The 115,343-nt window shown below is 31.4% G+C and carries 109 protein-coding genes and 2 tRNA genes (1 of these 111 only partly in view); 18 read left to right on the forward strand and 93 right to left on the reverse strand.

The annotated features are described in order from the left end of the window. Positions 1-319: 319 nt before the first annotated feature. Entirely contained in the window at positions 320-2,098 is a 1,779-nt protein-coding gene (argS, locus tag OLM54_RS12710) for an arginine--tRNA ligase (protein WP_264534991.1), read from the reverse strand. Between the two features lie 311 nt (positions 2,099-2,409). Between argS and OLM54_RS12715 the strand changes: the two genes are divergently transcribed. Then, positions 2,410-4,818, forward strand: a complete 2,409-nt coding sequence (locus OLM54_RS12715) for a TonB-dependent receptor domain-containing protein (protein ID WP_264534992.1) — start codon at positions 2,410-2,412, stop codon at positions 4,816-4,818. A gap of 92 nt (positions 4,819-4,910) precedes the next feature. Here OLM54_RS12715 and OLM54_RS12720 read toward each other — a convergent pair whose 3' ends face one another. The 5 genes from OLM54_RS12720 to OLM54_RS12740 form a co-directional block, all read right to left on the reverse strand. Beyond that, a complete protein-coding gene (locus tag OLM54_RS12720; RefSeq protein WP_264534993.1) occupies positions 4,911-5,582 on the reverse strand; it encodes a copper homeostasis protein CutC in 672 nt (223 codons plus the stop codon). A gap of 189 nt (positions 5,583-5,771) precedes the next feature. Beyond that, positions 5,772-6,779 carry a 3-oxoacyl-ACP synthase III family protein gene (locus OLM54_RS12725; protein WP_264534994.1) on the reverse strand — a complete coding sequence of 336 codons (1,008 nt, stop codon included), beginning with the start codon at positions 6,777-6,779 and terminating at the stop codon, positions 5,772-5,774. A gap of 220 nt (positions 6,780-6,999) precedes the next feature. After that, positions 7,000-7,950 carry an ABC transporter ATP-binding protein gene (locus tag OLM54_RS12730; RefSeq protein WP_264534995.1) on the reverse strand — a complete coding sequence of 317 codons (951 nt, stop codon included), beginning with the start codon at positions 7,948-7,950 and terminating at the stop codon, positions 7,000-7,002. A 104-nt stretch (positions 7,951-8,054) separates the two neighbouring features. Continuing rightward, positions 8,055-8,750, reverse strand: coding sequence for an OmpA family protein (locus tag OLM54_RS12735; protein WP_264534996.1), 696 nt, complete (start codon positions 8,748-8,750; stop codon positions 8,055-8,057). A gap of 17 nt (positions 8,751-8,767) precedes the next feature. After that, positions 8,768-9,268, reverse strand: coding sequence for a lipocalin family protein (locus OLM54_RS12740; protein ID WP_264534997.1), 501 nt, complete (start codon positions 9,266-9,268; stop codon positions 8,768-8,770). A gap of 200 nt (positions 9,269-9,468) precedes the next feature. Here OLM54_RS12740 and htpG point away from each other — a divergent pair, with 200 nt between their 5' ends. The 5 genes from htpG (at position 9,469) to OLM54_RS12765 (ending at position 16,146) form a co-directional block, all read left to right on the forward strand. Next, positions 9,469-11,352 carry a molecular chaperone HtpG gene (htpG, locus tag OLM54_RS12745; protein ID WP_264534998.1) on the forward strand — a complete coding sequence of 628 codons (1,884 nt, stop codon included), beginning with the start codon at positions 9,469-9,471 and terminating at the stop codon, positions 11,350-11,352. Between the two features lie 210 nt (positions 11,353-11,562). Then, positions 11,563-12,828, forward strand: coding sequence for a patatin-like phospholipase family protein (locus tag OLM54_RS12750; protein ID WP_264534999.1), 1,266 nt, complete (start codon positions 11,563-11,565; stop codon positions 12,826-12,828). A 174-nt stretch (positions 12,829-13,002) separates the two neighbouring features. After that, positions 13,003-13,824: a hypothetical protein gene (locus OLM54_RS12755; RefSeq protein ID WP_264535000.1), complete on the forward strand. Its 822-nt coding sequence runs from the start codon at positions 13,003-13,005 to the stop codon at positions 13,822-13,824. A gap of 132 nt (positions 13,825-13,956) precedes the next feature. After that, positions 13,957-14,673: a DUF4369 domain-containing protein gene (locus tag OLM54_RS12760; RefSeq protein ID WP_264535001.1), complete on the forward strand. Its 717-nt coding sequence runs from the start codon at positions 13,957-13,959 to the stop codon at positions 14,671-14,673. A 213-nt stretch (positions 14,674-14,886) separates the two neighbouring features. Beyond that, complete coding sequence (locus OLM54_RS12765) at positions 14,887-16,146, forward strand: hydroxymethylglutaryl-CoA reductase (protein WP_264535002.1); 1,260 nt, start codon at positions 14,887-14,889, stop codon at positions 16,144-16,146. Between the two features lie 134 nt (positions 16,147-16,280). Here the strand turns inward: OLM54_RS12765 and OLM54_RS12770 are convergent. From OLM54_RS12770 to idi, 7 genes are all read right to left on the reverse strand, one after another. Beyond that, positions 16,281-16,354: transfer RNA gene (locus OLM54_RS12770), tRNA-Thr, on the reverse strand. 105 nt (positions 16,355-16,459) lie between these two features. Further along, positions 16,460-16,533 (reverse strand) — tRNA-Thr (locus OLM54_RS12775). 78 nt (positions 16,534-16,611) lie between these two features. Then, positions 16,612-16,878 (reverse strand): hypothetical protein, encoded by a 267-nt coding sequence (locus OLM54_RS12780; protein ID WP_026982865.1) that lies wholly within the window; start codon positions 16,876-16,878, stop codon positions 16,612-16,614. A gap of 57 nt (positions 16,879-16,935) precedes the next feature. Continuing rightward, complete coding sequence (locus tag OLM54_RS12785) at positions 16,936-17,904, reverse strand: type I phosphomannose isomerase catalytic subunit (protein WP_264535003.1); 969 nt, start codon at positions 17,902-17,904, stop codon at positions 16,936-16,938. Positions 17,905-17,966: 62 nt separating this feature from the next. Next, positions 17,967-18,425 carry a peroxiredoxin gene (locus OLM54_RS12790; RefSeq protein ID WP_264535004.1) on the reverse strand — a complete coding sequence of 153 codons (459 nt, stop codon included), beginning with the start codon at positions 18,423-18,425 and terminating at the stop codon, positions 17,967-17,969. Between the two features lie 3 nt (positions 18,426-18,428). After that, entirely contained in the window at positions 18,429-18,839 is a 411-nt protein-coding gene (locus OLM54_RS12795) for a 6-carboxytetrahydropterin synthase (RefSeq protein ID WP_065450939.1), read from the reverse strand. Between the two features lie 19 nt (positions 18,840-18,858). Further along, positions 18,859-19,386, reverse strand: coding sequence for an isopentenyl-diphosphate Delta-isomerase (idi, locus tag OLM54_RS12800; RefSeq protein WP_264535005.1), 528 nt, complete (start codon positions 19,384-19,386; stop codon positions 18,859-18,861). Between the two features lie 296 nt (positions 19,387-19,682). Between idi and msrB the strand changes: the two genes are divergently transcribed. The 4 genes from msrB (at position 19,683) to OLM54_RS12820 (ending at position 23,578) form a co-directional block, all read left to right on the forward strand. Further along, positions 19,683-20,240, forward strand: coding sequence for a peptide-methionine (R)-S-oxide reductase MsrB (gene msrB, locus OLM54_RS12805; RefSeq protein ID WP_264535006.1), 558 nt, complete (start codon positions 19,683-19,685; stop codon positions 20,238-20,240). A 14-nt stretch (positions 20,241-20,254) separates the two neighbouring features. Then, positions 20,255-20,863 (forward strand): peptide-methionine (S)-S-oxide reductase MsrA, encoded by a 609-nt coding sequence (msrA, locus tag OLM54_RS12810; protein WP_264535007.1) that lies wholly within the window; start codon positions 20,255-20,257, stop codon positions 20,861-20,863. 20 nt (positions 20,864-20,883) lie between these two features. Then, a complete protein-coding gene (locus OLM54_RS12815) occupies positions 20,884-22,356 on the forward strand; it encodes an aminopeptidase P N-terminal domain-containing protein (protein WP_413614452.1) in 1,473 nt (490 codons plus the stop codon). Between the two features lie 262 nt (positions 22,357-22,618). Further along, the gene (locus OLM54_RS12820) at positions 22,619-23,578 is read left to right on the forward strand and encodes a quinone oxidoreductase family protein (protein ID WP_264535008.1); all 960 of its coding nucleotides are present in this window, start codon (positions 22,619-22,621) and stop codon (positions 23,576-23,578) included. Between the two features lie 174 nt (positions 23,579-23,752). Here the strand turns inward: OLM54_RS12820 and OLM54_RS12825 are convergent, their stop codons facing one another. The 3 genes from OLM54_RS12825 to OLM54_RS12835 form a co-directional block, all read right to left on the reverse strand. Then, positions 23,753-24,841: a hypothetical protein gene (locus OLM54_RS12825; RefSeq protein WP_264535009.1), complete on the reverse strand. Its 1,089-nt coding sequence runs from the start codon at positions 24,839-24,841 to the stop codon at positions 23,753-23,755. A gap of 73 nt (positions 24,842-24,914) precedes the next feature. Then, the gene (locus OLM54_RS12830) at positions 24,915-26,474 is read right to left on the reverse strand and encodes an NAD(P)/FAD-dependent oxidoreductase (RefSeq protein WP_264535010.1); all 1,560 of its coding nucleotides are present in this window, start codon (positions 26,472-26,474) and stop codon (positions 24,915-24,917) included. A gap of 125 nt (positions 26,475-26,599) precedes the next feature. Beyond that, positions 26,600-26,851: a hypothetical protein gene (locus OLM54_RS12835; protein ID WP_264535011.1), complete on the reverse strand. Its 252-nt coding sequence runs from the start codon at positions 26,849-26,851 to the stop codon at positions 26,600-26,602. A 148-nt stretch (positions 26,852-26,999) separates the two neighbouring features. On the opposite strand from OLM54_RS12835, the gene OLM54_RS12840 reads away from it, so the two are divergent. Then, positions 27,000-27,242, forward strand: a complete 243-nt coding sequence (locus OLM54_RS12840) for a hypothetical protein (protein WP_264535012.1) — start codon at positions 27,000-27,002, stop codon at positions 27,240-27,242. Between the two features lie 101 nt (positions 27,243-27,343). Here the strand turns inward: OLM54_RS12840 and recQ are convergent, their stop codons facing one another. Beyond that, positions 27,344-29,539 (reverse strand): DNA helicase RecQ, encoded by a 2,196-nt coding sequence (gene recQ / locus OLM54_RS12845; RefSeq protein ID WP_264535013.1) that lies wholly within the window; start codon positions 29,537-29,539, stop codon positions 27,344-27,346. A gap of 87 nt (positions 29,540-29,626) precedes the next feature. Here recQ and OLM54_RS12850 point away from each other — a divergent pair, with 87 nt between their 5' ends. The 5 genes from OLM54_RS12850 (at position 29,627) to OLM54_RS12870 (ending at position 32,883) form a co-directional block, all read left to right on the forward strand. Then, positions 29,627-30,592, forward strand: a complete 966-nt coding sequence (locus tag OLM54_RS12850) for a KpsF/GutQ family sugar-phosphate isomerase (protein WP_264535014.1) — start codon at positions 29,627-29,629, stop codon at positions 30,590-30,592. Next, positions 30,592-31,407 carry a twin-arginine translocase subunit TatC gene (gene tatC, locus OLM54_RS12855; protein ID WP_264535015.1) on the forward strand — a complete coding sequence of 272 codons (816 nt, stop codon included), beginning with the start codon at positions 30,592-30,594 and terminating at the stop codon, positions 31,405-31,407. The genes OLM54_RS12850 and tatC overlap by 1 nt, the downstream gene beginning before the upstream one ends. Then, positions 31,400-31,753 carry a carboxymuconolactone decarboxylase family protein gene (locus tag OLM54_RS12860; RefSeq protein ID WP_089055264.1) on the forward strand — a complete coding sequence of 118 codons (354 nt, stop codon included), beginning with the start codon at positions 31,400-31,402 and terminating at the stop codon, positions 31,751-31,753. The genes tatC and OLM54_RS12860 overlap by 8 nt, the downstream gene beginning before the upstream one ends. Before the next feature lie 85 nt (positions 31,754-31,838). Then, positions 31,839-32,579 (forward strand): LPS export ABC transporter ATP-binding protein, encoded by a 741-nt coding sequence (gene lptB, locus OLM54_RS12865; RefSeq protein ID WP_026982881.1) that lies wholly within the window; start codon positions 31,839-31,841, stop codon positions 32,577-32,579. Between the two features lie 82 nt (positions 32,580-32,661). After that, positions 32,662-32,883, forward strand: a complete 222-nt coding sequence (locus OLM54_RS12870) for a DUF5808 domain-containing protein (protein ID WP_264535016.1) — start codon at positions 32,662-32,664, stop codon at positions 32,881-32,883. 124 nt (positions 32,884-33,007) lie between these two features. On the opposite strand, the gene OLM54_RS12875 is transcribed toward OLM54_RS12870, so the two are convergent. Together OLM54_RS12875 and OLM54_RS12880 are read right to left on the reverse strand one after the other, a co-directional pair. Beyond that, entirely contained in the window at positions 33,008-33,865 is an 858-nt protein-coding gene (locus tag OLM54_RS12875) for a glycoside hydrolase family 25 protein (RefSeq protein ID WP_264535017.1), read from the reverse strand. Positions 33,866-33,875: 10 nt separating this feature from the next. Then, positions 33,876-34,586: a CDP-alcohol phosphatidyltransferase family protein gene (locus OLM54_RS12880; protein WP_264535018.1), complete on the reverse strand. Its 711-nt coding sequence runs from the start codon at positions 34,584-34,586 to the stop codon at positions 33,876-33,878. 272 nt (positions 34,587-34,858) lie between these two features. Here OLM54_RS12880 and OLM54_RS12885 point away from each other — a divergent pair, with 272 nt between their 5' ends. Both OLM54_RS12885 and OLM54_RS12890 read left to right on the forward strand, forming a co-directional pair. Beyond that, positions 34,859-35,842 carry a PorV/PorQ family protein gene (locus OLM54_RS12885; RefSeq protein WP_264538565.1) on the forward strand — a complete coding sequence of 328 codons (984 nt, stop codon included), beginning with the start codon at positions 34,859-34,861 and terminating at the stop codon, positions 35,840-35,842. A gap of 38 nt (positions 35,843-35,880) precedes the next feature. After that, the gene (locus OLM54_RS12890) at positions 35,881-37,017 is read left to right on the forward strand and encodes a DUF4105 domain-containing protein (RefSeq protein ID WP_264535019.1); all 1,137 of its coding nucleotides are present in this window, start codon (positions 35,881-35,883) and stop codon (positions 37,015-37,017) included. A 1-nt stretch (position 37,018) separates the two neighbouring features. On the opposite strand, the gene OLM54_RS12895 is transcribed toward OLM54_RS12890, so the two are convergent. The 74 genes from OLM54_RS12895 to OLM54_RS13260 all read right to left on the reverse strand — a co-directional run. Then, positions 37,019-38,413 (reverse strand): exopolysaccharide biosynthesis polyprenyl glycosylphosphotransferase, encoded by a 1,395-nt coding sequence (locus OLM54_RS12895; protein ID WP_264535020.1) that lies wholly within the window; start codon positions 38,411-38,413, stop codon positions 37,019-37,021. Positions 38,414-38,484: 71 nt separating this feature from the next. Continuing rightward, positions 38,485-39,828, reverse strand: coding sequence for an O-antigen ligase family protein (locus OLM54_RS12900; RefSeq protein WP_264535021.1), 1,344 nt, complete (start codon positions 39,826-39,828; stop codon positions 38,485-38,487). A gap of 6 nt (positions 39,829-39,834) precedes the next feature. After that, the gene (locus OLM54_RS12905) at positions 39,835-40,905 is read right to left on the reverse strand and encodes a glycosyltransferase (RefSeq protein WP_264535022.1); all 1,071 of its coding nucleotides are present in this window, start codon (positions 40,903-40,905) and stop codon (positions 39,835-39,837) included. Then, positions 40,902-42,020 carry a glycosyltransferase gene (locus tag OLM54_RS12910; RefSeq protein ID WP_264535023.1) on the reverse strand — a complete coding sequence of 373 codons (1,119 nt, stop codon included), beginning with the start codon at positions 42,018-42,020 and terminating at the stop codon, positions 40,902-40,904. Before OLM54_RS12910 ends, OLM54_RS12905 begins: the two co-directional genes overlap by 4 nt. Next, positions 42,017-43,114, reverse strand: coding sequence for a glycosyltransferase family 4 protein (locus OLM54_RS12915; RefSeq protein ID WP_264535024.1), 1,098 nt, complete (start codon positions 43,112-43,114; stop codon positions 42,017-42,019). The genes OLM54_RS12910 and OLM54_RS12915 overlap by 4 nt, the downstream gene beginning before the upstream one ends. Positions 43,115-43,122: 8 nt before the next feature. Continuing rightward, the gene (locus OLM54_RS12920) at positions 43,123-44,121 is read right to left on the reverse strand and encodes a glycosyltransferase family 2 protein (RefSeq protein WP_264535025.1); all 999 of its coding nucleotides are present in this window, start codon (positions 44,119-44,121) and stop codon (positions 43,123-43,125) included. Between the two features lie 3 nt (positions 44,122-44,124). Continuing rightward, positions 44,125-45,663, reverse strand: a complete 1,539-nt coding sequence (locus tag OLM54_RS12925; protein ID WP_264535026.1) for a glycosyltransferase family 2 protein — start codon at positions 45,661-45,663, stop codon at positions 44,125-44,127. A 2-nt stretch (positions 45,664-45,665) separates the two neighbouring features. After that, the gene (locus tag OLM54_RS12930) at positions 45,666-46,814 is read right to left on the reverse strand and encodes a glycosyltransferase family 4 protein (protein ID WP_264535027.1); all 1,149 of its coding nucleotides are present in this window, start codon (positions 46,812-46,814) and stop codon (positions 45,666-45,668) included. A gap of 3 nt (positions 46,815-46,817) precedes the next feature. Then, on the reverse strand, positions 46,818-47,699 hold the full coding sequence (locus tag OLM54_RS12935; RefSeq protein WP_264535028.1) for a hypothetical protein: 882 nt from the start codon (positions 47,697-47,699) through the stop codon (positions 46,818-46,820). Then, the gene (locus OLM54_RS12940; RefSeq protein ID WP_264535029.1) at positions 47,699-49,132 is read right to left on the reverse strand and encodes an MBOAT family O-acyltransferase; all 1,434 of its coding nucleotides are present in this window, start codon (positions 49,130-49,132) and stop codon (positions 47,699-47,701) included. The genes OLM54_RS12935 and OLM54_RS12940 overlap by 1 nt, the downstream gene beginning before the upstream one ends. A gap of 59 nt (positions 49,133-49,191) precedes the next feature. Further along, a complete protein-coding gene (locus tag OLM54_RS12945) occupies positions 49,192-50,106 on the reverse strand; it encodes a hypothetical protein (protein ID WP_264535030.1) in 915 nt (304 codons plus the stop codon). Positions 50,107-50,115: 9 nt separating this feature from the next. Next, positions 50,116-51,567: an MBOAT family O-acyltransferase gene (locus OLM54_RS12950; RefSeq protein ID WP_264535031.1), complete on the reverse strand. Its 1,452-nt coding sequence runs from the start codon at positions 51,565-51,567 to the stop codon at positions 50,116-50,118. Positions 51,568-51,590: 23 nt separating this feature from the next. Continuing rightward, a complete protein-coding gene (locus OLM54_RS12955) occupies positions 51,591-52,673 on the reverse strand; it encodes a glycosyltransferase family 4 protein (protein WP_264535032.1) in 1,083 nt (360 codons plus the stop codon). Then, positions 52,666-53,742, reverse strand: coding sequence for an acyltransferase family protein (locus tag OLM54_RS12960; RefSeq protein WP_264535033.1), 1,077 nt, complete (start codon positions 53,740-53,742; stop codon positions 52,666-52,668). Before OLM54_RS12960 ends, OLM54_RS12955 begins: the two co-directional genes overlap by 8 nt. After that, the gene (locus OLM54_RS12965; RefSeq protein ID WP_264535034.1) at positions 53,735-55,129 is read right to left on the reverse strand and encodes a CDP-glycerol glycerophosphotransferase family protein; all 1,395 of its coding nucleotides are present in this window, start codon (positions 55,127-55,129) and stop codon (positions 53,735-53,737) included. The genes OLM54_RS12960 and OLM54_RS12965 overlap by 8 nt, the downstream gene beginning before the upstream one ends. Before the next feature lie 154 nt (positions 55,130-55,283). Continuing rightward, positions 55,284-56,408: a UDP-N-acetylglucosamine 2-epimerase gene (neuC, locus tag OLM54_RS12970; RefSeq protein ID WP_264535035.1), complete on the reverse strand. Its 1,125-nt coding sequence runs from the start codon at positions 56,406-56,408 to the stop codon at positions 55,284-55,286. 10 nt (positions 56,409-56,418) lie between these two features. Further along, positions 56,419-57,459 carry an N-acetylneuraminate synthase gene (gene neuB / locus OLM54_RS12975; RefSeq protein WP_264535036.1) on the reverse strand — a complete coding sequence of 347 codons (1,041 nt, stop codon included), beginning with the start codon at positions 57,457-57,459 and terminating at the stop codon, positions 56,419-56,421. A gap of 15 nt (positions 57,460-57,474) precedes the next feature. Then, positions 57,475-58,143: a cytidylyltransferase domain-containing protein gene (locus tag OLM54_RS12980; RefSeq protein WP_264535037.1), complete on the reverse strand. Its 669-nt coding sequence runs from the start codon at positions 58,141-58,143 to the stop codon at positions 57,475-57,477. A gap of 9 nt (positions 58,144-58,152) precedes the next feature. Then, the gene (locus OLM54_RS12985; RefSeq protein ID WP_264535038.1) at positions 58,153-59,070 is read right to left on the reverse strand and encodes a glycosyltransferase family 2 protein; all 918 of its coding nucleotides are present in this window, start codon (positions 59,068-59,070) and stop codon (positions 58,153-58,155) included. A gap of 3 nt (positions 59,071-59,073) precedes the next feature. Continuing rightward, positions 59,074-60,084, reverse strand: coding sequence for a glycosyltransferase (locus OLM54_RS12990; RefSeq protein ID WP_264535039.1), 1,011 nt, complete (start codon positions 60,082-60,084; stop codon positions 59,074-59,076). Continuing rightward, a complete protein-coding gene (locus OLM54_RS12995; RefSeq protein WP_264535040.1) occupies positions 60,068-61,024 on the reverse strand; it encodes a glycosyltransferase family 2 protein in 957 nt (318 codons plus the stop codon). Before OLM54_RS12995 ends, OLM54_RS12990 begins: the two co-directional genes overlap by 17 nt. A gap of 2 nt (positions 61,025-61,026) precedes the next feature. Then, positions 61,027-61,929, reverse strand: a complete 903-nt coding sequence (locus OLM54_RS13000; RefSeq protein ID WP_264535041.1) for a glycosyltransferase family 2 protein — start codon at positions 61,927-61,929, stop codon at positions 61,027-61,029. A 17-nt stretch (positions 61,930-61,946) separates the two neighbouring features. Next, positions 61,947-62,849: a glycosyltransferase family 2 protein gene (locus OLM54_RS13005; RefSeq protein ID WP_264535042.1), complete on the reverse strand. Its 903-nt coding sequence runs from the start codon at positions 62,847-62,849 to the stop codon at positions 61,947-61,949. Continuing rightward, a complete protein-coding gene (locus OLM54_RS13010) occupies positions 62,846-63,694 on the reverse strand; it encodes a glycosyltransferase family protein (protein ID WP_264535043.1) in 849 nt (282 codons plus the stop codon). The genes OLM54_RS13005 and OLM54_RS13010 overlap by 4 nt, the downstream gene beginning before the upstream one ends. After that, on the reverse strand, positions 63,691-64,275 hold the full coding sequence (locus OLM54_RS13015) for an acyltransferase (protein ID WP_319802284.1): 585 nt from the start codon (positions 64,273-64,275) through the stop codon (positions 63,691-63,693). The genes OLM54_RS13010 and OLM54_RS13015 overlap by 4 nt, the downstream gene beginning before the upstream one ends. Further along, positions 64,272-65,114, reverse strand: a complete 843-nt coding sequence (locus tag OLM54_RS13020) for a hypothetical protein (RefSeq protein ID WP_264535044.1) — start codon at positions 65,112-65,114, stop codon at positions 64,272-64,274. Before OLM54_RS13020 ends, OLM54_RS13015 begins: the two co-directional genes overlap by 4 nt. Continuing rightward, entirely contained in the window at positions 65,107-66,078 is a 972-nt protein-coding gene (locus OLM54_RS13025) for a glycosyltransferase family 2 protein (protein ID WP_264535045.1), read from the reverse strand. Before OLM54_RS13025 ends, OLM54_RS13020 begins: the two co-directional genes overlap by 8 nt. Positions 66,079-66,170: 92 nt before the next feature. Then, complete coding sequence (locus tag OLM54_RS13030) at positions 66,171-67,409, reverse strand: TDP-N-acetylfucosamine:lipid II N-acetylfucosaminyltransferase (RefSeq protein ID WP_264535046.1); 1,239 nt, start codon at positions 67,407-67,409, stop codon at positions 66,171-66,173. Beyond that, positions 67,410-68,057, reverse strand: a complete 648-nt coding sequence (locus tag OLM54_RS13035; protein ID WP_264535047.1) for an acetyltransferase — start codon at positions 68,055-68,057, stop codon at positions 67,410-67,412. Next, positions 68,051-69,127, reverse strand: coding sequence for a DegT/DnrJ/EryC1/StrS family aminotransferase (locus OLM54_RS13040; RefSeq protein ID WP_264535048.1), 1,077 nt, complete (start codon positions 69,125-69,127; stop codon positions 68,051-68,053). The genes OLM54_RS13035 and OLM54_RS13040 overlap by 7 nt, the downstream gene beginning before the upstream one ends. A 5-nt stretch (positions 69,128-69,132) precedes the next feature. After that, positions 69,133-70,404 (reverse strand): polysaccharide ABC transporter ATP-binding protein, encoded by a 1,272-nt coding sequence (locus OLM54_RS13045; RefSeq protein ID WP_264535049.1) that lies wholly within the window; start codon positions 70,402-70,404, stop codon positions 69,133-69,135. A gap of 66 nt (positions 70,405-70,470) precedes the next feature. After that, on the reverse strand, positions 70,471-71,337 hold the full coding sequence (locus OLM54_RS13050; protein WP_264535050.1) for an ABC transporter permease: 867 nt from the start codon (positions 71,335-71,337) through the stop codon (positions 70,471-70,473). Between the two features lie 221 nt (positions 71,338-71,558). Next, the gene (locus tag OLM54_RS13055; RefSeq protein ID WP_413614453.1) at positions 71,559-73,526 is read right to left on the reverse strand and encodes a polysaccharide biosynthesis protein; all 1,968 of its coding nucleotides are present in this window, start codon (positions 73,524-73,526) and stop codon (positions 71,559-71,561) included. An 86-nt stretch (positions 73,527-73,612) separates the two neighbouring features. Further along, positions 73,613-74,497, reverse strand: a complete 885-nt coding sequence (rfbA, locus tag OLM54_RS13060; protein WP_264535051.1) for a glucose-1-phosphate thymidylyltransferase RfbA — start codon at positions 74,495-74,497, stop codon at positions 73,613-73,615. Between the two features lie 82 nt (positions 74,498-74,579). Then, the gene (gene rfbD / locus OLM54_RS13065) at positions 74,580-75,428 is read right to left on the reverse strand and encodes a dTDP-4-dehydrorhamnose reductase (protein WP_264535052.1); all 849 of its coding nucleotides are present in this window, start codon (positions 75,426-75,428) and stop codon (positions 74,580-74,582) included. After that, complete coding sequence (gene rfbC / locus OLM54_RS13070; RefSeq protein WP_264535053.1) at positions 75,428-75,976, reverse strand: dTDP-4-dehydrorhamnose 3,5-epimerase; 549 nt, start codon at positions 75,974-75,976, stop codon at positions 75,428-75,430. Before rfbC ends, rfbD begins: the two co-directional genes overlap by 1 nt. A 22-nt stretch (positions 75,977-75,998) precedes the next feature. Continuing rightward, on the reverse strand, positions 75,999-77,144 hold the full coding sequence (locus OLM54_RS13075) for a DegT/DnrJ/EryC1/StrS family aminotransferase (RefSeq protein ID WP_264535054.1): 1,146 nt from the start codon (positions 77,142-77,144) through the stop codon (positions 75,999-76,001). Continuing rightward, a complete protein-coding gene (locus OLM54_RS13080) occupies positions 77,137-77,562 on the reverse strand; it encodes a WxcM-like domain-containing protein (protein WP_264535055.1) in 426 nt (141 codons plus the stop codon). The genes OLM54_RS13075 and OLM54_RS13080 overlap by 8 nt, the downstream gene beginning before the upstream one ends. Then, positions 77,559-78,524: an MraY family glycosyltransferase gene (locus tag OLM54_RS13085; protein ID WP_264535056.1), complete on the reverse strand. Its 966-nt coding sequence runs from the start codon at positions 78,522-78,524 to the stop codon at positions 77,559-77,561. Before OLM54_RS13085 ends, OLM54_RS13080 begins: the two co-directional genes overlap by 4 nt. Then, positions 78,524-79,423 carry an NAD-dependent epimerase/dehydratase family protein gene (locus OLM54_RS13090; RefSeq protein WP_264535057.1) on the reverse strand — a complete coding sequence of 300 codons (900 nt, stop codon included), beginning with the start codon at positions 79,421-79,423 and terminating at the stop codon, positions 78,524-78,526. The genes OLM54_RS13085 and OLM54_RS13090 overlap by 1 nt, the downstream gene beginning before the upstream one ends. Further along, positions 79,423-80,247: a glycosyltransferase gene (locus OLM54_RS13095; RefSeq protein ID WP_264535058.1), complete on the reverse strand. Its 825-nt coding sequence runs from the start codon at positions 80,245-80,247 to the stop codon at positions 79,423-79,425. The genes OLM54_RS13090 and OLM54_RS13095 overlap by 1 nt, the downstream gene beginning before the upstream one ends. Positions 80,248-80,254: 7 nt before the next feature. Continuing rightward, positions 80,255-81,481: a glycosyltransferase gene (locus OLM54_RS13100; RefSeq protein WP_264535059.1), complete on the reverse strand. Its 1,227-nt coding sequence runs from the start codon at positions 81,479-81,481 to the stop codon at positions 80,255-80,257. Between the two features lie 148 nt (positions 81,482-81,629). After that, positions 81,630-82,544: a glycosyltransferase gene (locus OLM54_RS13105; protein WP_264535060.1), complete on the reverse strand. Its 915-nt coding sequence runs from the start codon at positions 82,542-82,544 to the stop codon at positions 81,630-81,632. Positions 82,545-82,562: 18 nt separating this feature from the next. Next, the gene (locus OLM54_RS13110) at positions 82,563-83,519 is read right to left on the reverse strand and encodes an NAD-dependent epimerase/dehydratase family protein (protein ID WP_264535061.1); all 957 of its coding nucleotides are present in this window, start codon (positions 83,517-83,519) and stop codon (positions 82,563-82,565) included. Continuing rightward, complete coding sequence (locus OLM54_RS13115) at positions 83,513-83,956, reverse strand: dTDP-4-dehydrorhamnose 3,5-epimerase (RefSeq protein ID WP_264535062.1); 444 nt, start codon at positions 83,954-83,956, stop codon at positions 83,513-83,515. Before OLM54_RS13115 ends, OLM54_RS13110 begins: the two co-directional genes overlap by 7 nt. Continuing rightward, a complete protein-coding gene (gene rfbG, locus OLM54_RS13120) occupies positions 83,944-85,059 on the reverse strand; it encodes a CDP-glucose 4,6-dehydratase (protein WP_264535063.1) in 1,116 nt (371 codons plus the stop codon). The genes OLM54_RS13115 and rfbG overlap by 13 nt, the downstream gene beginning before the upstream one ends. Then, a complete protein-coding gene (gene rfbF / locus OLM54_RS13125; RefSeq protein WP_264535064.1) occupies positions 85,044-85,841 on the reverse strand; it encodes a glucose-1-phosphate cytidylyltransferase in 798 nt (265 codons plus the stop codon). Before rfbF ends, rfbG begins: the two co-directional genes overlap by 16 nt. A 286-nt stretch (positions 85,842-86,127) precedes the next feature. Continuing rightward, a complete protein-coding gene (locus OLM54_RS13130; RefSeq protein WP_264535065.1) occupies positions 86,128-87,264 on the reverse strand; it encodes an acyltransferase family protein in 1,137 nt (378 codons plus the stop codon). A gap of 170 nt (positions 87,265-87,434) precedes the next feature. Beyond that, on the reverse strand, positions 87,435-88,622 hold the full coding sequence (locus OLM54_RS13135) for a hypothetical protein (protein WP_264535066.1): 1,188 nt from the start codon (positions 88,620-88,622) through the stop codon (positions 87,435-87,437). A gap of 31 nt (positions 88,623-88,653) precedes the next feature. After that, the gene (locus OLM54_RS13140) at positions 88,654-89,589 is read right to left on the reverse strand and encodes an NAD-dependent epimerase/dehydratase family protein (RefSeq protein ID WP_264535067.1); all 936 of its coding nucleotides are present in this window, start codon (positions 89,587-89,589) and stop codon (positions 88,654-88,656) included. Continuing rightward, the gene (locus tag OLM54_RS13145) at positions 89,582-90,838 is read right to left on the reverse strand and encodes a glycosyltransferase (protein ID WP_264535068.1); all 1,257 of its coding nucleotides are present in this window, start codon (positions 90,836-90,838) and stop codon (positions 89,582-89,584) included. Before OLM54_RS13145 ends, OLM54_RS13140 begins: the two co-directional genes overlap by 8 nt. A gap of 5 nt (positions 90,839-90,843) precedes the next feature. Next, positions 90,844-92,382: a lipopolysaccharide biosynthesis protein gene (locus tag OLM54_RS13150; RefSeq protein WP_264535069.1), complete on the reverse strand. Its 1,539-nt coding sequence runs from the start codon at positions 92,380-92,382 to the stop codon at positions 90,844-90,846. 2 nt (positions 92,383-92,384) lie between these two features. Next, positions 92,385-93,698 (reverse strand): hypothetical protein, encoded by a 1,314-nt coding sequence (locus OLM54_RS13155; protein WP_264535070.1) that lies wholly within the window; start codon positions 93,696-93,698, stop codon positions 92,385-92,387. A 4-nt stretch (positions 93,699-93,702) separates the two neighbouring features. After that, a complete protein-coding gene (locus OLM54_RS13160) occupies positions 93,703-94,956 on the reverse strand; it encodes an N-acetyl sugar amidotransferase (RefSeq protein WP_264535071.1) in 1,254 nt (417 codons plus the stop codon). Continuing rightward, entirely contained in the window at positions 94,953-95,819 is an 867-nt protein-coding gene (hisF, locus tag OLM54_RS13165; protein WP_264535072.1) for an imidazole glycerol phosphate synthase subunit HisF, read from the reverse strand. The genes OLM54_RS13160 and hisF overlap by 4 nt, the downstream gene beginning before the upstream one ends. Before the next feature lie 6 nt (positions 95,820-95,825). Then, positions 95,826-96,452: an imidazole glycerol phosphate synthase subunit HisH gene (gene hisH, locus OLM54_RS13170; RefSeq protein WP_264535073.1), complete on the reverse strand. Its 627-nt coding sequence runs from the start codon at positions 96,450-96,452 to the stop codon at positions 95,826-95,828. Next, a complete protein-coding gene (locus tag OLM54_RS13175) occupies positions 96,449-97,579 on the reverse strand; it encodes an N-acetyl sugar amidotransferase (RefSeq protein WP_264535074.1) in 1,131 nt (376 codons plus the stop codon). Before OLM54_RS13175 ends, hisH begins: the two co-directional genes overlap by 4 nt. Next, a complete protein-coding gene (locus OLM54_RS13180; RefSeq protein WP_264535075.1) occupies positions 97,576-98,115 on the reverse strand; it encodes a GNAT family N-acetyltransferase in 540 nt (179 codons plus the stop codon). Before OLM54_RS13180 ends, OLM54_RS13175 begins: the two co-directional genes overlap by 4 nt. Then, the gene (locus OLM54_RS13185) at positions 98,105-99,076 is read right to left on the reverse strand and encodes a CDP-glycerol glycerophosphotransferase family protein (protein ID WP_264535076.1); all 972 of its coding nucleotides are present in this window, start codon (positions 99,074-99,076) and stop codon (positions 98,105-98,107) included. The genes OLM54_RS13180 and OLM54_RS13185 overlap by 11 nt, the downstream gene beginning before the upstream one ends. Then, positions 99,076-100,365 carry a DegT/DnrJ/EryC1/StrS family aminotransferase gene (locus tag OLM54_RS13190; RefSeq protein ID WP_264535077.1) on the reverse strand — a complete coding sequence of 430 codons (1,290 nt, stop codon included), beginning with the start codon at positions 100,363-100,365 and terminating at the stop codon, positions 99,076-99,078. Before OLM54_RS13190 ends, OLM54_RS13185 begins: the two co-directional genes overlap by 1 nt. Position 100,366: 1 nt before the next feature. Next, entirely contained in the window at positions 100,367-101,314 is a 948-nt protein-coding gene (locus OLM54_RS13195) for a Gfo/Idh/MocA family protein (RefSeq protein WP_264535078.1), read from the reverse strand. Beyond that, positions 101,307-102,020, reverse strand: a complete 714-nt coding sequence (pseF, locus tag OLM54_RS13200; RefSeq protein ID WP_264535079.1) for a pseudaminic acid cytidylyltransferase — start codon at positions 102,018-102,020, stop codon at positions 101,307-101,309. The genes OLM54_RS13195 and pseF overlap by 8 nt, the downstream gene beginning before the upstream one ends. A 6-nt stretch (positions 102,021-102,026) precedes the next feature. Next, complete coding sequence (pseI, locus tag OLM54_RS13205; protein WP_264535080.1) at positions 102,027-103,079, reverse strand: pseudaminic acid synthase; 1,053 nt, start codon at positions 103,077-103,079, stop codon at positions 102,027-102,029. Continuing rightward, on the reverse strand, positions 103,076-103,543 hold the full coding sequence (locus OLM54_RS13210) for a GNAT family N-acetyltransferase (RefSeq protein WP_264535081.1): 468 nt from the start codon (positions 103,541-103,543) through the stop codon (positions 103,076-103,078). Before OLM54_RS13210 ends, pseI begins: the two co-directional genes overlap by 4 nt. After that, a complete protein-coding gene (gene pseG / locus OLM54_RS13215; protein WP_264535082.1) occupies positions 103,537-104,565 on the reverse strand; it encodes a UDP-2,4-diacetamido-2,4,6-trideoxy-beta-L-altropyranose hydrolase in 1,029 nt (342 codons plus the stop codon). Before pseG ends, OLM54_RS13210 begins: the two co-directional genes overlap by 7 nt. After that, on the reverse strand, positions 104,546-105,745 hold the full coding sequence (gene pseC, locus OLM54_RS13220) for a UDP-4-amino-4,6-dideoxy-N-acetyl-beta-L-altrosamine transaminase (protein WP_264535083.1): 1,200 nt from the start codon (positions 105,743-105,745) through the stop codon (positions 104,546-104,548). The genes pseG and pseC overlap by 20 nt, the downstream gene beginning before the upstream one ends. Beyond that, a complete protein-coding gene (gene pseB, locus OLM54_RS13225; RefSeq protein ID WP_264535084.1) occupies positions 105,746-106,756 on the reverse strand; it encodes a UDP-N-acetylglucosamine 4,6-dehydratase (inverting) in 1,011 nt (336 codons plus the stop codon). 59 nt (positions 106,757-106,815) lie between these two features. Next, positions 106,816-107,880, reverse strand: a complete 1,065-nt coding sequence (locus OLM54_RS13230; RefSeq protein ID WP_264535085.1) for a Wzz/FepE/Etk N-terminal domain-containing protein — start codon at positions 107,878-107,880, stop codon at positions 106,816-106,818. 8 nt (positions 107,881-107,888) lie between these two features. Then, positions 107,889-110,324, reverse strand: a complete 2,436-nt coding sequence (locus tag OLM54_RS13235) for an SLBB domain-containing protein (protein WP_264535086.1) — start codon at positions 110,322-110,324, stop codon at positions 107,889-107,891. Positions 110,325-110,379: 55 nt separating this feature from the next. After that, positions 110,380-111,426: a dTDP-glucose 4,6-dehydratase gene (rfbB, locus tag OLM54_RS13240; protein WP_264535087.1), complete on the reverse strand. Its 1,047-nt coding sequence runs from the start codon at positions 111,424-111,426 to the stop codon at positions 110,380-110,382. A gap of 10 nt (positions 111,427-111,436) precedes the next feature. After that, entirely contained in the window at positions 111,437-112,444 is a 1,008-nt protein-coding gene (locus OLM54_RS13245; protein ID WP_264535088.1) for a mannose-1-phosphate guanylyltransferase, read from the reverse strand. 31 nt (positions 112,445-112,475) lie between these two features. Continuing rightward, the gene (locus tag OLM54_RS13250; RefSeq protein ID WP_264535089.1) at positions 112,476-113,759 is read right to left on the reverse strand and encodes a nucleotide sugar dehydrogenase; all 1,284 of its coding nucleotides are present in this window, start codon (positions 113,757-113,759) and stop codon (positions 112,476-112,478) included. 289 nt (positions 113,760-114,048) lie between these two features. Further along, complete coding sequence (locus tag OLM54_RS13255) at positions 114,049-114,513, reverse strand: UpxY family transcription antiterminator (RefSeq protein WP_264535090.1); 465 nt, start codon at positions 114,511-114,513, stop codon at positions 114,049-114,051. An 84-nt stretch (positions 114,514-114,597) separates the two neighbouring features. Next, positions 114,598-115,343, reverse strand: partial view of a UDP-glucose 6-dehydrogenase gene (locus OLM54_RS13260; protein WP_264535091.1) — the 3' portion only. The gene runs 646 nt beyond the window's last position; only the last 746 of its 1,392 coding nucleotides appear in the window; the start codon falls outside the window, past its right edge; it ends in the stop codon at positions 114,598-114,600.

Raw genomic sequence — 115,343 nt, forward strand, 5'->3', positions numbered from 1 at the left:
ATTCACGAAGATTTGAAGATATTCGCTATTTCTAAAACACAAAAAAACCGTCTAAAATCCCAGTTTCAGACGGTTTCATCTTTTATTCTCACTAAAAGCTTACTAATTCAAAATAGATAAAAATAAAAAATAAGTTCCCTTAAATAGAACCATTTAGTCATATAGTAAATTTACTACTAAAAATACAAGTATCCAAAATTAAACAACTAATTAACAGTATTTTACAATTTTATATTAATTTAAAAAACGGGAATTTAAATCATAAAAAAAGCCGAAAGTCTGAAAACTATCGGCTTTTAATTGTAAACATTATTTTTTGTTACATTCTCTCCGGAACTTCAATTCCTAATAACGTAAATGCAGCTTTAATTACTTCGGCTACTTTTTGAGAAAGCTGTACTCTGAATATCTTTTTTGTTAAATCAGTTTCTCCTAAAATATGAACAGACTGATAGAATGAATTGTATTCTTTTACCAAATCATAGGTATAATTCGCAATTAAAGCCGGGCTATGATTTTGTGCTGCATTTTGAATTACTTCGGGAAAAAGTTCGATTTGTTTTACCAGTTCTTTTTCTTTTTCGTGAAGCACTTCGATATTGGTTTTGGCAGAAAAATCAAAATCGGCTTTACGAATAATCGATTGAATTCTCGCGTATGTATATTGTATAAACGGACCTGTATTTCCGGCAAAATCAACAGATTCTTCAGGATTAAACAAAATTCGTTTTTTTGGATCTACTTTTAGAATGTAATATTTTAAAGCGCCAAGACCAATTGTTTTGTACAATTTCGCTTTTTCTTCGGCAGAATAACTATCCAATTTCCCTAAATCTTCAGAAATTTGTTTGGCTGTATCTGTCATATCCTGCATCAAATCATCGGCATCAACAACAGTTCCTTCACGGCTTTTCATTTTTCCCGACGGTAAATCAACCATTCCGTATGACAAATGATAAAGACTGGAAGCCCAGTCAAAACCAAGTTTTTTCAGGATCAAGAATAATACTTTAAAATGATAATCCTGCTCATTTCCAACTGTATAAACCATTCCGCCAACATCCGGCATATCTTTTACACGCTGAATTGCAGTTCCAATATCCTGAGTCATATAAACCGCAGTTCCATCAGAACGCAAAACGATTTTACGATCTAAACCTTCATCTGTTAAGTCTATCCAAACTGAACCATCAGGATCTTTTTCGAAAACTCCTTTATCAAGACCAACCTGAACAACATCTTTCCCTAATAAATACGTATTGCTTTCGTAATAATATTTATCAAAATTAACTCCAAGATTGGTATAAGTTGTGGCAAAACCATCATAAACCCATTCGTTCATTTTTTTCCAAAGAGCAATTACCTTTTCATCGCCAGCTTCCCATTTTTTAAGCATTTCCTGCGCTTCAACAATAATTGGCGCTTGCTTTTTAGCCTCTTCTTCTGTTTTTCCGGTTTCAATTAATTGGTTGATTTCGCCTTTGTAAGCTTTATCAAACTCAACATAATATTTACCAACTAATTTATCACCTTTTAAATTTGAACTTTCCGGAGTTTCTCCTTTTCCAAATTTCTCCCAGGCTAACATTGATTTACAAATATGAATTCCGCGATCATTAATGATTTGCGTTTTGTATACTTTTTTACCTGAAGCTTTAATAATTTCAGCAACAGAATATCCTAACAAGTTATTACGAACGTGACCTAAATGCAAAGGTTTATTGGTGTTTGGCGACGAATATTCGACCATAATAGCTTTATCATCACTATTTGGAGCAACATATCCAAACTTATTATTGTCTTTTATTTCATTAAAGAAATTCAAATAATAACTATCTCCAATTACAATATTCAAAAAGCCCGAAACTACATTAAAGCGTGCTACTTCGTCAACATTATCAACCAGATAATTTCCAATTTTATTTCCTAATTCGGCAGGATTGCTTTTAATCACTTTTAGTAAAGGAAAAATTACCATCGTAATATCGCCTTCAAACTCTTTTCGGGTAGTTTGAAATTCGATTTTATCAACAGTAACATCAAATAATGCTTGTATTGCTTTTTGTATAGAAGGTGTAAGAATTTGTGATAATGACATGTAAACTTATTTTTAAAGTGAGCAAAGATACTGCTTATTCATCAATTACAGAAAACGAAAAACATATAAAATAATATAAAACAGTTCGAATTTCTCAAAGAACAAACTGTTTTAATTGTTAAAATTATCAAAAAATTAAAATGCTAATCTCTTATAAAACAGTACGACTACAAAAAATTATTTTTTTTACTAAATATTTCTTGTAACAAATCTATGTTAAAATAGTCTTATAGGAAATTTAAATTCATCCATTGAAAAAATATTACACAAAAAAGATCACCATCAATCAATCAAATAATCATTACCAAACTATGAAATTAAAATTCTTTCTGTTTGTATTACTGGGTGTAATATCAACAGCACAAGCCCAAAATTCTGGAATCATTTCCGGAAAAATTGTAGAAAAAGCAAACAGCGCACCAATATCGTATGCAACAGTTTCGATTAAAGACAACGGAAAAGTAGTATCTGGTGTAAACACAGATGATAATGGAGATTTCACAATTAAAAATTTAGCTTTAAAAAGTTATACGATCGAAATTCAATACATTGGATTTAGAAAATATATTGGTTCTGTTATTTTAAGTGATAACAAAAAAACAGCAACAATTAACGTTTCTCTTGAAGAAGAAGCAACGCAGCTAAAAGGTGTAAATATTGTTAGTGAACGATCAACAATAGAACAAAAAATTGACCGAAAAGTAATTACCGTTGGAAAAGATTTGACTACTGCCGGAGCTTCTGCATCTGATATTATGAACAATATTCCATCAGTAAACGTAGATCAGGACGGAAAACTTTCTCTTCGTGGAAACGATAATGTTCGTGTATTAATTGACGGAAGACCATCTAATATTGATCCGGCTCAATTGTTAAAACAAATTCCATCGACTTCAATCAAAAAAATTGAGTTAATCACCAATCCAAGTGCAAAATACAATCCGGAAGGAATGTCAGGAATCATCAATATTATTCTTCATAAAAATGCTAATACAGGATTTAACGGAAGTTATAGCGGAGGAATCACTTTTGGTCAAACGGCTAAATACAATCAGTCTTTAGATTTAAACTACAAAACCGGAAAAGTGAATTTCTTTGGAAATGTGGGGCAAAACTTTGGTACTTATTACAATGATGGATTTATCAGAAGAATGGATCAGGATATTGTTCAAAAAATTGATGTTATAAACGATAATGATTCCTACTTGTATAAAATTGGAATGGATTATTTAATCGACGATCATAATACATTGTCGTTTTATACGAATCAAAATAAATCAGACGGTAAAGGATATGTAGATACTGATATTGATTACAATAACGTATCAAATTCTAATATCTCAAATATCTTTCAAAAATCAAAATATACAGGTCCGGATCAGGTTGGAACTTATAATTTAGCGTACAAACATATCTTTAAAAAAGAAGGACATACCTTAGATTTTGAAGGGAATTACAGCGATAATAAAGAAACTCAATATGCTTCTTTTGATACTAAAACAACAAATCTTGACAATACTGTAAACAGCATTATTTATGATGATTACATAAAAGGTACTCGAAAATTGAGCACTTTGAATATTGATTATGTAAATCCGTTAAACGAGAAAACGACTCTTGAAGCGGGTGCAGAAGCCAGAATTACCAGAACAGGTAATGATTATATTACAGGAAATCCGCTTGCAGCACTACCGGTTTCTAATTATACTTATGATACGGATATCTATTCTGCTTATGTAACTTTTGGTCAGAAATTTAAAAAATTAAGCTACCAATTAGGTGCTCGTTTTGAAAGTTATAAAGTAGCTGCAAATTTAAATCACGGTCTTGAAAAATTTGATGATGATTATATTACGTTATATCCATCGGCTTATTTAACATATAATCTGAATGAGAAAAACACTTTCCAACTAAGTTACAGCCGTCGTGTTGACCGTCCAAGTTTAGAACAGACAAAACCTATTCGTGAGTTTTCGACTCCGTTAGTAACGTCATTAGGAAATCCTGAATTAAGACCTCAGTTTACAAACTCTGTTGAAGTAAATTATACTAAAACGCTTGAAAAAGGAAGTTTTACTGCTGGTGTTTTTGTTAGAAGTATCAATGATCAAATTAGCCGAATTTTATATCCGGACGATTCAGAGCCTAACAGCAACAAGCAAATTATGACTTTTACGAACTACGATCACAATACAGCTTACGGTTTTGAAGTTTCTTTGAATTACAAAATCACAAAATGGTGGGATATCCAACCGTCTATTGATTTCTCAAGCATCAACCAACGAGGAGTTGTGTTTTTATATGAAAATGGTGTAAGCGTACCAAAGGAACGACCAGTTACTGTGGCAGCATTTAATGGTCGTATGAATTCGAACTTTAAAGTAAACAAACGTTTAAGCTTTTTATTATTCGGTTTTTACAGAGGCGCAGTTGATGGAGTGCAAAATAATAGCCATGAAATGTACAAAATGGACATAGGTTCGCGTTATACATTATTAGACAACAAAATGAACATTAGTTTACGTTTTAATGATGTCTTTAATACTATGAAATATGCTTTTGACACAATGTATCCTTATCCTCAGGCAGGACAGTTTAAATGGGAAAGTCAAACTGTTTATTTAGGATTAACATACAACTTTGGAGGTGCAACAATTAAAAACCTGCAACGTAAACAAAGAGAAGATAACACTAATAAAGGTGGTGGTGGAATGTTTTAATCCCGCTTTTAGTAGTAGATTTTAATAGTTCTTGTAGAAAAGAAAAGCCTGGAGTATGCCAACTCCAGGCTTTTCTTATTTTAAGAATCAGTTTATAAAAAATTCTTCAATTCTTTTATTTCTTCCGGATTTGCTGTTTCCGTTTTATCTGTAATTGCTGATGAATGAAAAAATGTAGGTTCTAATTTTTCCTGAAGCAATTCAATATTTGAAGATCGTAATCCGCCGCCGGGCATAATTTCGATTCTGTCTTTGGCTAATTTTTGAATGTTTTCTAAAGTAAAAATTCCTTCTTCCACATTTATTCCCTGTCCAGAAGTTAAAATGGTTTTAAAACCACAATCAATTATATCCTCAAGAGATTCTTCTACATTTGCCACAACATCAAAAGCGCGATGAAATGTACAGGAAAGAGGATGCGCCAAATGCACTAATTCTTTATTTTGTCTTTTGTTGACATGACCGTTCTTTTTTAAAATTCCAAAAACAAAACCATCAACTCCCAGTTTTTTATACTGTTTAATATCCTGTTTCATTTCTGTAAGTTCTTCATCCGAATAAACAAAATTTCCACCGCGAGGTCTTATGATCACATGCATTTTAATAGTAAGCATTTCGCGAACTTTCACCACTAAAATCGAATTTGGTGTTGTTCCTCCAAGCTGCATATTCTCGCACAATTCAATTCGGTCAGCCCCATTTTCCTGAGCTATCAATGCCGATTCGTAATTAAAACACGCTATTTCAAGTTGATTTTTTTTCATTTTATTTTAAAAATATTCCTTAAAGTTGGTCATTGCGAGGAACGAAGCAACCATACTACTATTTACAAACTCTGCAAATGCGATTGCTTCGTTCCTCGCAATGACAAAATTACATAACAAAACCATAAACTATAAAAAAACCTGCTCTAAAAAGAGCAGGTTTTAAATATTAATTCATGACAAATTAGATTACCATTTAATAATAGCACTTGCCCATGTAAATCCACTACCAAAAGCAGCCAGAACAACTGTGTCTCCAGATTTAATTTTTCCTTGTTCCCAGGCTTCTGTTAAAGCAATTGGAATAGAGGCTGCAGTTGTGTTTCCGTATTTCTGGATATTATTATGCACCTGATCATCAGTCAGCTTAAATTTATTTTGAATGAATTGTGAAATTCTCAAATTTGCCTGATGCGGAATCAACATATCAATATCTGAAACCTGTAAACCATTTGCTTCTAAACCTTCGTTAATTACCTCAGCAAAACGAACTACTGCATTTTTAAATACGAATTGTCCGTTCATGTATGGATAATAACTCTCATCATTTGGATCATTATCTGCAATAATATCCGTTACCCAGCGTGCTCCCATTCCCGGTGCCTGCAAAGCAAGCTCTTCTGCATGCTGTCCTTCTGAATGTAAATGAGTTGATAAAATTCCTTTGGTTAAATCTTCTTCACGGCTTAAAACAGCCGCTCCTGCTCCATCTCCAAAAATTACCGAAACACCACGTCCGCGGGTTGTCATATCCAATCCAGTTGAATGCACTTCAGAACCAATCACCAAAATATTTTTATACATTCCGGTTTTAATATATTGATCTGCCACAGAAATCGCGTAAACAAATCCTGAACATTGATTTCTAACATCTAATGCTCCTACCGTTCTTAAACCTAAATCACGCTGCACTAAAACTCCCGGTCCCGGAAAATAGTAATCCGGACTTAATGTCGCAAAAACCACAAAATCAATATCTTCTTTGGCTACGCCAGAACGTTCTATTGCAATTTTAGCAGCTTTAACTCCCATTGTAGTTGTAGAATCTTCTCCACGAATGATATGTCTGCGCTCCTGAATTCCGGTTCTCTCCTGAATCCATTCATCATTTGTCTCCATTATTTTAGACAAATCTTCGTTCGTTACAACATTAGAAGGAACATAATATCCTAAGCCCGCTATTTTTGAATGATACATATTCTTTTATTATTTGTTAAAAATTTGGATTGCAAATTTAAGTATACTTTAAAACATAAGCGTACAAATTACTATTTTTTTCGTTATTAGCAATTTAATATCGTTTAATTATAAAGTCGATAATATAATTTTATTGAAGGAAAAGCAGATTTTAAGACAAAAACACAACAATAAACTAAAAAGCCACAAACATATTCTATTGTTTATGGCTTTTGTTTTCTTATAAATAATTTAAAGCTAAAAAAACATTTTCTTCAAGCGGTAAATCAATTTCACTTTCAAAAAATATTAATTGTCGTTTGTAAACGGATTCTATTAAATAATGGTTTCCTCTAAAATAAGTTCTTCTAATTTTTACCGGCAAATTAGATTCGGCAACCATTTTAAACTGATGTGGATATACTAATGTTTTATGTGTTTCATCCTCATAAGAAACCAATAAATGTGTAGCAACTTCGTTTACTTCGCCAAAAAGCGAAGCCACATATTTAGTTTCAGGATTCTCGTAAATTTTTGTTGGATTATCTTTTATGATAACTTCTCCGTTTCGCATTACAATCGCTTCATCTGCAAATGACAAAGCATCTGTACTGTCATGCGTAGCAATAATAACAGTAATTCCTTTTTGTTTCAGGTATCGGAATAAATTTCTTCGTAAAGCATTTTTACGAAAAGCGTCGATCTGGCTAAATGGTTCATCAAGCAAAATAACTTCTGGTTCTAAAGCCAAAACGCGCACCAAAGCTACTCTTTGTTGTTGTCCTCCACTTAAAAACTTTGCCTTTACGTTAGAAAACTGATCCATTTCGACCATTTCTAATAATTCCTGAACTCGAAGTTTTTTCATGTTTGCAAAACCATTCGAAAGAAACTTTCCAACATTCTCTGCCACGGTTTCAAATGGAGATAAATCAAAATCCTGCGCCAGATATTTCATATAAGGCATTCCGGGAATCAAATTGTGTTTTGGTCCTAAAACCGGAGTTCCGTTATAAAAAATTTCACCTTCATCAAGATCGTATAAACCATACATGAGTTTAAGCAGTGTACTTTTTCCGCAGCCACTTTCGCCAATAATAGCAATATTCTGACCTTTTTCTATGGTAAAAGAAACGTTATTAATAACCGATTTATCAGTATACGAAAAAGAAATATTTTTTATGTCGAGCATGAGTTATAATTGAGAGAGCAAATTTACAATGTTTAATTTCTAAAGTCAAAAAAAAAGCTGCTTCAATTGAAACAGCTTTTTTAAAATTATATTGTGAGCAAAAACTATTTTCCGGCTTCTGCTTTAGCATCATTTACCATTTTGTCGTTTGCAGTAATTGAAAATTCTACACGACGGTTTTGAGTTCTTCCTTCGGGAGTATCATTTGTTGCAATTGGATCAGCAATTCCTAAACCTGAAGTTTTAAAACGGCTTGATTTTAAACCTTTTGCTACTAAATAAGCCTGAACAGAAGCTGCTCTTTGTCCAGAAAGAGTCAAGTTATATTCTGGTTTACCTGTATTATCCGTATAACCAAAAATTTGAATATCAGTATCTCCGTAATCATTAAATACAGGAACTAATTTATCAAGATTTGCTTTTGCCTGAGCTGTCAATGTTGATTTGTTAGTATCAAAACGAACTGCATTTTCATTTAAAGTTAAGTGAATTCCTTCTCCTACTCTTTCAACATCTGCACCGGGTAAAGCCTGATCGATTTCACGAGCCTGTTTATCCATTTTGTTTCCAATAAGTGCACCGGTTCCACCACCAACGGCAGCACCAATTGCAGCACCTAAAGCAGCGTTACCGCCTTTTCCTAAATTATTTCCTAAAATACCACCAATAAGTCCTCCGGCAACAACACCAATTCCGGCACCTTTTTGTGTATTATTTGCATTTTTAACTGAATCGCAACTTGCAAATAAACTAACTAATACAAGCAAACTGCTCAACCCTAAAACTGTTATCTTTTTCATCTTTATTCTTTTTTATATTAATTAGCTCTTTGAAATTGGTACGTAACATCCTTAACTTGTCCACCAACATTAATGTTATCGATTAACTGAAATGAATTATCACTTAATCCCGCTACTTTAAGCAAGTATCCTGATTTAACATTTTTTGATTTTAATCCCGGATCTACAATTTTAAGAACAAAAAGCCCCTGATTGTTAATACTCCAAACGATTGGAGATGTAAATGCAGTACAGCTTGGTGCATTTAAAGTCATTGTTCCTTTATTATTATTTGAAATAAAATTCCAGGTACTTCCAATGAAGCATTTAGAATCTGCAAGATCAAAAGAATTAACTTTGATATAATCAGAACCTGGGTAAGATACATTAGTAAGAACCCAATTTCCTTTTAGTGCTACCTGAGTAGGTCTGTCAAGTTTAGTTGAAAGTGTAGTTGCCTCTGTTGAAGCTGTCGACGAAGATGATTTACACGCAAAAAACATGGTGGAAATCATACAAATGAAAATAATTTTCTTCATTTTATACATTTTATTTAAGTTAATACTTACACGATTAACAATCGTAGTATTACAAAGATACAATTCTAAAGAAATATCTTTGTTTTAAAATCTAATTATTTTCTTTCAAAATTAACACTTACGCCATTTTGTCACTCTAAAACAATTGGTATTCTATTTGAAGACATGAAAGTCATCACGTTAAACTAAATTTATAAAATATGACAACAGGTAAAATTAATGTTTCAGTAGAAAACATCTTTCCCTTAATCAAAAAGTTCTTATACAGCGATCACGAAATTTTCTTACGTGAATTGGTATCAAACGGAACCGATGCTACTTTAAAATTAAAACACCTAATTAGCATTGGCGAAGCTAAAGTAGAATATGGCAATCCGGTTATTGAAATCAAAGTTGACAAAGAAGGTAAAAAAATCCACATCATTGACCAGGGTTTGGGTATGACTGCTGATGAAGTAGAAAAATACATCAATCAGGTTGCTTTTTCAGGAGCCGAAGAATTCCTTGACAAATACAAAGATTCTGCTAAAGATTCTGGAATTATTGGTCATTTCGGACTTGGTTTCTATTCTGCTTTTATGGTTGCTGAGAAAGTAGAAATTATCACAAAATCATACAAAGACGAACGTGCTGCGCACTGGACATGTGACGGAAGTCCGGAATTCACTCTTGAACCAGCTGACAAAACTTCACGTGGTACAGAAATCATCCTGCATGTTGCCGAAGATTCATTAGAATTTTTAGAAGATTCTAAAATCAGCGGATTATTAAACAAGTACAATAAATTTATGCCTATTCCGATTAAATTCGGAACAAGAACAGAAACACTTCCAAAACCGGAAGATGCTCCTGAAGATTATATAAACGAAACAGTTGAAACTGACAATATCATCAATAATCCAAATCCGGCCTGGACAAAACAGCCAACGGAATTATCTGATGATGATTATAAAAATTTCTACAGAGAATTGTATCCAATGCAATTTGAAGATCCGTTATTCAATATTCATTTAAATGTAGATTATCCTTTTAACTTAACCGGAATTTTATATTTCCCTAAGTTAGGCGGAGATATGCAAATTCAGAAAGATAAAATTCAATTGTACCAAAATCAGGTTTACGTTACTGATAATGTAGAAGGAATTGTACCGGAATTTTTGACGATGTTAAAAGGTGTTATCGATTCTCCGGATATTCCGTTAAACGTTTCCCGTTCTGGTTTACAAGCTGATGGTGCAGTTAAGAAAATTTCAAACTACATCACCCGTAAAGTTGCTGATAAATTAAAAGCATTATTCAACGAAAACCGTGCTGATTTTGAATCAAAATGGAACGATATTAAAATCGTTTTAGAATACGGTATGCTTTCTGATGATAAATTCTACGAAAAAGCAGGTGCATTTGTTTTGTACCCAACTGTAGATGACACTTATTTTACGCTTGAAGAATTAAAAGAGAAATTAAAAGAAAACCAAACCGATAAAGACGGAAAACTGGTTGTTCTTTATGCCGGAAATAAAGATGCACAACACTCTTATATTGAAACAGCAAAAGAAAAAGGATACGAAGTATTGCTTTTAGATTCTCCGATTATTTCGCATTTAATTCAAAAAATTGAAGGCGATAATAAAGATGTAACTTTTGTACGTGTTGACTCTGATCATATTGATAACTTAATCAAAAAAGACGAAAACACGATTTCTAAGTTATCTGATGAAGAAAAAGAAACTTTAAAGGCGTCTTTAGAAGCTTATATTCCTAAAGCATATTCAGTTCAATTAGAAGCTATGGATAGCCAAGCTGCTCCGTTTATTATTACGCAACCGGAATTTATGCGTAGAATGAAAGAAATGAGTCAGTCTGGCGGTGGCGGAATGTTTGGAATGGGCAATATGCCTGAAATGTACAATTTGGTCGTAAATACCAATTCTGATTTAGCTACAAGTATCTTGAATACAGAAGACAAAACACATCAGGAACACTTGGTAAAACAAGCTTTGGATTTAGCTAAATTATCACAAAACTTATTAAAAGGTGAAGCTTTAACAGCTTTCGTAAAAAGAAGTTTTGAAATGATTAAATAAACATTTTTTAAATCTTACTATAATACTAAACCTGCAAGTAATACTTGCAGGTTTTTTTTTGTTTTTTAAAATCATAACTATTTAAATACTAACAACATAACAACATTAAAAAGGGTATATACACCCTTTTCTCACAATAAATGTTTCGATACTTTTATCTTTCCAAAAACAACACAACTAACTGATTATCAATACCAAAAATCAAAAATCATGGATAAGAGAAAATTTACTGAAAATGGCGAAATTTTAACGATTTTAAGAGATCTTAGAGAACAAATTAGAGATAAAAAATATTCGGACATTATTGACATCAACAATAACCAATATGTTGATTTAGTACAAGAAGGCGGAGGCGTATTAGGAATTGCTCTTGTTGGTTACGTTTATGTTTTAGAACAAATGGGAATTAGGTTTTTAAGCCTCGCCGGTACATCTGCCGGAAGTATAAATACGATGCTAATGGCAGCTGCAGGAACATGCGATATCGAAAAATCTGAATGGATATTAGATTGTTTGTGCAACAAAAATTTATATGATTTTGTTGATGGAGATCGCGATGCACGAGAGTTTATTGACACCTTATTAAGCGATGCAGGAAATCTAAAACTAGTTCTGAAAGGCTGTCAGGTTGTCGATAATTTTAAGGATGATCTAGGATTAAATCCCGGTAATAATTTCTATCAGTGGATTTCAAATCTTCTTTCTCAAAAAGGAATTAAAAATTATGCTGATTTAAAAGCATTACGATTAAAAGGTGTTTCTGATCAAAATAAATTATTCCAAATAAACAAGGTTCAGCTGGGAGACAGGGAAGAATACAACCGACCGGATCATTGGAGTAATATGGCGATAATTGCCGCTGATATTACTACTGAAAGTAAAATTGTTTTTCCAAAAATGATTGATTTGTTTTACTCTAATCCAGATGTTCAAAACCCGGCTGATTTTGTTCGCGCATCCATGTCAATACCGCTCTTTTTCACTCCTTTTAAAATTAAAAATATTCCCACAGGCGTTGATGCCTGGAACAAATGGAATGACGCAACCTGTTTACGAACTTCTGTTCCGTCTGAAATTATGTTTATGGATGGTGGAATAATTTCAAATTTTCCTATTGATATTTTTCATGAAAATCTAACTGTTCCGGTTTCACCCACTTTTGGCGTAAAATTAGGCTACGATAAAAATGAGATTAATAAAAATGAAAAACTATCAAATGTAATCAGTTCTATGTTTGACACAGCGAGATATGGTTACGATTTTGAGTTTTTAAGAAAAAATCCTGATTTTAAAAACTTAATTGGATACATCGATACAGGAAGTCATAACTGGCTTAATTTTAACCTTACAGACGACGCGAAAATTGATCTTTTCATTCGCGGAGCCCAAAAAGCGGCAGAGTTTTTAGTTCGATTTGATTGGGAAGAGTATAAAAAAATCAGAAAAGCCAAAAGCGAATATTATAAAACAGTTTAGTTTTTAAAAGATTTTAAGTCCGTTTATTAGAAAGAAATCAATGACGCTATGAAACATTATTACATAAAATTCGTTTATAAATCCTGTAAATATGCCTACAGGATTTTTTTATGCCGATTCATTTTTTTTATTATTTTTGATTGCCTTTAAATTCTAACTTAAACCAAAATTGTTATGAAGAAAATCTTTCTTTTATCCTTAACCATTTGTGCAACAGCACTAATTTATGTTTCATGCTCAAGCAATGATGAAATTGCTAATCAAACTGATACATCTGCCGTTGGCGCTTCCGTTGCAATTGATGCTGCAAACGAAATGGATATTAAAACTGCATTATCAGTTACAACTCCTGCCCAAGCTGCAAAAGCAACTGAAACCGGACCTGCAACTTGCGCTGTTATTACAGTAGAAACACCAAACGGAACCGCGTATCCAAAAGTGTTCACCGTAGATTACGGCACAGGCTGTACGATTAATCAGCTTACAAGAAAAGGAAAATTAAAAATCACGCTTACGGGTGCCGTTATTACTACAGGAAGTAAAATGACGATTGAAAGAATTGATTATTCTATTGCAGGACTAAAACTTGAAGGAACAATTGAATATACAAATACCACAACTGTTGCTACAGTACCTCAATGGACAAGAAAAGTTACCAACGGAAAGTTTACAGATTTGCAGGGAAGAGTGTATCTTAATACAGGAATCTTCACTACAAAGCAAACTGCCGGTGTAGATACTCCTTATGTACTTGACGATAATGTTTATGAAATACCAGAAGGAACTCATACCATAACGACAGATAAAGGAGGAACTTTGACCTTGACAGTTAAAGAAACTTTAGTTAAAAAATATTCATGCGAATTTATTTCTAAAGGAAAATTACAAGTTGTTGGAGGTTATTTAAACGGAGTTGTCGATTACGGAAACAACGATTGTGACAGCAAATATACCTATACACACGAAAACGGAACTGCCTACACTTTATCGATGTAACAGATTCATTTTTAAAAAAATAAACAAATCCCAATTTAGAAATAGATTGGGATTTATTTTTTGTAAAAATTAAACAACGACAACTTCACATTCAAACTATTTTCTTTATTTTGCAGCAAAATCTAAAAACCAATGAAAAAATCAATTATTGCCTTTGTTGCAATTGCTCTTTTAGCATCTTGCAGCAAAAAAGAATCTACTGACGGTTTACACTTAACTGGAAATATTAAAGGATTAAAAAACGGAACTTTATATATTCAAAGAGTTGTTGACACTTCACTTGTTGCTATAGACTCTATTAAAATAGACGGAAATTCAGCTTTTGAAACCAATATTAAACTAGAATCGCCGGAAGTACTTTATTTATTCCTGGACCGCGGAGTAACAAATTCTTTAGATAATAATATCTTGTTTTTTGCTGAACCGGGCAATATGACTATTGAAACAAACCTTGATAATTTTATTTACGGTGCTAAAATAACCGGATCTAAAAATCAGGAATTATACGAAGAATACAAAAAAGTAAATTCTCGCTTTAATGATGAAAACCTTTCTATGGTTGAATCAAAATTTAAAGCAATTAAAAGACAAGATCAAAAAGCAGTTGATAGCATAGATGTAAAACAACAATCTAACATTAAAAGAAGATACTTATATGCTACAAACTTTGCCATTAATCACAAAGACCAGGAAATAGCTCCCTATATTGCTTTAGCAGAAATTTACGATATCAACGTTAAGTTTCTTGATACCATTCAAAAATCAATGACTCCAAAAGTAGCACAATCACTTTACGGTAAAAAACTAACTAAGTTCGTTGCTGAAATAAAAAAAGAAGAGCAAAAATAATTTCAAAATACTAAAATTCAATAGTTTACAATAAATAATTGTTTTATAAAAATACCTAAATCCTGTTTTATTCGTAGAACAGGATTTTTTTATGGATAATTTTTACATAAATATCTTACAAATTCATAAATAACTGATAATTAAGTAATTATACGATGTAAAGCAGATTTAACTTACATTTTTAAATAACTTAGCTTTATAAAAACAAACTTTATGAAGAATCCACCTAATAACATCAATCGGGCAAAACGTGATTTTATCGATTTATCAGTTCTAAAAAAATTAGAAGCTTTTGACCCAGCTTTATATTCTCAATTAAAAAAAATTCCTACCGAGGATCCATATACACATTATGGTCAGGAAGCGCGTTTAAAATTTATCCGCGACGAATTAAAATCGAATGTTGATTATCTTTCCGGAGAAAAGTTTTTTTACGATAATGAAAGCCTTAAAGGTAATATCGAAAATTATATTGGAATGACTCAAATTCCAACCGGAATAGTTGGTCCGATAGTTATAAACGGGACTTCGGCTCAGGGCGGATTTTATGTTCCAGTCGCTACTACCGAAGGAACCTTGCTTGCCTCTTTCAACCGTGGCGCAAAAGCATGCAGAGAGTCAGGCGCTATTACAGCACTTTCTTTACAGGAAGGTGTACAAAGAGCTCCTGTTTTTAAATTCAAAAATTTGATTGATTTAGGAAAATTTACCAATTGGGTTTTAGAACAAAAAGAAGCCTTTATAAAAATAGTAAGCGAAAGCAGCAAGTACGCCGTATTAAATGATATTGGGCTAAATATTGAAGGCAATATTGTAATTATTAGATTCGAATATACCTCTGGAGATGCTGCCGGACAAAATATGGTGACAATATGCAGCAATCACCTCTGTCAGTATATACTCGAAAATAGCCCAATAAAGCCAGAATTTTGGACTATAGAAGGTAATTCATCCGGAGATAAAAAAGGAACTGCATTACCAACCAAAGTCCGAGGCAGAAAAATAACCACCGAAATAACACTTAAAAGAGAAATAATCGAATCTGTTTTAAAAACCACTCCTGAATTGATGTATCAGCAATGGAAGATTAGTTTATTTGGCTGTATAAAATCCGGTACTTTAGGCGTTGGAATGCACCCCGTTAATGCAATTACAGCTTTATTTATTGCAACGGGACAAGACGTAGCCTGCGCTGCTGAATCAGCAACAATTATTAGCAGATTGGAGATAGACGAAAATGGAGATTTATATTGTTCCATTACAATGCCCGGCTTAATTGTTGGAACTGTTGGCGGCGGAACTTCTTTCCCTACACAAAGAGAATGTCTGGAATTAATAGATTGTTATGGTGCCGGAAAAAGTACTAAACTGGCAGAAATTTGTGCCGCTTTATGCCTTACAGGAGAAATTTCGATTATTGCAGCCATGTCAGCAGGACAATTTACGGCTGCACATCAAAAATTTGGAAGATAATAAAAATCTTTTTTTATTAATTATATCGCACAATTTTGTCCTTTTGACCAAAGGGACAGACTAGCGGTTGCAATTTCAACATTTCAATTTATTCCAAAAAAAAACCATCACTAAAAAGTGATGGTTTTACGTTGAGCCGGCGGAGGGACTCGAACCCACGACCTGCTGATTACAAATCAGCTGCTCTAGCCAACTGAGCTACGCTGGCGACTCATTACGGGTGCAAATATAAAGTGGTTTTTTGTATTTTCCAAAATAAATTTACAACAAATTAAATAAAAAAACCACCACTAAAAGTGATGGTTTTATGTTGAGCCGGCGGAGGGACTCGAACCCACGACCTGCTGATTACAAATCAGCTGCTCTAGCCAACTGAGCTACGCTGGCGACTCATTACGGGTGCAAATATAAAGCGGTTTTTCGTTTTACCAAAATAAATTTGCACTTTTTTATACTTTTTTTCGCTTACAATTCGTTGATTTTAGCAATCAATTGATTTGCAGTTTCTTCCAATTCAACATTGATTTGTTTGAAGTGAGCTTTTTTGTTTTCAACGTTCTTTGCATTTACTTTTGTAATCAAAGTATCAAAAGCAGCGATAGCCTGATCGATCAAAGCATTCGTTTCTGGAGTAGGATTTCCTGTAGTAGACATTTCAAATAAGTAAATTGCCTCAATAATATCTCCTAATACGAAATTGATGTCTTTCTTTAAATTTTTAACGTTTGCCATTTTTATTTTTATTTTAATTTGCGACTGCAAAAGTACATATAATCTTTTTATTACGGGCTATGAAATGTAAATTTCTAAAATAGAAGCATTTCCATTCAAAACAAATGCATTAATCTCAGCCGGAACCAAAACAGTATCCCCTTTTTTATACGATTGTTTAAAACCATCATATTCTATCTCGAAACTTCCTTCAATACACATATAAACCGTAAAACTTGCTCCTGATTTAGAAACTTCAATTTTGTTTTCTAACGGAAGAAAATTGGTTGTAAAATACGGACAATCAACAACAACATTTGATGTGTTGGTTTTTGTTTCATATTTTTTCTGTGTATCAACTTTATTATAGTTTATAGCATCAAGTGCTAAATCTACGTGTAATTCTCTTGTGTTTCCCTGAGCATCTTTACGATCAAAATCATACAAACGATACGTAATATCAGATGTTTGCTGAATTTCGGCAACAACCAATCCGGCACCAATTGCGTGAACGGTTCCTGTTTCTAAAAAGAAAACATCTCCCGGTTTTGCTTTTACAGTATCTAAAATCGAAACTAAAGTTTTATCATTTAAATGTTTTAAATATTCTTCTTTACTTGAATTTTCTTTAAAACCAACAATAATTCTCGCATCGGCATCAGCCTGTGTTACATACCACATTTCAGTTTTACCAAAAGAATTATGACGTTCTTTTGCCAATTTATCATTTGGGTGAACTTGTATCGAAAGATCTTCTCTGGCATCTAAATATTTAAAAAGCAACGGAAATTGTTTTCCAAAACGTTTATAAACTTCAGTTCCCAAAATTTCGTTTGGCGTTTCATCAATAAGATCCATTAACGATTTTCCCTTCAATTCACCATTAGCCACAATACTTACGTCGCCTTCAACAGTTGATAATTCCCAGCTTTCGCCAGTTATTTTAGAAGTAATTGGTTTGTTAAGAATAGTTTTTAGTTTTTCTCCTCCCCAGATTCTTTCTTTCAAAATTGGTTCAAATTGTAAAGGGTACGTTTTCGGTTTCATAAGTTTTCTTTTTGGGCTAATATGTTAATTAATTATTCTTGTTCTGATATTAATTTGTAAATCTATAATACTAATTCCTTAATTGTCTCTAATGCTTTCGAAATATGTTTTACTGCATTCATGCTGTCAAAAATATAAATCACAACACCATTTCTATCAATGATATAGGTTACTCTTCCGGGCAAAAGTCCAAATAAATTATTGCGGACTCCAAAAAGCTGCCTTAGTCTTTTATCCGGATCAGACAACAATATAAAAGGCAATTCATGTTTCTTGGCAAACTTGTGATGCGATTTTACGCTATCACTGCTTATACCAATTACTTCGGCACCTAAATCCTTAAAATCCTCGTATTGATCTCTAAAACTACAAGCTTCAGTAGTACAACCGGGCGTATTATCTTTTGGGTAAAAATAAATCACAAGAGGCTTTCGACCCAAAACACTTTGGCTTTGAAAAACTTCTCCATGACTATCTTTTGCAGTAAAATTCGGAACTATATCTCCTATTTTTAATGACATTTATTATTCTCCTTTATAAGTTACAAAATTGCGGTCCGTTTCATTCAGGACGATTTCTAAATCAAAATCAGGCTGAATTCTTTTTCTAATTTTATTCCATATCACAACGGCAATATTCTCAGCTGTTGGATTCAAATCCTGAAATTCCGGGACATCCAGATTCAGGTTTTTGTGATCAAACGGAATTTCTACTTCCTCCAGTATAATATCCGCTAATACTTTCACATCTAAAACAAAACCGGTTTCCGGGTCAATTTTTCCTGTAACACTTACTGTTAAACCATAATTATGACCATGAAAATTGGGATTATTACATTTTCCAAAAACAGCATTGTTTTTTTCAAATGTCCAATCTTTCCTGTGCAATCGATGTGCAGCATTAAAATGTGCTTTTCTTGATATGGTTACTTTCATTTAGGTTTGGTTGGTATAATTAAATTTTATGGTCTTCTAAATAATGATAAAATTCATCAAAAATTATTTTAAACCATACGGTATAAATTTCGGGCTGTTTTTCAATATCTTCTTTAATATCTTCAATTTTCATCCATTTCCAATCCTCCACTTCATCTAAATTAATAGCGGGATTGTCATTATAATACCCAATCATAACATGATCGAGTTCGTGTTCCGTCAAACCATTATCAAAAGGCGCTTTATAAATAAAATGAAACAGCTCTTTCAATTCGGTTTTAAAACCCATTTCTTCAAATAATCTTCGGCTTCCTGCCGCTATATTCGTTTCACCTTCCCGCTGATGACTACAACAAGTGTTTGTCCAGAGTAAAGGCGAATGATATTTTTGATGTGCACGTTGCTGCAGCATTATTTCGTTTTTACTATTTAAAATAAAAACCGAAAAAGCACGATGCAAAACAGCTTTTTCGTGTGCTTCTAATTTTGGCATTAAGCCAATTTGCTCATCATTTTGATTAACCAGTATTACGTTTTCTTCTATCATATGGCGATTTGTACAAACAAAAATACGAAAAAAGAAATGGCTTGAAAATCCTGAAAAAGATTGTGAAAAGTTTAACGAGCCTCTGTTTTCACAAGTCTTTAGTATTCAAAGCTTTGAAATTCTGTTTTAATTTAAAATCCTTTAAAAATAAGCCTAAAAAACTAAACCGATTGCTTTTACGTAAATAAAAAAAAGTTAAAACATACTTAAAAAAAACTCAATTGTAAATTAGACGACATTTCAAAGCCAACTCTCGTCGTACCTTTGATTTACAAATTTAAAGCCTCACTAAAATTATGAAAACAAGAATCCAATTTTTCAGTCTTTGCTTTATACTGCCGCTATTTATTTTTCAAGCCTGCGGACAATCATCAAAAAAACAAAATACAAAAACTGTTGTTATGGAAAACAAAATCAGTAAACCCGGAAATCCCTATTATTCTAATACAGATACCACAAAACTAAATGTAAGTGATGCCGAATGGAAAAAAGTACTTCCGGAAGATGTTTACGCCGTTATGCGTCAAGCGGATACCGAAAGACCTTTTACAGGAAAATATTGGAATACCGATGAAAAAGGAACGTATTACTGCGCCTCATGCGGAAATAAACTCTTTAGATCCGGAGCAAAATTTGCAAGCAGCTGCGGATGGCCAAGCTTTTTTGAACAAGACAATAAAAAAAGCGTCATTTATAAAAATGATAATTCTCTGGGAATGGAACGAATCGAAGCGCTTTGTGGAAGATGCGGCGGACATTTAGGCCATTTATTTGATGATGGACCTGCACCAACCGGAAAACGTTATTGCATGAATTCGATTGCCCTTGATTTTATCCCTGATTCTCAAAAATAAAATACTTACTAAAAATGAAAAATACAATTATAATTCTCTTATGTGCATTGTCTTTTAACGCATTTGCACAAACAAAAAGTAAACCAAATCTGGAAACCATTACGCTTGGCGGAGGCTGTTATTGGTGTGTTGAAGCTGTTTATGAAGACCTAAACGGAGTTAAATCTGTAGTTTCGGGATTTTCAGGAGGAAAAGTCGCCGATCCTACTTATGAAGAAGTTTGCACAGGAAAAACCGGTCATGCCGAAGTAGTACAGATTACTTACGATAAAAACGTAACTGATATTAATGAAATTTTTAAAGTTTTCTTTACCGTTCACGATCCTACAACTCTAAACAGACAAGGCGCTGATGTAGGAACACAATATCGCTCTGTGATTTTTTATAAAAATGAAGAACAAAAAAAAATAGCCCAAAGTATTATCGCCGAGCTTAACAAAGCAAAAGTTTACGAGAATCCGATTGTAACAAAAGTAGAACCTTTTACAAAGTTTTATGAAGCCGAAGATTATCATCAGGATTATTATGCAAACAACAAAAATCAGCCGTATTGTAAAATGGTGATACAGCCCAAAATAGAAAAATTTGAGAAAGTCTTTAAAGGCAAACTCAAAAAGAAATAATTATTTAAACCGTTCATTTTATGAACGGTTTTTTTGTAATTTGCAGCGATCAAAAAACAAAATTCATCATCAAAAAACCACAAAAAATGAAGCAGCTGCTCTTACTTTTTATCTTCCTGATTACCATCAATCAAGTTCAGTCTCAGGAAAATTTACCAACAGATTATTTAACAAAAGAGTTTCATAAAGGGCGTAGAGATGCCTTTAGAAACCTTATGCCGGTAAACTCTGTTACCGTAATTTTCTCTTATCCCGAAAGAGTTTTTTCAAAAGATATCAATTATAATTACCATCAAAACCCGGATTTGTTTTACTTAACCGGCTACAAAGAACCTGATGCCGTTTTATTGATTTTTAAAGAAGCACAAGGAACCGGCGAAACGTATAATGAAGTATTTTTTGTTAGAGAAAAAAATGCTGCCAGAGAAATGTGGACAGGAAGACGTTTAGGCGTTGACGGAGCAAAGTCAAAATTAGGATTTTCGACAGTTTATAACGGTAAAGACTTTAAAGATTTCAATATTGATTTTAAAAAATTCGATAAAATCATCTACGATAAAATTCCAACAGATTTAGGAAAAGACAAAAGCGGTTTTGATCTTTTTGCTTTGTTGGATAGTTTTAAAACGAAAGCAGGAATTACAACTGAAAACGAAACTTCATTAGATCTTTTCAGAACAATTACAAACGCACTTAGAGAAATAAAAACACCGGAAGAAATGGTTTTAATGCGTAAAACCGTAAAACTTTCCTGCGTTGCCCACAATGAAGTAATGAAAGCTGTTGGTCCTAATATGAGCGAAAACGAAGCTGACGGAATTCATGCTTATATTCACAGAAGATATGGTGCCGAAGACGAAGGTTATCCACCAATTGTTGGCGCCGGCGCAAACGGATGTATCCTGCACTACGGAGAAAACAGCAGTACTAAAATCGACAATCAATTATTATTAATGGATGTTGGCTCAGAATATCACGGTTATTCTGCCGATGTTACCAGAACAATTCCTGCAAACGGAAAATTTACCGAAGAACAAAAAGCCATTTATCAATTGGTTTATGACGCTCAGGAAGAAGTTTTTAAAATCTGTAAAGAAGGAACGCCTATTCAGGATTTAAACAAAAAATCGAAAGAAGTTATTGCTGCCGGATTAATTAAATTAGGAATTATCACTGATCCTAATGATGTTAAAATCTATTACCCGCACGGTTGTTCGCATTTTCTTGGTTTAGATGTTCACGATAAAGGAAATTATATGGGCACTTTAAAAGAAAATATGATACTTACTGTTGAACCTGGAATTTACATTCCGGCAAACAGTAAATGCGATAAAAAATGGTGGAATATTGGTGTTCGTATCGAAGATGATATCGCCATCAAAAAAGATTCATACGAAAATCTGTCGGCAGAATCTCCAAGAAAATGGGATGAAATCGAAAAATTAGCGGCTCAAAAAAGCACTTTCAACGAAATGAAATTTCCTAAAATATAATTTATTTTTTACCACAGATTACAAGATTAAAATGATTTTAAAATTTGGGACAGTTTGCCACGAATTTCACAAATCTACACTAATTAATTCGTGCTAATTCGTGAAATTTGTGGCGAAAAAATCTTTTAAATCTTATAATCTGTGGCAATAAAAACAAAACCTCGTTTCAATTTGAATCGAGGTTTTGTTATGCAGTTTTATGACGAACATCTAAAACTTAACCTGAATTTTACCGAACTTTGTATTCTTAAAAAATAAAAAAATGAAAGCACTTACCTTCTCTGTTTTTGGAGATTCAGATGTTTTAGAATATATAGAAATTCCTAATCCGGAATTGAAAAGCGATGAAATTTTAGTCGAAATGAAAGCCATCGGTTTAAATTTTGCCGATGTTTACAGACGAAAAGGAAACTATCATTTAAAAGGAAATCCGCCTTTTATTGCCGGTTATGAAGGCGCAGGAATTGTTATTGACGCCAATAATCATCCTGAATATAAAGTGGGCGATCGTGTGGCTTTTGCCGATGTTCCTTTTGCAAATGCAGAATTGGTTGCCGTAAACACGAATCATGTTCTTCCGTTACCCGAAGCCATTTCTTTTGAAACCGCAGCATCTATTTTATTACAGGGTTTAACAGCACATTATTTAGCAACTGACAGTCATAAAACTATAAAGGGCGAAACCGTTTTAATTCATGCCGTTGCAGGCGGAGTTGGACAGTTTTTAACCCAAATCAGCAAACTTTTGGGAGCCAATGTTATTGGTTTAACCTCATCTTCAGACAAAGCAAAAGTCGCCATTGAACAAGGTGCCGATCATGTTTTTCTATATAATGAAGATTGGAAATCAGACATTTTTAAAATAATCCCAAATGGTGTTGATGTAGTTTACGACAGTATTGGAAGTACATTAATGGATAGTTTTGAAGTTACAAAAGAATGTGGGCAAGTTGTTTTCTTCGGAATGGCGGGCGGCGATCCTGCACCTGTAGATCCAAGAATGTTAATGGATGGTTCAAAAACCTTAACCGGCGGCGATTTATGGAGTTATTTAAACTCTAAAGAAGAAAGAATTAAAAGAGCCAACCAATTATTTCAGTGGATTATAGAAGGAAAAGTTATGCTTTCAACACCAACATCTTTCAAATTATCAGAAGGAAAACTGGCACACGATTATCTGGAAAGTAGAAAAAGTACAGGGAAAATTATTCTGATTCCGTAAATAATAATCTGGGCGTGGGTAAACAGTTTTCAGTCTCAGTTTTCACCGTAATCTTATCATCCCGAGGAACTAGGGATCACATAAATGAGCATATAAAATCCGTTCTTATCCGCGTTTTCGCATAGCGAATCCGTTTTATCCGCGTACTTTCTTTTCGATAAAACTCAACCCAATTTACAACTGATTAACCTCAATTTTCGTCAATTCAGATAATTCTAAAATTCGGTCTACGTCATTTTTATTGGCAACAAAAAACAAATAATTATCGCCCTGCGTATCATACGTCATTAATTCAAGATCATGTTTTTCTAATGCCGATTGAATGTATGGAAACAAATCATGACTATATGTTTCTTCCGGATATTCGAAATTAAGATCTTCGCCAATCATTTCAGATATAAAATATTCAGCATCTTCCGGATCAAATTTCCAATCACTGTTCCAGCAATTTATAACTTCAAAAAAGTTCCAATGACCTTCCACTTTTGCATGGTATTCTTTTGTTTCTTTTTTAAAATCTTTAAAAAGCTTTTTAGATTGTTTTTGAACCAGTATTTCGTCGACATTTCCTCTTGAAACTAACTTAATAAATTCTTCAAAAGATTCAACCGTAACCTCTTCATCAAGCAATAAATTTTCTTGTGATGGAAGTTCAATTCCCTGCGGAATTTCAATATTTACATATTGGCAAATTCCCTGCAAAACAGTTTTAAATTCTCTAAAACCAATTTCCTGAATATCATTTTTAGGCTCATTTATATCAATATATTCAGTTTCGAGAATTCCTTTTATATAATCAAAAAGATAACTGTTGTTGTATAGAATTCTAAAATCATTCGTTTCTAAACTATTTGTACAGCAAAAAAAGATAATGAAATTATGAAAAACATGTTTCAGGTCTTTTTTTATTCGCGCTGGAGGTTCTGTATAAAACTGAATATGCAGATAATCAAATTCTAATTCCTGTTCTATTTTATCTTGGGTAATGGGATCAATATTCAACTTTTTATAAAGCTCATTTAAAACTTCATAAGAGTTTTTAAAACCATTTTTCTCAATCTCTTTTTGGGTTTCTTCATAATCAAATGAAGATGGAAAAGTAAACAAATTCACAGAAACAGCATTATGCATGCCTTTCATTTTAAACTCAAATTGACTTTCTGTATGATACAAATGAGCATATATAGAATCGACGACATCAAAAGAAACAATGGATTTTGGGTCATTATTTCTTCCGAATAGATTAGAAAAGAAGTTTTTCATTGGCGTATATTAAAGGATAATTTTTTATACTAAATATAAGATATTCCAATAAATAAAAAACCAATTTTATATGTTATTTCAAAGTTTCGGCAATCATTAAGGCACATTTTTCTCCATCAATGGCAGCAGAGATAATTCCTCCTGCGTAACCTGCACCTTCTCCGCAAGGATATAAACCTTTTATCTGCAAATGTTCATACGTTATTGGATCTCTGGGAATACGAACCGGAGACGATGTTCTGCTTTCCGGAGCATGCAAAATTGCTTCATTGGTTAAATAACCGTGCATTGATTTTCCAAATTCTTTAAAACCTTCGCGTAAAATCTGCGATAAAAATCCAGGAAAAACCTGCCCCATTTCAACCGAAGTTGTTCCGGGAACATAAGACGTTTTCGGAATATCTGCTGAAACTTTATTCTGAGTAAAATCAACCATTCGCTGCGCCGGAACTTTTTGAGTTTCTCCAGCCAAATGCCACGCTTTTTGTTCGATACTTTTTTGAAATTCCATTCCTGCTAAAGCACCAAATTTTGCAAAGGGTTTAAAATCTTCCAATTTTAATTCAATTACAATTCCTGAATTTGCCGTAACCTGATCTCTTTTTGATGGCGACCAGCCATTTGTTACCACTTCGCCCGGACTTGTAGCGCAAGGCGCAATTACCCCTCCCGGGCACATACAAAACGAATACATTCCTCGCCCATTAACTTGCTTCACGATTGAATATGGCGCCGGTGGCAAATGTTCACCACGATAATCACAACTATACTGAATACTATCGATTAATTGTTGAGAATGTTCTGCACGAACTCCTAAAGCAAAAGGTTTTGCTTCTATAAATATTTTCTTTTTATCTAATAATTCAAAGATATCTCGCGCCGAATGCCCAGTTGCTAAGATTAGTTTATTGGCAAGAATCTTGTCTCCGGTTTGTGTTACAATTCCTTCGACTTCATTATTTTTTACTAAAATATCCGTTACTCGAGTGTCAAATAAAACCTGACCTCCAAATTCGATGATTTTATTTCGAATATCTTCAATGATTTTTGGTAATTTATTTGTTCCGATATGTGGATGTGCTTCTACCAAAATATCTTCAGAAGCTCCAAAAGCTACCAAAAGTTCCAAAATTCTGGTTACATCACCACGCTTTTTAGAACGCGTATATAATTTTCCATCAGAATAAGTTCCTGCTCCGCCTTCGCCAAAACAATAGTTAGAATCTTCGTTAACCAAATGATCAACATTGATTGCTTTTAAATCACGTCTACGTCCGCGAACATCTTTTCCACGTTCGATAACAATTGGTTTTAAGCCTAATTCTATTAATTGCAAAGCCGCAAAAAGTCCGGCCGGACCAGCGCCGACAACAATAACTTCCTGCGCCGATGAAACATCCTTATATATAGGTAGCCCAATTTTAGTTTCCTGAAAAGGTTCACCTTGCAAATAAATAATAACTTTCAAATTGATTTTTATCGCTTTTTGACGCGCATCAATAGAACGTTTCAAAATAGAAACATGTTGAATTTCGTTTGGCGAAACTTTTATTTGTTTAGACAAATAATCTTTTAGCAACAATTCGTTTGCAGCTATATCGGGAGAAACTTGTAATAAAAGTTCTTTTGGCATGTTTTATTGGATTCTGAAATTTTATGGAAATAACTTATAAATGTCTTCGCGTTTTGCAAATCTAGTAAGTTCTATGACTTCTCCGTCAAAAAAAAATCCTAATCTATATTTCCCAAATGTAACTTTCAAGATTCTAAGATTTTCATAATTTCTTCTCTTGAAACCAGTTCTGACCTCTCTGCTTCCTGCATTAACATCATCAAACCTAAATCTTCTTTCTCTTCATCGGATAAGTTGTTAAACTGGGTTGATTGTTTCTCTTTTACATACATTTGCACTGCATTCTCTATCAATCCTTTCACACTCGTTTTTTCAAATATTGAAATCACTTTCAACTTTGTCAAAGTTTTTTCGTCTATGTCTATTAACTTTCTCATCTGAAATAAATTTTCAACAAAAATATACCATATATACGATATATACAATTGATTGATTCGTTATTGGGTTTTATAAAATCCATTTTCAAAATAGACTTTGTACCTTTGCAACTCTTTCCCGAAATTTCGGGATTAACCTTTAAAAAAAATGTCCAGAAAAATAAAACTAATTTGGGATTTTCGTGGTCCGGCTTCTGCAAAAACAGCAGAGCATCACGAGATTCATCTGAAAGAATATATTACCATAGAAAAACTTCCGTTGAATATTACGGGTTTTAAAATCATAAACGAAATGCAGGCAATTGCTTTTATGGTGGTTACCGATGAAAATATGATTCCCGTACGTGATGCTTTGAAACCGCATCGTGGGGAAGTTTATAGTGATCAGTAATCAGTCGCAGTATTCAGTTCTCACTGAGAGATGTATTAGTAGCAGTCTCAGTTTTCAGTCTCAGTAAAAACTGCAAACTGTAAACTGAGACTGTAAACTTTTTAGTTCGCTACTTCACTAATAAATTTAATTCGCATTAAGCGTAATTCATCGATATCATAATCGCCGTCGAATTCTTTAAGTGCATCTTCGATTTTGTCTGATTCTGATTCCATGAAATAGTCGTGAATTTCTTCTTGCTGATCGTCGTCAAGTAAATCGTCTACCCAATATTTGATATTTAATTTGGTGCCGGCATAAACGATCTGCTCCATTTCTTTAATCAAAGCATCCATTGTAAGTCCTTTTGCAGATGCAATATCACTTAATGGCAGTTTTCGATCTATGTTTTGAATGATATATAGCTTATTGGCAGAATTTACTCCGGTAGATTTTACTACTAAATCATCCGGACGAATAATATCATTATCTTCGACATAACGATTAATAAGAGTTACGAAATCTCCGCCGTATTTCTTGGCTTTTCCTTCACCAACTCCGTGAATATTATATAATTCTGTTAAAGTAATCGGATATTTTAAAGCCATATCTTCAAGAGAAGGATCCTGAAAAACTACAAACGGAGGAACTCCCAATTTTTTGGCTACTTTTTTGCGTAGTTCGCGTAACATTCCCATTAAAACTTCATCGGCGGTACCGGATGATTTTGCGGCTGTTACGATTGCTTCATCTTCAGATTCATTATATTCATGATCTTCAGACATCATAAATGAAACTGGGTTTTTAATAAAATTCAAGCCTTCTTTAGTGATTTTTACAACACCGTAAGTTTCTATATCTTTAGATAAATAACCAGAGACCAGAACTTGTCGAAGCAAAGCCATCCAGTATTTTTCATCATGGTCCGAACCTGAGCCAAAAAAGGTTTGCGTATCTGTTTTGTGTGCTTTAATTACGGCATTTATACGACCTATTAAAGTAAATACAATTTCTTTTGATTTGTAAATGTGTTTTGTATCCCGAACAATTTCCAATAATTTAACGGCTTGTTCTTTGGCTTCCACTTTATTTTTAGGATTACGAACGTTGTCATCCATATCTGCACCTTCTCCGGTTTCGCTGTCGAATTCTTCACCAAAATAATGCAGTAAAAATTTTCGGCGTGACATTGAGGTTTCGGCGTAAGCCACAACTTCCTGCAAAAGAGCAAAACCAATTTCTTGTTCTGCCACCGGTTTTCCTGACATAAATTTCTCCAGCTTTTCTACATCTTTATACGAGTAATAAGCCAGACAATGTCCTTCTCCTCCATCACGTCCGGCGCGTCCGGTTTCCTGATAATAACTTTCGAGTGATTTTGGAATATCATGATGAATCACAAAACGAACATCGGGTTTATCGATTCCCATTCCAAATGCGATTGTTGCCACAACAACATCTACATCTTCCATCAAAAACATATCCTGATGTTTGGCGCGGGTTTTTGCGTCTAAACCTGCGTGATATGGCACAGCGCTAATTCCGTTAACTTGTAAAACTTCGGCAATCGACTCTACTTTTTTACGGCTTAAACAGTAAATAATTCCTGATTTGCCTTTGTGCTGTTTGATAAATCGAATAATATCCGATTCTATATTTTTTGTTTTAGTACGAACTTCGTAGTATAAATTGGGTCTGTTAAATGATGCTTTAAAGGTATTTGCATCAGACATGTCCAGGTTTTTTAGAATATCTTCCTGAACTTTTGGGGTTGCAGTAGCTGTAAGTCCAATAATAGGTACCTGACCTAATTGTTTGATAATGTTTTTAAGATTTCGGTATTCAGGCCTAAAATCATGTCCCCATTCTGATATACAATGTGCTTCATCAATAGCAACAAATGAAATAGGCACGCTTTGCAAAAAGGCTACATATTCTTCTTTTGTTAAGGACTCAGGGGCGACATATAAAAGTTTTGTTAAACCAGATGTAATATCTTTTTTAACCTGTGCAATTTCTGTTTTGGTAAGGGAGGAATTTAACACATGCGCAATTCCGTTTTCTGAAGAAAGGCTTCTGATGGCATCAACCTGATTTTTCATCAAAGCAATTAGAGGAGAAACAACAATTGCTGTTCCATCCTGAATTAAAGCGGGTAATTGATAACAAAGAGACTTTCCACCGCCTGTTGGCATAATTACAAAAGTATTCTTTTTACCTAAGATACTCGTAATGACTTGCTCCTGCAAGCCTTTAAATTGGCTAAAGCCGAAATACTTCTTTAATTCCTTGTGTATTTCAATTTCGTTTGAATTCATTCTTTATATTAATGGATATTTTGTATAAATTTGCAACACATAAAGATACAACTTTCTTTTATACATACAAATTTTAAATATTCTGTTTTGATCACAAAAGAAAATATATTGGCAATCGCCAAAAAAACAATACTCTCTGAAAGTGAAGCAATTACAAAGCTAATTGATTTTCTTGATGAAAATTTCTTCGAAGCAACCCAACGTATTTACGAAACCAAAGGTCGATTGATCGTTACAGGCATCGGAAAAAGCGCCATTATTGCACAAAAAATGGTGGCTACTTTTAACTCAACCGGAACACCTTCTATGTTTCTGCATGCCTCAGAAGCCATTCATGGCGACTTGGGAATGATACAAAAAGAAGACATCATTATTTGCATTTCAAAAAGCGGAAACAGTCCTGAAATAAAAGTTCTTGTTCCGTTATTGAAACGTTTTGGAAATATCTTAATTGCCATTACCGGAAATATAACTTCGGCATTAGCCAAAGGTTCAGACTATGTTTTGAACACCACGGTTGATATGGAAGCCTGCCCAATAAATCTTGCACCAACAAACAGTACAACAGCCCAACTTGTTATGGGTGATGCTCTTGCGGTTTGTTTAATGGAAATGCGCGATTTTAAACCTGAAGATTTTGCGGTTTATCATCCGGGTGGTGCTTTAGGAAAAAAATTACTGCTTCGCGTAAAAGATATGATTGAACATTCGTTAAAACCTCAAGTGACTCCGGATACATCTATCAAAAAAGCTATTTTTGAAATATCTGAAAAACGATTAGGCGTAACAGCCGTTATTGAAAATGGTAAAATTATCGGAATTATTACTGACGGAGACATCCGAAGAATGCTAAATGACGTAGATACAATTGCAGATTTAACCGCAAAAGATATTATGTCTAAAAATCCTAAAGTAGTATCTTCTGAAACTATGGCTGTTGATGCCTTAAATATTTTAGAAGATTTTTCGATAACGCAGCTTATTGTTGCTGATAATGGTGAATATAAAGGCGTACTGCATTTACATGACATTTTAAAAGAAGGAATCGTATAATGGCAAAGAAAAACCTTGGCGAGATGTCATTTTTAGACCATCTTGAAGAATTAAGATGGCTTTTGGTAAGAAGTACAATTGCGATATGTATTATGGCTTTTGTTACTTATTTTATAAGTGATTATTTGTTTGATCAGATTATTTTAGGCCCAATAAGACCTACATTTTTTACTTATGTCTGGTTTTGCGACTTATCTCATCAATTAGGTTTTGCCGATAGCATTTGTATTACGGAACTGAATTTCATTATTCAGAATACAGAGATGGAAGGTCAGGTCAATATTTTTGTATGGATGTGTCTTTTAGCCGGATTTATTCTAAGCTTTCCTTATATTTTATGGGAACTTTGGAAGTTTATCAGCCCTGCACTTTATGAGAAAGAAAGAAAAAATGCAAAAGTATTTATTTTTACGTCTTCCCTTTTATTCTTCCTGGGAGTTTTATTCGGTTATTATATTGTGATTCCGATGTCTGTAAATTTCGTTGCCACTTTCTCTGTGAGTGATGTTGTAAAAAATCAATTTACATTAGAATCTTATATGGGAATGGTAAAAACCAGTATTCTTGCCAGTGGATTATTTTTTGAATTACCTATTATTATTTATTTCTTAACCAAATTAGGACTTGTAACTCCTGTTTTTTTAAGAAAGTACTGGAAATATGCCGTTGTAATTATTTTAATTATCGCAGCAATTGTAACTCCTCCAGATGTAGTAAGCCAAACTATTGTAGCAATACCAATGTTAATTATCTACGAAGTGAGTATCTTAATCTCAAGGATTGTTTATAGAAATAAATTGAAACAAAATGTCTGATATTATACAAGAATTTAACGACTATCGTTCTAAAATGAACGAAAAATTATTGGCTGACAATAACAAAATTGTGAAGCGAATTTTTAATCTTGATACTAACGCATATGCACCCGGAGCTCTTGATGTAAAAACAAAAGAACTTTTAGGATTAGTGGCTTCGGCAGTTTTACGTTGTGATGATTGTGTAAAATATCACTTGGAAACAAGCCATAAAGAAGGCGTTACGAAAGAAGAAATGATGGAAGCTATGGGAATCGCAACTTTGGTTGGAGGAACAATCGTAATTCCACATTTAAGAAGAGCGTACGAATTTTGGGAAGCTCTTGAAGAAGCTGAAACTAAATAATTGTTAATACGTTTATTTGTTGAATCGTTTATTCGTTAATTTGTGGCGACTAAACGATTAAACGTTTAACGATTAAACCAAAAAAATGAAATTAAGAGCCGATAATTTAATCAAAACCTATAAAGGACGCAGTGTTGTAAAAGGAATTTCTGTTGAAGTAAATCAAGGGGAAATTGTAGGTCTTTTGGGACCAAATGGCGCCGGAAAAACAACTTCTTTTTATATGATCGTAGGATTGGTAAAACCAAATCAGGGAAATATTTATCTTGACGATTTGAATATTACTGATTATCCGATGTACAAACGAGCTCAGCAAGGAATTGGTTATTTAGCGCAGGAAGCTTCGGTTTTTAGAAAATTAAGTATTGAAGACAATATCCTAAGCGTTTTGCAATTGACTAAACTTTCGAAAGAAGAACAAATTGCAAAAATGGAAAGCCTGATCGAAGAATTTAGTTTAGAACATATTCGTACCAACCGAGGTGATTTACTTTCGGGAGGTGAACGCCGTCGTACAGAAATTGCACGTGCTTTGGCAACAGATCCAAAATTTATACTTTTGGATGAACCGTTTGCGGGAGTTGACCCTGTTGCGGTTGAAGATATTCAGAGAATTGTAGCGCAGCTAAAAAATAAAAACATCGGAATTCTAATTACCGATCACAACGTTCAGGAAACTTTAGCCATTACAGATAAAACATACTTAATGTTTGAAGGTGGAATTTTGAAAGCCGGAATTCCGGAAGAATTGGTTGAAGATGAAATGGTTCGCCGCGTTTATCTTGGACAAAACTTCGAATTACGTAAAAAGAAACTTGAATTCTAGTAAAAAAGTATACAGTCGCAGTTTTCAGTCGCAGTAAAAACTGAATACTGAGACTGTAAACTGCAACTGTAAACTAAAAAAAATGACACCACAAAAACCAACGCAGGAAGATTATAACAATTGGCACAATGATCCAAATAATTGGCATTTGGGTATGTTTTATTATAATAAGGCAGACAAAAGAATGTTTGTTCCTAAGAAATTAAAGTGGGCTGGTTTCACCATTAATTTTGGAAATCCATTAGCGATTCTTATTACTGTTGCTTTTCTATTTTTCATGTACACGCTTACACAGCTTAAATAAAAAGTTTACACTCGCAGTCGCAGTATTCAGTTTTCACTGAGACTGTAAACTGAGACTGAATACTGAAAACCGCGACTGAACACTGTAAACTGAGACTGAAAAACTGAGACTGAAAAACTGAAACCTATTCAACAGTTATAAACTGCAATTGCTCCAGATCTCCATTGTAGATATTTACATCAACACGATGATTTATTCCCGGTAAAGATGCTTTTTCTGTAAATTGCCAAAAAAGCCAATCGTCTTCAATCTTTTCTCTGTAAAAATTATAATTGGCGATCCAAAACAAATATTCACTGAATTCTTCTTTTAGAAAATCACTGTAATAACGTTCTCCGGTATAAATTATCGGACGAACCTGATAATGTTTTTCTACTTTATTCAGCCAGCGTTTCAATCCCACTTTTAAACTGTCTAAAGATTGATTTTTGGGTAATCTTTCAATATCTAAAACGGGCGGCAAATCGCCTTTTTGTAATTTTACGGTTTTGATGAACAGATTTGCCTGTTCTATAGAATTTTCATTTGGTCGATAATAATGGTAAGCACCACGCATTATTTTATTTTCTTTGGCTCCGTCCCAATTCTTCTGAAATTGTTTATCAACTCTGTCGTTTCCGGCAGTTGCACGAATAAAAACAAATTGTACAGGATATTTTTCTTCTAAAATTTCAACTTCATCCCACTCCACTTCTCCCTGAAATTCAGATACGTCAATACCAATCACTTTTCCTTTGTGATTTTCTAAAACCTGAATATTTCGAACGTCAGAAAGGTGTTTGTCTACTTCATCTTCTTCTAAAACTTTACCGGATTTAAAACCAAGATAGAAAGCTAATCCTGCACGATAATGATAAATCGTGCCTAAAAAAATCAGCACTAAACATGAATATAAAATAAAGCGGATGGCTCTGCTAAAAACAGATCTTTTGGGTTTTGCTTTAGAATAAGAATTTTTTCGGTAAGTCGTTTTTCTTGCCATTCAAATAAAACTACTTTTTCAAAAATAAATTATTAACTACCGATAATAACACATAAAAAATGATAATTAAAGGAATCGAGATGTAATGAAGCGTTACTACTAATAGCAAAGAGATCACTAAAAATACTATTTGAAGGACATTATCCTTTACCGTAAACTTTTTAATTTTTAAAGCAAACAACGGGATTTCAGCATTTAGAATATAAGCACTGCATAAAGTAATTGCTAATAAAACCCACTGATTGGTTAAAATTTCCAGTATTATTAATGAATCTGAAAACTTTAAAACTAAAGGTAAACTCAGGATAAAAAGTGCATTTGCAGGAGTTGGCAAACCAATAAAAGAATCGGTTTGGCGTGTATCGATATTAAAATTTGCCAATCTATAACAAGAACCTAAAGTTACGATAAATCCTAAAAACGGAATTGCAGGATTTGTTCCTAATTCATGTGCGCTGTTGGTAAACATGGTAAACATTACATAACCCGGAACAACTCCGCTGGTTACCATATCTGCCAATGAATCCAGCTGTAAGCCAAGCGGACTTGAAACTTTAAATATTCTGGCGAAAAAACCATCAAAAAAATCAAAAAAGATTCCTAAACAAACGAAGTAAAAAGCCATTTCATAATTGGCTTCAGAAACAAAAACAACGGCAATACAACCACAAAAAAGATTAATTAACGTAATTAAGTTTGGAATGTGTTTTTTGATATTCATCTTTTTATAAAATTTGATAATGGTAAGCGCAAATTTAGCATAATAAGTGTATGAAACGGGAGTTTTCGCAAGAGTTTTTTATTTCAAATTCTCTGTTTTGCAATATTTATCAAAAGGACGAAATTAGATGCGTAAAATATTATATTTTTGAGGAAAATTAAAACAGACTTCGGTTTGCAAAAAAATATCCGTTGAAGAAACTTTTTGGGCTTTTATTATTTTGGAGTTGTATGCAATATGCACAAACTGTTCGAAAATATTCGAATGAGTTTATGAATATTGGTGTAGATGCGGCGGCATTAGGAATGTCGAGTGCTGTAGTTGCTTCTACAGAAGATGTAAATTCTGTTTATTGGAATCCGGCGGGTTTAACGCATCTTGAAGATCATCAGATTTCATTGATGCATGCCAATTATTTTGCGAATATTGCGCAATACGATTATATTGGTTACGCAAGCCCAATTGATGACAGAAGTGCCTGGGGAATTTCGATGATCCGTTTTGGTGTTGATGACATCCTAAATACAACTGAGTTAATTGACAGTCAGGGAAATATTGATTACAACAGAATTAGTTTATTCTCGACAGCTGATTATGGCTTTACATTTTCATACGCCAGAAAATTGCCTGTTGAAGGTTTTCAATATGGTGTAAATGCAAAAATCATTCGTCGTGTTATTGGAAAATTTGCTAATTCATGGGGTTTTGGTTTTGATTTTGGATTGCAGTTTGAAAAAAATGACTGGAAATTTGGTTTGATGCTTCGTGATATTACAACGACTTATAATGTTTGGAATATTGATGAGGAGGAGTATGCGAAAATCGCCAATGCAATTCCGGGAGAAAACAGTGAATTGCCTGAAAGTACTGAAATCACTTTACCAAAAGCACAATTGGGAGTTTCAAAAAAGATAGAATTTCATAATGATTACAGTCTTTTGGTTGCTACAAATTTAAATATGCGTTTTGAGCAGACAAACGATATTATTTCATCAAAAGTAGTGAGTATTGATCCTGCGGTGGGTTTTGAATTTGGATATACTGATTTGGTTTTTTTAAGGGCCGGTGCAGGAAATTTTCAAAATGTAACGCAACTGGACAATACTGAAAAAATAAATTTTCAACCCAATATTGGTTTGGGTTTCAAGTACAAAGGCATTCAGGTAGATTATGCCTTAACCGATTTAGGAAACCAAAGTACTGCTTTGTATTCGAATATTTTTTCTTTGAAAGTAGATTTAGGTATCTTTAGATAATAATTAGAAAACCATCAAACTTCTTAAAATTTTTAATCATGAAAAAAGTAAATTTTAAAACACTTTTTAATTTATTAGTATTACTAAGTTTCTCTATTGGTTTCTGCCAAAGTTTACCTTTGTCAAAAGACGCAAAAATCAGTGTTCTTACTTGTGGTTTGGGCAACGAAACCTATTCGTATTTTGGACATACGGCGATTCGGGTTTCTGATCCGGCAAACAATATAGATGTTGTTTATAATTATGGTGCTTTTGATTTTAGAACTCCAAATTTCGTTGCAAAATTTACCAAAGGAGATTTACAGTATTTTGTAATTACGCATTCATTTCCGGAATTTATAGAAGAATATAATACTGAAAAAAGAAGCGTTTTTGAACAGGAATTGCTTATTCCGCAAGATTTAAAACAAAAGCTTTTTGATAAATTAAATGCTACTTTACTTTCTGAAGATCGCTATTATACATATAAATTTATCGATAAAAATTGTACTTCGATGGTTGTTGACATTATCAATAACACTTTAAATGAAAATGTAATTGTAAAAAAAGGCGATACAGATATTACATACCGATCTATTTTATATCCGTATTTTGATGGCCATTTTTACGAAAAACTAGGAACCAGCATTATTTTCGGTACAAAAGTAGATCAATTAGGAACCAGAATATTTTTGCCTTTTGAATTGAAAAATAGCTTAGAAAAAATAAATTTTCAAAATAAACCTTTAGCCGCCAAAACAAAAACACTTGTTCTTTTTGAAAAAGAAACACCGGCTTCATGGTGGAATAATATTTATTCTTACCTCATCATTCTTGCCTTTGTTGTTCTGGCACACCATAAAACCGTTGACAAAATTTACCTTTTGATTTTATCTTTAATGGGAATCTTTTTTGTTTCTGTTGGATTTTATTCTTCTCATCAGGAATTATCAATGAACTACAATGTGCTTTTATTTAGTCCGCTTTTGCTGATTTTGATCTTTTTCTCTATTGTAAAAAACAAAAGATGGACTTATCGATTTGCTGTTTTACATTTAATTTTTCTGATCATCTACAGCATTTTCATGATCAATAAAGCCCATTTTATAATTGTTTTACCAATGATAATTACAAGCGGTTTTGTTTTGGTAAGAGTTGCAATACGCAATAAAAAACGTATTCCTATTATTATTTAAACTATTGTCCGCGATAAAAAACAATTGTTGTTATTGTTTTAAAAGTAATACTCAAATCCAGAAATATGCTTCGGTGTTTGATGTAATATAAATCGTATTGCAATTTTATCAAACTTTCTTCTATAGATTCTCCATAAGAGTAATTTACTTGTGCCCAACCGGTTAATCCTGGTTTTATAACGTGCCTTGTTTCATAAAACGGCATTATTTGGGCAATTTCAGTAACAAAAAACGGTCGTTCGGGTCTTGGGCCAATTACAGCCATATCTCCTATTAAAACATTGAAAAATTGCGGAAGTTCGTCGATTCTTGATTTACGCATAAACTTTCCAAAAGGTGTGATACGTTTATCAGAAGAAGTTGCAAAAACGGCTCCGTTTACTTCGGAGTTTTCAACCATTGTCCTGAATTTATAGATTTTAAAAACATTTCCGTTTTTACCTACTCGTTCTTGTGTGTAAAATAATTTTCCTTTGTTTCCGAAAAAATTGGCAATAGATATAAACGGGATCAGGAACATACACATTAATAAACCTAAAGAGGAGAAAAAGAATTCCAGCATTCGACCTAAAAGCAAATACAATTTATTATTATTACTACGGCTAAAAGGGAAAAAACGATAAAAATCCCTGGCAATATATTGCACCGGAATACGCTGCGTTTTGCTCTCGTATACTTGTGTATATTCACGAATAATGTTTCCCGACTGAAGTAAATGCAGTAATTGCTGGTATAAATCTGCTGTAATTCCTTCTGCTGTTTGAGAAGCAATTACAATTTCGGCAACATCATTTTTAATTACAAAATCTTCGAGATTTTCCTTTTTGACTTCTTTTACATAATGAAAATCCAAATCTCTTTCGCAAACAGAATCTGAATTTACAAAACCGATTATTTTATAATGCGGATCTACATTTTCAAGTCCTAAAACAAGTTCTTCAACCTGATTTTGACCGCATATTAAAACGACATTTTGCACAAAACGGTGAGAAGCCAAAAAATAAACATAAATGTATCTCCAGGATAACAAGGCAAACAAAACAGCAAAATAAAATATGATTATTGCAAGTCTGTTTTTTGGTAATTCAGGCGATAAAACGGGTGTTAAAAGATAAACCGATACGGTCGTTGTTGCGGTAAAAACAGTGCTTTTAAGAATTTGAAATTGATTACTCGCTACTTGCAGATTATACATTTCAAAAATGGATCCGAACATGTAGACATAGGCGATCAGTACAATTTCCCAGTAATAATTTGCAATTGAAAATTGAAAATACTGAAAATTGAAGAGCAGGTTTAGGAGATATAATGCGAAGAGAACGAAAAATGCATCAAAAATATGCAGCAATACCTTCCTTTCCGATATCTCGAAATGAATTTTCTTTTTTGTAAACATTGGTCTATTTGGTTTTGGTTTGGGGCTAAAACTTGACGCAAATGTATTATAAAAAAAAGAATATAAACTATCTAATTTTCAGCTTTTTCAGGAATTTTCACTTTAACCGAAAGAAGTGATAAGGCATAAACAAACGCAGGAGCTGCGGTACGCATGGCCGCGTGGTTTATAGTAAGAAGCCAAAATAAATAAAAAGAAAAGAAATATAAGTGCTGCCAATTATTGAGATAAAGAACAAATGGCGTTATTAATAATATCAAAAGTCCTAAAATACCAAACAAACCGTGCTCACTTAACATTCGGGTTATTTCATTATGAGAAGCGGCGTCTAAACTAAACAGCTCTTTTCTTAGCTCTTTACCCATACCGGCTCCGATTCCTAAAATAGGATTATCCATAAATAATTTTAATTCGGTATCCATGATTTCTTCACGACCCCCCAATCGATCTTTTTTTAGTCTTCCTGCCGCATCTTTATTAGCATAACGCTTATTAATTAAGCCGCCCGTTTCTAAAGAAGTATATGTCCAAATTCCTATTCCCATAAGTGTCGTCACGATAAAAACTAAAGAGAACTTACCTCTGCCCCTTGCATTTGAAAAATAAAACATTAAACTTAATAAACAGGCAATCATCACTACAGCCGTAATTACTCCTCCTCTTGAAAAAGTAACAATGCCCCTGTAGCTCACCATAATTAATATAATTCCGTTCAAAATCATTAATTTTTTTGATTTTGAAAATAAAATTAATTGAGTGAAAAAGATAAAAATCCCTAATCCCAAAACAGTAGAAACCTGATTGGGTCCAAAACCTCCCGAAGTTTCAAAGTTCGATTGTGTACCTGTTAATACTTGTTTTACGCTGGGATTATATAAAAATAAATAGACTGTAGTAGTAAAAATAGGCAATCCCATTGCGACAACTACTTTTTGTAAATCTGCAAATAGAATCTTCCTTTGAAACATATAAATGGCAGAAATTGCCAAACAAACCGGTCCAGATAAATTAAAGAATAACGCCTTTTTAACATCTACATTATAGTAATCTGTTGATGTTGATGTTATCAGTATTCCCGGAATTAACAAAATCAGAAAAAACCAGTAAATAAAGGCATTGGTAGAAAAATTGCTGTAAATAATACCTACAAGCATGAAGAAAATAACATTGAATTTAACATATTCATTATTAAAATTCCCGTCAGTCATTCTTAAAAACACCTCAACACCTACCATGTAAGCAGCAATTAAAAGAACTTCATTGTTTCTGTTTTTTGTTTTGTAAACAAGATAAAATCCTAATATTGGAATTACAAGTGCATATATTTTTGACAAAAAAGGCACTGCAAAAACCACCAAAGCTATTAGTGCATGAATAAAAATCAGAAAACCATAAGACCATGAAATGTTTTTCATATTTATTTAATTTGTATAAGCAGAGATTAACTTTTCTATTACAATCTCTTCTGAATAATGCTGCTCAACGGATTGCTTAAAATTATCTCCTAAAGTTTTCCTAAGCGAATCATCATCCGTAATTTTTTTCAACTGCGATTTCACCTCTAAATACGATAGAGGATCAAACAGCAAGCCGTTTACTTCATTTTGAATAATAGAGGAACAATATCCCACATTTGTAGAAATTACGGCTAAATTCTCTAAACCATATTCAAGTAGCGTTACGGGAAATCCTTCTTGTGTCGAAGCTAAAACACCAACAGATGCTTGCGACAAGATATATCTGACATCATTTTTTGCTCCGTACAAATGTATGGCATTCTCTAATGAATAAGACGTTATATGCTTTTTTATCTCATTTGAATAGTTGTCAAAATAATCTTTTCCGATGAGATGTAAAGTCCAGCCACTTTCGTTTAATTTTAACTCGGTAAAAGCTTTTAGGATCAAAATATGATTTTTTGGATTTTTTAAATTCGCCAAAAAAACAATTCTTTTACCTGCGTTTCCTTTTAAATTGGTCAACTGTTCCGTTTCGGCTTTTGAAGTTATAAAATTAGGAATAAAAATCACTCGGGAACAGTGCATGTTTTTCTTGCTCCATTCTTGTAACTGAAGATTAACTACAAAAATAGCAGAAAAAAAAGCCGATAAATATATCAAAACCCTATTCTTTTCTTTCGTTTCTTTTTCTCTTGTTCCGTAATGATCATGCCAGGTAATTTTTATTCCCGGCAAAGTCAATTTTACTAAAACGGCTATAAAAAACGAAGAACTATGCGCATGAATAATATCGATCTGATTTTTTTTGATATATTTTCTTAAACGAAAAACGGCTTGAAAATCAACACTATTTTTCTTTTCCAAAAACAAATAAGAAACATTCGAATTTATCTGATCTTTTAAAGAACCTTCTTTTCTTGTTGCTATTAAACCAGAGAATGCTATTTTTTTGGCTAATGCATTTGCATAATTAACCGCCATTCGTTCTGCTCCGCCAGCATCTAAAGAATCTATTATTTGTACAATTCTCATTTTACCAAAAGCTTTTTAATTTCAGACTCAAAAACATCCGTTGTATATTCCTGCGACCACTTTATTGCTAATTTACTTTTATCTAAAAACAAATTCTCGTCTGTAATTATTTCTGTAATTTTAGCCAGATCATCCTTTATACTCATGTCTAGTAAAACGCCTCTGTTTCCGTAATCAAGCATAAAAGGAACACATGAAACTTTTGTTGACAAAGGAACGCATCCCCAAAACATAGCTTCGGCAATAGCTTTTGGCCAGCCTTCGCTTTTAGATGCCAATATCGCAAAATGGCTTTTTTGATACGCTTTTTTTATGGTTTCCTGTTCGTGATTTCCTTTTAAAAAAACATATTCTTCTAATTGATTTTCTTTAATATATTTTTCTAAAGCACTTCGCTCAACTCCTTCTCCGTATAAATTGAGAATTGCTTTATTACCCTTTTTTATCAGCTGTTCTGTAAGTTTTACAGCATATAATGGATTTTTTCCTGACACTAAACTTCCAACAAAAATGAATTCTAAAACCGAATCAAAACCGGTTTTTAGAATCGTTTCTTTTTCATTTTCTGAATAAGTAGCGGTGAAAAATGGTTTTATATTTTTTGATTGATTTTTCCAGTTTCCATAAACCAAAACCTGCATATTTCGTGTTAGAAAAGTATTGTTCAGAATGTATTTTTGTAAACGATACGTCCACGGCTGTTTGCTTGCAGCATCCCAATTTCCTGCATATTTAGCTGTTTTTATTTTGTTTGGAAACAGAATTTGAACCACGCAACCCAATAAACCTATGTTTCCGGGACAGCGTAAATGAATATGATCTGCATCTTTCATTGCCCAAAATATTCGCCAGAGTATTATTGGGAATTTAAAAACAGCTATTATACTATTTTTAAAAGTGGTTAAATTAAAATCAGGTATTTTTCTAAAATCAATTTCAGGATGATGGTACGCAATATCAATTGCTGTTGGATTTTTCTCCAGCAAAGGCCCAACTACGATAACCTGATCAACATATTTTAACCAAATATTCATTTCACGCACATACGGCGCATAACCAAAATACTGATTATCACTTTGAAAATGATTGACATGTGTAATGATTACAAGTTTCATTTGAGTAATTCGTTGGAAAAATTAATACAATAATTGTCTATGGTAAATTTGAGCAAAAAAGTATTTCTTGCATTAGCACTCATTTGAGGCTGGAGATTAAAATTGCTTTCGACTCTTTCAAAAATTGAAACCATAGATTCCTGATTTGAATCAAATTTAAAACACTCATTACCGTCTTCTACATATTTTGTTAATCCTGTTGCATTAGAAATCAGCAATGGCGTCTGATTCATCATGGCTTCTAAACCAACCGTTGGTAAATTATCTACTTTTGAAGGTATTATCGCAAAATGGCTTTTGCATAAATAGTCATCAATTTTATCATAAGGTAATCCTCCAAAATAAACGATATTCTCACTATTTTTTATCAATTCCTTAATCTCTTTTTCCTGACTTCCTGTTCCGGCAATATTCAAAATTATATTTGTCGTTTTAATTTTATCGCAATATGTTTTAAACGCCGTAACGAGATCTAAAATTCCTTTTGAAGGATCTAATCTGCCTAAAAACGAGATAACAATATTCTCGCTGTTATCTGTTTTGCCTTTAAATCGATCTTTCATCGGGTTTAAAAAAACGATTCCTTTTGTAACAGAATAATATTTTTCAAGATCTAGTTTTGCTAATTCTGACGGACAAACAACAACATTACAGAATAATTTATAAAACATCTTTTTTCGTAAAAAAAACATGTTGTGTTTTATTCCGCTATGTTTTTGATCTTTTGAAATTTGATCGCTTAACGTATGATAATAGGCAAATGTTTTAGCCCTGCCAAAAGACAGTATTTTTGATATTGCAATTGAAATATTAGCGCCTACAAAATGACCAACAACCACATCGGGCTTATATTTAAAATAAATTTTAGAAAACCAAAGAACATCTTTTATCGATGTTGGCCTTTTTTGAGTGGACCAAGAATACACGATAATTTCACCTTTCTCTTTTTTAATAATCTCTTTTTCTTTAAAAAAGGGATTATGAGAAATAAAAATTACTCTGTTTCCTAAATCCGCCAAATGATGCGCTAAATAATAACTCATTGACGCAAATGAATTTTCGGTATAATTATGTGCAATTAAAATTGTTTTCATAAATACCCTTATTTTATTTGGGGTTTATTAAATAGCAAACTCCACCAGCCAATTGTTCTACCCAGCGATTCCGTAAAAGCTGCTTTTTTATTGTGATCTGTAGTTACATTGGTAAACCTTATGCAAGTAAGTAAAATTGTTATTGCATGCCATTTTATATAATCTTTAAAAACCGGATTTGGATTTTTAACACGCCAAACATACCAGCCATTTCTTACTACCATTTTACCGTAATGATATTGATTTGGTCTTCCGGAAACAGCATGATAATGATTTAATTTTGCTGATGTATTTAAATATAATTTTCCAGTTTTGGCAACTCTTAAAGTAAAATCGGCATCTTCATAAAGTCCATAACCTTCAAAATAAGTGGAGAATGAAAAATTTTCAAAAACTGATTTTCGAAAAGACGAAACTCCGCCCATCAATTGTTCAACTTCATACGTTTTATTGCTTGGTGGTAAAAAACCAACGCTTCTTCCGTGTGAAAAATTAGAAGAAAAACCCGGTGGAGAATCACTATCCAAATTCAGCTTTTTACGTAATATAAAACGGCTTCCGTCTTTACGTTTCCATCCGTCAAAATAAAACTCATTGATTTTAGGAATGTAATTATCTTCAACTTCTTCCCATTTTATTTCATTACAAATATAACCTCCAACGCCCAGAGCATCCGGAAACTGATGATAGGTTTGCAGTATATTTTCAAAATAATGGGGTTCTAAAACCGTATCATCATCCAAAAAGCAAACAACTTTAACGGCATCATTTACTTTGTGAATGCCAAAATTTCTTTGTTTCGTAAGTCCGCGATCTTTATCACCGACCAAAAAATATTGGAGATTTTCAAACGGATTTTCTATTAAAACAATCTCAGTTTTATTATTTGTTGATCCGTCAATAATTAAAATTTCATCAGGATATATATTTTGTTCCTGAACCGATTGTAATAATTTCAACAAAGGTTCAGGACGCATGTAGGTACAAATGATAAGGGAAAATTTCATATTTTATTTATGTCTTGCTCCTAAGTTATTTAGTTTTTTAGCATAAAAAAGAGATTTTTTAAACTGAAGATTTTTGTACGGAATTCTTAAAAAACGGTATAAAAGTCCTTTTTTTGAACCTTTAAAAAGATATAAGAAAAAGTGTTTGTACTTATATTCTAAAACTTGCTGCGCTGTAAAATGTTTTACGATTCCGTACATAACCGTTGGGCTTGGAACGGGGCGAATAGACTTAACCGGCGTATCTAATTCCCAAGGCTGGGCTTTTCTTTTTTTGCCTAAAATTTTAGACTGATTTCCCCAAAATCGATATCCGCCAACAGGAGGTTTTAAATGCAAATTTGGAGAAAAAGGATTATGAACTACAATTTGTCCTAACTTAATTATCGACATTCCAAAATCACTATCCTCGCCATAACCGCCATCAAAATTAATATCGTTACCAATTAATTTTCGAACATATTCTGTTTTTACACAAGAATTTGCGTTACTAAAACCATGACTTGCGCCAACAAACCATCTCTTGTCGCCCAGTTTTTGAAGCTTATCTTGTAAATCTGTTAAATCCTGTTCCTGATTATCCGCACGAATATCAAGTCCGTTGCAAGCGCCTACTTTATAGGTTTGTAATATTCTGATATGATTTTCTATAAAATTAGACTGAAAACGAACATCATCATCGCCAAAAACAATATATTCTCCTGTACATAAGTCGATTGCTTCGTTTCGCGCTCGACAACTGCCTTTTGTTTCCTGCCATTTAACAATTAATTCAAAAGGAAAATCTATTGAGTTATATAGCTTTTCATCCCGTACATCTTTTGGAGTTGCATCTACAATTACAACTTGCGAAACGGGATATGTCTGAGCAGCCAAATCTTTTAATAATTGCAGCGTAAAATCCTGACGCATCATTGTTGGAATGATGTAGCTAATCGTAGGATTTCCTTCGATTTCCATCAATTCACGAGGTTTAATGATAGGTTTGGCGCCTGATTTTTTGAAGTTTTTCTTAGCATAAAAAAAGGCGTTCCATTCTTTCCATTTCCAGAATCCTTCTCTGTATAACATAAAAACAGAATGATCTATTTTGAAATTTTTTCTAAAAAAAACGTATCTGTCTTTTGCTGATATTTTGATTTCTTCTTTTGAGTTTTCCTCAAAAAGTCCTTTACTATATAACGGAATAGCTGCTGAATTTCGCAAAGCATTGTATCCAAAATCTAATGCCTGTAATTGAATATTTTTATATTCTGCATCAAAACCTTTCAACGTTTCCCAAACTGATTTACGAACTGCAAATTGATTTGGATTAATTCTCCAGCTTACACATTTGTCAAGATTATCAAAATCATTGATAAACATAAAAAACACAGCGGTTTGATATACTAATTCTGGAAAAGCATTTTTGTATCCTTGCTCAAAAGAACTATGCCAGATATCTCCGGCTTCTTTTGACAATGTTTCTAATTGATCAAAATCAGGCTGTCCATTATAAAGAATAACTTCTCCGGCTGTTGTTACAAATTCATTTAATTTCATTCCTAATTACGGTTAATTATGCTTTTATAAAATTCTATATTTTGTTTCGCTATACTGTCAATATTAAAAAAATCTTCCACTTTTTTTCTTGCTGCTTTTCCTGTTTTCAAACACAACTCTTTGTCGTTTAAAAGTGTAGTGATTTTTTCTGCAAAAACATCATGATTTGTCGGATGAATCAAAAACCCATTATCTCCGTCATCGACCATTTCATTTGCCCAACCAATATTTGAGGCGACAATTGGTTTTTCCATCGCCATCGCTTCCAGCCAGGAAACGGGAAAAGCTTCGGCAAAAGACGGAAAAACACAAAGTGCTGCATCCTGAATTTTCAGTTTTATTTCGGTATATGGAACGCTTCCTAAATAGGTTACATTTTGCTTTGCCTGATTTGAAAATAATTCCTGCATCATTTGCCAGATCGATGAATTTCCTGAAATAATATCTGAAACATCTTTACCAATCAAAATCAATTTAGCATCCGGATTGTTTTCGATTACTTTATTAAAAATTAAAGGCAATTCAAGAAGTCCTTTTTTGCGAATCAGGCTTCCAAAATATAATATGCTTTTTCCTTGCTGAACATTTTTATCTGATTGAAATAAACTTGCGTCGATAGGGTTTGGAATAACTGTAAACTTCTTATTCAAACCAAAAACATCATTTGTTGTATTTGCCGTAAACTGACTTACAGATAATAATGCATCGGCATTAATTAAAGCTCTTTTTTCATGAAATTTGTTTACCCATTTTACCGGACGATTATCCAAATGACAGAAATAAGTATCTGATCCGTGCAGTCTAATTACTATTGGACACTTTTTGGGTTTAATAAAAGAAGTAATTCCTGTCCAATCCGGTGCTTCAACTAAATCAATTTCTTTATTAGAATAGAGTTTATTAATTAGTTGTTCTATTTTTTTTCTTGTAAAAAACCACGACAATCCTTTAATTTTTACATTTTTTATCTGCTGAATTAAAACGCCGTTATCATCAAAAACAGCGTCTTCTTTTTGTCCGTAAACAAGAACTCTGACTGAAACACCTTGCGCTAAAAGTCCGATTGTCAGATTTTTGATACTTGTGCCAATACCTCCGGAATTTCCGGTTTTTGGATGTGGGTATTCTGGTGTTAAAAAGGCTATTTTCATTGTTTACTTCTTAAAAAAATCTTTTAGAATTCTGGCAGTAAATATTCTTGCTCCGGCATCAGTCATATGTCCGCAGGATGAAAAATATTTATCTTCAACTACTACATTTTCATAATTATGAATCTCAGGATATACTTTTTTAACTTTATCAAAATAATTCATTCCCACCACGTTTTCGCACATTGGTGTCATTACGGCAATAAAATTAATATGATTGTCTTGGCACAATTTTTTAATTTCTTCGTAATACTTATTATGCTGCAATGGTTTCAATTTGGCAATATTATTTTTCATATTCCCGTTTTTATGTTTTTTTAACGGATAATATCCTAAGTTGTCTAAAGCATTTGTTTTTTTATCAACAGCAGTATAGAATGCTTCTCTAAAACCAATTTTGGCTTCGTATTTTATATATCTGTAAAACGGAATATAATACAATTCATTGAAGTTTTCATTTGTTTTAAAATGCTCTTTGATAATATCCGAATTATGAATATAAGGTAAAAATTTAGCAGAAATCCCTTCAGATTCCTGATCATTTGCAAGACTTAAATCGGCTTCAAGTATAATATTTTTAATCAAAAATTTTCTTTCAATCATTAACTTCAACAATAATGATGTTTCAAATAAGTGCCCGCCGCTCATTCCGTAATTAAACGTTTTCAGACCTTTATCTTCAAACATCTTGGCTACAAAATGATTATTTGCGCGAGAAGTACCTAAAATAACAACATCGTATTTTTGAGGTTTTGAAGTAAATATTCTTTCTACTTTTCCTCTATTGCCGGCTTGCAAATAAATATACGTGTAAACGCCATCTAATAGTATGGCAATCAAAATAGTTAAGATTAAAATTTTAACTATATAAACTAAAAATTTCTTCATTAAAATTGAAAATATATAAATTCTTTATAATCTGAAAAGGTTCCCAGCGCTATGATTGCTGCAATAGCAAAGGCTAATTTTAATGTGCTTCTTTTCCCGGAAATCGGTTCTATTTTATTACGGCTGTTCCATTCTATCAACACAAACAAACCAATGAGCGGTATTAGCTCATAATTACTTCGATCATTTGCCAGAAATTGAATTTTAAATTCTCCACTGTAAATTATTCTTTTTAAATATAAAACCGCGTCTGTAATTGTTTTTGCCCTAAAAAATACCCAGGCAACACAAGTCAGGAAAAAAGTATAAAAAATACTCATTACTGTTTTTGCCGAATTAAAATCAAATTTCAATGCAATAGCATCCATATTGTTTCGGTTGCTGTTTGATACTAATAACGGTAAAAAATAAACGGCATTTATAAATCCCCAGGCGAGATAAGTCCAATTGGCTCCATGCCAAAACCCGCTGACTACAAAAATGATAAATGTGTTTCTGATTTTCATCCAGATTCCGCCTTTGCTTCCGCCTAACGGAATGTATAAATAATCGCGAAACCAGGAAGAAAGCGAAATATGCCAGCGGCGCCAAAACTCGGCAATATCTCTGGAGAAATACGGATAATTGAAGTTTCGCAATAAATCTAATCCGAATAGTTTTGAAACTCCTAATGCAATATCTGAATATCCTGAAAAGTCCCCATAAATTTGAAAAGCAAAATAAATGGCTCCCAATACTAATGAAAACGAATTCATTGACGTATAATTATCAAAAATAGCATTGGCGTAGGGCGCACAAGTATCTGCAATAATTACTTTTTTGACTAATCCCCAAACAATTTGATAGATTCCTTCTTTTGCTTTTTCTAAATCAAACTCTCGTTTTACTTTTATTTCAGGCAATAAATGTGTGGCTCTTTCGATTGGTCCGGCAACTAAAAGCGGAAAATAACTTACGAATAAGGAATAATCTACAAAGTTGTATTCGGCTTTTATTCGTTTGTAATAAATATCGATTACGTATGATAAACCGTGAAATGTATAAAATGAAATTCCGACAGGAAGAATAACTTCTAATAAAATTGGACTTGCTTTAAAACCGGCAGAATTTAATAGTTCTGAGAAAGAAGCGGCAAAAAAGTTATAGTATTTAAAAATTCCCAGAAAACCTAAATTGATAATAATACTAAGCCAAAACCAAAATTTTCGGCTCCTTTCTGATTTTCCTTTTTCAATTTGAATTCCGGTATAATAATCCAGAAATGTGGAGAAAACCAATAGAAACAGAAATCTCCAATCCCAACAGGAATAAAAATAATAACTGGCAACAATTAATAAAGCATTTTGAGTGCTTTTGGTTTTATTGAATACAAACCAATACAATAAAAAAACGATTGGTAAAAAAATAGCAAATGCTATAGAATTAAAAAACATAAATAAATTTTTAAATGGGGCTGTATATTTAAAATTACATTAGCCGATTTTGTTTAATTTTAAAGTAATGGCTTTAAAAAATGCTGCGCAAAATATTTAACTCCATTGGTATTTAAATGGTGATGATCATAATAATATTCCGGCACTAATACTGATTCTGAAAAATCATAATACTTTACATTATAATTTGTCTTCATTTTTTTTGCAAGATCAATCGCAAGTTCGTGTTCTGGCCATTTGCCAAACAAAGCGGGCGGAATTATCATGATAATCTCAGATTTATTCTCTTTTGCTGTTTTAACAATTTTCTCAACTTCAAGACAGGCCTTATTATATATTTCAGTATTAATACTCTCGCCGTGAACAAATTTAACTCCTTTTTTTACTGACGCAAGGTCAATTTTTTTTAATGAATCAAACTTACCTATTTTATAATTTGGCATTAAATCTATCCATGACGCTTTTAATTTGCTTTGTCCGTATTGTATCATTCTTTCATATTTATTTTCAGTATCAAATAGTAAATACTGAGAACAAAATTTCAAGTTGAATACTTCTTCGTTAAAAGTGTTTGTAGAAAACGGCAGTTTATCTGAAGTTAACATTGGCGGCGATAGTATAAAAAAAATAGTATCTACTTTATTATTCTCAGAATAAAAATAGTTGAGATAAAACAATTGCTCATTTAAGCCGCACTTTCCTTCTCCCTGCCCAATATTAACGGTTTTCTTCTTTAACATTTTTTCTAGAATTTCATGATTTCCATATCTTGAAAAATTTCTGGCGTGAGAAATCCCCATAAACATTAAATCAAAATTCTCGTCTGCTTTGATAAATAACGTATTACTTTCTGTTTGAGAATTTTTAAAATTTCTACTTTTAACATAAGCTGAACTTGCCAATAAAACAATTAACAGGATTATCAAAAAACCTGTAAACACCAATATTGTTTTAACAATAAATTTTTTAATCATATCTGTAAATTAGAAAGCAAAATAAATAAACTCTGTTTTTGCCGTAACTCCCCATATACTTATCAGGATGAAAATTAAAAAATATAAAGCCCATCTTGAATAAGGCGACTTTGAATCTTTCATATACAAGGCGTAACTATGGGATCTTGAAGTCCATTCTTTTATTAAAAGAAATAAAATTAACATCAACAGTATTTTTATAGAGATTGGCTTTGAATCAAATCTTGGTATCGTAAATAAACTACTCGAAAAAATTCTCTTTATATAACTAAATGCTGTATTCAAATCTTTTGCCCTGAAAAATATCCAGGCAAAACATATTATAGCAAAAGTCCGTGTCATTTGAATTAATTCTTTAAACGTTGGATAACTTCTTTCTTTTGCTATAAGATCAAGATTATTTCTATTGGTTTTAAAAAAAACTGATGGCAGAATAAATAATGCATTGAGTAATCCCCAAACAATAAAAGTCCAGTTGGCGCCATGCCAAAAACCACTAACAATAAAAATGATTAATACATTACGTATTTGCGTAAACTTAGATCCTTTACTGCCCCCTAATGGTATATATACATAATCGCGAAACCAGGAAGAGAGTGAAATATGCCAGCGACGCCAAAACTCTGCAATATCTCTTGAAAAATAAGGATAGTTGAAATTTCGCAGCAAGTCTATACCAAACAATTTTGAAATTCCTATTGCAATATCTGAATAACCTGAAAAATCGCCATAAATCTGGAAGGCAAAAAAGATAACTCCAAGAACTAAAGTGCTTCCGGAATTTGAATCAGGGTTATCAAAAGCAAGATTGGCATAATAGGCACAATTATCTGCAATTACAACTTTCTTAAACAAACCCCACAAAACCTGCCTTAAACCATCTACTGCATTACTGTAATCAAATTCTCTTTTTACTTTTACCTGCGGCAATAAATGTGTGGCTCTTTCTATTGGTCCGGCAACTAAAAGCGGAAAATAACTTACAAATAAGGAGTAATCTACAAAGTTGTATTCGGCTTTTATTCGTTTGTAATAAATATCGATTACATAGGATAAACCGTGAAATGTATAAAATGAAATTCCGACAGGAAGAATAACTTCTAATAAAATTGGACTTGCTTTAAAACCCGCTGAATTTAATAAATGGGAGAAAGAGTCGGCAAAAAAGTTATAGTATTTAAAAACTGCCAGAAAACCCAAATTAACTATAATACTAAGCCAAAACCAAAATTTTCGGCTTCTCTCTGATTTTCCTTTTTCAATTTGAATTCCGGTGTAATAATCAAGAAATGTAGAGAAAACCAATAGAAACAGAAATCTCCAATCCCAACAGGAATAAAAATAATAACTGGCAACAATTAATAAAGCATTTTGTGTGCTTTTGGTTTTATTGAATATAAACCAATACAGGAAAAAAACGATTGGTAAAAAAACAGCAAACGTTATGGAGTTAAAAAACATCTGTGGTATTTATAATTTTTAAGTTAATGTGTTTTTTCTACTATTAGTTTGAAATGATTTTCTACCATTTTCGGCAAAGAAAAGAAATTGGCAATTAATTCTCTTGTATTAACAGATATCTTTTTGTTGCCTAAGTAAATATCTTCAAGAATTTTAGCTAAAGTTTTGATGTCTTTTGCCTCAAATATATATCCGTTTTCTTCATGAGTAATCGCTTCTGTATTTCCTCCAACATTGGTTGTAATTACGGGAACATTTGCTGCAAGACTCTCTAAGATCGACAAACTAAAACACTCCATATGGGTTGGCTGGAGCATATAATCGTATTGAAAAAAGATTTCGTTCAGGTTTGCTTTACTTCCCATAAAAACAAAACTTTTTTCGAGAGCGTATTGTTTAATTTTCTCCTCCAACTGCTTTTTATACGGTCCGTCGCCGTAAACTGTTATTGCAATTTCATTTTTTATTTGGGTTGGAAGCAAATTTACGGCTTCGATCAAATCCTGAATTCCTTTTGATTCCCTAAGATGCGATGCTACCAAAAAGCTTGGTTTAGCTGTGTTTCTGGTTTCTCTGACTAAAATACTGTCTAAAATAACGCCGTTATAAACTGTTTGAGTTTTAGATTTTAAATGAGACCCGAAATCTTCTAAAATAGCATTTACAGTATAATCTGATACGCCAACGAAAAGATCAATATACCTTGAAAACAAAATTCCTTTTAATCTTTTGTTTAGTTTCTTTTTAAATGAATATCCGCCTAAAGGTCGCGGATTATGATCAACAGCAATAATTTTTGCTTTTGATAATTTGCTGATTTTATAGAAAAAAGGCGTGCACAGTTCTACAAAATGAGTTATAATATGAGAATATTCCGTTTGATGCTGTTTACAAAAGGATAGAAAATTGTTTTCGACACTTTGAGTTTTATTGCTGTGAATTGTCAAATTAGAATATTCACCATGATTTGAAGTATTGGGAAAAAACCAATGAACTTCAATATTATTTTCTTTGCATTTTTTATCAAAATCCCAGAAAAAATAATCCATACCTCCCACTCTTTCAGGAAGTAATTCATAATTACAAAGTATGGCTATTTTAGTCATTTCTTTTTAATAAACGAGTGTGTAAATATTTTGCAATCTTTGATTCTACTTTTTGTGTATAAAGTATACTAAAAGAAACCATTATAATAATCATTAAAACAGGCGCGATAAAACTATTTGGATAAAAGAAACCTACGATATTCTTAATCCAGACTGCTCCGATATAATCGTGAATTAAATAAAGAAAATAAGATGATGCTCCGATCTTTACTAAAAACCTGTTTTCTAAAAAAAGCAAAAATTTGGGATAATATAAAAAGCAAAAAAATAACAGAAACATTATCGTGCTTGCTATAAATTGAGGCAAATCAAAAGAATAATTTATCATGATAAAGCTGAATAACAGAAAAACAATGTAATAAATATTCTGTTTATTATTGTATAACATATAAAACAGTGCTCCGGACATAAAGAAGGACAAATGTTTTATAAGATTAAATAAGTTGGTGAATTTTTGAAAAAGTTTAATATGATTAAAATTCAAAAAAAGCAATATGTTGTATGACACTAATAATATAAAACATACTACAATGAAGTTCCTTTTAAAATTACGTTTATCGGCAAAATAAAGAATGCTGGCTAAAAAATAAAATTGAACTTCCGGCCATAAACTCCAATAATCATAATTGATGTAACCAAAATAATTTGGAATTTCTGAAAAGAGATTATAAAAATTAGGCGGTAAAAAAGTAATACTGATAATTAAATTTCTTAAATAATTATCAGAAAATGTGTGCTGATGATCAAAAGCTAATATAAAGCAATATGTTAAAACAGAAGCGATTACTATTGAAGGAAATAAACGAATAAGTCTTTTTTTCCAAAACGAAATAAAATCTTTGGTGCTTTCTAACGAATAACAAATTACAAATCCGCTTATGATAAAGAAAAAAGGAACTCCCTTAAATCCATAATGAAAATAATTCCCTCCAAAATAAGGGTATTTTGTATCATTCCAACGGAAAAAATAATGATATAAAATAACTGATATAATTGCTATAGCCCTGAATCCATCTAATATTGCTATTCGACTTTTGGATGCTGTTATCTCTGAATGAACTTTATTCATAATTTGATAAAATTGTGGCTATTCTTTTGCTTGTTCCTGTTAAATCCTGACCTATCTGCAAATCAATCATTGCTTTTCGATCTGCTTTTCTTTCGTCCGGATTATTAAAGGTCTGATTAATCTGATCGATTAATTCCTGTTTGTCTTTAGCAATAGTTACAGCGTTGCCATCTATAACTTTTTTGTAATGGTTATAATTTAAAAATCGCTGATCATTGTAAAGTCCATTTTCCTTATTTCCAAAAACGGTATTAATGACGGGTTTATCAAACAGCATAAAATCTAAACTCATTGTAGAGCACATGTTTATGCTTAAATCGGCATTTTCTAATAATGATCTTAAATCTGTAATATCTTCATCACTTGGAATTCGCTGCGACCAGCTTTCCTGATGATTTTCTCTGGTCAAAATCCATTTTGGCACATTCCAGATAATTTCCGGAAATTCATCACGAATCGATTTGAATCTGCTGTCATCTTCGGCGGGAGAAGTTCGTACTAAAAGCTGTACTTGTGCCTCAATTTGTTTACTTCGAATAGCTTCGGCAATGGTTTTAATTACAATTGGATCATTTGGACCAATCGAAACATCGGCACAGCTATAACAGATTATTTTTTTAGTGCTGTCTAATGAAAATTTAGCAAGAAAATTTTCTTTTGAAGATTTGTATTTATCCAAAACGTAAGGTTCAAATTGAGGTGTTCCAACAACCTGAACATCATCATTTTTTACGTTTGGATAAAAATAAAGTAACTCATCTTTCATTAATTGGCTCCAGACCAAAAACTTATCAAACGTTCCAAGCATTCTTCCTTTTGAAGCTAAATTGTCCCAGCTAAAAATAAAGGTACTTGTTGGAATTTTTGTTTGAATCGCCGCATACAAAAATGGCGCTAAATAAGGCGGACGCTGATGTGTAAAAAATAAATGTGACGGTTTATCTTTTTTAAGTATTGCTATATATTCTTTTGTTATTTTATTTTTTGAAAAAGATAAAAACTGGAATTTTTCGGCTAATAAAATACTGGAATTTGAATTTATAAAATTCGTAAAAGTATAGATGCTTTTTACAAATAATGAACGAACAGAATTATTTTTAGGATAACCTGAAACCAGATTATCATTCATGCCGTAAAAGGATTTATTTTTTTGTAAATGGGCAATTTCTTTCCATTTTCTAAAAGCCCAGGTTGCTTTTCCTTCTTTAAAAACGGCAAGTTCTTTTATCTCAAGTTTTGAATTATTAAAATTCTGATAACAACTTTCAGGCAAACCGGAATAGATAATAATTTTGTCAAATTCTTTCACCGCCTCGGTAATGAAATCACTCATGACAAAATTTCTGTATCCTACTCCGTCAGTTATTACTATTCCTAATTTTTTCATTTTTAATTATAATAAGATTAACTCGTTTTGTGTAATTAATTTTAACACATAGAAACATAGATTGTTACTCTCAAAAAAGGCGTTTCACTTATTTAAACAAACATAGCTTTGTGAAAGAAATGTGTTATGTTTTTTTACGCAGATTTGATTAAGATTACTTAAAATCTCTAAATTGTTTTTGATGATTGAGTTCCCAAATTGTGGCTTTTTGAATGCTTTGAAGAAATAATTCGTTGCTGTTTCCTTTGCCAAAATCATCTTCAACAATTTGTACTTTGTGAGAATCAATAATTGAAAGCGCTTCTTTTATTCCATTTTCAGAATAATCTGTATTGATAATATCAGCGTGAACGGCTCTGTTTTGCTGGCGGGTTCCGATATTAATAATTGGAATTCCATAATACGGAGCTTCCCGAATTCCTGCGCTGCTGTTACCAATAATAAACTGACTGTTTTTTAATAACGTCAGGAAATATTCGAATCGCAATGATGGAAAAATTCTAAATCTTGGGTTTTCTTTTAGTTTCTCATAAGCATCAATAATAAACTGGCTTCCTAAATCATTATTTGGAAAAATAACAACATAATTATGATTGTCCTGTAATAATGAGGCAACAAAAGTTTCAGCATATTTTTGCATTTCCTTGATTTCGGTCGTTACGGGATGAAACATTACAATGGCATATTTTTCAAAATCTATTTTATAATATGCTTTTGCGATTGTTAAATCAGGTAATTGATCTGAAAACATGATGTCAATATCGGGAGAACCAATTGTAAAAATAGATTCTTTAATTTCTCCCATTTGCTCTAGTCTTTTTGCGGCTTGTTTGTTTGAAACAAAATGAATGTGGCTTAATTTACTAACGCTGTGACGAATTAATTCATCAACCGTTCCAGAAACTTCTCCGCCTTCTATATGCGAAACCAAAATATTATTCAGCGAACCTACAATTGCGCCTGCAAGTGTTTCGACACGATCGCCGTGTACAACAATCATATCAGGATTTATCTTTTTGCAATAATTTGATAATCCTTCAATGGTTTTTGCCAATGTTAAATCCATTGTGGTTTCGTGCGTATGATTTTCGAATGTAAAAACATTTTTAAAATTACAACGGTCGATCTCAATCAAAGTATACCCATATACTTCCTGCAAATGCATTCCGGTTACAAATACAAAAACTTCAAATTCCGGTTGTTTTTCCAGAATCGAAATAAGTGATTTTATTTTGCCAAAATCGGCACGTGTTCCTGTTAGGAAAAGGATTTTTTTCATTTAAAATATTTTACTCAAAATCAGTAAAATCCAATTGTTCGTCGTTTTCAATATCTCTTAAAGCAGTTTTTCCAATTAAATCATTAAAATGTTCTGCCAGAATTTTTCCGGTTCCGGGACGTTTTACCCAAATATTTTGTTTAGATAATTTTTCGCCTTTTTTAATTGAAGCTATGGCACAAACGGTAGCAAATGCAAAATCTATTGTAACTTGTTCTTCTAATGCCGGTTTTTTTGTCCCACCGCGCATTAAGGCTATTTCTGCACTCGAAACAATTAATTCTGCGCAGGCTTTTTCATCCATACTGCAAACAATATCCGGACCTGTTCGCTGCATATGATCTGTAAAATGTCTTTCAAGAATACTTGCACCAAGGGCAACTGCTCCTAAACAGGCATTATTATTTAAGGTATGATCGCTTAAACCAAAAACTTTATCCGGAAAAGCGTTGTGTAATTCTGTCATTGCACCAAAACGAACTAAATGAATTGGCGTTGGATATAAATTTGTGGTATGCAAAAGTGCTACCGGAATATTATGTTTGTCGAATATAGCAACGGCTTTGCTAATACTTTCTATGGTATTCATTCCTGTGCTTAAAATGACAGGTTTTCCAAAAGAAGCAATATGTTCTAATAAGGGATAATTGTTGCATTCTCCTGAACCAATTTTATAGGCTGGAATATCAAATTTCTTCAGTCTTTCGGCAGCAGCTCTGGAAAATGGCGTTGAAATAAAAATCATGCCTTTACTTTCTACATAATTTTTAAGTTCAAGCTCGTCAGCTTCATTAAGCGAACAGCGTTCCATGATTTCGTAAATAGACACATCGGCATTTCCGGGAATTACTTTTTTAGCAGCTCCGCTCATTTCATCTTCAACAATATGAGTTTGATGTTTTACCACCTCAACTCCTGCTCTTTTTGCGGCATCAACCATTTCTTTGGCAACTTGTAATGAGCCTTCGTGATTAATTCCGATTTCGGCAATAACTAAAGGAGGAAAATCCGGTCCGATTTTTCGTCCTGCAATTTCTATAAATGGGTTCATAAAGTAGGTTATGAATTAGGGTTTTATATGTTTGTTGTATAAATATTCTGCGTAATCAAAATCGTCTTGGGTATCAATATCGACGTTGGCAAAAATAGAATCTATTTTGAAAGGAAATGCATTTTCTGCAATAATTATATTTTCCATAATTAGTGCGGTTTTAGTGATATAAAGTAATCCGTTTTCGAAAAAAAGCGGTTCTAAATCCTGACTACGCTGACCAATTTCATAATTATAAGGAATAAATTTATGATTTTCTATTTTTCCGAATTTCTGGTGATTTCGGGAAACGGTAAATAAACTATCGTGTTTTTCATTTTGATAAATATCAAATGTCTCCTGCAATAAATTTTGTGGACGAAGCGGATTTGTTGCCTGTAATAAAACAATATTTTCAACAGCATCCGGAATTTGTTCTAATACATTTTTTAAGGCTGAAACTGTTGGTTCTAAATCGCCTGAAATATTTTCGGGACGGCTAATCACTTTTGCTCCAAATTCTAACGCAATTTTCTTTATCTCGTCATCATTGGTAGAGACATAAACTTCGTCAATGATTTTTTTATTTGCTTTGGCATATAAAATACTATGGGCGAGTAACGGAATTCCGCCAAGTAACTTTACGTTTTTTTGCGGCAATCGTTTAGATCCTCCGCGAGCGGGAATTATAGCAATAGTTTTCATTTGGCTAAATTAGTTATCTTCGGGTTTCCAATAGATTTTTGTTTCTTCTAATTTTTGATAGTTCTGATATTCCTGTATTGATAATCTATTTGTGTTTTTAATGATTTTCGGGATTGAAAATAACAAATCCAGTATCGCTAATAACAGTGCTTTTAAGGCTTTAAAATCTCCTTTAAAAACTTTTAATTTCAACTGAATCCAAATTGAATATGCCAGTTTTCGCGGAATAATCTTAATTGGATAAAATAAAAAATACAAATACCAGCCAGCACGTAATGAGCGCTGTAATCGCAAGCTGTAATCGGCATTTTTTTTACGTGATTTTATATCTACTCTATGATTCACTAAAACTTGTGGTAAATAATGAATCTCCCATTTCTTTTTAAATAGCTGATAGGACGCAAAATCTTCTTCTCCGTAAAAAATAAACCAATACGGATAATCCGGTATATCCCGCCAGGCACTCATACGCCAAACATGACCACAACCAACAAAACTTTTCATTCGGTGTGAAACGGCATCAGAATTAGTGGTTTTGGGTTCATCAGGATTCCAAAAAACTCTAAAACCAAATAAGCCTATTTTAGGATTTTCGCTAAAAGCGTTTCTAATAATTTCTAAAGGATTTTGAGTAATAAAATGCAAATCATCGTCTATAGAAATGGCAAATTCGGTAGTAACCAAATCCATTAATCTGTTTCTGCTATAAATTAATCCTTTACTTTCCGTATTTCGAATAAATTGAATATTTGGATATTCGTTCTCAATAAATGTATCGGTACCATCTGTTGATCCATCATCACAAATAATGAACACAACATCTTCTCTGTTTAATAAATCCTGACTTTTACGTAAGGTAATAGCCAAATCATCTTTTCGATTTTTGGTTGTTATTAATATTGAAAATTCTTTGGGAATAAATGCCATTTATTAATATTTTGAAATCATTTCTTTGGGTAATTTCTTCCACTTTAGAAATAATTTTATCAATACTTTTATTGAAATAAACTTTACAAAAAGCTTATTTTTTATCCAATATAAAAATGGGCTGATTGTTTTGTTTTTCTTAAAACCGTACTTTACCGATTCAATATCTTCCTGCAAAGTTTGAGGAACGATCATCCAGTCTTCTAAAGTATTCCCCATATGAAAGGCATAATTATCCTGCGTTGTTACACGCCAATAATCTTTTGCAAGTGGTTTTTTATCTAAATAGGCTTCACTTGTACCGCCCATTTTAAAGGGGATATAACTTATTATTTCGTCGAAAATATCTTTTTTATAAGTCGCCACAAAATGACCTGAACCTAACAAAACGTTTTGGGTTTCATCAATTTTAAGTCCTAAATTATATTCAAGATAATCCTGGTTATAATCTCTTTTCCAACCCAGGCTATCATAAAAACGTATTAGGGCTTCTTTGTTTTTTACGGGTATAAATCGAAGTTTTGAGCTAAGGATTGTATCAAATAATATATTGCCGCAATTACTTTCGTACATTTTAAACTGAGGTACAATGCCAACAACTCCGGCTTTTGAGACTGATTTAAAAACATTGACTGTTTCTTTTTGCCAATCGTTTAAAAACAACACATCTGAGTCTGAAATGGTAACTAATTCTATATTGTTGCCGGCTAATCCTTTTAGTATTGCATTCAGTTTTCCTATATTTTGGGTATGAATAAGTTCCTGAATTTTATTTTCTTTCAGAAGTAGATCTAAATAACTTACAACGACTATATCACTGCCATTATTAACAATTGTTATAAAGGTTTGCTTGTGTGTTGTGGCAAACAATGACTCTAAACATAGTTTTAAAATAGCAAGACTATCTTTAAAATAGTCTTCCTGATTAGGAATATATACGGGAATTATGATCTGGTGTATATATCCTGAATCTTCTTGTTGTTTGTCTTTATGTGGATTATATCCTACCCGCATGTTTATGAAGTCTTAGCTTTATTTTTTTAATTATTTTTTTTAATTTCAATGTAAAATTATCCTGTTTAATCTGGTTTTTGAAAAAAAATCTATTCTCTTTAATTATAAATTTGTGTTTCTGTTTAAGAGAACTATAAACGGCTTCTTTCTTTTTATTGATGTAATCTGAATTTTCCTGATTATAACGAACGACATATAATGCTTCAATAATTTTCCAGCTATTCACCAAACTATATAATTTTTCGTGAGAATCGAGCTCGCTTAAATTTTCATTTCCCTGAACGGCTTTTCTATGATATACAATCGCTTTTTCTGCAAAAATTATTTTTGAGGCGTTCGATATAATTCTGAAAAAGAATTCGCCGTCATCATTGTTTGTTAAACTTTCGTTCCAATACCCTGAAAATTTAATACTATCACGAGAAAGTAAAAATGCTTCAGGAGGAAAAAATCCGCCGTATTTTCCAATTGTTTTAAAATATTCTTCGGTATCATCAAAATTTCTGTAATCAGCTTTATTCTGAAACTCTTTTATTTCTTCTGTCGAACTTTCAAATCTTTCCCATTTGCAGATACTAATTGTAAATCTATCATTTTCATTTAATAGCGCTACCTGATGTTCTATTTTTTCTGAATGCAAAAGATCATCTGAATCCAAAAACTGAATATAATCTCCGGTTGCATTATCGAGCCCAATATTTCGTGAAGCGCTTGCTCCTTTTTTTTGATTATTGTTTTTTACAATAAGTTTAAAACGGGAATCTCTTTTACTATAAGCATCAATTATTTCAAACGAATTATCGGTACTTCTGTCATCTATTATAATACATTCCCAATGCTGATATGTTTGCAAAAGTACACTTTCGAGCGTTTCGGCTATTACGCCGGCTCGATTGTATGTGGGAATTATTATGGATACCAAAGGATTTTTAACTAACATAATTATATTCCGGATTTTGATTTTTTACTTAAACTTCTAAAAATTTGTTTGAGAAAATTAAAATATGCCTTAAATAAAAACTTGCTGATATAAACCTTTGACAATCTTAAAAAGAACGAAATATTCTTTTTATCATTTAAATAAAGTCCCTTTATCTCTTTTAATAATTCATCTCTTTGAAAAGTATTAAAAACATTTTTGTTCAATACTAGCAGATAATGTAAAAACTCAAACGCAGCCTGACTTTTTAACTTATCCAGTTTTTTATTTCCTGATATGCTTTTATCCGAAACACGAATATATGCGATTGCGTCATTAATTGTGTAAACATTTCCAAAATCTGACAATTCTAAAACGGCTAAAATATCGGTACACCACGCAAGCGGAAAATCTTTAAAACCAATTTCTAAAGCTTTCTTTTTGTTAAATACATATTCACTTAAAGACGATCTTCTTTCTTTGAAAAAAAAGTCAACTGAACTTTCAATAACCGGATTTTGAAATAATTTTGATGTCTCGTTTCCATTTTCATCAATATTACAACTTGCAAATCGTACTACCTTATAGTCGTTATTAATAATGTTGATGTTATTATAAAAACTCGCCACATAATTGTTTGCCAAAACATCATCGTCGCCTAAAATAATGAACCATTCTTCTGTAGAAGCTAAATTTAAACATCGTTCCCAATGTTTTACTAACGAATCTTTGCCCAGATTATTTTCAAATTTTTGATAGACAAAATCAATTTCACTTTTATACTTTTCTAAAAGATCTATTGGATTCTCCGGACTGCAATCATCGCCAATATAAACTTTAAAATTTTTATTAGTTTGATTTGTTAAAGACTTTAAAGTAGTTTCGAAAAAACTGTATTTATAATAGGGAACAATAATCGCTAACATTTATATTTTATTAAAATTTATGAGTTAAAACTCAAAAAAAACCTTCTGACACATTTAGAAAAAAGTACAAATTCAATGTTTAAAAAATAAAAACTAATCAAACTCAACCATTCTTTGATTTTTAATTTTCGGTTCTTTTTAATGGCTTTTTCATATTCTAACGCTAAGTCAATTTGCTGCTTTTTAGTAAAGTGTTTTATGTTTTTATAAATACATTCTGAGTAAAAATTTTCGGCTGCCAAATTCTTTAAATCCTGATCCAGTTTATTGCCGGATATACTAAATACCGAATATCTGATAAACAGATTACTGTCATTTATGGTATAAATAGGTTTATTATCTGAAAATGTTAGCCACGCTGCGTCATCGCTGTGCCACGCTAATGGAAAATCATGAAATTTATATTTCGCAAAAACATCTTTTGAAAATATATATTCTGATAAAGTACTTCGGGTTAAACCTTTAAATCTTCTGTAATAAGAATCTGTTGCTTTTTCCCATATTGGATGCACAACTAACTCGCTGACTTTGTTCAATCGCATATTGACAGATTTTGTGGCAAACCTGATTACATTTGATTTTTTATTGAAATCATCATAATGTTTGTACCAGGATTCTATGGCTGTTTCTTCCAGAAAATCATCATCGCCAAGAATCATTATCCATTCTTCATTTTCAATTAATGCTATGCAGCGTTCCCATTGTTGTACGAGAGAAGTTCCTCCCAAATTCTTTTCAAAACGATGGTATATAAAATCGAATTGGTCTTTGTAATTAGATAATAGGATTTCAGGATTTTCAGGACTTGCGTCATCGCCTATATAAACTTTAAATCTTTTATCAGTTTGTTTGGCTAAAGACTTTAAGGTCTCTTCAAAAAATACTTTTTTATAATATGGAATTACTATTGCCAGCATCATTTTGAGGTTTTCTTTAAATATTCTTTATATATGCCGGATTTTAATGAAATGATAAAAAAATCTGTAAGAAGGCTAATTGTTGTTTTATTAAATCCTAAGTTTAAAATTTGTCTTATATATTTTTTTGCGTTTTTAAGTTCCAGCGCTTTCATTTCTTTAGAATCACTGGTCATTTCTATGCTAACGGGAAGATATTTACGATATGTTTTATGAAATTTAACTATTGCTTTTAGCCAGTTTTTATCGAGGTTTCCTAATGAAAAATGCTCGATCAAAATTTGATTTGTGACAATTATTTTATGTCCATTTTTTTTAAAATTCAGAGAAATACTCAAATCATAGTTATGAAAACCTTTCATATCAGAGTCAAACTGAATATTTTCATTTTTTCTCATGGCCATAAATACGCCGTCAATTACGGCAACTTCAACATTGTTTTCTTGTTCAAAACCATAATTCCAGGTTACTTTTTTCTCGTTATTAAAGTGCTGAATTAAGTGAGCCGCTTTTTGATCATGAGGACAATCCCACCACCCTGATGGCATTTTGGTTTTTACTTTCGCTCCGGCTATTCCTATTAATCCAATTTCTTTATTTTTCTCAAAAAGATCGATTAATATTGTTCCCCAATTATTTGTATGGATAAAAATATCATCATGTAGAAAACAAAGCAGGTTATTTGTGCTTTTTGCAATTCCAACATTATAGGCTTCGAATATCGAATACTGGTTTGCAGCATTATCGATAATGATTAATTCATAATTACTTCCTATTGTATTTTTTATGTTCTCTGATAATACGGAATCAATTGTGCTAGTTCTGCTGCAAATAATTATTGATATCATCGAATCTCTTTTATTATTTTAGCGGGAACGCCTGCTGCAACACAATTTGGCGGAACATCTTTTGTAACTACAGCATTTGCTGCAATTATACTGTTTTCGCCAATGGTTACGTTTGGCATTATAGCGGCGCCTTCACCGATCCAAACATTATTTTTAATAACAATGGCGCCTTTAGATATTAATGGTCGTTTCATAGGAAACATTTGCAGCATTTCTGCTGTTGTTTCTCCATGATTGTGGTCACTTATAAATATTCTGCTTGCAAATAAACAATTATCTCCAATTGTTATAGCGTTTATACATCCTATATGAATATCGGTATTAAAAGTCACGTTATTTCCAATTTTAATACTTGGAGTAAATTTTTGATCACCAAATTTGTCAATGGCTTCAATTCTAAATCTTTCTGAAGCTTTAAAATCGGTTCCAATTTCTATATATTGTGGATTATAAATGCTGTAATCTTTTTTTATTTTAAAATTTGCTCCAAGGCTCTTGAATTTATTTTTTACCTCGGCTAATTCTACTTTTTGTTTGTAGTGAAGTAATCTATTAAATAGTATTAATAACAGCTTTTTCATTTTATTCTTCTCGGTTTAGCAATCATTAATCGATTAATGGCTTCTGTCATTCTCATTGAATCTGCACTAAACTTTTTTCTTCCTTTACTGCCTTGTATATATAAATTTGGAAGATGATGAATTAAATTATCTTCAAACTCAGAGATGCAGATCATTTTTTTCATTCCTCCGTATAGAAAAACATCTGTGTTTACTTTACATTTTTCGCTGTAAAGTTTTATTCTGGATAAATCTATTTTGAATACTTTTTTAATACCTCTTTTAATGAATGAAATTAATCTTGGATCATCTTCGTTTACCAATTCAGTAAATTTTGTTTTTTGAGAAACTTTTAAAAGCTGTTCTTTCGTTAATATAAAAGTAGCCTGATGCACGTTGTTGAAAAAAGCAAAACGTTTGTTTCCGTAAACTTCAACAGAATCAAAATCCCATTCAAAACCTGAATGATATCCGGGATAATATAACTGATTATTATCTTCTTCATATTGCACTAAACCCGGTATTCTATTTTTTGGCAAAATAGCAGAATATTTTAAATGATTATCGACATGTTTTTCTACAAATAAATGATCATTTTCTCCGTAGATAAAAATATCAAAATCGTCTTTGTTATCCCAAATAACCGTTTTACAGGTTAAAGGCAATAATTGATAATCATCTAATTTGATAACATTTACTTTATCTGCTCCTTTTATTTCCAGAGGAATATTCGAATTGATGATAACCGTTACTTCATATTTTTCGAATTGTTTAAGCTCGTTGACTACTTTTTCAAGGTAATCAATTTGCTCGTCTCCGTAATTTACTAATACAGCTAAAATTTTAGTCAACTTACTCATTATCAAATTTATATTTTTGTCCGCTAAAAACGGATTCTCCTTTACCAAAAATCACAAATAAAACCATTCCAAATATTAATTTAACTTTAAATATTAGTTTGAAATACCTAAATCCTAATAAAGGATCTAACAGCAGATTAAATGCTGCTTTGTAATTTTTATACTTTAAATAATTTTTAAATTTGGATGTAAAATAAGCTCCAAAATAGATAATTGTCTCTTTTGAAGGATTATTATTTTTAACAAACAAATAGAGTTTTTTTCTGGCTGTGATATAATGCGCTGTTTTTACCTGAATATCGTTGCCATGAGAAATGCTGTTTGTGTGCTTTCTTGCAAAAACCAGCGGCTTATTTATAATATCGTATTCTTTATTATACTTAAATAAAACTCTTGAAAAAAATTCCCATTCCTGCGAAGCTTTTAATGTTTCATCGAATAAACTATCCATTTTATCCAAAAAACTTTTTCTCCAGATTGGAGCTAATATAAGCCACACTAAATCTCCGGTTAAATAACTTTCAAACGGTTTTTCCGAATATAAATTTTCTTGTCTTATTCCGATTATATTATTTATATTTTCTTCAAAAACAATGGTTTGACATACCGAAAAATCAAAATCACTTCCTGTTAATCTGTTTAATTGTAATTCGATTTTTGTTGGCTCCATAATATCGTCACTATCAAACCAATTAATAAATTCTCCTTTGCTTAATTCGTAACCATAATTACGGGCAGCATTTCCTCCTTTTGATCGGTTTGAGGGGCGGGAATGAAATTGAAATCGTGAATCCTGTTTTATGTATTGATTTACAATTTTTTCAGTATCATCAGTAGATCCGTCATCTACAATAATACATTCCCAGTTTTTATAGGTTTGTGCCGCAATACTATCGAGGGTTTCTTTTATTAAATGAGCCCGGTTATAGGCAGGAATAATTATAGATACAAGAGAAGTGTTCATAATTAAATAAATATTTCGGCTGCTAATTTTTGTTTACTTAAAAAATTAACTGCTTCGTAATAACTGTTAAAATAAAAAAATGTCTTCATTGGTTAATAATCGTGTTTTTCAATTTTCATTTTATTAACAATCTTAAATAATTCTATTATTTTATTTTTAACTGCTTCTTCTGAATACAAATTAAAAAGTAGTCTTTTATTTAATTCATATTCTTGATTATTCAAAGGAATCAAAATATTTTTATCTAACTTATTCAAATTAAATATTTTAATTCCATAAGTTTTATAAGTTTCGTACACTGGACTTTTTGAATTAATAAAAATTTTGGCTCCAAGGTATCCCATTGTAATAATGTTACCAACACCTTGTTGACGAACATGATTAAAAACAAGAATACCACAGCTTAGCAAAATTTCATTATATTCTTTTAAGCTCATAAAATCTGTTAATGGAATAAAATTTTCACCGAATAATTCTTTTCCTTTTCGAATTATGTGTTGTTTATAATCTTCATTTCCACCATAACTTAGCGGAACATAAATCTTTTTATTATTTAAATTTATCTTTGATAATTTCTGTAAAATTTCTAAATGATTATTAGAAGGATCTGCAGAATTACCTACCAAAATGTTCTGTTTTCCTAAAACATTCTCATTAATTTTATCTCCTAATAAGCCTTCTATACTTCCATAAGTAAATGGAGCATAAATAGCTTTTATATCCATTTTTTTTAAAATCTTTAGCTCGCCATAAATAACGGGAACAACGATGTCCATTTTTTTAGCGGCTTGATAAAAAATGGTATTGTATTTTTGCTGTAAAACATTTCTTAATTTCAGAGGCAGTATATGCCTAAAGAAAATATCATTTTTAAAAATCCAAAACGCAAAATTGTTAAGGAGTAATTTATCTTTTACTTTTTCTTTTTGCGTTTTATTGATGTATGATTTCGTGTTTTTTTTGAATACTTCCTTGCGTAATAATGGCCAATTACCATATAAATCATATCCCCAAATAAACCATACTTTGGTTATTTTAGGAGATATTTCGAGTGCAATTTTTTGTTTTGTTTGCTCTAAAGCGTGGAAAAAGACAATCGGATCTTCAATCTCATTTATTTTTTCGATAAAACTTTTAAAACTCTCTTTATCGTAAGGATCAAAAGTTTTAACTATTTTAGAAGTTACATATTGAAATATTCCACCTTGATTCTTAATTATCCAATATTCAGAAATTCCCGGATAAACTGATTCAAATAATTTTATTGCAGGATCAATAAATTTATCATCATCAAAAACATGAATTATTTTACTGTTGTTATGCAAGTTCATTTAAAAATTTAATGGACTTAATTCTTTTACCACTTTTGCCGGCATACCAACCACCAAACAGTTATCAGGAACATCTTTAGTAATTACAGCGCCTGCACCAACTATCACATTTTTTCCAATTGTTATTTTAGGCAAAACAGTAGCATTTGTACCCAGAACTGCATAGTCTCCTATTTTACAATTTCCTGAAATACTTACTCCCGGAGATATTTCTACAAAATTTCCTATGTGACAATCGTGACCAATGGTACTATTTAAATTAACAATGACACCTTTGCCAATAAATACATTGTTTGTAATTATGCTGCCTGTCATTATATTAATTCCTTCGTTCAATTGGTTTCCAAAACTACCAATATTTGCCTCTGGACTTATTGTTGAAGTAAAAACTCCGCCGAGTTCTATAAATTTGTCTGCCAACTTTTTTCTAAGTACTGGATTTCCAATACCAATTGTAAATTTATTATTTACATTTCTGAAAAAATCGGAAGCTTCATCAATTGTTCTTAAAATTCTAAATTTACTATATAACATTTCTGGCAAATCCTCACTAACATCATCATAAAAAACTAAGTTTTCAATTTGATTTAATTGATTAAGAATTTCTAATACTTCTTTTGCAAACCCTTTGGCTCCAACTATTAACATAATGCATTATTTATTAAATTGGTTATGGTAATTAAATCTGTCTGAGATAGTCCAACATATAAAGGAAGGCATAATATTCTGGACACAATACTCTCCGAAATTGGCATTTTATCACCTTTTGTATATTCAATTGTATTTAGGGACGGATAAAAATATCTTCTGGGATAGATATTATTTTGGTTTAATTCTTTCTGAACTTTTAATAATACTTCCTCATTTTCAAATATTATCGGATAATAACTATAGTTCCAATCTGTATCTTTTCTAATTTTTAATGTTTGAAGCTTACTAAAATCCAAATTATCATTATAAAAGCTGACTACTTCTTTTCTTTTACTTAAAATTTCTTCCATATAAGGTAAAACCGCTAAGCCCAAGGCTGCCTGAAGCTCAGAAATTTTTCCATTAATACCAAGCCCATAAAATTCTAATGGTCCATTATGTCCAAAATTATGTGAATAAAATAATTTATGATGTAAGTCTTTCTGTTCTGTAAAAATAGCTCCTCCTTCTCCGGTGTGAAATAATTTTGTTGCATGAAAACTACAGGTACTTACATCACCATAACTAAATATGGATTTGTTTTTATAGTTTACTGCAAAACCATGTGCTGCGTCATAAATTACTTTTAAGTTATATTTATTTGCAATTGCTTCAATTGCTTCAACATTACAGGGGTTTCCAAAAACATGAGTAGCTAAAATTGCTGTTGTTTTACTTGTAATTGCAGCTTCTATCTTTGTTTCATCGATTGTTAAATAATTTGGATGAATATCCACAAATACCGGTTTACAATTTTCCCAAACTATAGCTGCTGTGGTAGCGACATAACTAAAAGGTGTTGTTATTATTTCTCCACCTTTTCCAAATAATTTTAGAGCAATTTGTAATGGTAAAGTTCCATTATTAGTTATAATAATATTATCAATGCCAAGACTTCTTTTTAACTTTTCTTCTAGTTCCAGAACTAGTTCTCCTCGATTTGTAATCCACTGTTTATTCCAGGCTCTTTCAAGATATTTATTATACTCCTCAATAGGAGGCAAAAAAGTTTTTGTTACATTGATCATTATTTCTAATTTTTATTCCCCCAATTAAAGGTGGGTTTAATATAACCTGGTTCTCTGCCCATATAAACTCCTAACTCTCTACCACCATCAATTATGGTAAAATGTATAATATCACTCTCTTTAAATATTGATTTTCTTTTATCTTCAACAATAAAAAGTGTTAAGCTAAAGGCACCTGACTGAAAGAAATTTGCCGGAAAAGTACAAGTCAAAATATTTTGTCCTTTTCGTAATATTTCTTTCGAATTATTATTTGAAAAAGAGAACAAGGATTCTCCCATGTCATTATAAAGATGATAGGTTATGTGGTACCTTTCACAATCATCAGCTTTTAAGAATATGTTGGTTATTAACTCAATTTCTTTATTTTCTGTTAGAGGATCATCGAAGCTTTCCCCAACATTTTGAAGTCCGATTTCATTTAAAGTAAATATTTCATTATCAAAATTATCGAATTTTCTGCTGTTTGATCTTTCAAAATCCGAGCCTCCTAAATAATAAGAAACAGCTTTATCAATATCTTCATCTAAAACTAATTTCCCATGCTCCATAACAATTCCTCTAGTACATAAACTCTTTACTGCTGCCATATTGTGGCTTACAAATAAAACAGTTCTTCCTTCTCCTTTTGAAATATCCTGCATTTTTCCAATCGCCTTCTTTTGAAATTCTGCATCACCTACAGCCAAAACCTCGTCAATTACTAAAATTTCAGGCTCTAAAAATGCTGCTACAGCAAAAGCCAGTCTAACAGTCATTCCGCTGCTGTAACGTTTTACAGGAGTATCAATATAACGTTCACAACCTGAAAATTCTATAATCTCATCCAGCTTTGAAGTAATTTCCTTTTTGGTCATTCCTAAAATTGCTCCATTTAAATAGATATTTTCACGGCCTGTCATTTCACCATGAAAACCGGTACCAACTTCTAATAAAGAAGCAATTCTTCCTTTTGATTTGATACTTCCGGTTGTTGGAGCTGTTACCTTTGAGAGTATTTTTAAAAGTGTTGATTTTCCGGCTCCGTTTTTACCTATGATTCCTAAAACTTCACCGCGTTTTACTTCAAAATTTATATCCTGCAAAGCCCAGACATAATCTGAACTTCCTTTTGTAGATCGATCGTTAGTATCTCCAATTTTCAAATAAGGATTTTCTTTTCCTCTAATTTGATGCCACCATCTGTTTATGTCATGACTCAGGGTTCCTGTACCAACTTCTCCTAAACGATATTGTTTAGAAATATTTTCAGCTTTTAAAATAATATCTTTTTCCAATTTGGGATTGTAAAGTATGAATAATATATTCTCAGAACTTTTATAAGTTCTTATTCGTATAAATTATTAAACGGTATCAATAAAACTTTTTTCGGTTTTATTAAAAACTAAAAGACCAATAAAGAATACGGCAATTGTAACTATTACAGTATAGATTAGTCCGAAAACAGAAATTTCTCCAACATTTAAAAGCATATAACGAGATGTTTCAATAATATAAGCCAAAGGATTATATTCGACAATCCAACTAAACTTAGGCAGCTTACTTTTTATTAATTCCATCGGATACATCACCGCTGATAAATACATTAGCAACTGAATTCCAAAAGTTACCAAATAACTAAAATCTCTATATTTTGTTACCATAGAAGAAATTAGCATTCCAAGGCCTAAACCTAAAAAACCCATAATAACAATTAAAAGAGGAAAAAATAACAGAAAACCATTCAAATACAAGCTGGATCCCTGAAAATAATAGTAACAGTAAAATGCTATAAAAATAAAAAACTGTATTCCGAATTTTATTAAATTTGAAATTACTACTGATAAAGGTGTAATAATTCTGGGAAAATATACTTTTCCAAATATCGATGCATTTGCCTTAAATGTATCTGAAGTTCCTGTTAGACAGGCTGTAAAATAATTCCAAACGGTTATTCCGGCAAGGTTAAATAAAAATGGAGGAACAGTTCCTGTATTTATGCCCGCTACGTTATTAAAAATTATAGTAAAAGTTATAGAGGTAAATAAGGGTTGTATTAAATACCAAAGCGGCCCCAAAACGGTTTGTTTATAGACTGTAATAACGTCACGTTTTACAAAAAGAAACAGCAAATCTCTATATTGCCAAACTTCTTTTAAATTTAGCGAGAAGAATTTATTTTTGGGCGTTATTTCAAACAACCAGTCATTAGAAACATTATTATTGTTCATTTTATTTTTCATTACATTGGGGAGTGCAATAATAAGAATTTAAAAAATATAAAAAAGTATTTTTTAACAGGTAGTATGTTATATTTTTAAATCAGCTTAACCCATTTAAATTAACAGGATTTTTACTCTTTTAAGTGAGTCATAAAAAGCAAAAAAGGCGTTTAATTAAAAACACCTTTCTAAATTTTCGATTTAAAATTTTTATTTTACTGATTACAAAGTTATTTATCTAAAACTTCAAAAGCAGAATTCATACTTTTAAATTCCGGAACTATCTTTTTCATTTTGCTGACTATATCGTCATTTTCATAAAAATCAGCAATTCCAATGAGTTCATCAATTTCGGTATGCAAATTCTCGTACTCATCTTGTATCTCCTGTGCAATCATAATTTTGTTATGATAGGTTGGTAGGGTTTTGGAAGTATCATTTAATAATTCTTCATATAATTTTTCACCTGGTCGTAAACCAACAATTTTTATTTTTATTTCTTTGTCCGGAATAAAGCCGGCAAGTTTAATCATTTTTTTAGCCAAATCAATTATTTTGACTGGTTTGCCCATATCAAAAATATAGATTTCACCTCCATTACCCATTGCTCCTGCTTCCAGAACTAATTGGCAAGCTTCAGGAATTGTCATAAAATAACGAATAATATCCTGATGTGTGATCGTTACTGGTCCGCCTTCAGCAATTTGTTTCGTAAATAAAGGAACGACTGATCCGTTTGATCCCAAAACATTTCCAAAACGGGTAGTAATAAACTTTGTTGCACCTTCAATATTTTCTCTTTGGTTTTTCAAAAATAAAGACTGTACATATTTCTCCGCAATTCTCTTGCTGGCTCCCATTACATTACTAGGATTAACTGCTTTATCTGTCGAAACCATGACAAATTTCTTAACATGATATCTGCACGATAAATCCGCTAAATTCTTAGTTCCTTTAATATTTGTCAAAATGGCCTGCGAAGGATTTTCTTCCATCAAAGGAACATGTTTGTAAGCTGCCGCATGAAAAACAACATGTGGATTATGATTTTTAAAAACTTTTTCCAGTGCTTTTTTACTTCTTACATCGGCAACAACAGCAATAATTTTTGTTTCAGAATTCATACCAAAAGTTTCCAAACATAAATTATGAAGTGGAGTTTCTGCATGATCAAGAATAATAACTTTTCTTGGATTAAATCCCAGCACTTGTCTTACGATCTCGCTACCAATTGATCCGGCAGCTCCTGTAATAAGAATTGTTTTGTCTTTTAGTTGTTTTGAGATTGATTTACTGTCAAGAACTATGGGTTTTCTTTCTAACAAATCTTCAATCTGAATGTTTTTTACTTTTTGAGAAATTTCCTTTTGATTTTCCCAATCGGAAATCAAAGGAACTGTATATACTCTATAATTGAATTCTAAACATTGATCAACAATAATTAATTGTTCATCTTTCGATAAGCTTTTATCAGCAATAATTACACCTTCTGCAGCAACAGATCGCATTAATGCCGGTAATTTTTTTCTTAATATCAAAATTGGCAAATCCAACATTCTTTTGGATGCGTTTTGATTGTTTTTATCTACAAAACCAACTATTTTAAAACGGGAAGGTGTTTCAAATTTCAATGCATTGGCTACCGAAATAGCATTTGCATCGGTACCATAAATTACCGTTCTGATTAATTTGGTACTTGTTTTTTCTGAAAAATAAATTTCAAAAGTTTGTTTTACAATTACACGATATAAAAACAAACCACAAAAAGATAAAACCAAATTAATAAATAACGCAGTATTTAAAAAGGCTTTGTGTCCTGCATATAATTCAAAAACTAAATTGAAAAATAAAAAAAATACTAAAACTGACATTTGAGAAAATAACAGTTTAATAGCATCGATATAGGAAGAGTGTCGAATGATTCCCGAGTATGTTCTAAATAGCCAGAAGAAGAATACATTCACAAAAATTAAACTTCCTACGAAATAAAATTGATGTGACGTAACTATATAACCTAAAGCGGTTCCTTCAAACAGCATATAAGTGAATGTGAATGAAAAAATCAGCACCATTACATCTATAGCAATAATAATCCACCTAGGTAAATAACTTAGGTTATTAATATTTGCCCGTAAATTTCTTGGGGAAAGGAAATTAAGGAACAAACTTCTTATGTTGTTTTGTTCGTCTTTATTCAATTTTGGTTTATTTTAGTTTTGTAAAGTTCGTATTACACACAAAAATACAAATTAAAGGCTTCAAATGCGTATTTCCAGAATGAAAATTAAATTTTGACACCTTTTTTCTTTTGTTTTAAAAAATCAATCAAGTAACTTCCATAACCTGATTTCACTAATGGCAATGCAAGTTCTTCAAGCTGAGCGTCGTTTATAAATCCTTGTCTCCAGGCAATTTCTTCAATACATCCTACTTTCAATCCTTGTCTTTCTTCCAGAACCTGAACAAATTGTCCAGCTTGCATTAAACTGTTAAAAGTTCCTGTATCAAGCCAAGCTGTGCCTCTGCTCAAAATACCAACTTTTAAAGCTTCTCTTTGCAGATATACCTTATTGACATCAGTAATTTCATATTCTCCACGTGCGCTTGGTTTTATATTTTTAGCGATTTCCACGACTGAATTGTCATAAAAATACAATCCTGGAACTGCATAACTTGATTTTGGCTCTTCTGGTTTTTCTTCGATAGATATTGCTTTGAAATTCTCATCAAATTCAACAACTCCATAACGCTCCGGATCTGAAACATGATAAGCAAAAACAACACCTCCAGTAGGTTTTGTATTTGATTTTAACAACTCCTGCATATTAGAACCAAAAAATATGTTATCTCCTAAAATTAAGGCAACATCATCATTACCAATAAACTCTTCGCCAATTACAAAAGCCTGAGCTAATCCGTTAGGAATTGCCTGTTCTGCATAGCTAAATTTACAACCTAATGTTGATCCATCTCCAAGCAATTTCTTGAAATTTGGCAAATCATGCGGAGTGGAGATAATCAATATTTCATTGATACCTGACATCATTAAAGTTGACAATGGGTAATAAATCATTGGTTTATCGTATACCGGCATCATTTGCTTACTCATTGCAAGTGTTAAAGGATGTAAGCGAGTGCCAGAACCTCCGGCTAAAATAATTCCTTTCATATATTTTTGATTTTAGACTTTAGATTTTAGATTTTAGATTTCTTATCATTGAAATGCTAAAATCTAAATCTTCAAATCATCTCTATTTTATAAACATTTTTTTTAAACTCTCTTGGTAATCAGGAATATCTAAATTATAAACTTCTTTAATTTTTTTCTTATCTAATAATGAAAAATTTGGTCGTTTAGCCGGAGTTGGATATGATGCTGATGGAATACCTACAACAATACATTTATATTCTCCAAATTCTTTTATTGTCAACGCAAATTCGTGCCAACTTATTTCACCTTCATTTGAATAATTATAAATTCCCGGAACCCAAGTTGAAAAATTTATTATATCGATCATAGCCTGCGCTAAGTCAGCAGCATATGTTGGAGAACCAACCTGATCATTAACCACATTGATTGATTCTTTTTCCTGCATTAGGCGTTGCATTGTTTTAACAAAATTGTTGCCAAACTTACTATAAACCCATGAAGTTCTTAAAATAATTGAATTTGGGTTTTCACTTAAACATGCAATTTCTCCCGCTCTTTTACTTTCTCCATATATGTTTATGGGGTTCGTTTCTGCTTCTTCATTCAAAGCTATTGAAGATAATCCGTCAAAAACATAATCTGTCGAAATATGAATTAATTTTGCATTATTTTCAAAAGCATATTTCGCAATTAATGCCACTGCAGCATTATTGATTGTAAAAGCTAATTCTTTCTCTGTCTCTGCTTTATCGACTGCAGTATAAGCTCCACAATTTAAAATAATTGTTGGTTGAATTTCACTTAACTGCGTTTTAAGTAAGTCCAGATTATCTAATGTAATTTTAGTTCTATCTGCAAAAACCCATTCATGTTGAGGGTAATTTGAAGACAAAACATTTAATTCAGATCCTAATTGTCCGTTTGCTCCTGTTACAAGAATTTTTTCCATTAAAATAAACTATTACAATTTTCAATGAAAGGAAGAATTTCGTCTTTTTCTGAAACAATCGCATCTTTCAAATCCATTCCCCAATCAATATTCAACGACGGATCATTATATTTAATACCACCTTCTGAAGCTTTATTGTAAAATTGATCACATTTATACATCACAGATGCTGTTTCGCTAATAACCGAAAAACCATGAGCAAACCCTTGAGGAACTAATAATTGTTTTTTATTTTCGGCTGATAACAAAACGCTAAATGATTTTCCATAGGTTGGAGAATCTTTTCTCAAATCTACAGCAACATCGATAATTTCACCTTCTAAAACGCGAACTAATTTCGTTTGGGCAAAGGGAGGATTTTGATAATGCAAACCTCTTAATGTGCCTTTTTTAGAAAAGGATTGATTATCCTGAACAAATTCAATATTAATGCCTAAATCTTCAAATTTTGTTTTGCTGTATGATTCAAAAAAATAACCTCTTTCATCTCCAAAAACAGTTGGTTCTATTATTTGTAAATCCTTTAAAAATGTTTCTTCGATTTTCATTTAAAAATCTTGTTATTTTATTTTATGTTCTATTAAAAAAATCATCCAGTACAGTTTTTATTCTTTTTTTATCCAAATCAGTTAAGTTTGATCCTGATGGTAAACACAAACCTTTTTCAAATAATCCCTTCGCAATTTTATTTCCATAATAAGGATATTTCTGAAAAATTGTTTGTAAATGCATTGGTTTCCAAAGTGGACGTGTTTCAATATTTTGATTTTTAAAAGCTATTCTTAAACTTTCTCTGTCTATCTTTTTTTTAATATTTGGTTCTATTAAAATAGCATTTAACCAATAATTCGAATAATAATCTTCATTTAAAACTTCGAAAAGTCTTACACTTTTTATGTCACTAAAAATGTTCTTATAAAAAAAATGATTTTCTCGTCTTGCTATCACATTGTGATCTAAAATCTGAACTTGCCCCAGACCTATTCCTGCACAAATGTTGCTCATCCTATAATTGTAACCAATTTCACTGTGCTGGTAATGAATCGCTTCATCTTTTGATTGAGTAGCATAAAAAATTGCACGCTTTTTTAAATCAATTGAATTCGAAATTAATGCTCCTCCACTTGAGGTTGTAATTATTTTATTTCCATTAAACGAGAGAATTCCAAATGTCCCAAAAGTTCCACATTTTTTTCCTTTATACGAACTTCCCAATGCTTCTGCACTATCCTCAATAATTGGAATATCATATTTCTCTGCAATAGCATGAATCTCATCTATTTTATATGGATTTCCATACAAGTGAACGGCAATTATAGCTTTAGGTTTTTTACCTTTTTTTATTCTATCCTTAATTGCTATTTCAAGATTTTTGGGGCAGATGTTCCACGTTTCGGACTCACTGTCTACAAAAATAGGAATTGCACTTTGATATAATACAGGATTAACAGAAGCTGAAAAAGTCATGCTTTGGCAAATAACTTCATCACCAGCTTTTATATCTAATAAAATTAATGCCAAATGAATTGCTGATGTTCCAGAATTTAAAGCTGTAACAAACAATTCCTTTTCAAGGTAACTTTCTATAGTGTTTTCAAATTCATCAACATTTGGTCCTCCAGAAGTAATCCAATTAGTTTCTAAAGCTTTCTGAATATATCCTTGTTCAAAACCGCTCTGTTGTGATAATGATAAATAAATTGGCTTATTATCCATTTATTTTCCAGTAATCAAATGGATAACGAACATCGTCTTCTTTTACATTTACTAATGGTAAAGTCGAAAATGATATTAATTTTGAATTTGCTTCCAATGATTCAATTGCATTAGCATAACCTGAAGGAATATGAACTATTCTACTTTCAGATTCTGAAACTAAGACGGTTTCAATCGTTAAATCTTTTGAAGGATTTTCCCAATTATCAATTTTTATAAAATGAATATTAAAAGAGCCACTTAAACAATAAAAGTTTTTTGAGTCTAATTTATGCCCTTGCCAAGCGCGTATCGGATTTTCTTCAGAATTACTAATAACATAAAATCTTTCTATGTCTTTAAAACTAAAATCATTAACAAATGAAATAGTTCCCCGATGATCTGAAAAGTTTCCTCCTTGTATTATTTTAGGAATCATGAGTTGAATTTTAAGCTATGTTTATTCAACATATAAAATTTTGAACTGTATATTAAAATTAAAGGCAAAATCACTATTAGAAATAATGTTATTTCTTGAACTTTTCGATACAGAAAAACTACTAAAACCGAAATTGCAATTTGAACTAATGCATAATATAAGGAAACTAATCTATGCTGTATTTTATATTCATTACTTAACACCTGATATAAATGTAAACGATGTGCCTCAAAAATATTTTGTTTTAAATACAAACGATGTATAATTGTACAAATAGCATCAACTCCATAAACAGCCAAAAATAAAAACCAAATAAGTGAGTTTGTAACCAAACTAAGTTTCCAAACGAGGTAAATTATCCAAAAAGCAATAGCTATACTCCCGACATCTCCGGCAAAACATTTCGCTTTTTTTCGATAATTAAAAAACAGAAAAACTAAACTTGCAACAATTCCATATTTTATAAAAACTCCATCGGTAAACCATTGAACGTTTGTATTAATATAAAGTAAAGATCCCATTACGGTCAAAGTATAGAGACCTGTTATGCCATTAATTCCATCCATAAAATTATAAGCATTAATGAGCCCAATTGCCAAAATATAAGCTATTATAATTCCCCAAATTGGAACTAAATTAAAAAGTTCCAAATCATAAAAAATCAGTGTAATGGCTAAAAAATGAATTGAAATTCGAATTTTATTTGAAAGGTTTTGGATATCATCCCAAAAACTCACTAAACTCACTAAAGTAATTCCTGTAAAGAAAAAATAATTATTTTGAATATGTTGCACGGAATAAAATAAGGCAGAAAACCAAAATATAATCCCTCCTCCTCTTAATGTAATCTCTGTATGAGAACTTCTTTGATTAGGTTTATCAATAATATTAAAACGATCTGCTACTTTAAAGTAAAGTAACATTAAAATCATTAAGAGAATTCCCAGTATTGTGTATTGCATTATTTATTGATGAAGCTTTTTATTGTTTTTTCAAGTCCTTGCGTAGCTGTATAAGGTAGCCTTTCAATCCCGATAGCTGATTTTATTTTTTGATTTGACACTCTATAATTTTCCGTTAACTTTTGAATTGTTTCCGAATTTAGTGGTAATTTTATTAAATCTCCAGCTTTAGCAATACTATTAATTATAGTCTTGGGTATTGATAAAGTCCTGTTTTTTTTATTACAAACCGAAGATATTATCTGCACTAATTCATTTGTAGATAAAAACTGGTCGTCAGCAAGATTATATACACCCGATTCTATATGTTGATTTTCGATAATTTTTTTAATTATAAAACAAAGGTTTTCAATACTTAAAAATGATCTTTTGTTTTCAAACGCAGCTAATGGCCATGGCAATCCTTTTTGCACTACTTCGTATAACAAATTAAGATTACCTTTATTATTCGGACCATGAATCATACAAGGTCGAAGTATAAAGACTCTCTTACCTTCAGGTAATTTATTACTTAATATATAGGCTTCTGCCTGCTGTTTACTAATTCCATAATGTGTTTCAGGATTTGGAGTAATATCTTCAACTAATATTCCCTCAACTTTATCCGCAACAGCTTTAACAGTACTCATAAAAACAAATACAGAAGCACTAGAACATAAAAAAGTATCAAACAGTTGTTTTGTCAATTCAAAATTCGCCTCATAATAATCATTCGGCTTAGACACTTTTTTCAAATCATGTGCTTTACCAGCAAGATGAATAACTATATCTGTTTCAATTTCTATTTTTTGACCTGTTACATAACGAATATTTAATGATTCTATTTCATTTTCATTTAGATATTCTTTGAGATTCGTTCCAACAAACCCTGTAGAACCAGTTATTAGAATTTTTTTCATTACCTAGAAAATTTAAAATAAATATAGCTGTATAAACTAAAAGGCATAATTCTTAGTGGAATCTTAAAAACTAAAACTTTAAAGAAATCAAAATAATTAAAAAAACCTAATTTTAGAAATTTTTTATATAATTTCATTTCATTAACAGCATATTTTCTTCCCCATCTTCGTTTTATAGCCTCCGACAAGTTTTCTCCAAGCCTAAAGTATAAAACATTTTCTTTAACATTTCCAAATTTAAATCCTGCTAAATATGCTCGTACAAAAAAATCATAATCCTCTGGAAATATTGTATTATCGTATCCTTTAAGTAACTGAAAAGACTTCTTTCTAAAAACGATAGTTGGATGAGAAAAAGGACTTCTGAACTTCATAAATTGAACAATTTCATCATGATAAACAGGTACCATCCTTATAGAAACCACATCTTCGATATTTTTAGAAAATTCAATTATTTGCCCTCCAACTATATCTAAATTGTTATCTATAAGGTAATTAACTTGAATTTTAAACCTTTCCGGCATGCAAATATCATCAGAATCCATTCTAGCAATAATCTCATGTTTTGCATATTTCATACCTTCATTCAAAGCATTTGCCAAGCCTTTATTTTTAGGAAGCTCAACTACTATAAATAATAATGGAAATCTAATAACATACTCATTAATTACATCATCCAGCTCATTATTAAGATGACCATCCTTAACCAGTATAATTTCATTTGGCTTTAAAGTTTGCGTACATACTGATTCCAAAGACTGTCTTAGACAATTTGGATTTTCTTTAATGTAAACTGACATCAAAACTGAAAATTTATTTAACATAATTTATTTAAATTTTAGAATATAAATTAGTCAATTCACTAAAATACAATGACTTTGAAAACAAATCATGTATTTTTCCTTCTAATTTTGGTTTCTTATTAATTATCTCCTGATAATCTTTAGTAGCACTAAAAATTTGACGTATTAAAGATTCTTGATTCTCGCTTTCAAAAAGAAATCCGAAATTTAATTTTAAAGCCATTTCTCTCATTCCTCCATGATCTGCTACTATTGGGATAATGTCATAATTAAAAGACTCTATCATCATCATAGGAGCATTCTCAAAACACTTGGATGTCATTATTGAAATTTTTGAAATTTCTAGATACTTTTTTAGTTTTTCTTGCGACATAAATGGCAAAAACAATACTCTTTCTACCATATTTTCTTTTGTGACATACTTTTGAAGTTCTTCTTTCTCGGGGCCGTCTCCTATGATCAAAAGTTTGTATTTATCGCCTTCTTTATTATTCACAAATTGTACAAAAGCAGTAATTAATAATTTTATATTCTTTTCTTCTGATAGTCGACCAAAATATACTATATTGTTTTCTTTACTATATTCTTTAATTTTCTGAAAATCGCTGAAAATTGGGTTATTAATAACGTTAATTTCTTTATCCTTATAAAATTTATTTAAAAGAATAGATTCTTTTATAAAATTAGAAGGTACGATTATAGTGTCTATTACTCCTTTCTTGTAATAATAATGGGTTATTAAACTATTGAAACCTTTTGCAATAGAATGAATAAAACCAGCTCTACTACATTTCCTATAAAAGATTTTAGTTTTAAAATGCATACTGGCACAATCCAAACATCTTTTAGTTTTATGATAGTCATACGCCGCCTGATGAGAACAAGAATATTGAAAAGTATGTACCGTTTGTATTATTTGGACCTTTGGATTTCTTTTTTTATAATTAAATAAGGAATGCAAAATTGAAGGAGACAGATTACCATAGTGATGTAAGTGTATTACTTCAGGCTTAATTTCTTTTAAAATTAGATCCATTTTTCTTTTATTTGAAAAAGAATAAATAAAATCTAATAACTGCTCTTTGCTTTTAAATTCAAAATCTAATTTGAATGGCAATTGTTCTGATTTTTTACAAGCTGTATAATGTGAATTTGATAAATCCAATTCTTTCAATAAAATAACGGTTTCTCTAAATACAGATTCACCGCCACCCCCTTCACCTTTTTCAGAAATGTGTAAAATTTTCTTCGACATTAAATTTATCCTTTTTATTTAATTGGATTTTGAGTTACTCCAAATTCTTTTTAAAGACAGAATCTGCCTTATATATTAATAATTTTACTTAAAGAAATCTTTTGCTTGACCACTTATAATAAAAATACTTCATTATTACTTAATTAATTCACTCAGTTTTTAGGAAACTAACAGGGTTTAATTTTATAATCCTAATCATAGCCCGTATTTTTATATATGTAACACCATTTTTTAATGCAGCTACAAAATTTTTAAAACTTGCTGTTTTATCCTTATCTCCTAATAGTAACACTCCCTTTTGATAACTAAAAGCGGCTAATGATTTTTTTTGTTCTTTAGCAGATAATAACCTTTTATAAGAAGAATAAACTTCATTCAACCTAGCGACTTGACGGTCACCCACATAAGATAAGCTGTCTGCACCTTGTTTATTGTAAAAACCTAGGTCTTTTTTTATTAGTTTGAATTTCGCTCCCACAAGTCCCATTCTAATCCATAAATCGAAATCCTCAACGCCAATAATCTTTTTATCCTCTGAAAATGACAACCCGTTTACATAGAAAACACTTTTTCTAATACAACATGAAGACGTTAAGATAGGGTTAAAGCGTGTTAAAAAATCTACTAGTGGTGTCTTGTTATTTATTTGTCTTGTAAACATTTTTCCTTGAATACCATTTTTATCTACTGACAATAATCTATGATAAACAACGTCGACATTATCTAAATTTAAATTAGAAATATACTCTAATTTGTTAGTCGCATACCAATCATCAGAATCTAAAAAACAAATCCACTTTCCTTTTGCATTTACTATTCCTATATTTCTAGGCTTAGCAGGTCCTCCAGAATTTTCAGACAAACGAATATAATTTAGATTCAAAAGCTTTTTATAATCCTTTACTAATTCGGTTGTTTGATCTGTCGATGCATTATCACAAATTATAACTTCAAAATTTTTAAATGTTTGTGCAACCAAAGAATTTAAACATCTTTCTAAATCTACTCTTCTATTATAAGTAGGTATAACAACGGAAAACAAATAATTATTAATTTTTAACATATATATACTAAAGTTAAATTAACTTCCTTTTTGCAAATAATCTAAAAGATCATTAATACCATCTTCTAACGACCATTTTGGCTTAAATCCTATACTGCAAATTAGACTATTGTCGATCTTATAATTCGTAGCTTTTAAGCTTTCCTCTTTTTGTCCTGATACTGTAACTTCTATTGGTAATTTTAAACCATATCGTTGTGCAAAAACCTTTTCTACTTTTTCGGCAATTTCCAATATTGAAAGCGTAATTCCAGATGATAAATTATAAACGGGATGTTTTGCTTTTGTTTCTATAATAGTTTGTACTCCTGCACAAACATCCCATCCATGTATAAAATCACGCAAAGGTGATCCATCTGATTGCAATACTATTCGTTTTTGATTATATGCCATTCGGCATAAATCATTAACGACTAGCCACCAACAATTATTTTCTTCAAAAATTGGCGCACCATAGCTATTTGACAACCTAACTACATGACAATCAACATCCGAATTGACATTATAATATTCACAAATCATTTCTCCAACTTGATGAGTTAATCCGTAAGGGTTCTTACTTGACAATAATTTATTTTCACTCACTACCTCATCTTTTAACCCTCCATAGACTTGCGCAGTAGAGAAGTAAATAAATTTTTTTAATCCTTTTTTTGAAAAAACATCTAATAGAGACCAAACTGGAGTGATATTAACCGAGCTAACAAATGAAGGAGTGCCATTAGATTGGTGATGATCCAGCGAAACTAAATGTATTAAAATATCATATTCATAATTGGCTACTTCCTGCAAAAATTGTTCATCTCTTACATCTCCAATTAAAACCTTATCCATTTTTTCTATCCAAGTTTCATCTGCAGGAATTTTAGAATAGCAAAGAGCTGTTACATCGTATCCTTTATTAGCCAGATACAAACAAATTCTTGAACCAATATATCCACTCCCTCCAGTGACAAGAATTTTTTTTTTTACCATGAATAAATAATTTCAGACAAATCTAGTTTTCGTTCTATTTCATTTGGATCATGTTCTATGTCTGCCAAATTCAACAGCAAATTATAATTTTTTCCAGCACCGCTAAATGCAACCCAAACACCTGGAGGTATAGTAATTCTTTGATAATTATTTTCCCCTAAAGTTACGTCAAAAAAGGTGTTTTTCGTACTACTATTTTCTCTATCATCATAAATAACAAAACGAATATCTCCCAAAGGCACAACAAAATTCAAAGTCATGTTGAAATGCTTTTTCCACGGCTTTACATCTTCGAAATTAATCGTAGAAAAATAAGCTTCCCCAAAACCAGCATAACCAACATCTGATTTTTTCATTCCATGAAAAACATCTCCTTTTGGATTATGTATTCTTTTTAACGGCGTTAACAAAACACCCTGTATTGTTATTTTGTCCATGCTATCTTCCCTAGTTTTGCTAAATCCTCATATCCTTTAATCTGAGATTGGGTATATAAAAACATATCTCCTTTATTCTTGTAAAACTCATAATACCAATCGCTAGTATATCCAATGAGTGTTGTATAATCAAGTGTTGGCTTCCATTGAAAATAAAATAGTGCTTTGTCACAGTTTAATTTTAACAATCCAGCTTCATAGAACTTAATATCACCTGTAATTTGGTAAGCATCCTTAGAATTTTCAAAGTGCCAACGTACACTCATATCCTCTAAAATTTCTTGAACTGTATGATTGTATTCTGGTTTTGGTCCAAAATTAAAACTTTCTCCATTTAAAGTGTGGTCTTTGTATAAACGTTCTCCCAATTGTAAATAACCACTAAGGGGCTCTAAAACATGCTGCCAAGGACGAGTAGCTTTTGGACTTCTTATTTCTACTACCTTACCTAAACTCCAAGAACGCATACAATCTGGTATGATTCTGTCCAAAGCCCAATCTCCTCCCCCAATAACATTTCCTGCTCGGGCTGAAGCTATTTTTACAACACCTTGCTCTTTTTTAAAAAAAGAATGGTAGTATGATTTAAAAATTAACTCAGCTGCTCCTTTACTTCCACTGTAAATATCTTTACCGCCTAATGCGTCTGTCTCTTTATATCCAAAAATCCATTCAACATTATCATAACATTTATCACTTGTAATAATAATTGCTGTACAAGGTTTATCGTAGGAACGTAAAACTTCTAGTACATTAGCTGTTCCCATTACATTGGTAGAAATAGTATCTATCGGCTCACTATAAGATAAAGATACTATCGGCTGTGCTGCTAAATGAAAAACAAAATCTGGCTCTATTTCGCTTATTATCTTTCTAACAGCATCTAAGTCACGAATATCGGCAAAAAAATGTTTCATCTTAGTTTTCAATTCCAGCTCTACAAACATTGAAGGAGAGGTGGGTATTTCATTTGAAATTCCATATACCTCTGCCCCTAATGAAATTAACCAAGTACATAGCCACGAACCTTTAAATCCGGTGTTACCTGTCACTAAAACCTTCTTATCACGATAAATATTTCCAAAAACTACTTTTTCTCCCATTTTACCCAAGGTGCTTGATTATTATTATAAAGTTCATTTAATAGTGTATATTCCCTAGAAGTATCCATGGGTTGCCAAAAGCCATCATGTTCAAAAACTTTCAACTCTCCTAATTCAACCAGTTTTTTCATTGGTTCTTGCTCTAAAACCAAATCTTCATTGTCACTTAAAACATCTAAGAACTCCCTGTTGCATACAAAATATCCCCCATTTATACGTCCACCACTTGCTTGCGGTTTTTCATTAAATCCGGTAATAGTAGATCCGTCTTCGGCAATTCCTAATTCACCAAAACGCCCAGGTGGCCTAACACCTGTTAGAGTAACCATTTTCCCATGTGCTTTATGAAAAGCTACTAGTGCATCTATATTAATATCTCCAACTCCATCTCCATAGGTAAGCATAAACATTGGATCTTCACCAATATATTTTTTTATTCTTCTAACACGAGCACCTGTCATGGCTTTAATTCCTGTTTCAGCAAGAGTGATTTCCCAACCATCTTCATCATGGCTCGTTTCTGAAATAATTTGTTCTGCTTTTTCTCCTAATTTTATTTTAATATCAGCACTTCTTAGTTCGTAATTAACAAAAAAATCTTTAATTACTTCGCTTTTATAACCCATACAAAGCACAAAATCCTGATATCCATAAGACGCGTATGTTTTCATTATATGCCAAATAATTGGCTTTCCTCCAATAGGGATCATTGGTTTTGGTATATCGTCAGCGACATCACGAATTCTTGTTCCGTAACCTCCACAAAGTATTACTGCCTTCATAGTATTTTTGATTTATTATTTTAAGAGTATTTTTAATTTTTTTAAGTTATTTTTTTCAATATTTATAAATCTAAAATAATTATATAAATGAAAAATTGTTACTAACCGAACTAAGATTAGAAAACCTATACTTAGAGGATTTTGTACAACTAATAGAACCACTATTTATCTGATAATCATAACCTATAAGTTGTTAGAAATTAAACAATTACAAAATACGACATTTATATCATTCTAATTTGTTAAACATATAAACTCATGATTATTAACTTTATATTATTGCTTTTTAGGCTACTTTTTTCCTGAATATCTTTTTGTACCAATCTTTATCCATACAAGGTCTTTCTACCATTAAAAAAAAACATGAAGACATAATCATTATAGAAACTATTAATACAAATACATACACAAAAGTATTAACAAAACTATACTCCGAAAAAGAGTATTTTAAAAGGGGATTACCTATCATACTTATAATTGGATAATGTATTAGATATATCGAGTAACACATTCCTCCAATGTTTGTAATTAATTTGAAGGATAATATTTTAAAAACTTTATGAAAGAGAACATAATAATAAAGAAAAAAGATACTACTCAATTGCACTGATTCAAAAATAATTTTAGAATAGATATTTTCAAAATCCCCGTTATCAAACACCCAGATAAAACAAAACAGAAACAAACCTATTAAATAATCATTTTTGGTTTTTGGCAATAATGAAGCGTTGGACACATATAAATCAGCTAAAAAGAACCCAATTATAAAGTATTGAAAATAATTAATTAAACTCAAAAACGGTAATGTATATAATTGATTAACAATCAAAAATAACATTGCAAGAAAAAACAAAACTATTCGTCGTGTAAATGCTTTTTTTATAGAAAAAATATAAGCTAATAAAGGAGCTAAAATATAAAATTGCACTTCAACTTCTAAAGACCAAGCAACTACATTCAATGTTGAAGTAAAACCTGGATAAATAAAATTGTTTAAATAAAAAATAGAGGATATATAACTAGTTATTCCATCACTCATTGAAACAGTCTTCGCAACATAAACTGCTCCAAGTAACAATAGCGTCATCACAAGAATATAAGGTGGTTCTAATCTTGATAATCTTCTTAAAAAATATTTACTTAATACTACTTTATTTTCATTCTTTAAGTATTGTTTAGCAAATGGAAGCCCCAAAATAAAACCACTAATCACAAAAAAAAGTGGCACCCCTAAAAATCCATGTTCTAAAATTCTTTGTAAAAAAGAATAATCAAAATTATCTAGATATTGATTACTGTCTTTCTTAACTAAAAAAAGCATTATGTGATATAAAATAACACTAATAATTGCTATGAATCGTAATCCATCTATCTCTGGTATAAAACTACCTGAGGCAGTAATTCTTTTAAAATTCAATTTCATTTTATTCTTGGGTTTAAATATACATTTTTATATAGCATTAGAATTTAAAAGCAAACCCAACCACCAAATATATAATAAAAACATAATTGACAAGGCCGCAAAACCTATTAACCAATCCAAATTATCAATTCCCATATCCTTTTTACTATTCATTCATTTTAAAAATTAAATTATTTACGCCTATCATCTAACCATCTACATACTAAAACATTTACAATAAACAAAGGAGTAAACAAAATCACGACACTGTTTAGCCACAATAAAGTTGCAATCATATAAAATTTCGAACGATATGTACAATAAATCACAAAAATCAAAATCAAAATCGTTGATATTAAGCCACTTTCAACTAATGATTTGACAATTGGGTTTGATTCACCTCGGTCACTATTTTTACCAATAAAACCAGGTCCTCTTCCCAAAATTAATTGCATTGGCGATGCTGTCAACAGAAAGAGAGACGAAGTGTCTAACCTATTTGTTCTATCTTCCGAAGAAGAAGGCCCTAATATTTCTAATAATTTATCTTGATTAACAACTGTAACAACCACAACAATTCCAGTAAATAGCATTAAACCATATATAATATTTGCTGCTTTTCCCTTAAGACCTAAAATTGACATAAATTTAAACATAAACATAGACGCGAAGACAATTACAAAAACTACCCAGCTCATAGTCGAAAAAGAGCTTAAAGCACCTAATAAAACTATTAACTGAACAAAAATCACATACCACTTGTTCTTAACCCATTTCGATACCAAAAAGAAATTTGTCGAAAGAAACCAACCATGATAACTTGGCTCTAACAAAAAGCCACATACCCTCCCAATCACACCTGAATCAAAAAGTTTTGGGTTGATGTATCCTAAAATATAATTATGAAAATACATATATACATCATCCCCTTCTCCAACAGGTTTTAACTCATAAGAAACCAACTCTAAGTTGAAACCTAAAAAAGAAATTATTGACAAAACAGAAAGAGCCGAAACCAGAATAAAATAAAAGTTTATCATCAACGATTTAAGGCTCTTATTTCTTTTAACACTTACTAATAATACAACTGCTAATAACACATAGAGAAAAGTATAAATAACTTCCACAAAAATACCTCCTATAGTGATCCAGTAAATAGATGAAATACTAAAAAAAAGAAATATTGGCAAATAATAGCGAATAAAATATTCCTTAAATATCACCGTAAAAAGAGAAAAGAAAGTAATAAATAAAAAAAGAGGCACTCGAAGGTATATTGACACATAAACAGAGGCTACGAATGGAGGGTTCACTAATATGAAAAAGCTTATTAGTACTACTAATATCAAAGCTATTTTATTATACTTTACTTCTTCCATTTAAATTGAATATATATTTTTTGCTCTAAATTTATTTTAATTGTTCTTTTTCGAACAAAATTGTGCGTTCAATAGCCCTTTTAAAATTTGTAAATTTAAAATTCCCTAACGAATTCATCAATGAAATATCTAGACAAAAATCTTTAACATCCGTTGTTTTTGAACCTACATAATTTACTTTTAAATTTGGTAAATATATTTTAATGGTATCTAATATTGCATTTAATTGATACGTTTTTCCCGAACCAACATTAATTGTTTTATTTATTACTTCTCGTTTTATAAGTTGAAAGATAATTTCAACCAAATCATCAACAAATAAATAATCCTTAGACTGTCTACCGTCTCCCCAAACTTCTACAACATCTTCTCTTAATGCTCTCCTAATCGCTATATTAATAACTCCTTGTTTTTCTGATGTATGAAATTTACCAAAAGGATTAGAAACTCTTAAAATTAAATAATTAATCCCATATTGTTTCTTATACAATCGAATATAATTTTCAATTGTTAATTTTACAACTCCATAAGAACTAACAGGATCACAAATTTCATCTTCGGAGATTTTATCCAAATGTTTCTCTCCATAAACAGCTCCTCCTGAAGATAAATACATTATTGAATTACACCCAAAATCTTTCATTATATCGAGTAATCCAATAGTTGCTATTAAGTTACCTTTGATATCAGATAAAATATTATTAGTCGATGAGAGAGGGGTAGTAGAAGTAGCAAAATGAAACACTCTTGTAAAATTCCACTTAGAGAACAAGCTCATTAATACATCCTTATCCCCATAATCACCACTTACATAATCAATGTTATCAATTGTATTTTCATTAATATTTCTTGATAGAACAACAAATTTATCTTTAGAAAACTCGGCGTTTGTAACTATAAAATTTATTACATTATGACCTATAAATCCGTTCCCTCCAAGCAATAAAACAGTCTCTCTATCATTCATAAATTTGCTCATAAACATCTTTCAATTTCAGTCCATAATTTTCCGGGTTGTAATCCATATAACTTTTCTGCGCGTTGTATCCCAATTCTAATCTTAACTTTTCATTATTAATTAATCTAAGAATCTCGCTAGATAAATTATATGTAAACGTATTTAAATCGTTTTTTATTAAAATACCATTTGAATTAGTTCGAATTACTTGAGCAATACCTGCAAAATTAGTAGAAATAATGGGTTTTCCATAGCCTAAAGCAGACAACAAAACTAAAGGCATATCTTCATCTTTTATTGATGGTAAAACAAACAAATCGCATGCTGAAATAAAATCCTCACTATTGTTTTTATATCCCAAAAGGAAAACATTAGAGTTTAATCCTAATTCATCAATATATCTTTTCAAGAATTCTTCATCTTCACCATTGCCTACTAAAGCACAATACACCTTTTGTCTTGAAAAATTTTCTTTTTTATATAAATCTGCCAATGCAGCAATTAAAAATCTTTGCCCTTTTCTTTCTGATAAAAATGCAACTTCAACAATTAAAAAACTATCAGCTGGAATATTTAATTCTCTTAAAATCTGTTCTCTACTATGTTTTATTATAGGTAATGTTACGCAATTGTTTATCAATAATATTTTATCTTGATTAAAATCTCGTTTTTCTATTAATTGTTGTTTTGCTCTCTGTGATGCATTGATAAAAAAATGAACATTCTTGTTGATAAACTTGTCATAAATTCTTTCTAAATAACCATCACAAGATTGTGCCTGATTATTAACCTGATATACAATTTTAGCTTGAATCGTTAGAAAATTAGCCGCCACTAAGACATTACAGCTTTTAGCTCCTGGATAACCACCATTATTAATATGAAGTATCGTTGGTCTTTGTTTCTTTAATAAAAAAGAAAAAACTATTAGATTATATATTGAATAAATCTGAAACTTTTGAAAAATAAAAAAAGGCAACTTAATAATAATTTTTATAATTTTTGGAAGGTGCAAACTATTTATTCTATAAAATAGTGTTTCGTTAGATAATAAAAATTGAGGCAAAAGATCAGTAGAAGGGGTCATTGCATAATCATTTTGCATATCTTTTTCATAAGCCGCATACTTTCTATAAGACAATTTTATTTCATAATTCTCTTTTAGTTTTTTGTTGTTTAATAAAAAAGACATCAATCTTTCACTACCGCCATAGATATAACAATCAGTAAAAACTAAAATTTTCTTCTTTTTCTCCATAAAATCTAACCTTTTTTAGCCTTTAACATGTTTATCAAATTCATCATAAAAGATTTTATTATTTCTCTAAACTCATTTGAAAATAAAAAATATAATACAATAGCAAATAGCAGATAGCATGCACAAGCAAGAGTATATTTGAAGAGTTCGAAAGAACCTTTGCTATAGGGAAGAAATTCTTGTGTATAGTGAATTAACAGATATAATATAATTGAAACAAACATTACTGGAATGATATTACTTATGAGAAATTTCTGATAGTCAATTTTTAATAATTTTACTGCCAAAAATGAATACACTACAGTAGATATTATAATTGCTAATAATTTAAAAATCGCAAATGATTGCAATCCAAAATATCTATAAGAAAAAACAATACCAACCCAATAAATTATAGGCATTATTGCACTTATAATGTAAATACTTTTTATTTTTTCAAATGCTACTATTGCAATACTTGCAGGATTAGAAATAAAATTAAATATATATATAATTAATAGTACACTCACAATTGGTATCATGGAACTATAACTTGGTCCAACCCAGGAAAAAACAAAACTCTTAATTGTAAGAACGACAATTAAAGTTGGGAATACTGAGATAGGTAATCCCAAGACTAATATTTTATAAAAAGCTTCACTAAATGACTTGAAATCTTTTTTGCCTATATAATGATTGAACTTAGCAATGAATGGATTATAGAAAATAGAGTGTAAGGATCTAAAAAGCACTGTTACTGACAGACATAAACTAAAAAGAGCTATAGCTTTTGGACCAATAAACTTCCCAATGACAATAAGGTCAATTTCATAAAAAATAATCCAAGATACTGTAACAAAAAGACTACTGAACGCTAATTTTCTAGTCTTGTTATATATCGTTCTTGAAAATTTAATAGATTTAAAATATTTAGTTAAATCATAATTAAAAATCTTTCGTGCTAAGTATAATGTAATTATTACAGCTATTAGTCCAATTATTTGAGTAAAGATAAAGTACTCTATCAGCATATATTTTCCGTTCCCAAAAAAAAAATACGCAGACGAAATTTTGACAAGATTTGCTGTTGTAAAAATTCTCTGATAGAGATAGTCTTTTAGTCGAATGTTAAATATAATTTGTACACTACGCTGTAAAATTAAAACAGGCGTGGATAAAGCAAATACAAGTAAAAGAACACTTGCGATATGCTCTGAAAATTTATCAGACAAACTCTTAATTAAAACATGAGGATAACAAGCAAAAACTACTGTAATTATTGCGATTATTGATACAAAAATGGTTAAAACAAAAGTAACAAACGCTATTATTTTTATTTCTTCATCACGTTCTTCTCTAGCAACACACTCACTAGCATATTTTACACCTGCACTTAAAAAACCAACATCAGCATATGTTAAGAATAAAGACAGTGATGTAACTATTGAGTAAACACCAAACAAATAAGCATTTGTAGCTAAAAAAGGGGTAACAATAAATAATGTGGCAAATCCACTAATCAACGATAATATTTGCCAAAGGTATATTTTAATAAATGCAGACATAATTAATGCTTTTCGTGATTTTGTATTATCGTTTTTATTATATTTAGATTTAATTGTGGTTTTACAAAATCTTTAAGCACTGATAAATCAACTTTGTCTTTATTTTTCAAAATTTCACTTAGTTTGTTTTCGTTTTGGGCAACTGGTATTTTTTTATCACTTCCGTCAAATGGATGACCTACTGGGTCATTGAGAATATCAAGACCATCATCATATAATGGTTCAAAAATAGTATAATTTACACCTGCATATAATGCGTCAAGAAAAAAAGATGAACTTGGCCCTATCACGAGAGATGCTTTTTTTAGTGTTTCGGTAAATGATAATTTGTCTATTTCAAAAAAATCTGAACCTAGGAAATTCAAATACCACTCTGAGTTCTCAGATGGATGGACTCTTAAAGTTGCACCCTTAATTCCCACAGATAATAAAGCGTTCTTAATAAACAATAAATATAAGAGTGAATTTCCTCTATCTTTTAGTCTATTTGTATCTCTTGCTCTTCCTTTTAATTTATCAACTTGTTCTACAGGTTGACCTGGCATTGCTTTTGAAATAACAAGAATGTTTGAAAAATCAAATTTCAGATCATTAGGAATTGTGTAATTTGAATATACAGGATGCCCTGTTATCAAAATTTTTTCAGGATTAAACCCTGATTCTACAAGTTTGTTTTTTAGAATCTCTCCAAATACACACAAATAATCCGTTTTATTGTCATTGATTGTATTACCATACCTTAAAGCCGAACCATGTAATACTAAAAAAGTTGGGATATTGTTTTTTTGACACAATTGAATCAAAAGTCTTTCGAAAAAACCAACATCTTGCGGTATAAAAACTGCTTTAACCTTTTCTCTTACTAAAACACTATCAATTAGAATACTGATATCATAAATCTCTTTTTGAAATTTTTCAGAGATTAAAGTATTAAAATTACAAGATGTTAACTTCTTATAAAAAAAATTTATTTTAATAAATTCAGTCAACTTAATCAATGAAACTTCTCTAGTTAAAGTCCACGGTATACCATAAACTTGATAACCTGATTCTTTCAAATCGTTTCCAAAATTAAAATATACACTAGAAATAATAGCTGGCTTTTGTTTATTACTTCCTTTTAATAATTTCTTATACAAAAAATATCCGCTTTGTAATAGAGCGTTTCTCTTAAATGTCTTTTTATTTGTTGTAGTTTCAAAACTATTTTTGAAATGCTGACCATAATAATAAATTCGTCTATTTAATTCATATTCAAGCAAATTTGCATATTTTACTTTTTGCAAAAGATAGTCAAAATAAAAATACTCTTTCATGTAATTAATATATAGGAAAAGAAATACCCTTACCAATTAGGATATAATTAATTTTATTATCGGTAGAAGAATAAGTCGGCGTAATGACAAACTCAGAAAATTCTTCAAATTGTTCCAGCCTATTTATATCATTATTTTCAGAGAGTAAATATTCATTATTTAATTCCCATTCCCAATTATCATTTCGTGACCACATTTTTTTATTTCTATGCTGATCTATCAAATAATTAAAACTATTTAATGAAATCCCAATCCATTCAAGAAATTTATCTAAATTTTCTGGAGTCTTCGTTACATATTTCTTTACCATTTCCAAACCTTGTTCTCTGGTCATTCTTCTTAACCTAATTTCTCTGGAAACATGATCGGTTATTTTTCCATATCCATGTTTTAAAAATTTGATGTAATCATGAACATCAGAATAGTTGTAACAATCTACATCATTATATGAATCAAATGTTCTTGTTTGCTCTTTACTTTCGTAATTATAAAGTTTAATCATTTCTTCATGCTGCGCTTTAGTATCCCAACGAATATAATTATTAAGATAAATCCCTCTAACACCTATCCTTTCAATTTCTTTGTCATCAGGATATTTATATTGAACAATATCTTGCTCAGTAATGCCATCAAACTCGCCAATGAAATCCTCTGCCTCAATCCCCATCAAATCATGCTCTTTCCTGTATTTACGAGTCATTTCTACTTCATCAAGATGAGAGAACATACCAACTTGATCTACACCTTGATGAGCACCCCAAATAATAAGAGGAATTTTAAATTTTACAGCTACCTGAACAGGATAAACAGTTTGTCCTGCTAAGCAATGCCAATAAATACTTCCCATTTTTCGAATACTTGCTCTAGTTATTTTTTTAACAGATTCTGGATTAACTGTTAGAGTCATGATATCACAATCAAACTGCATACGAAGTTTTGCTAAGTTTCTAACTCCTGTATCGGTATTATAATGTTTATTATATGTAACCAGAAGGGGATTCATTCCTAAAACATTTTTAACTGTATGAACAATAAAAAATGAATCACGAGCTCCGCTTACTGGTATTATACAATCATAATTATTCTCTGAAGTATTTTTGTAAGTAGTAAGAATGCTTTTGAGCTTGTTTAAACGCTCATTCCAATCTAATTCATCTTTCTCTTCATGCACAACACATCCACTGCACACACCATCTTCATTAAATACAATATTTAAAGGATGATTCTCGGGATATAGACAACGCGTACAATATCTCATATAGTTTCTTTTTCTATTCTAATAAATAACATATTTTCTAAGACCTTATCTGATTTTTTATTTAGACGCATATTTTCATCATAACTAGAATCGCTATAATCTGCAAAGGTTTCTAATCTAATATCTATGTCTTTTTTGACAATTGATTTTGTAACATTTACACTATGCTCAGTAAAATGAAAAAAATTGGCGGCCGATGCGGCTGAAACATGTGTTTCTTCAAAAACTTTAATAAAATCTTTTGCATTTTTAGCACCCCCACAACAAATTACCGGAACAGTAACAACATTGCAAACTGAATTAATCAAATCAATATCGTATCCCAAATAAGAGCCATCACGATCAACAGAATTAATCAGGATTTCTCCCGCACCAAGGCTTTGAAACTCAGATGCAATTTGATCAACCGAAATATCCAAAATTTTGTTATTTATATAATCAAATACTTTATATTCTCCATTGTCTTTTATCACATCTATTGACACAACTACACATTGATCACCAAATATATGTGCTGCTTTTGAAATCAGATCTTTATTTGTTAAGGCTGCATAATTAAGTGCAATTTTATCTGCACCACAATGCATTAGCTTTTTCATTTGATCTACATTTTTAATTCCGCCTCCAACTGTTAATGGAACGTGAGATTTTAAAGCTGCATTTTTTATCATTTCGTAATCAGGCTCCAAGTTATTTTTTGTTGCCGAAATATCTAATAATATAATCTCATCGATGCCCCATTGATTTAAAAATTCAATAGCGATAGCAGGTTTACCTACAGGCAAAAACTTTTTAAAACCGATACTCTGAACTACAATCCCATCTTTTACGATCAAACTTGCAGCGATTCTTTTTTTTAGCACTATACTTTAAATTGAGTTAAAAAAATCTCTAAATAATTTCAAACCATTTGTCTGGCTTTTTTCCGGATGAAACTGTACACCAAAAATATTATCTTTCTGAATTGCAGCAGTTACTTTAATATGGTAATCGCAATATGCACTTACATAGGCTGGATCACAATCGTAATAATAACTATGATCAAAATAGAAATTAGAGTTATCTACGTTTCTATCAAATAATGGTTTAACATTATTTACAGTTACATCATTCCACCCAACGTGCGGAACAGCAAATTCTTTGGGAAGTTGTAATTTTTTAACTTTCCCTTCAATCCAGTTTAATCCTTTATGGATGCCATTTTCTTCTGATAATGTTGCCATTAATTGCATCCCAACACAAATTCCTAAGATAGGTTTCTTTTTTTCAAGTACTTGTTCGTTTAAAATGAGATCAAGATTTCTAGCTCTTAAATTATTCGCTGCTTCTTCAAACGCACCAACACCAGGCAATATAAGGACATCAGCGTTTTTAATTACAGATTCATTATCAGATATAACTAACTTGTTATACCCAATATACTTTATTGCATTTGAAACGGAATTAGTATTACCAACTCCATAATCAACTATTACTATGTTTTGTTTTAAACTCATAAGCCAACTCCTACTTCAAATTTCGGAACCCATCTATTTTCTCCATCCCTTTCAAATAAATCTTTATTCACTGATTGATCAACTTTTTCCCAAAATTGTTTTTCAGTAATATCTATGTAATCACAAAAACTCTTGATGTATTTCGGAGAACAAGCTCCATCATATTTTTTATTTAACTCAATAGCTTCGTTGCGTGTCATTCGTCCTAAACGAATGTCTTCATTCACATAATCGCTGATACGTCCAAATCCAAATTTTAAATATTTGATCATTTGGTTTAAACCAACCCAATCTTCATCCAGAGAAGTTATTCCCAGTGGGTCACCTATATCTTTTGGCGACTCATTTCTAATATCTAATCCTCTTAATGCTGAAAAGTTACCATTATCTAACAATGACCAATCTTTCCAAAAATATCCAAGAAATGTGATACGTAAGTTCGCATCTTCCATTTCTTTTTCTGACGGATAATTATATTGTAAGATATCCTGCCTTTTAATTTCATTGTTTAGCAGCCATGTAATATCTCCTCCTCCTAAAGTATTCATTTTACGAAGATTATTTCCGTCACTGCCATTTTTTCCCATTACATTTAAATCGCCAAGTTGTAATGCTGCATTTTCACCCCACCAAATTAGGGGTATTTGATAAGCGATAGCAAGGCGTGGAACACTACTAAATAAAGCAAGTTCAGTTGATTTTGCCCAGTTTGTATATTCAAAAAAACCTTTCCTCATCAATTTTTTCCATACCTGTGGACTTGGATTAATTGAAATACAATCAAATCCATGAGCAATCATATTCGAAACATTGTCAACACCCCGTTGTGTAACTTGCTCAGGAGGATAACCTAGACTAACTAGAAGTGGATTCATTTTTAATACATCTTTTACAAAAAAAGCTTGTCGTGTACTATCCTTACCACCACTAACGCCTATAATACAATCATAACCCGATTGAGCATTGGCTTTTCCAAAAGCTACAATATCATCTAATTCCTTGCGCCTTTCATCCCAATCGACCGTTTTAAGGCTTTCAAAATAATTACAAGCCGGACAAATACCCTTGTCATCAAATTTTGTACCTGGGCGAGTATCTACTTGCAAACATTTTTTACAATATTTCATATCTCTGTTGCTAAAATTCCGTATTCAACAATATCATAGTATTGTCCTTGCTTAAAAATCGCTTCTTTTCTAAGTCCTTCTTTCTTCATTTTTAACTTCACCGCCAATTTTTGCATTCCAGAATTTTCACTTGAAGTCCCACAATAAATTCTGTGAAGGTTTAAAGTCTTAAAGCCATGATTAATTAATAATATTCCTGCTTCGTACATAATGCCTTTGCCCCAAAAAGTTTTATCTCCGAGTAAAAATGCGATTTCTGCATTTCTATCTAGCCAGCTTATATTTTGAAGACTAATATTCCCAATATGTTTAAGAGTTATTTTATCCACAACAGCTAATATTAGATCATTCTTTGATGACCTTGAATAGTCAATATAACTTGACAATTTTTCTTTTGTCATAGGAAATCTGCCATGAGAATTAAAAGCTGTAATTTCTGAGTCATTTAACCATAGAGAATAATTACCATCTATATCATTTAGGTTAAGTGATCGCAAATAGATATTTTCTCCTTCTAAAAAAAAATCAGTATTCATCTAAATGTATTATATTACTTACTAGATTTTCACTATTAGCTTCTACACCTATATTTAACCCCTTAAATGGATCATTATTAAGGTGATTATCTAAAAATCTTATTATCGGCTTATTCATGATATTTGCTTCTATTAATAACGAAGAGAAAAAACCCATAATAATATCCGCAAAATAAATGCTTTGATTCGTATCCACATCTAATGGTAAAATAGTAAAGTTATTCTTGTCTTCAAATATTTCTACAAGCTTTTCTACAGATTGGTTTGGGTGCATTTTAATTAAAAAATGATATGTGTCTTTAAAATTTTTATCGGCTTCTGTAATACACTCTCTTACTTTCCTTGAAGCAACAAACTCATCAAAACCAAATTTTTCAATTCCATTAACATTAGAAAGAGGGTCTGGAGCAAATAGAATCATTTTTTTAGTTTCATCAAGGTGCAAATTGCTATAAAATTGCATTCTATTTATTTTTGGCTTCCAATTTTTTAACCAGACATGGTATGGATTTCCTGCTACAAACAATTTGCTTTTAGCAATTTTTTCTTCTATTGCAATTTGTTTTGCTCTTTCATCTAAAACCCAAATTTCACTAGGAAAATTTATTCCTCCCTTGGTCAAAAATCTATCTGATATTGAAGTCCAATGATCAACAAATGAAATAGTAAAAATATCTTTCTTTTTTGAGTAATCAATTGCTTTTTTTTCTAAATCTGAGGTATAAGATGTTCCCGTAAATACTATATCAGGTTTAAATTCATCTATATATTTAATAATCTCATTGCTACGTTTTACTACTTTAACTTTAGATTTAAAATCATTATAAAATACATATTCTCTATCTGAAATGATCAGTAGATCTAGTGCATCAATGCTTTCACAAATAGATAAACAAGGCTTCGCTCCTCCAGGATCACTAAATATTACAAGTATTCTTCCTTGTAGTTTATCTTTAAACACTACCTCAATTCATTTATATTCTCCAAAACTTTTTGAAAAGCATTCACTACATCATTCATATCGCCCATTGTCATTCCTGGACGCATAAACTCATGAGTAAAGAGTCTTTCAAAGTGCATTTGTTCTGTAATTGGACATAATCCTTTTGGATAGCTTATATTTTTATCAGCTAAATGATGCTCAAATGCCCAAGCTGCTTTCTGTTGATAAATTGGCTGCAAGTAAATTGGCATTACATAACCTGTACCAATTAAAGGTGCTGTTTCTCTTAAAATTGCTGATGGTAATTCTGCTTTTAATGCATTGACAAAAGTGTTTCTGCCTACTCCAATCAAATCCTTATCATATTTTATTGGATGCACATAATAAGTATGAACTGAACCGTCATTTACTTCTGGTTGTAATTCCAATCCTTGTATTCCTCTTAAATTTGCATTTAAATACGCAACATTCTTTAACCTCTCTTCTAATAAGCTCGGTAATTTTTTTAACTGTTCTATACCAATAGCGCACTCAATTTCTGTCATACGATAATTAAATCCAATCATATTTGTCAAGTCCTTAATTTCTTTTGGTCCTACAACATTTTCTGCATGATTTCTTATCATCTGACATCTATCTACTAACTCACTATTATTAGATGTAATTACTCCACCTTCACCTGTGTGAATGTGTTTATGATAATTTAAACTAAAAATACCTAAATCACCAATAGTTCCTACATTTTTACCTTTATATTTACCCATTGGTGATTGAGCACAATCTTCAATAACAAATAATTTGTGTTCTTTTGCAAGAGCCATAATGGAATCCATCTCAGCAGGATGTCCAAATATATGTACCACTAAAATAGCTTTAGTACGAGGTGTTATACACTTTTTAATACTTTCAGGAGAAATACAGAAAGTAATGGGGTCAATATCTGCAAAAACCGGAATTCCTCCATATAAAAGTGGTGCAATAGCACTTGCAGACATTGAATACGGGGAAACAATAACTTCATCACCTGGTTGAATCCCAATAGCTCCCATAGCTGTAAATAAACCGGAAGTGTTTGAATTAACAGATACTGCATGTTTTACATTAAAAGCTTCTGCCCAAGCTGCCTCAAATGCTTTTACAGTAGGACCACCTAAGAAATCGCTATGATATGCACCTAAAAACTGCGAAAGATTTCCAGTATCTAAGACTTTCATTACCGCATCTTTTTCTTGTTGTCCAATAGTATTATATGCTGGAAACAGCTCTGTTCTTATGGCCTTGCCTCCGTTTATAGCTAACTTTGACATATTAGTTATTTTTGTAGTTTAACATTTTTAAATTTAAGTTGATTGAGTTAATAAAATTATCTTCTAGCTTAGAGTTTTCTATCAATTCGGTGGCATGATTGGTTACAGGTACCATATAATTTTTTAAGCAATCTTTTTTACTAAGACCTTCTTGAAGTATAAGGGGCAAAAGAAACGTAGATCCATCTTCCGATTTATAAATTTCAATATCATTTCCTGCATTTTTAATTAAAATTTTGTGGGTTTTAAAATATAAATCTATTTCAAAATGAGAAAATAACACATCCCCAAGCCCTAATATATTCAAGTTAGCATTATTCCAAAATGCCATTAATGATAATGTAGCATCACTTTCAAATTGGTCAAAAACTTCGTTATGAATTTTAATTTCATCAAGTCTAATTTCTTTATTAGTGAGAAATTCTAACAAATCCATTGCATGACTGCAATTATTAACAAAGCCTCTTTGATATCTAATAGAAATATTTGTTAATTTTTCTACACGTAAATCGCTATGGATGAATGATTTAAGATTCAAAAAACTAGGTTGAAATCTTCTCATATAATTCACAAGTATCTTCGAATGACTATTTTTATAGAGCTCCTTTAATTGAATCATTTCTTCAATCGAATTCGAAATTGGTTTTTCGCAAATTATTGTTTTTACACCAGCATCTAAAGCATCACTCAAAATTTTAAAATGAGTAAAAGTTGGAGTACAAATACTTACAATATCAAATTTGGAGAGAGTATCTATCGAAATATTGCTCACTATTTCACACTTATAATGTTCAGCAACTTTAGTTACAAGAATTTGATCAATATCAAAAATCGAAACAGTTGTTAATTCATTTAAGCACCAAGCCTTAACATGAGTTTGTATTTCGTTATTGTTAATGTCGTACTGAGCTCCAATATTACCACAACCAATAACCAAAACTTTATACATTTGCTTTTCCTTTATTTTTTTCCAAAAGAAAAGAATATTTTATTTCGGCAACTTTCCAGTCTTCTTCGGTATCGATATCCTGCACTTCTGACTCAGGCATTTCATATCCTACTGAATTATCAGAAAATAGCTTTTTGTTTTTCAGAAATAAATCAGTCTGTATAAAATAAAACTGTCCGCAATCATGATATGCTGGCGCCAAGTCTTGTGATCTTGTGCTTATATACTCTGGCCAATTCATCTTAATCAAGCCGTTTTCCATTTTTAAGGATCTTAATATTGGAAAACCAAAACTTACAACTGGAACGACTGTTTCTGCATTCTTTTCAATTAGCATTTTATAAGCGTGTTGTAATTTAAAGTCTGTAACAAAAGGAGCTGTAGGGTAAATACAACAAGCATAATCAAAATGTTGACCAGCTTTTTTATACATCTCTAACACCTCTGTAATTACCTCAGCAGTTGTAGCAAAATCATTAGAATTTTCATTAGATCTCATAAATGGTACTTTCGCTCCTAAAGAAAGTGCCAGCGTAGCAATTTCTTCATCATCCGTAGAAACCATTACTTCGGTAAAACAACCAGCTTGTAATGCTGCGTCTATAGAATATTTGATGATAGGATTACCTAAGAAATTCTTGATATTTTTTCGTGGAATTCTTTTACTTCCTCCACGTGCGGTAATTATCGCAAGACAATTTTTCATAAATATTTATATTAAATCAAAAGATAATGCAGTACCTCTTTTTACGGCTTTAATTATTTTTTTTCCTATTATTATGTCAAAATATTTAGGCTCGAGCCCTAATCCCGGTCTAATTATTCTAATATTTTCTTCAGTAAAAATATCTCCTTCTTTCATATCCTGAACAATATAAATTGAACGTTTAAACATTTTACTTTTTTTCTCTACTTCCATTATCCCATAGTTAACTTTTCCAATAGACAGAAAAGCTCTCTCCGATTCTTCTACCAACATTTTAAATTCAGCAGGCTCTAAAGAAAATGCAGAATCTACTCCTCCTTCGGATCTATCAATTGTAAAATGTTTTTCGATAACTCTTGCCCCTAATGCAACGCTGCTTACTGCAACCCCTACTCCTAACGTGTGATCAGAAAGTCCAACATGACAGTCAAACAAATCGGCCATATGTGGGATAGTCTTGATATTTGTATTTTCTGGAGAAGCTGGATATGTACTAGTACACTTTAAAAGTACCAAATCTTCACAACCATTGTCTCTTAATGTTTTTACAGCAACTTCAATATCCGCTAAACTCGAAATTCCTGTTGACATAATTACAGGTTTTCCAGTTTTAGCAACTTTCCTTAATAAAGGAAGATGATTGTTTTCAAAGGAAGCTATTTTGTAAACTTCGACACCCAATTCTTCTAAAAAATCAACAGAAGTATTATCAAATGGAGTACTAAAGCACATCATTCCCTTTTCTTTTGCTCTATCAAATAAAGCCTTATGCCACTCCCAAGGGGTATAAGCTTCTTGATACAATTCATAAAGATTTCTATCTTTCCATAATGAATTAGGATCTTTAATAGAAAATTCATCATGAGATACATCTATGGTTAATGTATCAGCAGTGTATGTTTGTAATTTAATTGCATGCGCTCCTGTCGAAGCTGCTGCATCAATAATTTCAAGAGCTTTTTCTAATGACTGATTATGATTACCACTCATTTCTGCAATTATGAAAGGTTTGTGATAATCACCAATTGTGATATCACCAATTTTAATATCTCTTCTCATTGTTTGTTTTTATATAAAATAAAACTCGGAATTTCTTTTATTATTTCTTCTTTTAAAAATTTATAACCTGCATTTGTAAAGCTTCTAAAAGACGATTTATTTATCTTAAAAATATAGGCTAATATTGTAAAAGTATAATTTTGAGACAAGAAATCTTCCGATGCTTTTTCGATCATTTCCTTTGCAAATCCTTTACCTCTAAATTCAGCATCTACCATTAATCCAATTATTGCTTTATTATTTTCGCTTTTACTAATTCTAACTTGTCCAATTGGTATATTAAATTCATTTAAAAAAACATAAAAATAATTATCATCGTTTTTAACCTGATTACCAAACCATTTCACATGATCTTCATAAATAATCTTTTCTTTTTGATATGAATTATTCCGCACTAAAGTATCATTAGCCCAATTAAAAAATAATTCTACATCGTCAATATTTGCTTTTCTAAATTTTAACATTTTTCAAGTTTTTTAAATTCATTTAAAATTCTTTCACCTGATTTTCCATCAGCAAATATTGACTGATTTTTAATTAAACTATTTATATAAGATAAATTGTTGATTTTATTTAATTTCAAAACAATATCACCTATACTAACTGAATTAAAGTCCCCAACAGTCTCCGCATAATTCCCTTCTATTAATTGTTCATGAATTAATTTTTGGTTATCAGCTGTAATTCCAGTAAGTAAACCAGACTTAACGCAACAAACTTCCAAAGAAATAGAACTTGCAGGACATATGCATATTTCTGCAGCTTCAATTAAGTCTATCATACGCTCAGCATTTATATTTGTATGATGAACAATATTTATTTGTGAATTCTTTGAAATAAATATCTTTAACTGATTATCCTGTATGTAAGCTGCACCTGTAACCACAATTACCTTTTTAATAAAATCTGCTTGAATACAACTCTGGATAACTTTAAGCGTTATATTAGTCGGATCAGCTCCTCCCATGCAAATAAAGGCAGTATCAACTTTTGAAATTTCCCTACTTCCTTTTGTTGCTATTTTCAAAAATTGTTCTCTAAGAATTAAATATTCAAATCCGCATAACACCTTTGTATTAGGACTTACATTATATCTATAAATTAAATTACTATTGGCATGATTTATAACTAAGTCTGAACTAAAATAACCATGTGCAAAATCATCTATTTGGACAATTTTTTTGATTTGTTTTTTTATTGCACCTATATATTCTTCATCAAATGTATAGCCATCAATAACAACTATATCATTTTTATTTAATGATTTTTCAAATTCTACTAATTCATTTGATTCTGATAAAGAAATAATCTTTCCAAACTTTTGCAAAATCAGAATAACCTCTTTAGCTGGACGATAAATTACAAAAAAACACTCAAATTCATTTTTTAACATTTGAGCCAATGCAATACACCTTATAACGTGACCCAAACCTATCTTACTATTCCCATCTGCTCTAAATAATACCCTATTTTTTGTAGAACTCATTAATTTTTTCTATTACAAAATTTTGTTCTTCAAATGTTAAAGTTGGAAACATTGGCAAACTAATACATCCCTTATAATATGCTTCTGCATTTGGCATATCTCCTTCTTTCCATCCAAATTGCTTATAATATGGCATCAAATGACATGGTATATAATGGATTTGAGCAAATATGTTATTCCCTCTTAGGTAATTATATAATCCTAAACGATCATCCACTTCAATAATATAAAGATGATAAGCATGACCATCAACCATACCTGATTGTCCTTTCACAAAAGATTTATTTGAAAATGCTTTATTATAGATTGACGCTATTTCTTTTCTTTTTAATAATCCTTCATCAGCTCGGTCTAATTGACTTAAACCTAAAGCTGCTTGAAAATCAGTCAATCTATAATTAAAGCCTAAAGTTTGCATTTCCATGTACCAAGCTGGATAAACATTCTCTTCGCTATCTGATCCATTTGCAAAATTTCTAGAATTAGTAAAATCAAGGTTATTTTTAGTAATTCCATGAGTTCGTAATTCTAAAAGCTTTTTATATAAACTTTCATCATTTGTTGTTATCATACCTCCTTCACCACAAGCGATATGTTTAACCGGATGAAAAGAAAAAATAGCTAAATCTGCAAACTTGCTATTACCACAATTTTGATACTCGTCATTAGAATCCCTGAAATATCCTCCGGGAGCATGACAAGCATCTTCAATAATCCACAAGCCATACTCATCAGCCAATTTTCTATATGCTTCTAAATCTACCGCTCTTCCAGCAAAGTCCACCGGAATAATTCCACTATATGCCCCTTCTGGTGAATCTTTTAATAACTTCTCAACTTTATGAATATCTAAAAGATAAGTTTCTGGGTCAATGTCTGAAAAGATAACTTCTCCTCCGCAATAACGAACACAATTAGCTGAAGCTGCAAAAGTAATTGGTGTTGTAATCACTTTGTCACCTTCTTTTACATCTAATGCAAGCGTACATAAATGTAATGCAGCAGTTCCATTTGAAACTGCAACAGCATAATTACTTCCCACATAATTTGCGAAAGCCTTCTCAAACTCGATTATTTTTGGTCCCTGTGTCAAGTAATCAGATTGCAGTGCTGCTATTACGGCATTTATATCTTCCTCTGTAATGTTTTGACGACCATAAGGTATAAGTTTATCAATCATTTATTCAAAATTTGAATCTACATGTTCTTTAATCAGTTCTCTTAAACTATCGACAGTTTCCCATTCAGTATTTGTGCCCGAGTTGTAAGTAAAACCTTTCTCAACTTTTCTAGCGTTAAAAGTAACTTTAAAATCATCCAAATTAAAATTTGGAATAGAAGGCAGTATGGTATAATATCTCCCTAAATCGTATGTGTTATAAGAATCCGAAGATGTGATCATTTCTTCATGGATTTTTTCTCCAGGTCTTATCCCTACAATATCCAATTTACATTCAGGAGCAATTGCTTCTGCAACATCTGTAATATTGTAAGATGGTATTTTCGGAATAAAGATTTCTCCTCCCCATGCATTTTCAATTGCATGCATTACCATATCAACTCCTCCCTGCAATGATATATTAAAACGGGTCATTGCCGCATCAGTTATTGGCAATTTACCTTCCAACTTCTTTTTCATGAAAAAAGGAATTACTGATCCATTTGACCCCATTACATTACCATATCTAACAACTGAAAATTTAATTGGATTAGTGCCTTTAATATTATTAGCAGCTACAAATAACTTATCTGAAGTTAATTTTGTAGCACCATATAAGTTAATTGGCGCACAAGCTTTATCTGTTGATAATGCAACAACATTACTAACACTGGTTTGTAAAGCAGCATGTATAACATTTTGCGCACCTCCAACATTTGTCTTTATACATTCATCTGGATTATATTCTGCTAAATGTACATGCTTCATTGCCGCCGCATGAATAACAATATCAACACCTTGAAATGCCCGAATTAATCTTTTTTCATCCCTAACGTCTCCCAACAAAAACCGAATTTGAGGGAATTGTTTTTCAGGAAATTCCTGAGCCATTTGAAACTGCTTTTGTTCATCTCTAGATAAAATGATAAGCTTTTTAATATTGGAATGGTTTTTAAAAATATGAGAAGTAAGTGCTTTCCCTAAAGAACCTGTTCCACCAGTTATTAAAATTGTTTTATTTATAAGATTCATATTTATATTATTTTCTGAAATATTATTTAATTATAACTTTTTTACCAATCTCTACTAATCTATATTTTTTTTATGATTCTTCTTATAACTAATACACAAACAATTAAAAATCCGGCAAAAAAACCACCTACAATCAATCCTTTAAGTTTTCCAAATCTTTCTTTAGGCAGGGGCAAAATTGGCCTATCAATTATTTGAATCAAAGGAGTTTCTTTACGCAAAGTAACTTTAGCTAGTTCCGTCTGTTTGACCAACTCAGCTAATATTGTTGTATTAGCCTGGACATCGACTTGCCTTCTAGCTGATGGCGTACGACGAACATTCAGTGCTGGATTAAGATTAAAAGTATTATCATTTGCAACTGCTACTCCTGTTATAGCACTATTGAGCTCATTTCTGATAGAATCTACTTGGCGTTCCAAAATTGCCATATTTATTCTTGCTTTTTTACTTTTTGTATCAATATAAAAATCCGAAACTTGTTTAGCCAATGCTTCACAAAAATATTTTGCAAAAAGTTCATCTGTAGAAGAAACGTCAATATTGATAATTGAAACTTTTTTATCTTTCTGTGCAACAGTTAATCCTGACTTAGATAAATTATTGTACATCACTCCCAATATACTATCTTGTATTCGTGTAAATTTCTGACGATTATCATTTGGAAGAAATTTAATAGATGACAATTTTGGATCATCATTCCACTTTTCTCTCCACTCATTATTTTTAATGTACATCTCTCCTAATGATATAATTTCCCCTTTTACATTAACAGGTGATAATAATGTTTTCTCTACCATTGATCTAGATTTGAACAACTCCATTAAATTAGAACCTGTAAAGACTCCGCCACCTCCGCCACCCAAATCTAATCCAAATGAGCTCGCTAGTCCTAATGCACCACCTAATCCACCTCCTCCTTTTTCATCTTCTAATGCAAATGATAAGGTTGCTGTATAAATTGGCTTTTTTATAAAAGAGTAGGTTAATCCTAAAGAAGCTCCAACTATTCCTGCTAAAACAATAATTTTCCATTTGGACTTTAAGTAAGAATACCACTCTTTAGCTTTAATTATTAATTCTTTTAACGATATTTCGTCATTTTCAATAAAGTTATTATCCATTAAGTATTTTATTTAAAAGCTGTAACAATTAATAATGCCAAACTGGTTAATACACTTCCTATACTAACCCATTCACCAGTGCTCATTTTTTTAGTTTCTGGTTTTTCAGGAACTACGATTTGAGAATCAGGCGTTACTTTTGGATAAGATCTAAAGAATAAAAATGATTTTGTAACGTCTGCTTTTCCGTTAGGATATATAATATATGCCTTTTTCTTCCATCCTTTATTATCTACACCTCCAACAGAATTTATATAATACTTAAATCCTTTTCCGCTTCTGTATGGAATTTCAGATGTCAGCAATACATTTCCTGTAACTTTAACGCCTTCATTATAAATTGAAACTTCAATTTCATCACCAGGAAACAAAGTAACATTTGAATAATGATTTTTATCTTTTACAATTTTCTCCCAATTAACCGGAATTGTAGCATACTTTAATTCTTCAGTTAATCTTTTAGTAAGCTTATCATTTAAGGTATCATTTTTAGACAAATTCAAATCAATACTTTCTAATTTTTCTATTTGTTCTTGTTTGATTGGTCTTTTAATTTTCATTCCATCTAAATTTGCTATCGATGTTAATCCGCCCGCTCGCATCACAACGTTGTAAACTGTTTCTTTTTTATTTGCTAAAACATATTTACCCGGATAACCAACAGCACCACTAACAATAACCATTTGAGGTTTTTCATATACTGCTATCCTACGTATATTAATAACATCAAAAGGTTTTAAAATAAAATTCTTAACTTGTTCGTTATTATCAGCTGTAATTTCAAGTTCTATCAATTCAACACGTTTTGGGTCATCATCATCTATTGCATCAGATTTTACCATTCGAGCGATTTCTACTCTTTTTGAAGCAGATCCGGTTAGACCTCCAACTTGCACAACTAAATCATTTAACGTCAAATTTTCAAAATATTCATATTCACCTGGATTTTTCACTTCTCCATCAATGGTAACTTTGTATTCTTCTCTAAAATCCAGAATAGAATATACCGTTACAATATCTTCTCTTTTCAGCTCTATATCAGCATTTAAATCTCCTGATAATGCTGCTCCTAAATCAATATTCACAATTTCTGTGGTTAAATTGGTTTTTAAACGAATAATTCGAGCCCTTTTTGTATAAGCATCTTCTGTAAGCCCTTCTGCTCTAGTAATAAGGTCAGAAATTCGCATTCCTTCATTATAAGAGTAATAATCTGGTCTAAAAACTGCCCCATCGATTTTAATACGGTTTTCAAAGCGGTTTAATATTTTGGTTACTTTAAAAACATCCCCGGATTGTGGTACATAAGAATTATACTCACTCTCATTTATATCGTGAACTTTAAATTCTTTTCCAGTCTTTTGCGTCACATTTACTGATGCTGTATAAGCAAATTCATTAAATCCAGATGCAAAACTTAACAAATCAGAAAAAGTTTCTCCCTCTTTCATTTCAAAGATACCTGGTCTTTTTACTTCGCCATCTACTGTTACTCTTTGACTATAAGCGGGAATTCGAATTACATCATTATCCTTCAAACTAACATTATCAGATTGATCACCTTTAACTAAAAACTTATAAATATCAATATTTTTGTAAAGTTTGCTGTTTCGAATTAATTCAATATTTCTATAACTTCCATTTTTTCCTGGCCCACCTGCTAAATGCAATGCGTTATACACTGTAGCTAAAGATGAAATAGAATAATTTCCCGGTTGTTTCCCACCAATAATAGTTACTTTAATCGTTCGGATTCGCCCTAAGCTTACACTAACTTGAGATTGCCCAGATCGAACTGTGCTATAAACTTTTGCAATAGCAGCTTTTATTTTTTGAGTTGCTGCTTCAATCGTCATTCCTGAAACTGCAATTTGACCAACATAATCAATTGTAATTTTTCCCTCAACACTTACTGGTATACTTGCATTATATTCCTGGACTCCAAAAACACTAATTTGTAATTCGTCTCCAGGTCCTAGAATATAATTCATAGGAGTGGGTAATGTTAAATCTGGCTCAAAATTTAAAGTTGGATTATCAAATAATTCAGATCCAAAAATCAAGGCATTAGCAGAATCTTTAACCTTCTCATTTTTAATTTGTTCTTGTTTTCTTCCAAAATCAGAATTCTTATCTGTTGCTTTTGCTTTACTATCTTCGGAATCTATCTTTTTAGGCTGTTTTTTCTCAAATTGGGTAAGTCTGCTTCTTAGTTTATTAAACTCACTTTGACTCATACCTTTTGACAAAACCATCGATTCTACTTGATCAATTGTTGTATTATTGCTTTTTAATTGAGCACTAATTTTTGCTAAGTCATTGTTCGATAAATAATCTACTTGTAACGTACTTAAATCTTTTGATTTCAGTAAATCTTGAGCATTTCCGCTCAAAGACATTGATAAAATAAAAAACAGAGTAAGAACGTATGTTATTTTTTTCATGTTTGAATTATTATTTCTTTTCAGCCAGAGCTGATTTAAATATAAATTATTTTTATTATGAATATTGTTTTTGATAATACTCTTTGTAAGATCCCGAAGTTACGTTTTGTAACCATTCTTCATTGTTAAGATACCAATTAATTGTTTTCTCTAAACCTTCTTCAAAAGTAACAGAAGGTTTCCACCCTAGTTTCTTATTAATTTTTGAAGCATCAATAGCATAACGTAAATCGTGTCCTGGTCTATCTTTGACATAAGTAATCAATTCCTGAGAACTACCTTCAATTCTTCCTAATTTTTGATCCATAATTTGGCATAATAATTTTACCAAATCAATATTTTTCCATTCATTAAAGCCTCCTATATTATAGGTTTCATGATTTTTTCCTTCGTGAAAAACTAAGTCTATTGCAATTGCGTGATCTTCAACAAAAAGCCAGTCACGAGTATAATTTCCATCACCATAAACGGGTAGCGGCTTATTATTTATAATATTATTTATAAAAAGAGGAATTAATTTCTCTGGAAAATGGTATGATCCGTAATTATTTGAACAGTTAGTTAAAACATAAGGTAAACCATAAGTTTCGCCATACGCTCTTACAAAATGATCAGAACTTGCTTTTGAGGCAGAATATGGGGAGTTTGGGTCATAAGAAGTAGTTTCTGTAAAAAGTCCTTCAGCTCCAAGAGAACCATAAACCTCGTCTGTACTTATGTGGTAGAAACGTTTACCTTCAAAATTGCCTTTCCATTGATTTTTTGCAGCATTTAATAAATTCATTGTGCCAATTACATTGGTTTTAACAAATGCTAAAGGGTCTTCGATAGAACGATCTACATGCGATTCTGCAGCTAAATGCAAAACTCCATCAAAGTTATGTTCAGAGAAAAGTTCATTAATAAAAGCTTCATCAACTATATCTCCCTTTATAAAAGTATAGTTCGATTGATTTTCTATGTCTTTGATATTTTCCAAATTTCCAGCATATGTCAAAGCATCTAAATTGAATATTTGATATTCAGGATATTTGTTTACAAAACGTCTAACTACATGAGAACCAATAAAACCAGCACCTCCCGTTATAAGAATTTTTTTCATTTATTTTTAATTAATGTAATAAATCTGAATTTATTTTTTCCAACTCATTATAAATGTCCTTTACATCTTGTGAGTTTTCTTTTTGCAAAATTAAATTTGCTGTATCTGTGTAAACAAAAATAGTGTTTTTTAGCCCTAGAAAAGTTGTATGCTTTCCGGTGCCAATAACCATATTACCATTTTTATCAATTGGATGGTTTTTTAAAACCAAATATTCATAAACGGATTCAAATGATCCCAAATCTGACCATGAGAATGATGCCGGAACTACTTTTATTTTTTTACTACGTTCCATCACAGCATAATCTATACTAATTGATGGAATTTCTAATGACAAATTTAAATCTAAAAAACCGTCTTTACTTGTTTCCCAAACTGCTTTCGATTTTTCGTAAACATCTGGTTGGAATTGTTTTAATTCATCTAATAATACTCCTGCTTTAAAACAAAACATTCCACTGTTCCACAAAAAATTTCCTTTTGCAATAAATTCTTTTGCTGTAGTTTCGTTTGGTTTCTCTCTAAATGATACTACCTTATCCCCTTTTGATTCTATATAGCCATAACCAGTTTCCGGTTTGGTTGGAATAATTCCGAATGTCACAATAAAACCATCTTGTGCTTTAGAAATTGCTTCACTAATAGCTTGATTGTAATTTTCCATTTTATCAATAATATGATCAGATGGTGTTACAATTAATATATCATTAGGGTCTGATGCAAATGCCGCAAAAGCAATTGCTGCAGCTGTGTTTCTTGGTGTGGCTTCAACAATATTAACATAAGCAGTTTGAGTTTTATCCATCACTTTACCACTTAAATGATGATTATCTACATTTCCCACGACCATAACTTTATTTGCCAGATGGCTGTTACGATCTACCGTCATTTCAAATAAAGATTTATTTTCAAATATCTCCAGATATTGTTTCGGTTGACTCTTACGAGAAAGTGGCCACAACCTGCTGCCAACGCCACCGGTTAAAATTACATGTATTATTGAATTATTTTTTTCCATTTTTCTTTAAATAAAAAAAGGTTTTTAAGCACTACAATCTGTTATCAGCTATAGTCCCCAAAACACCTTTTACATCGTATAATAAACTATTTGATTTTTGCAATTCAGCAAAGTTTAATTCTAAAAATTCTGCATGAGAAACTCCTAGAACAATTGCATCAAATTTATTATCTGGAATATTATTAATAGTTATTAAATTATATTCTTTTTTTACATCATTTACATTAGCAAGCGGGTCAAATATTGTAACTGAGATACCATATTCCGTTAGTGCTTTTACAACATCTACAATTTTTGTATTTCTAACATCAGGACAGTTTTCTTTAAAAGTTATTCCAAGCATTAATAATTCAGCTCCATTAACAGAGATTCCTTTTTTTATCATCAGTTTTACTACTTGAGAGGCTACATATTCTCCCATACTATCATTTAAACGCCTTCCCGCTAAAATTATTTCAGGATGATATCCAAATTCTTGTGCTCTTTGTGCTAAATAATAAGGGTCAACACCAATACAATGTCCACCAACCAAACCTGGTTTAAAAGGCAAAAAATTCCATTTTGTTGAGGCCGCAGTTAATACTTCTTGCGTATCAATTCCCATCAAATTGAATATTTTAGCCAGCTCATTTACAAAAGCTATATTAATATCACGTTGTGAATTTTCAATAACCTTTGCTGCTTCGGCAACTTTTATACTTGGTGCTAAATAAGTTCCTGCTGTAATTACCGATTTATAAAGAGCATCGACTTTTTGTCCTATTTCCGGAGTTGATCCTGAAGTTACTTTTAAAATTTTCTCAACGGTGTGTTCTTTGTCTCCTGGATTTATTCTTTCAGGTGAATATCCGGCAAAAAAATCTACGTTAAATTCTAATCCTGAAATTTGTTCTAAAACCGGAACGCATTGCTCTTCTGTAACTCCCGGATATACTGTTGATTCATAGATTACAATATCTCCTTTTTTCAATACTTTTCCAACTGATTCGCTAGATTTATATAAAGGCGTTAAATCCGGACGATTATTTTTGTCAACAGGAGTTGGAACTGTTATTACAAAATAGTTACAATCTGCAATATCGTTCAAAGAAGTGGTGCAGTATAATCCTTTTTCTGTATCATGATTAGAAACTAATACTTTTTGCAAAACATCATCATCAACCTCTAATGTTGTGTCAGTACCTGATTTTAAAGTGGCTACTCTTGATTCATTTATATCAAAACCTACAACAGTATATTTTGTTGCAAATAATCTGGCTAAAGGAAGACCTACATAACCCAAACCTATTATGGCAATTTTTATGTTTTCATCCATTTTTTCTTATTTTTTTATCATCTTTGATCATCATAATTCATAGCTTCGCTACCCTGAGTCACAAATTTTGACACAGGCACCCTAAAATCATTTTTGGCAAATATAATACATTAAGCCTATTTATTCAATATTGTTTCTTACAGAATCATAAAGAAATGTTACTAAAATCCCATATATCTTCAAACCTTTACAAATCAGATATTAGCGATTTCTTCACACAAAAAAAGAGAGCAAAAAACTTAGAAAAAGTAGTTTTGTTCTCTTTTCATGCTAATATAAACAATTAATTTTATTTATATTTTATCTTTAAAACACATCCTAAAGACTCTAAAACTAAAATATAATGTGTTTTCGAAACTTCTTTTACAACTGCTTCCTGATTACTAAAAGCTCCTGATTCTAATTTTATACGATCTCCTATTTGAAAAGGAGTTACTGTAACGTCACTCAAATTAGGAGAAGCTAAACTGTTTTTTATAATATTAATTTCTTCGTCCCTAACAATCGCTGGTTTTCCCAACCAAAATAAATACCTGACTACTCCAGCAATCTGAAAAACTGAATTCCGATCGGTTTCTAACAAGTTTACGAAAACATAAGAATTAAAAAGCGGCACTTCAACTTTCTTCTTTCTGTCTGACCATTGCTTTATCTGTGTAATTATTGGACAATAGCATTCAATCCCAATTTCATTTAGTTTTTCTGCAACTTTTTTTTCCCATTTGGGTTTAGTATATACAACATACCAAGTCATAATTTTTCTTTGTATTGAAATAAAATTTCCAATCCTTCTTCAATTCTCATATCACTTTTAATTTCATTCAATCTTAGTCTCTAATTAAGAACCTATACCTTTATAAATAAATCCAATTGACTCTAATTCGCTTGCATTCAATATATTTCTTCCATCAAAAAGAAACGCAGGTTTATGCATAGAATCGTAAATTTTTTTCCATTCATAAGTAGTAAACTCATCCCATTCGGTAAGAATTGCAATTGCATGTGATTCTTTGCAAGCATCATATGCATTATCAAACGTTAAAACTGCAGCATTATTTTCTTCCACCGACCTTGTTTCCAAATAATTTAAATCGTTCAACATCTTATTTCTTGAAACTTTCGGATCATAAACTGAAATCTTTGCCTGTTCATTGATCAAATCGTCTGCTACATATATCGCCGCAGACTCACGTGTATCATTAGTGTCTTTCTTGAAAGCCCAGCCTAAAAACGTAATTTTTTTATCTGCAACTGTATTGTACAATGTTTGAACAATTTTATTTGAAAATCGTCTTTTTTGATGATCATTCATTACAATAACTTGTTCCCAATAATCTGCAACCTCACGTAATCCATAGGATTTAGCAATATAAACGAGATTCAAAATGTCTTTTTGAAAACATGAACCGCCAAAACCTACTGAGGCTTTTAAAAATTTAGGTCCAATTCTGCTATCCATGCCTATTGCTCTTGCAACCTCACTAACATCTGCACCGGTTTTTTCACATAATTCAGACATCGCATTTATAGATGAAATACGTTGCGCCAAAAATGCATTTGCTGTAAGCTTTGATAATTCTGAAG

This window comes from Flavobacterium sp. N1736 (assembly GCF_025947065.1).
GTDB lineage: Bacteria > Bacteroidota > Bacteroidia > Flavobacteriales > Flavobacteriaceae > Flavobacterium.

Bases quoted from the DNA above. Each gene is read 5' to 3' on its own strand.
- OLM54_RS12870 (WP_264535016.1), top strand. From the start codon at position 32,662: ATGACACCACAAAAACCAACGCAGGAAGATTATAACAATTGGCACAAT.
- OLM54_RS12925 (WP_264535026.1), bottom strand. From the start codon at position 45,663: ATGAAATTAAATGAATTTGTAACAACAGCCGGAGAAGTTATTCTTTAT.
- OLM54_RS12985 (WP_264535038.1), bottom strand. From the start codon at position 59,070: ATGGCATTTATTCCCAAAGAATTTTCAATATTAATAACAACCAAAAAT.
- OLM54_RS12740 (WP_264534997.1), bottom strand. From the start codon at position 9,268: ATGAAGAAAATTATTTTCATTTGTATGATTTCCACCATGTTTTTTGCG.
- OLM54_RS13150 (WP_264535069.1), bottom strand. From the start codon at position 92,382: ATGTCTGCATTTATTAAAATATACCTTTGGCAAATATTATCGTTGATT.
- OLM54_RS12835 (WP_264535011.1), bottom strand. From the start codon at position 26,851: ATGAGAAAGTTAATAGACATAGACGAAAAAACTTTGACAAAGTTGAAA.
- OLM54_RS13005 (WP_264535042.1), bottom strand. From the start codon at position 62,849: ATGATGCTGGCAATAGTAATTCCATATTATAAAAAAGTATTTTTTGAA.
- OLM54_RS13035 (WP_264535047.1), bottom strand. From the start codon at position 68,057: ATGTTAATAGTTGGAGCCAAAGGGTTTGCAAAAGAAGTATTAGAAATT.
- OLM54_RS13160 (WP_264535071.1), bottom strand. From the start codon at position 94,956: ATGAGATATTGTACGCGTTGTCTATATCCCGAGAATCATCCTTTAAAT.
- OLM54_RS12860 (WP_089055264.1), top strand. From the start codon at position 31,400: ATGTCTGATATTATACAAGAATTTAACGACTATCGTTCTAAAATGAAC.
- pseC (WP_264535083.1), bottom strand. From the start codon at position 105,745: ATGATTGATAAACTTATACCTTATGGTCGTCAAAACATTACAGAGGAA.
- OLM54_RS13140 (WP_264535067.1), bottom strand. From the start codon at position 89,589: ATGAATGATAGAGAGACTGTTTTATTGCTTGGAGGGAACGGATTTATA.
- OLM54_RS13180 (WP_264535075.1), bottom strand. From the start codon at position 98,115: ATGAATACTGATTTTTTTTTAGAAGGAGAAAATATCTATTTGCGATCA.
- OLM54_RS12935 (WP_264535028.1), bottom strand. From the start codon at position 47,699: ATGAAGAAATTTTTAGTTTATATAGTTAAAATTTTAATCTTAACTATT.
- OLM54_RS12720 (WP_264534993.1), bottom strand. From the start codon at position 5,582: ATGAAAAAAAATCAACTTGAAATAGCGTGTTTTAATTACGAATCGGCA.
- OLM54_RS12795 (WP_065450939.1), bottom strand. From the start codon at position 18,839: ATGAAAGTAACCATATCAAGAAAAGCACATTTTAATGCTGCACATCGA.
- hisH (WP_264535073.1), bottom strand. From the start codon at position 96,452: ATGAGTTTAAAACAAAACATAGTAATAGTTGATTATGGAGTTGGTAAT.
- rfbB (WP_264535087.1), bottom strand. From the start codon at position 111,426: ATGAAAAAAATTCTTATAACGGGAGGTGCTGGTTTTATTGGTTCTCAT.
- OLM54_RS12895 (WP_264535020.1), bottom strand. From the start codon at position 38,413: ATGTTTACAAAAAAGAAAATTCATTTCGAGATATCGGAAAGGAAGGTA.
- OLM54_RS13090 (WP_264535057.1), bottom strand. From the start codon at position 79,423: ATGAAAAAAATTCTAATAACTGGTTCTACAGGGTTTGTTGGAACGAAT.
- OLM54_RS12955 (WP_264535032.1), bottom strand. From the start codon at position 52,673: ATGACTAAAATAGCCATACTTTGTAATTATGAATTACTTCCTGAAAGA.
- OLM54_RS12890 (WP_264535019.1), top strand. From the start codon at position 35,881: ATGAAAAAAGTAAATTTTAAAACACTTTTTAATTTATTAGTATTACTA.
- OLM54_RS13100 (WP_264535059.1), bottom strand. From the start codon at position 81,481: ATGTCGAAGAAAATTTTACACATTTCTGAAAAAGGTGAAGGGGGTGGC.
- OLM54_RS12990 (WP_264535039.1), bottom strand. From the start codon at position 60,084: ATGCGGGTAGGATATAATCCACATAAAGACAAACAACAAGAAGATTCA.
- OLM54_RS12885 (WP_264538565.1), top strand. From the start codon at position 34,859: ATGAATATTGGTGTAGATGCGGCGGCATTAGGAATGTCGAGTGCTGTA.
- OLM54_RS13085 (WP_264535056.1), bottom strand. From the start codon at position 78,524: ATGCAATACACAATACTGGGAATTCTCTTAATGATTTTAATGTTACTT.
- OLM54_RS12940 (WP_264535029.1), bottom strand. From the start codon at position 49,132: ATGTTTTTTAATTCTATAGCATTTGCTATTTTTTTACCAATCGTTTTT.
- OLM54_RS12790 (WP_264535004.1), bottom strand. From the start codon at position 18,425: ATGTCATTAAAAATAGGAGATATAGTTCCGAATTTTACTGCAAAAGAT.
- OLM54_RS13105 (WP_264535060.1), bottom strand. From the start codon at position 82,544: ATGTTAAAAATTAATAATTATTTGTTTTCCGTTGTTATACCTACTTAT.
- OLM54_RS13020 (WP_264535044.1), bottom strand. From the start codon at position 65,114: ATGAGTAAGTTGACTAAAATTTTAGCTGTATTAGTAAATTACGGAGAC.
- OLM54_RS13135 (WP_264535066.1), bottom strand. From the start codon at position 88,622: ATGGAAGAAGTAAAGTATAATAAAATAGCTTTGATATTAGTAGTACTA.
- OLM54_RS12735 (WP_264534996.1), bottom strand. From the start codon at position 8,750: ATGAAAAAGATAACAGTTTTAGGGTTGAGCAGTTTGCTTGTATTAGTT.
- OLM54_RS12730 (WP_264534995.1), bottom strand. From the start codon at position 7,950: ATGCTCGACATAAAAAATATTTCTTTTTCGTATACTGATAAATCGGTT.
- OLM54_RS13025 (WP_264535045.1), bottom strand. From the start codon at position 66,078: ATGAACACTTCTCTTGTATCTATAATTATTCCTGCCTATAACCGGGCT.
- OLM54_RS13040 (WP_264535048.1), bottom strand. From the start codon at position 69,127: ATGATCAATGTAACAAAAACTTTTTTGCCTCCTATTGAGGAGTATAAT.
- OLM54_RS13250 (WP_264535089.1), bottom strand. From the start codon at position 113,759: ATGGATGAAAACATAAAAATTGCCATAATAGGTTTGGGTTATGTAGGT.
- OLM54_RS13010 (WP_264535043.1), bottom strand. From the start codon at position 63,694: ATGATATCAATAATTATTTGCAGCAGAACTAGCACAATTGATTCCGTA.
- rfbC (WP_264535053.1), bottom strand. From the start codon at position 75,976: ATGAAAATCGAAGAAACATTTTTAAAGGATTTACAAATAATAGAACCA.
- OLM54_RS13110 (WP_264535061.1), bottom strand. From the start codon at position 83,519: ATGGTAAAAAAAAAAATTCTTGTCACTGGAGGGAGTGGATATATTGGT.
- rfbG (WP_264535063.1), bottom strand. From the start codon at position 85,059: ATGGGAGAAAAAGTAGTTTTTGGAAATATTTATCGTGATAAGAAGGTT.
- OLM54_RS12920 (WP_264535025.1), bottom strand. From the start codon at position 44,121: ATGAAATTTTCCCTTATCATTTGTACCTACATGCGTCCTGAACCTTTG.
- OLM54_RS12785 (WP_264535003.1), bottom strand. From the start codon at position 17,904: ATGAAACCGAAAACGTACCCTTTACAATTTGAACCAATTTTGAAAGAA.
- tatC (WP_264535015.1), top strand. From the start codon at position 30,592: ATGGCAAAGAAAAACCTTGGCGAGATGTCATTTTTAGACCATCTTGAA.
- OLM54_RS12960 (WP_264535033.1), bottom strand. From the start codon at position 53,742: ATGAATAAAGTTCATTCAGAGATAACAGCATCCAAAAGTCGAATAGCA.
- OLM54_RS12755 (WP_264535000.1), top strand. From the start codon at position 13,003: ATGAAGAAAATCTTTCTTTTATCCTTAACCATTTGTGCAACAGCACTA.
- OLM54_RS12830 (WP_264535010.1), bottom strand. From the start codon at position 26,474: ATGCCAAAAGAACTTTTATTACAAGTTTCTCCCGATATAGCTGCAAAC.
- msrB (WP_264535006.1), top strand. From the start codon at position 19,683: ATGAAAACAAGAATCCAATTTTTCAGTCTTTGCTTTATACTGCCGCTA.
- OLM54_RS13245 (WP_264535088.1), bottom strand. From the start codon at position 112,444: ATGGAAAAAAATAATTCAATAATACATGTAATTTTAACCGGTGGCGTT.
- OLM54_RS12840 (WP_264535012.1), top strand. From the start codon at position 27,000: ATGTCCAGAAAAATAAAACTAATTTGGGATTTTCGTGGTCCGGCTTCT.
- neuB (WP_264535036.1), bottom strand. From the start codon at position 57,459: ATGAACCCATTTATAGAAATTGCAGGACGAAAAATCGGACCGGATTTT.
- OLM54_RS12820 (WP_264535008.1), top strand. From the start codon at position 22,619: ATGAAAGCACTTACCTTCTCTGTTTTTGGAGATTCAGATGTTTTAGAA.
- pseG (WP_264535082.1), bottom strand. From the start codon at position 104,565: ATGAGTTCTACAAAAAATAGGGTATTATTTAGAGCAGATGGGAATAGT.
- OLM54_RS12945 (WP_264535030.1), bottom strand. From the start codon at position 50,106: ATGATTAAAAAATTTATTGTTAAAACAATATTGGTGTTTACAGGTTTT.
- OLM54_RS13015 (WP_319802284.1), bottom strand. From the start codon at position 64,275: ATGAAAAAGCTGTTATTAATACTATTTAATAGATTACTTCACTACAAA.
- OLM54_RS13210 (WP_264535081.1), bottom strand. From the start codon at position 103,543: ATGTTAAAATTTAGAAAAGCAAATATTGACGATGTAGAATTATTTTTT.
- OLM54_RS13190 (WP_264535077.1), bottom strand. From the start codon at position 100,365: ATGTCAAAGTTAGCTATAAACGGAGGCAAGGCCATAAGAACAGAGCTG.
- OLM54_RS12760 (WP_264535001.1), top strand. From the start codon at position 13,957: ATGAAAAAATCAATTATTGCCTTTGTTGCAATTGCTCTTTTAGCATCT.
- OLM54_RS12715 (WP_264534992.1), top strand. From the start codon at position 2,410: ATGAAATTAAAATTCTTTCTGTTTGTATTACTGGGTGTAATATCAACA.
- rfbD (WP_264535052.1), bottom strand. From the start codon at position 75,428: ATGGAAAAAATTCTTGTAACAGGAGCAAACGGACAATTAGGATCTGAA.
- recQ (WP_264535013.1), bottom strand. From the start codon at position 29,539: ATGAATTCAAACGAAATTGAAATACACAAGGAATTAAAGAAGTATTTC.
- OLM54_RS12825 (WP_264535009.1), bottom strand. From the start codon at position 24,841: ATGAAAAACTTCTTTTCTAATCTATTCGGAAGAAATAATGACCCAAAA.
- OLM54_RS12900 (WP_264535021.1), bottom strand. From the start codon at position 39,828: ATGAAAAACATTTCATGGTCTTATGGTTTTCTGATTTTTATTCATGCA.
- OLM54_RS13075 (WP_264535054.1), bottom strand. From the start codon at position 77,144: ATGGATAATAAGCCAATTTATTTATCATTATCACAACAGAGCGGTTTT.
- OLM54_RS12930 (WP_264535027.1), bottom strand. From the start codon at position 46,814: ATGAAAATAGCCTTTTTAACACCAGAATACCCACATCCAAAAACCGGA.
- neuC (WP_264535035.1), bottom strand. From the start codon at position 56,408: ATGAAAAAAATCCTTTTCCTAACAGGAACACGTGCCGATTTTGGCAAA.
- rfbF (WP_264535064.1), bottom strand. From the start codon at position 85,841: ATGAAGGCAGTAATACTTTGTGGAGGTTACGGAACAAGAATTCGTGAT.
- htpG (WP_264534998.1), top strand. From the start codon at position 9,469: ATGACAACAGGTAAAATTAATGTTTCAGTAGAAAACATCTTTCCCTTA.
- OLM54_RS12995 (WP_264535040.1), bottom strand. From the start codon at position 61,024: ATGTTAGTTAAAAATCCTTTGGTATCCATAATAATTCCCACATACAAT.
- OLM54_RS12980 (WP_264535037.1), bottom strand. From the start codon at position 58,143: ATGAAAACTATTGCTATAATTCCCGCTCGCGGAGGATCTAAACGATTG.
- OLM54_RS13030 (WP_264535046.1), bottom strand. From the start codon at position 67,409: ATGAACTTGCATAACAACAGTAAAATAATTCATGTTTTTGATGATGAT.
- OLM54_RS13195 (WP_264535078.1), bottom strand. From the start codon at position 101,314: ATGTATAAAGTTTTGGTTATTGGTTGTGGTAATATTGGAGCTCAGTAC.
- OLM54_RS13050 (WP_264535050.1), bottom strand. From the start codon at position 71,337: ATGAACAATAATAATGTTTCTAATGACTGGTTGTTTGAAATAACGCCC.
- idi (WP_264535005.1), bottom strand. From the start codon at position 19,386: ATGATAGAAGAAAACGTAATACTGGTTAATCAAAATGATGAGCAAATT.
- OLM54_RS13255 (WP_264535090.1), bottom strand. From the start codon at position 114,513: ATGACTTGGTATGTTGTATATACTAAACCCAAATGGGAAAAAAAAGTT.
- OLM54_RS13130 (WP_264535065.1), bottom strand. From the start codon at position 87,264: ATGAAATTGAATTTTAAAAGAATTACTGCCTCAGGTAGTTTTATACCA.
- OLM54_RS12950 (WP_264535031.1), bottom strand. From the start codon at position 51,567: ATGTTTTTTAACTCCATAACGTTTGCTGTTTTTTTACCAATCGTTTTT.
- msrA (WP_264535007.1), top strand. From the start codon at position 20,255: ATGAAAAATACAATTATAATTCTCTTATGTGCATTGTCTTTTAACGCA.
- pseI (WP_264535080.1), bottom strand. From the start codon at position 103,079: ATGAGAAGAGATATTAAAATTGGTGATATCACAATTGGTGATTATCAC.
- OLM54_RS13230 (WP_264535085.1), bottom strand. From the start codon at position 107,880: ATGGATAATAACTTTATTGAAAATGACGAAATATCGTTAAAAGAATTA.
- OLM54_RS13095 (WP_264535058.1), bottom strand. From the start codon at position 80,247: ATGTTAAATAAATTTTCAGTTTTGATGTCAGTTTACATTAAAGAAAAT.
- OLM54_RS12725 (WP_264534994.1), bottom strand. From the start codon at position 6,779: ATGTATCATTCAAAAATAGCGGGCTTAGGATATTATGTTCCTTCTAAT.
- lptB (WP_026982881.1), top strand. From the start codon at position 31,839: ATGAAATTAAGAGCCGATAATTTAATCAAAACCTATAAAGGACGCAGT.
- pseF (WP_264535079.1), bottom strand. From the start codon at position 102,020: ATGAAAAATTGTCTTGCGATAATTACCGCACGTGGAGGAAGTAAAAGA.
- OLM54_RS12875 (WP_264535017.1), bottom strand. From the start codon at position 33,865: ATGGCAAGAAAAACGACTTACCGAAAAAATTCTTATTCTAAAGCAAAA.
- rfbA (WP_264535051.1), bottom strand. From the start codon at position 74,497: ATGAAAGGAATTATTTTAGCCGGAGGTTCTGGCACTCGCTTACATCCT.
- argS (WP_264534991.1), bottom strand. From the start codon at position 2,098: ATGTCATTATCACAAATTCTTACACCTTCTATACAAAAAGCAATACAA.
- OLM54_RS13115 (WP_264535062.1), bottom strand. From the start codon at position 83,956: ATGGACAAAATAACAATACAGGGTGTTTTGTTAACGCCGTTAAAAAGA.
- OLM54_RS12905 (WP_264535022.1), bottom strand. From the start codon at position 40,905: ATGAGAATTGTACAAATAATAGATTCTTTAGATGCTGGCGGAGCAGAA.
- OLM54_RS13175 (WP_264535074.1), bottom strand. From the start codon at position 97,579: ATGAAATATTGTAAAAAATGTTTGCAAGTAGATACTCGCCCAGGTACA.
- OLM54_RS13235 (WP_264535086.1), bottom strand. From the start codon at position 110,324: ATGAAAAAAATAACATACGTTCTTACTCTGTTTTTTATTTTATCAATG.
- OLM54_RS12880 (WP_264535018.1), bottom strand. From the start codon at position 34,586: ATGAATATCAAAAAACACATTCCAAACTTAATTACGTTAATTAATCTT.
- OLM54_RS12815 (WP_413614452.1), top strand. From the start codon at position 20,884: ATGAACGGTTTTTTTGTAATTTGCAGCGATCAAAAAACAAAATTCATC.
- OLM54_RS13145 (WP_264535068.1), bottom strand. From the start codon at position 90,838: ATGGAGAAAAAGAAGAAAATTTTAGTTTTTACTGATTGTTATATCTAT.
- OLM54_RS12910 (WP_264535023.1), bottom strand. From the start codon at position 42,020: ATGAAACTTGTAATCATTACACATGTCAATCATTTTCAAAGTGATAAT.
- OLM54_RS13000 (WP_264535041.1), bottom strand. From the start codon at position 61,929: ATGTTAGCGATTATTGTTCCCTATTATAAATACAGTTTTTTCGAAACT.
- OLM54_RS12765 (WP_264535002.1), top strand. From the start codon at position 14,887: ATGAAGAATCCACCTAATAACATCAATCGGGCAAAACGTGATTTTATC.
- OLM54_RS12750 (WP_264534999.1), top strand. From the start codon at position 11,563: ATGGATAAGAGAAAATTTACTGAAAATGGCGAAATTTTAACGATTTTA.
- pseB (WP_264535084.1), bottom strand. From the start codon at position 106,756: ATGAATCTTATAAATAAAACAATTTTAATAACTGGTGGAACAGGTTCT.
- OLM54_RS13080 (WP_264535055.1), bottom strand. From the start codon at position 77,562: ATGATTCCTAAAATAATACAAGGAGGAAACTTTTCAGATCATCGGGGA.
- OLM54_RS13155 (WP_264535070.1), bottom strand. From the start codon at position 93,698: ATGAAAGAGTATTTTTATTTTGACTATCTTTTGCAAAAAGTAAAATAT.
- OLM54_RS12780 (WP_026982865.1), bottom strand. From the start codon at position 16,878: ATGGCAAACGTTAAAAATTTAAAGAAAGACATCAATTTCGTATTAGGA.
- OLM54_RS12915 (WP_264535024.1), bottom strand. From the start codon at position 43,114: ATGAAAACAATTTTAATTGCACATAATTATACCGAAAATTCATTTGCG.
- OLM54_RS12965 (WP_264535034.1), bottom strand. From the start codon at position 55,129: ATGAAAAAATTAGGAATAGTAATAACTGACGGAGTAGGATACAGAAAT.